This is a genomic window from Methanoregula sp. (assembly GCF_035543475.1).
Lineage (GTDB): Archaea > Halobacteriota > Methanomicrobia > Methanomicrobiales > Methanospirillaceae > Methanoregula.
Genome location: NZ_DATKKA010000011.1, coordinates 54,060 through 164,353, shown reverse-complemented (window position 1 = coordinate 164,353; position 110,294 = coordinate 54,060). Strand labels below are relative to the sequence as shown.

Here is a 110,294-nt window from a genome sequence, read left to right as displayed (position 1 = left end):
TTGGTTCGGCAAAACGGATCCTCTTAAAAACGAGTTTTTCGACTGAGACACAGTTCAGGGAGGATTTTCCTCATCTCGCTCTGGATGCGGCACTCCTGCTGAGGGATCAGGGAGCTCTCTGCGTGGGGATTGATTCCTTTTCCATCGAGACATTTGTCTGCGACGGATCCGTGCATCGCCGGCTTCTAGAAGGGGGCTGTATTATCATCGAACTCCTGAACCTTGCGGCAGTCGAAGAGGGGGACTATGAAATGGCAGCGCTCCCGCTGCGGCTCACCGGTCTTGATGGAGCACCGGCTCGTGTGGTACTTATCTCAAAGGATGAGAAATAATGGACATTATTGCTGATTCGGTAAACCGTCTCGAAGAGATCCTTTCGTGCAGCGGATGTGAAGAGACCGGGGTCCGTCTCGATGTCGACCCTGACGCAAAAATATGCCAGTACGAACGCGGCGCCTGCCTGACCGCATCGTTCGGAGGGAGGACTGCAGAATTTGTCACGGATGACCCGATCCGTGCGATGACCAGGATCTCCTTCATGTTCGGGGCGTCACTCGATACCCCGGCGGTCCGGAGCGCGGCATGTGCTATCATCAATGTAGCTACGGCATTCTTCTGCCTCTCCCGCGTGCGCCGATCCTGCCCTGTGGCTTCACATGCTGCATGCCTGAAGGAACTGACAGGAGAACTTACTGGGCGCCGTGTTTTCTGTGCAGGAGCACTACCTGCCCTGCAACGTTCGCGGAGGATCCAAATTACAGATAACATCCACGAAGCGGATACCATACTTGTCAATAACGAGGGTATAATTGCCCCGGATTTCGGGGACATGTTTGCCGCCTACAGTTCAGGAAAACGGATCATCTGGCTCGGGCCCTCGACATCAGGAGTCTGTAGGCTCCAGCAGGGAGAGCACTGGTGCCCGTACGGTCAGCCTATGCTGGAGGTTGTCCCGGATCCGTCGCGGCAGAACGGCTAAACCCTTTTTTATCCAAAAGGCCCATTTCATGTATGCTTTTCGGATCGTCAGGGATACGCCAGCGGTTTGATCAGCGTCTGATTCAGACCACGCTCGCGATCGGTGCGATCCTTGGGGAAAAATTTCCCGACTGCGTGGTGGGGACCGATACCAGGACCACCAGCCCGCTGCTTGCCTGTGCCCTCATTGCTGGTGTAACCGGTGCCGGGGGATCTGCACGCTCTGCCGGGATCGCCCCCACACCCTCGGTTGCATATTGCGCCAGAAGGGCGAAGGCGGGGTGCATGATCACCGCTTCCCACAACCCTGAGGAATATAATGGGATCAAACTCTTCAATCCTGACGGTTCATCGTTCACTCTGGCGCAGCAGAAGGCTGTAGAAGAATCACTCGGAGATCTACGCTGGACGGGTTGGCAAAACCAGGGTCCAGAGTCTGCTTTCGACGCTCTCAAACCCCATAAAAAGGCAATTCTCGACACGGTGTCCATCAAAGACGGAATCCCGGTTGTTCTGGATTGCGGCAACGGAGCCGGATCCGTACTGACACCTGGCATCCTGGCAGAGGCCGGGGTTCACACAACCTGCCTTAACTGCAATCCTTCCGGACAGTTTGGCCGGCCATCAGAACCTCTGAAGGAGCATTTGGGATACGTGGGGGAAATGGTCAGAAAGACAGGGGCGGCATGTGCGGTTGTCCATGACGGCGATGCCGACCGGATGATGGCATTTGACAACCTCGGAAGATATATCGACGGCGATCGCATGCTTCTGCTGTTAACTGAACATCTCGGCGCAAAAAAGGTAGTCACCACAAGCGATGCGTCCATGATGATTGAAGAGGTGGCAGAGGTGCACCGCACACCCGTAGGGGATGCATTTGTCTCCGAGGAGCTCCTTTCCTGGGGGGATTTTGGCGGCGAGCCAAGCGGCGCCTGGATCTTCCCCAAACATGTGCTCTGCCCGGACGGCCCGTGTGCCGCTGCAGTCTTCTGCGAGATTGCTTCAGACTGCAATATCGCCGAAAGGCTGGATGAACTGCCAATCTATCCGATTCTCAGGGAATCGATCCCCCATGAGCGGGCACGGGAGATCGTCACTTCCCTTGGCGCCACAAATCCAACTGACGGGATCCGGGTAGCGGATGAGGCCGGATGGTATCTTATCCGGGCCAGCGGCACCGAGCCCAAGATCCGGATCACCGCTGAAGGCACAACACCCGCTGCAGCAAAAATTATGCTGGATCGGGCAAAGACTCGCCTCCGGCAGGGGAAAACTGCTTAAATATTGCAGGATGAGCTGTACGTATGGAGTGCATAGTGCTTGCCGCAGGTGAGGGAAAGCGTATGCGCCCCCTCACTGCCCGGCGCCCGAAGGTAATGCTTCCGGTAGCAAACCGCCCGATGATGGAACATCTTGTCCTTGCAGCCCGCGATGCCGGGATTAGAGATTTTGTTTTTGTCGTTGGGTACGGGGAGCGTGAAGTCCGTAGTCACTTTGGCGACGGGAGCCGGTTCGGCATTCACGTGAGATATGCACCGCAGCGGCAGCAGGCAGGAACTGCTGATGCCCTCCGCTCCGCACAGGATCTCGTCAGTTGCCCTTTTCTGGCACTAAATGGTGATATGATCCTCTCTTCCGCCGATATTATCCATATGATGAAGACACCGGCACCCTGCATGGGTACCAGCACGACAGATCATCCGTGGGATTTCGGAGTGGTTCTCGTGGAGAATGACCGGGTTACATCTCTGGAAGAGAAATCAAAACGCCCAAAATCAAATACAATTAACGCTGGTGCCTACCATTTCACCCCGGATATTTTTGATCTGCTCGCAGGTGTCAGCCTCTCGTCGCGGGGTGAACTCGAACTCACCGACGCCCTCGGCATCATAATCGGGAGCAAGAGATTGGGAGCGGTCCCGCTTTCGACGTGGCTGGATATCGGTTATCCCTGGGATCTTCTGGACGCAAATGCAGCCCTGCTCAGCGGGGTTTCTTCAGAAAACAAGGGGACGATCGAAGAGGGGGTCCACGTATCCGGCCCGGTCCTTATCGGACAAGGTACAGTGGTGAAATCGGGCACCTACATTGAAGGGCCATGCATCATCGGAAACAATTGCCGGATCGGGCCCCATGTGTTCATCAGGGGGGCCACAAGCATTGGCGACGAGTGCCATATCGGGCACTGTACAGAGATCAAAAACTCAGTGATCATGGCAAGAACCAAGATCCCCCACTTCAACTATGTCGGGGATTCTGTCATCGGCAGCGGGTGCAATTTCGGCGCGGGTACAAAGATAGCCAACCTGCGCCATGATCATGCACCCGTGAAATCCGGCGGAAAGGATACCCGGCGCACCAAATTTGGTGCTGTTATCGGGGATAATGTGAGCTTTGGGATTAACTGCTCGGTAAATGTCGGTTCGGTAGTCGGCAGCAATGCTCATTTTGCACCGAATTCAGTTATTGAGGGCAGTTTCGGTGAAAACTCAACGATCCGGTAGGTATGGTTATGCAGGCTGTTATTCTTGCGGCTGGTGAAGGCAGGCGGGTTCGTCCGCTGACCTGGAGCCGGCCAAAGGCGATGATCCCGGTGGCAAACCGCCCCATCATCGCGTATACGATCGATGCACTGGTGGCAAACGGTATACGGGATATTATCGTCGTTGTCGGCTATCGCAGGGAGCAGGTGACGAGGTTTCTGAACCAGCTCGATCTGCCCATCGAGGTGGTTGTTCAGGAAAAACAGCTCGGAACCGCCCATGCGCTTCAGCAGGCAGAATCCAGGATTTCGGAAAATTTCCTGCTCCTGCCCGGGGACAACTATATCGACACCCAATCGATTGCCAAAATCAGGGAAAGTACCAATGCAGTCCTCGTAAAAGATCATCCAAGCCCATCAAATTTCGGGGTGATCACGCTCCGCGACGGCTGTCTTGAAAGCATCGTGGAAAAACCTGAGCATGCCCAGAGTTTCCTGGTCAGTACCGGGATTTACTCGCTCCGGAAAGACTTTTTCCGATATATACGGGGTAATGATATCACAGAAGCAATTGCCGGTATGATCGATGAGGGATTACCCATAAATGCCATTACTGCCGATGACTGGCAGGATGCTATATACCCATGGGACCTGCTCCGGCTCAACCAGCGCCTCCTTAAACATATTCCTGCAGCACGGGAAGGTACGGTAAGCCGCCACGCAACAATCCATGGGCCGGTTAAGATTGGCAGTGGTACAATTGTCGGGCCAAATACCGTGATCTCGGGGCCTGTCGTAATTGGAGATAACTGCACGATCGGGCCAAACTGCTGTATCCTCCCCAACACCAGCATTGGATCGCGGGTTATGGTAGAGTCGCTCTCTGTGATCGGGAACGCTATTATCATGGACGATACGATGGTGGGATCCCATTCCCGTATCGTGGATTCGGTCATCAGCGAACGGTGCAGACTTGCCGATCATACTTCCGCGGGTACCGCCAGCGGCATTATTGAGATTGAAGATATCCCGATCCATTCCCAGTTCGGAGCCATTCTTGGAGACAATGTCACCTGCGGTCCGTTCAACCGGCTCGGAAACAGCATCATCGGTAACAATGCCACTCTTGAAGGGAGCCGGGATGTGCGCTCACGGGTTATTCCGGATGGCGCCGTGGTGATATAACGTGTGCGGGATTGTCGGGTATATCGGGAGACGACAGGCTGCTCCCCTGATCCTCGAAGGTTTAAAAAAACTTGAATACCGTGGGTACGACTCTTTCGGGATCGCAACCCTCGGAAACCACATTGAAGTCGAGAAACACAAAGGCCGGATCTCGGAGCATGCCGGCGCGATCCGGCTGCATGGTACGGCTGGTATCGGCCATACCCGCTGGGCGACTCATGGCGTTCCCAATGACATCAACGCGCACCCACACACGGACTGCACCGGACGGATCGCTCTTGTCCACAACGGCATCATCGAAAATTATGCCGAAATAAAAAAAGAACTCGATGCCCTGGGGCATATGTTCCGGTCAGAGACGGACACCGAGGTGATTGCCCATCTCGTTGAGGAGCAGTATGCGAAAAACCCGGATCTCCTTCGGGCAGTAAAGGATGTTCTCCCGCATCTGAAAGGATCATACGCGATCCTGGTCATTGCGGAGGGATATGAGGGAATTGTCGCAGCCCGGAACGGCAGTCCGCTTGTGCTGGGAATTGGCGATAATGAATACTTCGCTGCATCGGACATGACACCAGTCCTGGAGTATACGGAACGTGCCATTTTTCTTGAAGATGGCGATATCGCCCATCTGACCCGGAAAGGCTGTACGGTTTATCATGACGATTGCCCGGTGGATCGCCCGGTGGAACTGATCGACTGGGCCCCCGAAGAGATTCGGAAAGGGGGATTCGATCATTACATGCAAAAGGAGATCTACGAGCAGCCACAGGCCTTCTTTACTACACTGCGGGCAGTTGACAGGTATGCCCTCCCTCCCTTTGTCTGCAACGTCCCCTCCATATCCCTTGTCGCCTGCGGTTCATCGTACCATGCCGGTCTGATCTTCAAATACCTGCTCGAAGCGTCCTGCGGTATCGCCACACGGGTGGACTTCGCCTCAGAGTTCAAGTATTTCTCCCCGCCGATGAATGGTCTGGTGATCGGTATCACCCAGTCCGGCGAGACCGCGGATACGCTCGCCGCCCTCAAACAGGCACGGATCCACAACTGCCGTACCCTTGCTATTACCAATGTCTTAGGCAGCTCCGCATGCCGGGTCGCCGATGCAACGCTCTTCATGCGTGCCGGTCCTGAGATCAGCGTTGCTGCCACCAAATCATTTATCGCCCAGCTCGCGGTCCTGATGCAGATCATTGATGCGCGCTGTGACGGCAGATACGATGATGTGCTCCAGCGTGCACACCAGGCTATTGAGGATGTCCTTCTCATGGATTTCTCATCGGCAGTCGATCTGTGCACGGATGCCTCGAGCATTTTTTATATCGGCCGCGGTCCATTCTACCCGGTTGCGCTGGAAGGCGCCCTCAAGATGAAGGAGATCTCCTATATCCATGCGGAGGGGTATGCCGCCGGTGAGCTCAAGCACGGGCCCTTTGCTCTCCTCTCACCTGAAACTCCGGTCATTGCCATCTGCATGCCGGGAGAGACATACGGAGTCATGGTCTCCAATATCAAAGAGTGCAAGGCCCGGGGAGCGCCGGTCATAGCGCTCGGTAGCGACGGCGATGCGGAACTACCCAGCGTAGTCGATGTTTTTATTCCCCTGCCCAGAACACACCTCTTTGTTGAGGTGCTCACGACTCTGGTGGCACTCCAGATCATCGCATATCGGACTGCCGTGAAACTGGGGAGGGATATCGATAAACCAAGAAACCTTGCAAAGAGCGTGACAGTAGAATGATCGAATACGGGATCAATAAAACCGGTACCGGTCTCCAGGTCTTCGAACCGGTAACACTTGGCTTTCCCTCGCGGGAAAATATCGGGAAGACCGGATTTTCCGGAACTACGATAGGAATGGATGCAGTTCTCAGGTCCGGCACCATCATCTACTGCGATGTAACGATCGGGGATCGGTTCCAGACCGGACACAATGTCATAATCCGCGAAAAAACACGGATCGGAAACCATGTCTCCGTAGGGACCGGAGTTGTTATCGAAGGAAACACACAGATAGGAGACAATGCAAACCTCCAGAGCATGGTGTACATCCCCACCAATACCTCAATCGGGGACCGGGTGTTTATCGGGCCCAATGCGGTGCTGACCAATGACCGGTACCCGCCCTCGGGAACAGGGGGGCTCGTCGGGCCGGTGATAGAGAATGGTGCAGCTATCGGGGCCAATGTAACCATTCTTCCGGGTGTCCGTATCGGGGAGGGGGCGCTCGTAGCCGCGGCCGCGGTGGTGACCCGCGATGTACCGGCGCACATGCTTGCCGTGGGGGCGCCGGCAAAGATACGGGGACTGCCATCAGCGCTTACCCGGAAAACCTAAAAAACAGATCAAAGCCGGTTACCCTGATGTACCCCATAGTAACGAGGTGTCCATGAAGATCCTCCTTGTCTCCAGCCAAGACTACATCCACCATCCCGTCCCTTCGCGGCACCACAACATCTTCGAGGAACTCGCCCGGCGCCATGAGGTCCATGTGGCGCATTTCCATGTCAGCCGCGGGGCTCTCCGGCCTACCCGGCTCATCGTTGAGGAGGCCACGCAATTCCCGGTGAAAAGTCCGCTCCTTCACTATACGATCAACGCGCCCTACCATTACCACATCTTCAACAAAATTATCAGGGAAAACCATATTGAGATCGTGGTTGCGGCCCATGTTCTTGCCGGATCTGCGGTTATCTCCGCGGCGAAGCGGCACCATGTCCCGGTGCTCTTCGATCTCAAGGACTGGTTCCCGGACTCAGCCGCCGCTTATTTCAAAAACCGGTATCTGGCAGAATTAGTCAGGAAAGGGGTCTGGGAGATCACCAGAAGGAATCTTTCCCGAAGCGACCGGATCACCACCGTTTCTCCATCGCTGGTGGACAAACTTAAAGGCTTGGGGTTTTCAGCAGAACTTGTCACGAACGGGGTTGACACAGATCTCTTTGTTCCTCATGACGGGACAGAGATGCGAAGGATGCTGGGGATCGATCCTGATGATTTCATTATCGGTTTTTCCGGGAGCATTGAACGCTGGTATGCGATCGATGAAATGATCCGGGCACTTCCTGAGTTGATCCGGTACCGCAAAAACACCCGGCTCCTTATCATCGGAGGATCCCTCTTTACGGATTATGAGGGGGAGCTCCGGCTGCTTGCTGATTCGCTTGGTGTATCCAAGCATGTGATATTTACCGGAACAAGACCTTATGCTGAACTCCCCCGGTATATTGCCTGTATGGATATCTGCACGATTCCCCTCTCCCCCCCACAGTGGGGGGACATCGCCCTGCCCAATAAGTTCTTTGAGTACTCCGCCTGCGGAAAACCCATTCTTATGCGGCCAATCCCGGATGTTACCCGCATCGGGGGTCAGAACCTCTATGTGTACCGGACTCGGGATGAATACCTTTCTCAGGTTAAAGACCTGATGGATAACCCCGCAGGATTTAAGATCAACATGAAAGACTACAGCTGGAAAGAAAAAGCCAGCCAGTTTGAATCCCTCTTTTCAGATTTGGTTATTTAGAAAAATCCAAATCATTAATGCCCAAAAAAAAGAACTTATACCCTGTAAGGAGATCTAATGCAATATTTCGATTATAAAAACCGCCGGAACTGGATGATCGCCGGACTCGTCGGCATTTTTGTCATCTTTTCCATATGGCTCCGCGTGTTACCCATGCTTTCCATGGGTCATACCGATGTTCTTTCATTGGTGGGGAGTGATGACCCGCTCTATAATCTGCGCCAGGTCGAACAACTGCTCACCAATCATTTTACCTATACCTGGTTTGACCCGATGACCCAGTATCCTGTGGGCAGCAACGTATACTGGGGCCCGTTGTTCATCTACATTTCCGGCTTTGCATGCTGGATTGCGGGCGCTACAACGCGTCCGGAAATTATCAGTGTCTGCCTGCTCGTGCCGGTTGCAATGGCGGCAATAACGGTTGTCCTGATGTATTATGTCGGAAAGATCTGCGGGGACTGGAAGACCGGGCTCCTTGCTTCGGGATTCACCGCAGTCGTTACAGGACAGTTTTTTTACCGGTCCCTATACGGCTACTTTGACCACCATATCGGGGAAGTGCTCTTTTCAACCCTTTTCTGTCTCGTGTACCTGTATATTCTCATTTCAGAAAAGGACGCACCTATCGACCTGAAAAATTTTACAACATGGAAAAAGACAGCGCTGTTATCCGTGCTCGCAGGCATTGCCTACCTTCTTGGCCTGTTCCTGATGCCGACCATGATCGTATTTGCCCTTATGGTGGTCCTCTTTACCGTCATCCAGTTTATAATTGGAGTCTACCGTGAGAAACCGGGGGACTATATTCTTATTACCAATACAGTTATTTTCACAGTTGCTATCATCGGGCTTCTTCTCTTCGGGTTCAAGAGCCCGGGACTGGATCTTTCCAACTATTCTGTTGGCCATGTCTACGCATACCTTGCGATTATCGCGGGAACCGGAGTATTATACCTCCTCGTCCGGTATCTGAAGGGAAAACCAAAATATTATTATCCCGTTTCTCTTGTCGGTCTGGCAGTTATCGGTGCAGTAGTTTTGCATGTAACCGGCCCGCAATTCTTCGACCAGCTTGTTAATGCTGCTGTGCAGTTTTTCGGACAGGCACCGGTAACAAATACGGTCCAGGAGGCCCGCGGCTGGTCTCTTGCGGCTGCATGGACCACGTTCAACTACGGGCTCATCCTCATGGCCGGGGGCATGCTGGTAATCCTGTACAGCATCTGGCGCGAAGACCGCCCCCACGAGGTCTTTACGCTGGTCTGGTCTGCAATCATCTTTTACTCGACCTGCCAGCACATCAGGTACGAGTATTACCTCGCCGTCAATGTCGCATTGCTTTCAGCCATCTGCGTGAGTTTTGTCTACGAGTGGGGCCGGGAAGATCTCAGCCGTCTTCTGGCGGGCTTCACGAAAAGTGCAGGACTGGAAGAGCCATCAGGTAAATCTGATGACTTACAAACCAGAAGGAAAAAACAGAAAAAAGCGCAGAAACAGGATCCGGGATTAACCCCGGCACGATACACCGTGCTCGCCCTCGTAATCATTACTGCAGGACTTGGTATTCTCTTTGCGTATACCTCCGCATCATACAGCTACATTAATGCATCCGGTAATCCGCTTGTCATGAATCAGGACTGGAAGGATTCCCTGATCTGGATGGCGAACAACACTCCGTCAACCGGTGTCGATTATTACACCATCTATGACAAGAGCAGTTTTGTGTACCCCAATACCTCTTACGGTGTAATGTCCTGGTGGGATTACGGCCACATGATCACTTATATTGCACAACGGATCCCCAACGCCAACCCGTTCCAAGCAGGAGTAAGCGGCCCGGATGGATCTGCCGCCTATTTCATGGCAACCAATGAATCAACAGCAAATACCATTCTCGACCATGATGGTACTCGGTACGTGATTACCGATATTGAGATGGACACCGGCAAATTCTGGGCAATGGCAACTTGGTTTAACCCCACCATTGCGGCTGCACCCTACCAGATGACCGTACTAATTCCCGGGCAGACCGAATCGAGCGGATACCAGTCTGCATCCCTGAATGAGGCCCCCTACTACGAAACGATGGTCTCTAAGCTGCATAACTTCGATGGATCTATGGCTTCGGCCACTGCAGCATACTATGTAGAGTATGCAGACTCGAATGTCACGCATATCTCATACCCGGTCCTGACCAATGCCGAAGCGATGGATGTGTCCGCAGCCACAACCCGGGCAGCACAGTACAACCAGAATGCTCCTGCAGGTTACCACGCCACCGTGCTCAGCTCCTCGGTAGTCCTTCCCCTCACCGATATCCCGGCCCTGCAACATTACCGGCTTGTCCATGAGTCTTCCACAAGTGAACTTACAACGAACAAAACCGACGTGAAGTATGTTAAAATCTTCGAATATGTCAAGGGCGCTCACATTAAAGGATCGGGGATTATTGATCTCCCGGTTGTTACTAATACTGGCAGGAACTTCACCTACCGCCAGCAGAGCGTGGATGGCGAATTTATCGTCCCCTATTCCACGACCGGCAATCCCTATGATGTGAAAGCGACCGGCAGTTACCAGATCGAAGGCACCGGCCAAACATTTGATGTGCCTGAGTCTGCAGTCATGCAGGGACTGACCATCAATTAATTTTTCCGAAAACCCATCAATGAAAGAGCGCAAAATTACAATTTCGGCGTTTAGTCCACCATTGGCCATTTTTATCCCCGAAGCCATAATCTTTCTATAGTGTCATGAACTACTCATTCTCTTGTATGCCAGCAGACGAGATCACACTAGGCATGAGAGTGAGGTATCCCCGTACCGGGACTACCGGTGCCGTGGTCAGTATCCAACAGGTGGCGGGAAACCGGTTTGCCGAGCTGGACAGCACGCACCTCCTCTATCGTACTGACCTCCTGATCCCTGCAGAACAGGCCAGACATTCTGCAACCACCGTAAAAGAAGACGCAAAAGAGATTATACGGCGAGAGAGGGAGTTTGCTGCCGGAAGCGAACTTCAGGAAGCCCTGAAAAATATCGATCAGAGCTGTGAAGGCGGGGGATAATTTCCCGGATATTCCATAGTCTCAACGCCGGGCTCTTGGCAAATACTCCTTTTTTCCGGCCGATACAAGGGAACATACCAATTCGGAGAAGCCGTTTTTCGGGTTATGTATAAGTATGCCTATTAGATATAGGATAAGGAGGTTCGATTTCATTTGCATGATGTGACAGTCCCCAGTGTTAATATCGGAGTGGTGGGCCATGTGGACCACGGGAAAACCACGCTCGTGAATGCGCTCACCGGGACATGGACTGACCGGCACAGCGAAGAAGTACGGCGCGGCATTTCCATCCGGCTGGGTTATGCGGATGCAACATTCTATAAATGCGAGCAATGCGAAGGTGCAGATGCATACTCAACCACGCCGGTCTGCCCGGTCTGTGGCGGAGAAGGAAAACCATTCCGGTCCATTTCCTTTGTTGATGCTCCCGGGCACGAAACCCTGATGGCGACAATGTTGTCCGGATCGGCGCTGATGGACGGGGCAATGCTCGTTATCTCAACCACGGAAAAATGCCCGCAGCCCCAGACAAAAGAACATCTCATGGCTCTGGGGCTGGTCGGTATCAAGAAGATTGTAATTGTCCAGAACAAGATCGATGTGGTTTCCCAGAAAGAGGCCCTCGAAAATTACCAGCAGATCAAGGCATTTGTGAAAGGAACAGTTGCCGAGAACGCTCCCATCATTCCGGTCTCTGCCCAGAAAGGGATCAACATGGGTGCACTGGTACAGGCACTGGACCAGACCATTCCCGAACCGGTACGCGACCCTGCTGCAGAACCGGTAATGCTTGTAGCGCGATCCTTCGACATTAACAAACCCGGCTGCAACTGGAAGGAAGTAAAGGGAGGTGTCGTTGGGGGATCTCTTATCCGGGGCATCCTCCACGACGGCGATCCCATAGAGATCCGGCCGGGCCGGCAGACGCAGGTAGAAAACAGGATCAAATGGATCCCGATCATTACTGAGGTAACCTCCATCAACGCCGGTACAAAAAAGGTCGAGGAGGCAACACCGGGAGGTCTGCTGGGCGTCGGGACCAAACTTGACCCCGCACTTACCAAAAGTGACGCCCTTGCCGGGCAGGTGGTCGGGCATGTAGGCAAACTGCCACCGGTATGGGACAAGATCAAGTGTCAGGTGACCCTGATGGAGAGAGTTGTCGGGGCGACGAGTGAACTGGTGATCGAACCCCTGAAATACAACGAACCGCTCATGCTTTCCGTTGGCACTGCGGTCACCGTCGGGGTTGTGACGAGCACCAAGAAAGATGCTGTTGAAGTGCAGCTGAAACGTCCGGTCTGCGCAGAGCAGGGAGCCCGGATCGCTATCAGCCGGCAGGTGGGAGCACGCTGGCGGTTAATCGGGATGGGTGTCCTCAGCGAGTAAAAGTCCTCCTGGACGCCAACGCACTCATGATGCCGGCGCAGTTCAGGATCGATCTCTTCGGTGAGATCCGTGAGCTCCTCGGCAGCTTTGAGCCGGTAGTGTTGCCCGGAGTGCTCCATGAGCTCTCCGGATTGTCCCGGGCAAAGGGCGGCGAAGGAGCCGCTGCACGTCTCGGGCTGGCGCTCGCCGGCCAGTGCACGGTTGCAGAGGGCGACAGCACCACCCTCCCGGTTGACGAACAGGTGATTGCCTGGGCTAAGGTGAACCGTGGCATGGTGGTAACCAACGATCGCAGGGTCAGGGATGCCCTGCTCACAGAGGGTATCGGGGTCATATCTATGAGAAAACAGAAAAAACTCGAAATATTGCGGAAGTAAGAGGCGACATTATGTATTACAGGATGACACTGGAAGACAAAGTCAGGGTACCCCCCAACCGGCTGGGTGAAAAACTGGACAAGGTCATACTCGATGTCCTTCAGGAGCAGCTTGAGGGAAGTATTGACAAGGAGCTGGGCGTTTTCATAGCCGTGACAAAGGTCGATCATGTCGGCGAAGGCGAGATCGTGCCCGGAGACGGCGGCGTCTATTACGACGTAAAATTCGAGGGGCTTGTCCTTCGGCTTGCCCTGCAGGAGGTCATTGAGGGGCTTGTTGTGGAGACCACCAGCTTCGGGGCCTTTATCAGCCTCGGGCCTATCGATGCCATGCTGCACGTGAGCCAGATCTCCGACGAATACATCAATTTCGACGAGAAAAACGGCCGGCTCATCTGTCAGGACTCTAAAAGATATATCGGCGTTGGCGATACGGTCCGGGTCAGGGTTGTGACGCTCTCCTTAAACGAGCGCGAGCCCCGGGACAGCAAGATCGGTCTTACCATGCGACAGGCGGGTCTTGGCACCTCGCTCTGGCTCGAAGAGGAGATCGAGAAAGAGAAGGAGAGAGTCGCAGGTGGAGCGGCGGCCCCCAAGGAGAAGGCCGAGAAGGTCAGGGGTAAGAGGAAAGAACATGCCGCCGATGAATAAGAAGAAACAGGGTAAGGTCTGCCGGGACTGCCACCGCGTGGTTGACGGTGAGAGCTGCGTAATCTGCGGGACGACAAACTTAAGCGATGACTGGTCGGGGTACCTGGTCATCATAGACCCGGAAAATTCTGATGTGGCAAAACGAATGAACATCAAGCTGCCCGGGCGTTATGCGCTGAAGGTCCGCTGAATGTTTGTCCTCCCAGAGGAGTCACGCCAGCTTTTCAAGGATCCCTTCGGGACACTTCACCGGGATATTCAGAGCGTGCTGCCGGCACTTGCCGGCCGTATCGTGTATTCCGTGGGCGATGTGGTGACACACACCCTGCAACAGAAAGGATTTACACCTGCAATTGCCGTGGTGGACGGGCAGACCATGCGTTCGCCTTGTACCAGGATGCCTGAACTTTCCGGATCCTGTATCCGTGTGAAAAATCCACCCGGTACGATCACCGACGAACTTATCGACGCACTCTCGTATGCTGTTGATCATACCCCGGTGACGATCCTCGTGGAAGGAGAGGAGGATCTTGCCGTCATTCCGCTTGTTATCGCAGCCCCGCCAGAATCGGTCGTACTCTATGGCCAGCCGGGAGAGGGGGTTGTGCTTCGCGTGATCGATGAGCAGGCAAAAACCACCGCTCGCAGCCTTCTCGGCCAGTTCACCAGAACGAGCGCCTGATACCCCTAATCCCATCATCTCCGTTTTAATTTAGAGAGATTTTTTTCCTGCCATTGAGGACAGGGTCAGGTTTTAAATAACACGGTTCCCAATAATTACAGGATATCGATGGACTTTAAGATCGAGAGCGATAAAAGGAATGAGCTTTTATCACGAAGAGAGATTCAGTTTACTCTCACTTATGATGGTGCTACGCCCTCCCGCATGCAGATTGTTGGTAAACTGTGCGCCCTGCTCAATGCAAAAGAGCCACAGGTTGTCCTTGACAGCCTCAAGAGCAACTTCGGCAAGACAGTGATCTCCGGTAAAGCGCGCGTATACGATTCTGAAGATGCAAAGAAGAAGACCGAGCACCCGTACCTTTCGGCCCGCGGCCTGCCTAAACCCAAAGAGGAAGGAGCGGCATAACCATGGCTGCTGCAAAGAAGGCTGTGGCAAAGGGAGTCAAGCGCAGCGCATTTTTCAAGGTTGAGGGAGACAAGGTCACCACCACCAAGAAATACTGTCCCCGCTGTGGCCCCGGCGTCATGATGGCCGACCATAAGGACCGGGTCGCCTGCGGGAAGTGCGGATACACCGAATTCAAAAAATAACTACTGATGCCTGCTTTTGGGCAGATACTCGGCATTGAGGGAACAGCATGGAACCTCAGTGCTGCTCTTTTTGATCTTGATCTTCTCGCCCTGAGCTCCCGCCCATATTCTCCGGAACACGGCGGTATCCACCCCCGGGAGGCGGCACAGCACCACGCATCCGCCATGAGGGATGTGATAGGCTCTGTTCTTAAGGAGCCTGAAAAGGTCACGGGGATTGCGTTTTCCCAGGGCCCGGGCCTTGGCCCCTGCCTGAGAACCGTGGCCACCGCAGCCCGTTCACTTGCCCTTGCCCTTGATGTCCCGCTTATCGGGGTCAACCACTGTGTTGCCCATGTCGAGATCGGGAGCTGGGCAACGGGGTGCAGGGACCCGATCGTGCTGTATGCAAGCGGGGCAAATACCCAGGTTATTGGCTATCTTAACGGCCGGTACCGGATCTTCGGCGAAACGCTTGATATTGGCGTCGGGAACGCGCTTGACAAGTTCGCACGGGCAAAAGACCTCCCTCATCCCGGCGGGCCGCTGATCGAAAGGCAGGCCAAGTCCGGGACGTATTTCGAACTCCCCTACACGGTCAAGGGCATGGATCTCGCATTTTCGGGACTGGTCTCAGCCGCAAAGGATTCGGCACGGCCTCTTCCCGACGTTTGTTGCAGCCTGCAGGAGACCGCGTTTGCCATGTGTGTGGAGGTGACTGAACGGGCGCTCTCGTTGACCGGCAAGGAGGAAGTACTGCTTGTCGGCGGTGTCGGTGCCAACGGACGCCTCCAGGAGATGCTTCAGACCATGTGCGAGGAACGGGGAGCACGCTTCTTTGTTCCCGAAAGGAAGTACCTTGGGGATAACGGCGCGATGATCGCGTATACGGGAAAGCTGATGCTCGAGAGCGGCCAGAGGCTTGCTATCGAAGAATCGCAGGTCAACCCATCCTTCCGATCCGATGAGGTTGAGGTGACATGGAAACACGATGTTGTCTGCGCCCCGGATCACGAAACACAGGGAAACACCGGCCAGAAACGCGGGGCAGAAGCGATTGTCAGTTTCAGCAACGGGATCGTCACCAAAAAAAGACTCTCAAAACCCTACCGTGTATCCGCACTGGATCGCAAACTGATTGCCGAGCGGACAAGGGCCGAGGCACGCCTGATAAATATGGCCAGAAAAGGAGGCGTTCCTACGCCCATCATGAGCGATATTACCCATGACTCCATCATTATGGAGGAGATTTGCGGCACACTGCTTACTCATGACCTTTCCGAGGAGCACTGCGAGGAAGCCGGACAGATGGTCGGCCGGCTGCATGCCGCCAGCATCATGCACGGGGACCTGACCACAAGCAATATGATCATTCGCCAACCGGATGCCCGATGCGTGCTCATTGATTTCGGTCTCGCACAGGTGACCTCAGAGATCGAACAGCGGGGAGTCGACATCCACGTGATGTTCCAGACACTCACCAGTACCCACCCAAAAGAAGCCGACCGGTTCCAGGCTGCATTTGCCAAGGGGTACGCTGCAACCTTTGCAGGCGCACAGGATATCCTCGTACGGGAGAAAGAGATCGAACTGCGGGGGAGATACTTATGAGTCGAAACCTGACCATGGTAACAGGTAACGCAAACAAGGCACGGGAAGTTGCAGCATTTTTTGACGGATCTCTTGAGGTTCGCCATGAAGCACTTGATATTCCGGAGCTTCGCTCTGAGGACCTTGGCAAAATTGCACGGGCGAAAGCGCAGTATGCATACGATCATTTCCGCCGGCCGCTCATCGTAGACGACACTGCATTTTCCATCGATTCGCTCAAGGGCTTTCCTGGCCCCTATGCGGCCTATGTCCTTTCAACGATTGGGAACAAGGGAATTTTAAAACTCATGGAAGGTATTCAGGAACGCAATGCCCGGTTCACGACAGCCATTGCATATGCTGACGACACTGGCATTGAAGTGTTTTCCGGAACGATTGAAGGCCGGATCATCCAGGAGGGCCGGGGAAGAGGAGGGTTCGGGTACGACCCGATCTTTGAAGTGGATGGAAAAACGCTTGCCGAGATGCCGCTTGAGGAGAAGAGCCTGATCTCCCACCGGGCACGTGCACTCGCATCCTTCCGGGACTGGTTCATGGACCATAAGCCCTGATAGATACAAACCGTTAAAAGATCAAAGAACATTGTTATAGAGGCAGACAGGTGTGTATATCCATGGCAAAATTCCCTGAAGCCGAAGCCCGGTTACTCAACGTGAAAATTTGTATGCATTGCAATGCACGCAATGCTATTCGTGCCACAACGTGCCGCAAGTGCGGGTACAAGAACCTGCGGCCGAAGAACAAGGAGCGGAAAGCGTAACTCTCATCTTTTTTCTGCAATACCATTGTTCTTTTTTGCACGTTTTCACTCAATGATATAAAAAGTCCTCATGTTATGCTGAGTAATACGTGACGCGTTTGCCTTTCTGGGCATACTCTCCCGCGAACGTCTCAAGATTGCGTTTATACCCGATCCGGTCGGTAAAACCGAGCTTGCGGAGATTCTCGCGCACCCGCATCACATCTGCTTCATCTGCCCAGTCCTTTGTATAGACGTAAATAACCCGGCGGCTGTCCCGGGAATCGGGATTTGGTTTTGCAGTGCTGACCTTGGTCGAGATCCCCAGTTCGTGGGCTACGGTTGCATCCCGGATCTTTTTCCATGCAGCGTCCGCAGCCTCCGGCTCCTGGAAGATCAGCCATTTCCCGGCATGTTCGTCTTCAATTGCCTCAGGTGCACTGCCAGGAGCGTCCTGCACAATCCAGTACATCTGTGTGGTCTTTGAGGGGAGGACACCTTCCCCTTCGCAGAGCATCCGGTACAGTGTCTCTACCGTACCAAACCGCGAAAGAAGTGCCGCGGCGAGCTGGGGATATTCATCGGTAAACTGGGCTACTGTTTCGGTGAGATCTTTTGTGAAGTCAACGCTTCCTTCAACAAGGGCATAGAGATACCGGCCCTGTGTCTGGAGTCTCCGGGTGAGAAGGTGATCGAAGATACCGTACGCAACATCAGCCAGAGCCTCGGAATCGACTTCATCCATGGTGTACCCATCCGGCGTTATGCCGAAAAATAGTTTCTGCTTTGGTGCACGTTTCTTGCACAGCGGGTTGGACCGGCCCTCCCTCATCCCCATCACCCGGAACAGCCCCGGAATAAAAGTAAAAGCAGATACCGGCGGGCACTGTCCTCTTCGAATAGTTTAAGAGCGGATGCAGCAGAGATGTACTAATTATGGAATGGAAAAGAGACTGGGGTCTGACAACCAGAGTGTTGCTGACAGGATTTTTACTGTTTATCCTCTACCTCGTGTTCATGACTGTGCTCGTGGTCTTTTTCCCGGGAGTCAGCATCTGGCTGATTGTCGGTCTTGCAGTGGTAATGGGGTTTATCCAGTACTTCCTGTCGGACAAGCTGGTGCTCTGGAGCACCCATGCGCGCATTGTTTCTGATGACGAATATCCTGAGCTGCACCAGACGGTTGCGAAATTGTGTCATGAGGCTGATCTGCCCATGCCAAAGATCGCCATCATGCAAAGTCCGGTACCGAATGCATTTGCCACGGGAAGGAGCCCAAAGCATGCCGTAGTTGCCTGCACCGATTCAATCCTTCGCCTTCTCTCCAGGGATGAACTCGAAGCCGTGCTCGCCCACGAGCTCTCGCATGTTAAGAACCGGGACATCCTGACCATGACACTCGCGAGCTTCGTTGCCATGATCGCTTCGATGATCATGCAGAGCGTTTTCTTCTCGGCACTGTTTGGCGGCAACAGCCGGGACAACGGCGCCGGTTGGATCATTGTCTGGATTGCCTCGATCATTGTCTATGCGCTCAGTACGCTGCTGATGCTGGCCCTTTCCCGGTACCGCGAATTTGCCGCAGACCGCGGAAGTGCACTCATCACCCGGAACCCGAAGGCCCTGATCTCGGCCCTGAACAAGATCAGCGGCAGGATGGAGGTTGTTCCACCCGATGCAAAGGCCAAGATAGAGGGAGCAAATGCGTTCTTCATCATCCCCGCACTCTCGGGAAATACCCTGATGGAACTTTTCTCAACGCACCCGCCAATCGAGAAACGGATTGCAGCCCTCGAAAAGATCGCTGTCGAGCTTCGCATAAACTAATTATTTTAATAACATCCACCCTTTTTGATCTCTTGGGACTCCCCGATACCGGTTGAGGATGATGGCAGCATCTTTCACAGGAGAGGCAAGCCTTAATACACCCTCCCGCCAAAATTGTAGAGCGCAGGGCATCGATGGTCTAGAGGTATGACTTAGGCCTTCCAAGCCTATAGCCCGGGTTCGATTCCCGGTCGATGCATGCGGGCTCGTGGTCTAGTTGGCTATGACGTCGCCTTCACACGGCGAAGATCTCGTGTTCGAATCACGACGGGCCCATACTGAACGGAAATGTCCTCCGGACTTTTCTCTTCGTCCCATTTTATCCGTTGTCTGAGGTCCTGTGGCTGCACCAGAATTAACTGGGGCTGGTCCTGATCTTCTCTGCAACAGCTCATCATGCAGCGGGAAAGGAAAATGCAGCGGTTCATTTTTTTCCTGATATAATTTTTTTGTCTGGAATCTTCCTGTGAAAACCAGAGGCGCGATATGAACACGTTACAAGGGAGACAGTTGTAGCTGCCCCTAGAAAATATAATAAAATTCGGGGAATTTCTCCAAAATATGCCAAATCCAACCTCTTTCCAGTGGAAACAAAGGGGTATAAATATGGAGTTATGATTTCACAATAGATTGCACAAGCATTGCACACGCTCTTCCTCAAAAAGAAAAGGGCGGACTTCCCATAAAAGAATGACCGCCAGAGTAAAAATCGAAGTCTTCAGGAGTGCACAAAATCAGCTCTTATGAGATGTCTATCCTCAGCTCCGGTGCTATGTTGATCGGGCTGACCGGTGAGAAGGAGACGATTCCGTCTCAGGGAAACTATGGGAGCCTGACAGGACGGCTTTTCCGTCCTGTCAGGCTGCTAACAAACAAAAAGGTGATTGCTTATGCGTTCTTCATCTTGGCTTTTGCGACGAATCCGTCTTTGCCAATGTAATACATGAAGCCCTTTTCCTTGGCAATCTTCTCAGTACCGACTTTCTTCTTCTTGCCGGTCTTGTTGTGCTTCATCGGGGCTGCCCAGACGTACCCGTCCTTACCAATGAAGTACAGGAATCCCTTTTCGCGCTGGATCTTTTCCTTTCCAATTTTCTGTCCCATTTAAACACCTCAAAACCCCATTCGGGTTTTGATAATGAAAGTTGCCGCCTGATAATATAAAAGGTTTCCGTCGAAAGCACGTCGAAACTTCAAATTTGGCCATATTTTCACTGGTATTTTCGGCATTGTGGCGCACAATTAACCCCGATTTTTTCTGCCCATTTATTGTCCCGTTTGCTAAAATAGCCTTGAATTTTAGTCAAATCGGTATTATTCCATCGGAGATTCAGGAACATTAGAAATCTCTCAGCGCATAACCCTGCCGCGACGGAGCACACGGCATACAGACTCCCGGGCCCGGTCACAGCTCCACCCGGTACAGAGATCGTGACACGGGTTTGGTACGTTCCGTTGACCCCGTCCTGACCATGGCTGTAATTTACATAAGGCGGATAACCGGTTGGACCATGGGAGGGGCTGAAGTACTCACAAGCGGCGGGACAATATTACCCTGCGGGGAGATAACCAGCGAGAACTGCTGGTATGCTGCTGTGGTATTTCCCGGACACGCAAAGATCTCGAACTGCTCGTTGGGATCAAGAATGTCATTGCTGTTCGCAGTCTTCAGAGGGATTACATTATATTTGGTGACAATGGTCCAGCCCGGGCAGATAAGGGGGCGGGTGTCAACCCGCGGGATCGTCTCGACAAGACCGTTACTGATCCAGACGACACGAACCTTGTCAAAATCCACACCACCCATGTTCCCGATAAAGAGGGCGACATTCACTTCAACAGATCCCATGCGCCCCGGATCCGGAACAGGGTAACGGGCATCAACGTCCTGAGGTGTGCCGTTTACTGCGGAAAAAACGGTTGCCGGCCCAACACTGCGAAGCATATTTCCGGTATCTCCCATGAAGGAATGCAGAAGCCCTCCGCCGGTCCCGGTCACCGGATTGCGAACAACAAATGCAATGGAAAGTATCACAATAAACACAAGGAGGAGGATAACGATACCAAAGCCGGTCAGTGCCTCTTCCTTTGTATTTGTACAACGTTTCTTCATGGGATCAGGTTGCCGCCGCACGATCGCAAACCCCGGGAGATCTGACAACGCAGTATGGCGGCTTCAAGGCATTATCTTTTATTGCTACCTGATGGTTCGGGCAGTTTTATGATTTCCCGGTTCCCATTACAACAGGATTTTGCCTATGTACTTCCACCTCATCCTCACTGATGACTGCAATCTCTGCTGCAGGTACTGCAGGGCAAAGGCATTTGAGGAGGAGGAAGATCCGGAAAATGGCGGGGTCGAAATCGATGCGGATCTCTCACCGGACCTTGATTTCGATCTCCCCTTGCTCTACCGGTTCCTGGCCCAGGATCCCGCTCCTACACTCACCTTTTATGGGGGCGAACCACTCCTTCGCCATGATCTCGTTGAACAGATTATCCGCGAAGCGCCGGTGCAGCGGTTCATGATCCAGACAAATGGCATCCTGCTCGACCGGCTTTCCCCGGGAACAGTCAACCGGTTCTCTACGATCCTCGTCTCTCTTGATGGCAGGAAAGAACTGACCGATGGTAACCGGGGAGACGGCGTTTTTGAAAAAGTCATGGGAAATGTCAACACGATCCGGGCAAACGGCTACCGGGGCGAACTGATCGCCCGCATGACCGTGACCGAGAGTACGGACATCTTCGACGCGGTCCGCTACCTTGCAGACAACCCGTACCATTCGTTCTCCTCCATCCACTGGCAGATGGATGCAAACTTCACCGGGGATTTCGGCCACCGCACGTTTGCCCGGTGGGCAGAAGAGAGTTACAACCCCGGGATCCAGGCGCTTGTGGCGGCCTGGGTGGGTGAGATGGAGCAGCACGGCCGGGTCATGCGTTGGTATCCCTTTATTGATCCCATGGAAGATCTGCTGTACGGGAGGCAGAGTCTCCTGCGCTGCGGCGCCGGGCATACGAACTATACGATTATGACTGATGGGCACATCGCTCCCTGTCCAATCATGATCGGTATGAAACACTACTATTTAGGCCATATCCGGGACGCCGATCCGCTGCACCTTCAGACCATCCCTGTCGGAGGCGAGTGCCAGACCTGCCCGATCCGGACATTCTGCGGGGGACGATGCCTCTACTCATCCATTGTCCAGCCATGGAATCCGGCCGGCCGGCGATTGGTCTGCAATACAGTGGAGAATCTGTACGAGGCCCTCACGGCTGCACTCCCACGGGTGCAATCCCTGATACGTGCGGGCCGGATCACCCTTCAGGACTTTGCGCATGAGAAGTTCAACGGCTGTGAGATCATTCCCTGAACGCTGCAAATCATGTCAGCCGGCGCGCCTGATCCGATGCAGATGTATTTATACTCGATGGTAAGATGAATATATGCAGATATAAACTGCATGAGTAATACAATGGAAAGAAAAGGATTTGGCGGCCCGAGAAACTTCGGTCCCAGAGAAATGACAAAGACAGTCTGCTCAGACTGTGGAAAAGAGTGCGAAGTCCCCTTCAAGCCCACTGAGGGAAGGCCGGTTTACTGCAGGGACTGCCTGCCCAAGCACCGGAAACCCCGGTTCTAATTACACAAAATCTTATTCTTTTTTTGTTGCCTGTTTGGCATCTGCTTCTGATACGCCGTTATATTAACCCCCCGGTGTAATGTTCATCTATGGCTGCATCGTGGCAGGAAGCACAGGAATCCGCCCGGAAACAGAATCTCCCACAGGTGTACCATGACTGCGATACCGGGATGTATGGCGCCTGCCGCACAGGTGAGCAGCAGGGCAGTTTCAAGAACGGCGTTTTTATCGAACACCGCTGTATCTGTATGCCGGCGCACCTTTCAGCGGAAGAACTCCTCGAGAAAGAGCGAAAATTCCGTGCAGAGAACCCCGACTGGTAAGGCAGAAAGCCAGCGAAAAATTCAAAAGATCTCTGAACTTTTCTTTTCCGCAACAACAATTTATCGTCTTCTGATCTCTTCGCGGAACCGGTGGAGCAGATCATAGAGCATCATCCGCAATTCAGCACCGACATCATCCCAGGACTTTACGCTGGATGAAGAGGGAGGAAGATCGTTAGCCGCTGCATGGACTACGGTATCTGACTCATCGCGGATCTTCGCTTTGGCCCAGAGATCGCAGATGATCTCATAGTACCCGGCCAGAAGTACAACAATGAAGACCACCGGGACGATCACAAAGGAAAGCAGCCAGAAGTAATGATAAATGTTGTTGCCGGTGGCTGTGTCGACCCATTGGAAGACCCGCAGAACGAACGCGATAATAAAAACACTACCGATAGCCTTGATGATGGGGGCGGGCAGGTTCATCGGGAAGGGGAAGGCACCGAAGATATCTCCAATAAAGATGATGATACCAATCAGCATCAGCAGCCAGAAATTAAGGTTCAGGAAATCGACACCCGCGTGATACAGGGGATTAGCCACGTAAAATGTCAGGATATTTGCGAGCACGACCACAATCAGGAAACAGAGTATCCCGATCATCCGGGAGACAAAAATCCACCCAAGCGAATGCTGCTTATTCGGCCACATGGATGCTCACCGTACGCGTAATTCTAAGTATTTGACGGCAGGGTATATAGTCCTCATGTACCGCGTGGGAGGGGCACAATCCCTTTATCGTGCCGGCCCAAAATTTCCGGTATGCGGATTAATTTCAAACGGTACGCGCTCTATCTGCTCCGCTGGCAGGCGAGCACACCGATCCTTGCAGGGGTCGGCATCCTCCTTGCAGGCATGGGGTATATTGTCGCTGCGATCATCGCAAACCTCATCGGCGGCCTGATCTTTTTCTGGGTCGATCAGTTTATCTTTACCTCCCAGTCCCTTGCCACACAGTGGGATGTGAGGGAAAACATCACCTGTGTAGATTGTGGCCGGGTTGCACGGGGTTACCGGCTGGTCAGGTCCGGGGATTATGACAAGAGCAATGATCCTGCTCCCGAGTTCCGGTGTGAAGAGTGCTCGAAGAAGAAAGCGGAAGCACTAAGGAATAAAGGAGTGAAGACCGGGTAACCGGGAGCTTTTTGCACCGGGCCGGTGCTCCCGGAAAGGTGCGTTCCTTTTTTTAGTTTTCAGCAACCGTCCCACAATGTGCGTAAAATAACAATAATGTATAAATATGTACAATAACAATCAAAACTAAGCATTTAAGCCGGTGATTGAACAGGATACCCAATCCCCGGCTGGCGGTGATTACCCCGGGATGGCAATCGATACACACCAGACAGCCCTGACCTTAAACCTTGGACCCGACGAATACCTGACAGCAGTAGCCGACCAGCCAAAGCCGCTGGTGATCCCGCTTTGTACCGAACTTCCGCTGCCGGAGAGCTCACCTCTGGATGTCTTTTTGGAGACCCGTCGGGGGCCGGGATTTCTCCTGGAATCCATGGAGGGAAGCGAGAAGATCGCCCGGTACTCGTATATCGGGATCGATCCCGCATGCGTGATCACTCTGGGCAGGGAGATCTCCGTGACCGGCAGCGACGCTTTCGTTGCCATTGCCCGCGAGCCGGAAGGACAAAATCCGGTTGACCGGATCCGCTCGATTCTCTCGCGGTTCCATTATGTCAACCTCAAAGCCCCACGGTTCTTCGGGGGAATGGTCGGATATTTTTCATATGACATTGTCCATGCACTTTTCACCCATGTACCGGAGCACCGGACCCGTCCGGCACAGGAGTGTCCCGATGCCCGGTTCATGCTCACCAAGGACTGCATGGTCTTCGATCACCGGGACCGCAGGATGTTTGTCTTCTCCAGCCCGTTTTTAACCTACGACACGGACGCCGCGGCGGAATACCGGCGGTGTGCCGCACATATCGCGGATCTTGCCGGCCGGATCGCTTCAATTCCGGCAACCCACAAAAAGCCGGATGTGTCAAAACCGGCCGGAGCGCGGAAACCTGGAAAAAATCCAACGGTCACAGACAATACCGGGCGCAAACTGTTCATGGATTCGGTAGAGGAGATAAAAGAGCACATCGTTGCCGGGGATATCTTCCAGGCCGTGCTCTCGCGGAGGATGGAATGCCCGGTCGCCCCGGATCCCTTTCCCGTCTACGCAGCACTTCGGACCATCAACCCGAGCCCGTACATGTATTATCTTGATTTCGGCGACGAGCAGGTGATTGGCGCAAGCCCCGAGATGCTTGTCAGGGTGGAGAAACGGCGCGTAACCACGGTGCCGATCGCGGGCACCCGCCCCCGGGGGACGGACAAAAGCGAGGACAAGAAGCTCGCGCAGGAAATGCTGCTCGACAAAAAGGAGCGGGCCGAGCACACAATGCTGGTCGATCTTGCAAGAAACGACCTCGGCAGGGTCTGCAAATTTGGTTCGGTTGAGGTCGGCGAGTTCATGGGCATAGAAAAGTTCTCGCATGTCCAGCACATGGTCTCGACCGTCCAGGGCACGCTCATGGACCATCTTGACAGCTGCGATGCACTCAAATCCTGTTTTCCGGCCGGGACCGTCTCAGGTGCCCCGAAGATCCGGGCGATGCAGATCATTGGAGAGACTGAACCGGATGCACGGGGAATCTACGCGGGTGCTGTGGGCTATATCGGATTTGACCGGAACCTCGAATTTGCCATCGCGATCCGGACCGTGAGCGTAAAAAACGGTAAAGCGTTCATCCAGGCCGGTGCAGGGATTGTTGCCGATTCGGTACCGGAGAACGAATGGACAGAAACGGAAAACAAGGCCGCAGCGATGATGAAGGCAATCGAACAGGCTGGGGTTGTACCATGAGCGTTCCGACTGTTCTCATCGTAGACTGTTACGACAGTTTCACGTTCAACCTGTACCAGCAGGTAGGAAAACTCGGGGCAAAGCCCGTGGTCTTTACCTGCGATACGCCGCTTGCACGGCTCGAAAAAACTGCCTGCGACCGGATCCTCCTCTCGCCCGGCCCCGGGACGCCGGAAGAGTCCGGGGTCTGCCTGGAGGTGATCGATACGATGAGCAAATCGATCCCGACTCTCGGCGTCTGCCTCGGGCACCAGGCCATCTGCACCGCTTTTGGCGGGAAAGTGATCCGGTCTGGGCACCTGATGCACGGAAAGACATCGGAGATCAAAAACGATGGCCATGGTGTATATGCCGGCCTTCCGACGCCTTTTACCGCAACGCGGTATCACTCGCTGGTCGCAGCCCGGGAGAACCTTCCCCCGGAACTCATGGTAACGGCAGAAAGCCTCGATGACGGCTTTGTGATGGGTGTAAGGCACACGCAGTACCCGATCGAAGGAGTGCAGTTCCACCCCGAGAGTATTCTTTCGCATGACGGAGACGCACTCATAAGAAATTTCCTGTTCGGACCCCGGGGGAAGGACGCATGACCATGAAAGAGGCAATTGCCACGGTAGTGGAAGGGAGGGACCTCGCGCCCGCCCAGGCCGCGGCAGTCATGAACGTGATGATGGAGGGGCGGGCAACGCCCGCACAGATCGGGGGATTTCTGACCGCACTTCGCGCTAAAGGTGAGACACCGGAAGAGATCGCGGCGTTCGCCCGGGTCATGCGGGACCATGCGGTCCATGTCAAGCCGCATGTTGCCGGGATGCTTGTTGATACCTGCGGTACCGGGGGAGACGGATCGCAGACCTTCAATATCAGCACCACTGCTGCCTTTGTTGCAGCAGGAGCCGGTATTACCGTGGTCAAGCACGGCAACCGCGGCGTAAGCAGCCGGTGTGGATCTGCAGACGTCCTTACGGCCCTTGGAGTGAATATCCGTGTTGACGTCAGCCGACAGGAAGAGATCGTGCAGGAGACCGGTATAATCTTCCTCTTTGCACCCAGCCACCATCCGGCTATGATGCACGTGATGACCACACGGCAGGATCTCGGCTGCAGAACAGTCTTCAACCTGCTCGGGCCGCTGGCAAACCCGGCCGGTGCGGATGCGCAGGTGCTCGGGGTATACAGGAAGGATCTCACCCGGCCCGTGGCAGATGTGCTGCGCCTTCTCGGGGTCTCCCGGGCAATGGTGGTGCATGGCAGCGGCCTCGACGAGATCACGGTCACCGGGAAGACGGATGTCGCTGAGATCAACGAAGGCCGGATCGTGGAGTATACGCTGGATCCCGAAATGTTCGGCCTTGCCCGGACAGCACCGGCTGCTCTTGCCGGGGGGGACCCGGAGGAGAATGCACGCATTATTCATGCCATCCTTGCCGGTACCCCGGGCCCGGCACGCGACATCGTGCTCATGAATGCCGGCGCTGCTATTTACGTGGGAGGCCGGGCTGCAACCCTTGCAGAAGGGATCCGTCTTGCCGCGTTATCCATAGATTCAGGAAAAGCCCGGAAAAAACTGGATGCACTTATCCGTGCAACCCGGGAGGCATCATGATCCTTGACGAGATCGTCGCCCGGACAAAACAGCGGGTGGAGCGGCTGCCGGACTCCTTCCCGGAACCGGAGGGCGTTGGCCACGCCAGCCTCGAAGCCGCCATCCGCTCTGCAGAAAAAAAGAACCCGGTGATCGCCGAAATCAAGTGTGCCTCACCTTCGGGCGGGATCATCCGCAGGAACGTGGATATGGCAATGATGGCAGGTGTACTTTCTGACGGAGGTTGTGTCGGGATCTCGGTCCTCACCGAGCCCTATTTCTTCGGGGGATCGGGTGCCGATATTGCCCGGGTCAGGAAAGCGGTCCGGGTCCCGGTACTTCGCAAGGATTTTGTCATCGACCTGCGTCAGATCCCTGAGACAACAGCGCTCGGGGCAGATGCCGTGCTCCTGATTGCTGCAGTGCTTAAAGACCGGCTCCCGGCGTTTGTCGATGCTGTATACGGGGCCGGTCTTGAGCCCCTCGTGGAGGTTCACAACGCGGACGAGATCGATCTCGCCCTTGCCACCGATGCGCAGCTGATCGGGATCAACAACCGGGATCTTTCTACCATGACCATCGATCGATCAACCACACGGAACCTTTCGGGGAAAGTACGGAAAGCAGGCCGGCTCGTAGTCTCGGAGAGCGGGATGCGCTCCGCGGACGATGTGCGGGAGCTGCGGCCGTACTGCGATGCTTTTTTGATCGGTTCGTCCCTCATGGCCCACCGGGAGCCCGGAAAAAAGCTGGAGGAATTCGTATGCGCATAAAAATCTGCGGGATCACCCGTGTGGAAGATGCCCGGGTTGCAGAAAATGCCGGTGCCAACGCAATTGGTGTTGTGATGTTCTCCCCGACATCGCCCCGCTCTGTACCAGAGGCGCAGGCCCGGGAAATTTTCGGGAAACTCAGGCCGTTCGTGACTCGGGTCATCGTGACGCACACGAGATCAAAAGAGGAACTCGGGCGCATCCTCGCACTCCGGCCGGACGCGATCCAGATTTCGCACCCGTTTGTCTTTGAAAAGGACCCGGGCGTACGGGTACTCCGGGTGATCGGGCGGGGGCATGCCATTCCCGCTGACTGCGACGCAGTGATCGTGGACGAGAGCATGGGGGCAGGGATTGTGTTTGACCGGGAATTTGCAAAGACCGTGGTGAAAACGTCCACGGTACCGGTTATTTTGGCTGGCGGGCTCACCCCGGAAAACGTGGGGGATGCGATCCGGGATTGCCGGCCCTACGCGGTCGATGTCGCAAGCGGTGTCGAAGTCAGGCCGGGAATAAAAGACCATAAAAAGATCGCGGCATTTATTGCAGCCGCACGGGAGGTAGATCATGGGGGATAAAGGAAGGTTCGGGAAGTACGGCGGGCAGTACGTGCCGGAAACCCTGATGAACGCACTCATCGAGCTCGAAGGCGCATACCTGGACGCGGCACACGACCTGACATTCCAGAAAGAACTCGCAGCGTACCAGTCAGAATATGCAGGACGCCCGACGCCGCTCACGTTCTGTGAGAATATGTCCCGGGACCTCGGTTTTAAGGTATACCTGAAGCGCGAGGATCTCGTGCACGGCGGCTCGCACAAGCTCAACAATACGCTGGGACAGGCGCTCCTTGCAAAACGTATGGGCAAGAAGAGGCTGATTGCAGAGACCGGCGCTGGTCAGCACGGTGTTGCGACTGCCATTGCCGGTGCGGCCCTCGGCCTTAAGGTCGAGGTCTTCATGGGAGAAGTGGACACCAGACGCCAGGCCCTCAATGTCTTCCGGATGGAACTGATGGGCGCAACCGTCCACCCGGTAACCTCGGGAACAAAGACACTCAAGGATGCAACCAATGAAGCGCTTCGCAACTGGGTGGCGCACGTGACCGACACGCACTACCTGATCGGATCGGTTGTCGGGCCGCACCCGTTTCCCACGATTGTCCGGGACTTCCAGTCGGTGATCGGTCGGGAGGCCCGTGAACAGGTCATGCGAAAAGAGGGAAAGATGCCGGACGCCATTGTTGCCTGCGTGGGCGGCGGATCAAACGCAATAGGCATCTTCCACCCGTTCCTTGCCGATGACTTGGAGCTGATTGGTATCGAAGCCGCCGGCAAAGGCCTCGATACCCCGGAACACTCTGCAACGCTCTGTGCAGGAGATCCCGGCGTGCTGCACGGGACACTTTCGTACCTGTTGCAGGACAACGACGGCCAGGTACTTCCCACTCACAGTGTGGCAGCCGGCCTCGATTACCCGGGCGTAGGTCCCGAACATGCGATGCTCAAGGATTCCCGCCGTGTTACCTACCACGCGGTAAAAGACCCGGACGTACTCGACGCGTTCCGGTACCTCTCACGGATGGAGGGGATCATCCCGGCGCTCGAATCCTCGCACGCGGTCGCGTATGTTCTCAAAAACGCTGAGCGGTTCGACAAGGGCGATGTTGTTATCATCAATCTTTCAGGAAGGGGCGACAAGGATGTTGCCGGCATCGCACCTGACACGGAGGCGGCATGATGGGGCGCATCGAATCCGTGTTTGCCAAAAACGGAAAGACCGCATTCATCGGGTTTACCGTTGCCGGCGATCCGGACAAAGAGACTTCGGTCCGGATCGCAAAAGCGCTGATCGATGGCGGGACGGATATCCTAGAACTCGGTATACCGTTCTCCGACCCGGTAGCAGACGGCCCCACTATCCAGCGGGCGGACGACCGGGCACTCGCGGCCGGCACCACGCCCGATGTGATCTTTGAACTCGTCCGGGAAGTCAGGAAGGATTCCGAAGTCCCGATCGTCTTTCTCACGTATTACAACACGATCTTCCGAAGAGGAATTGACCGGTTCTACCGCGAAGCACAGGAAGCAGGTGTTGATGGCATTCTTGTGGCCGATATGCCGGTCGAAGAGTCCGAAGAGGTCGTAGCAACCGCGCAGAAGTACGGGATCGTCCCCATATTTCTCCTTACGCAGACCACGTCCTCTGAACGGATGGACACCATCGTTCGCCATGCCCGCGGTTACCTGTATCTTGTCTCGGTCCTCGGGGTCACCGGTGCGCGAACCACGGTATCACCCGAAGCACTCAGCCTCCTCCAACGGGTGCGGGAACACACCGGTCTCCCGCTTGCCCCCGGCTTTGGGATCTCGACACCGGAACAGGTGAGGATCTGGAAACAGGCCGGCGCTGACGGCGTCATTGTCGGAAGTGCAATCGTGGATATTATCGAGCGGCATCTTGGCGATACTCCTGCAATGGAGACTGCCCTCAGGCAGTATGTTGCCAGTATGAAAAAAGCGGTAGAATCTCAGAAGTAACTCACTCCGGATCAAAAGATTGGATGCAGGGCCCGGAGAACAATTCGATCTTTTTTTATTACCCATAAGGAAATACTACTCGATCTGGATTATGAAAACAAGATTTTCAGTTATTCTCATCCTTGGCCTCTGTCTTGCTGCCGGCATCGTTATTGCCGGTTGCACCCAGTCGTCCACCCCTGCACAGGTAACGACCACCACACCCGCGTCCACAACTGCTGCTCAGGCTCCACAGACCGGCACCGCAGGCATGGCAAACCCGGCCTCAGTAAACTGCGTCAATGTGGGCGGGACCCTGCAGATCATGGACAGCCCGGCGGGCCAGTACGGTATGTGTAACTTCCCCAACGGGACCTCCTGTGAGGAATGGGCACTCTTCCGCGGAGAGGGATGCCAGCCCGGTGTTGCAGCAAACCAGACCGTAAACGCTACCGCACCGGCAGGCCAGACAGGCATGGCAAACCCGGCTTCGGTAAACTGCGTCAATGTAGGCGGGACTCTGCAGATCGAAAACAGCCCGGCAGGCCAGTACGGTATGTGCAACTTCCCCAACGGGACCTCCTGCGAGGAGTGGGCACTCTTCCGTGGAGAGGGTTGCAAAGCTGCAAATGTGACGGCATAAAAAATTTAAATCACCTTTTTTTGTTTTTCTGCAATACACCGTGGGATAAATCCCTGCCCGCACAATAAATTATACCCGTCAGGCCGGCAAACACCATCATCATGAAGGCAGACATCCCCCGGATCGTGATCGCCGGCACGCATAGCGGATGTGGTAAGACCACAATCGCCAGCGGCCTGATGGCAGCCCTCGTGGCCCGCGGCCTTGAGGTCCAGCCGTTCAAGACCGGTCCCGACTTCATCGATCCTTCCCACCACACGCTCATCTGTGGCAGGACCTCCCGGAACCTGGACTCCTGCATGATGGGAGAGGCCGGGGTTCTCCGGACATTTGCCGGGGCCACGACCGGTGCCGATATCGCCGTTATCGAAGGGGCGATGGGGATGTTTGACGGGACCGGGGGCACGGATACCGCAAGTGCGGCCCATGTAGCGCGGATCCTCCGTGCACCGGTCGTACTCGTGGTCGATGCCCACGCGGTCTCGCGCAGCATCCATGCCACGATCCGGGGCTTCAGGGACTTCGATCCCCGGGTAACGGTTGCCGGCATCATCTACAACCGGATCGGGAGTGACCGGCACCGGGCGATGATCGCACAGGAGGAGATTGTCCCGGCGCTCGGATGGGTGCTCCGACAGCAGGAGTGCGAGGTGAAAAGCCGGCACCTCGGTCTTGTGATGGCGCATGAGTCCCCGGCAATGAAAGCCTTCGGGCGCGTAATCCGGGAGTCCTGCGATCTCGACCGGATCCTCGCAGTTGCAGGAACAGCCCGGCCGCTTCCGGTTCCCGGGAGTGCAGCTGCAAAACCGCAGCCCTCGCACCGGCGTGCCGTGATCGGGGTTGCCCGTGACGAGGCGTTCTGCTTCTACTACCAGGACAACATCGACCGGCTTGCCCGCGCCGGAGCGGAAATTCTGTATTTTTCCCCTCTTGCCGATGCGGCACCGGAGATGGATGCAGCGTACCTGGGAGGAGGATATCCCGAGCTCCATGCCGCGGCACTGGAACGCTCGCGATGCAGGACCTTCCTTCACGAACGAATTTCCCGGGGCATGCCGGTCTATGCCGAATGCGGCGGCCTGATGTACCTGTGCCGGTCCCTGAAAACGGACAGGAGCTACGCGATGGCAGATGTTCTCCCGGCCCGGGCGGAGATGACGCAGAAACTTCAGGCACTGGGGTATGTTCATGGATCATTTGCCACCGGGTCCGGTCTCTGGGCAGGAAAACTGGCAGTCCATGGCCACGAGTTCCATTATTCCCGGGTAGAATGTGACAACGATGCCCGGTTTGCACTCCGGCTCGGCCAGGGAAAAGGCATCCGGGACGGGCACGATGGTCTGACAGAACATGCGGCCATCGGGGCGTACACCCATGCGTATTTCACTGACGCGTTTGCCCGGCGCTTCGTGGATGCCGCTGCAGCCTCTTTGCGATAGGAATCCGGCATGGACAGGATCACCCGGCGTTCTCCGTGTGCGGCCGGTGCCCTCTCCGGGACCCGGGGGGGAAAAAGAAGTATATGATCGGCAGCGTATTCTCCGTACGGTGTCCTTATGACCGCACGATCCCGCATCCTCTTTATCTGCACCGCGAACGCAGCGCGCTCCCAGATGGCTGAAGGCTACCTCCGGGCAAAATATGGTGATCGTTACGAGGTCTTCTCGGCAGGATTCCGCCCCGCCGGCCGGGTGAGCAGCCGGGCGATCGATGTGATGAGGGAGATCGGGATCGACATCTCGGGCCAGCGGCCAAAACCGCTCGAAACATTTGCCGGTGTACCTCTCGATCTCGCGGTCACACTCTGCGACAACGCCCGTGCCGTCTGCCCGGTGGTTCCTTCGGCAAAAAAGACGATCCACTACAGTGTCCCTGATCCGCACCTGACTCCCGGAACCGATGCAGAGATTCTCGACGGTTATCGCAGGGCACGGGATGCTATCCGCACGTGGATCGATGCACATTTTGCACACGGTCTGCCTGTCTGAAAACCGCAGTGAGATAAAAAAATTCATCATGCCCCACCGCCACCATTGAACTATCGGCGCGTGGTATCCATGACCGGACCGAAAAAGAAGCGGACGAACCTGTATGCGGAGTCGCTCGCACTCCACGAGCAGTATCGTGGCAAGATCGAGGTCCACGCAAAGGTTCGGCTCAAAAACCGGCGCGATCTCTCCCTTGCATATACCCCGGGAGTCGGGGCGGTCTCCCGGGCGATCGCAGAGAACCCAGACCTTGCCTGGAAGTACACCCTCAAGGCCAACACGATCGCGATCGTATCGGACGGCTCCCGCGTGCTCTCGCTCGGGAACATCGGGGGATATGCGGCCATTCCCGTAATGGAAGGAAAGGCCGTCCTTTTTAAGAAACTGGCCGGTATTGATGCGTTTCCAGTCTGCTTCGAGAATTATCACACGGAATTTGCCGACGACATCAAGAACATCGCACCGGTCTTTGGCGGGATCGCGCTCGAAGATATTGCCGCCCCCAAGTGCTTCGAGCTCGAAGAGGCGCTGCAGGGAATCGGTATCCCGGTGATGCATGACGACCAGCATGGCACCGCGGTGGTGGTGCTCGGGGCACTGCTCAATGCCTGTCGCGTGACCGGGAAGGCATTTGAGGATCTTAACGTCGTCATCTGCGGGGCAGGAGCAGCGGGCTTTGCTATCACGCGCATGCTCCGGCATATCGGGTACGATCCCGGGCTCTTCCCCAGCGTGAACGATATTATCGTCTGCGACACGCAGGGGATCATCCACCGCGACCGGGAAGGATTGTACACGAACAAGTACAAGTTCATCATTGCCGAGGAGACCAACCGGCGCAGGCGAACGGGTACACTCGCCGATGCCATGGATGGGGCGGATGCCTGCATCGGCGTCTCGGTGCCCGGGATCGTGACGCCGGCGATGATCCGGACCATGGCGGACGATCCGATCATCTTTGCCATGGCAAACCCCCTGCCCGAGATCCTGCCAAAAGATGCCCTCCTTGCCGGCGCCGGTGTGGTCGGCACAGCCCGGAGTGAGTACCCCAACCAGATCCACTATGCCCTTGCCTTCCCGGGAATCTTCCGGGGTGCCCTTGATGTCTGCGCCACCCGGATCTCTCCCGAGATGAAACTCGCCGCGGCCCACGCACTTGCCGGGTACGTGAAAAGGCCCCGGCGGGAACGCATCCTGCCCCGGGTCCTCAACAGGGGTGTAGTAAAAACCGTAGCCGGCGCCGTACGGGAAGCAGCGATCGCAAGCGGCTGTGCCCGGAAATTAAACGATATACCGGTTGAAGGATACCCGGGCTAGGTGCCATAAATGCAATCTTGAAAAAAAAAAGTTTGGCATCCAGCTCTATTGAATATCTGTCTCTACCATGCAGATTCCCCCTTGCGCCAATGCGTCTCCTGGAGGGAACAGGGTGCAGGGCGCTGCCTCTGTATTACCGGTATTCCTGTATTTTCTGGAGTTTTCCGACACAGGTAATACGGAATCATCGCTAAGCGGGGGATTCCAACGCCGGGGGGGCGGAGGCTTGCCGGAGCCACCAAGAATGTCTGACTAAAAAAAATCCCACTAGAATTTCTCGCCCGGTTCCGGCCTTACCACCCGGCAGACCTGCTCCATAAGCGCATGGTGTCGGAGAAGTTCGGCGCAATAGATAACGCTCCTGTCGGCAGAGGGAATGGGCTCCCATGAAAGCCCGCAGTCCGTGTCCCAGAGAATGAGCCCTTCTGCCGGGGCCGGCGGGACCGGCCGGTTCGCGGCTTCATTGAGCAGCAACCGGATCCCATCCGCATCCTGTTCGCCGTTCCCGACCAGGAGAAGTGCTGATGCCATGCACCGTACCTGGTGCCAGAGGAAACTCTCGGCCTTTACTTCGAGGAACGTGAACCGGTCTTCGGCACCAATCCTGATATCGAGGATCTTCCGATACGGATTCTTCTCGCCCACCCGCGCCAGGTTCGAGAAATTGTGCTCGCCAAGAAAGAGCCGGGCTGCATCCGCCATTGCCGGAAGGTTCCCCGCCGTTTCCGAATAATAATACCGGTATGTGCGCGATCGGGCATCATACCGGGGATGGAATGTATCCGGGACACCAGCGGTGGCCGTGCACCAGATATCCGGAGGGAGCTGGCAGTTGAGAGCCTGTCGCGCACGATCCGGGCTTGGCGTGGAGAAGGCAACGACCTGCCCGCACGCGTGCACTCCGCGATCGGTCCGGCCGGCAGAGGTAAATCCCGCGCTCCGCCAGTCTGAAAAAAGGTCCAGTCGCCGGCATGCCGCGATGAACTCGCCTTCAACCGTACGGCTTGACTCCTGCTGCTGCGAGCCGTAAAACCGGGTGCCCAGGTACGATACCCGGCACGCAAGCCTTACCGGACGCGGAACCGTCGGGTCAGCCTCTTGAGCTTTCTCCATGTATTGTTCAGTGACTGGCGGGTATACGTACGCAGGGGTGTCTTTCTCCCGCCACAGGAGACATGCCCCGCCCGGATAGCGGCAAAGATCGCCTGCATCTCCGGCTCGGCCTCGACAAAGGTTCTGCCAAAGCCAACGAATCGTGCATTGTGGGCATCGCTTCCCCCGACACAGGGCTTGTTCAGTCGTGTCGCGATCCGGCCGGCCTTCCGGTTCGCCGACCCCACGATGTACCGGCTGTTGAAAGCCTCAACGGCGTCAACGATGTTCATCGCGGCCCGGATCCTCCGGGCAACACCGTGCCGCCACATATGGTACGGGTGAGGGAGGATAACGAGCGCTCCCATCCGCCGGGCGATCCCGACAGTCTCGCGGACATCAAGCCCGGAGGGGATGACTTCAGTTACGCCCAGTACCAGCAGGTGCCCCTGCCGGGTTGAGACTTCGATCCCCGGGATAACAAGGACCGTGCTGTTGTATGCGAGGGCCTTTTTGGCCCCATCCACGCAGTCGTGGTCGGTGATGGCGATCGCGTCCAGGCCCACCGCTTCTGCCTGATGAAGGATCTCTTCGACACTGCTCTCGCCGTCCTTGGAAAAATTTGTATGCACGTGCAGGTCGCAGGTCAGCATCTGATCACTAGTGTTTTTATCTCTCTGGTATTAAGAAAACGTATGCGCATCCTTCTTCCCACCGGTGCCGCGACCGCGGATACTGTCCGCCGGGCGGCGGCCGGTTTCAACGCTGATGTCGTGATAACGGGGAAGATTGCGTCGTTTCTTACTCCTCATGCGCTCCGCGCCCTGATCGCGAAAGGGACGTACGACGCCGTGGTTGTTTCGGGGATGTGCACGGTCTCGTTTGAGCACGTGGAGCGCGAGACCGGGGTGCCTGTGTACCGCGGCCCCCGGCACGCGGCTGATCTTGCATGGGTCCTTCCCCTTGTGGGAAAAATCTCCCTATCCGGCGAGGTACCCGCGGACGATTTTCTCGTGGCAAAAAAAGCAGAAGAGGCGATGGGCCGGGTAGCGGAAGCGGAGGACACAGCTGAGCCGGAGTTTGTGATCCGGGGCATGAAGATCGGCGGGGGATCGCGGATGAAGGTACTCGCCGAGGTCATGGACGCTCACCGTGCTGATGATATCCGGGAGATCGTGGAGCGGTACTTTGCGGCAGGGGCGGACATCGTCGACCTTGGCTTTGGATTCGATGCAATGCCCGAAGACGTGACGCGGGTCTTTGGCGAGCTTGCCGGTATTGACCGGCCTCTCGCGGTGGACACGCAGGACCCGGCCCTGATCCGGGCGGCGCTCGTACTGGCCGATCTTGTGCTCTCTCTCCATGAAAAGAATATCCCTCTCGTGGGAAAGGAAATTGCCCGTACCGGGGCTGCAGCGGTTGTGGTGCCAGGCGAGAAGACACTCCGGGCAAATATCGCCCGGGCCCGGCGGGCCGGGATCGCCTGCATCATCGCCGATCCCCTGCTCCAGCCGGCAGGGTCAGGGATTGTAGCCTCGCTCGGGCGGTTCCGGGACTATGGATGCCCGATCTTCTTTGGTGCAGGAAATGTCACGGAGCTTCTCGATGCGGACTCGATCGGGATAAACGCCCTTCTTGCGGCCATGGCACAGGAGGCCGGTGCTTCGATCATCTTTACCAGTGAGCATTCCGACAAGACCCGCGGCTCGATCCGGGAGATGCGGAGGGCAACCGAGATGATGGTGCTCACCCGGGACCGGCCATATGCAAAGGATCTCGGCATCGATCTCCTTGTACTCAAGGAGAAACGGCGGAGGCGCGAACCGCCGCTTGAATATGAGACGGTAGTAACGGCAAAGCGGATGCCGGACGAGATCACGTATGACCCGAAGGGCAATTTCCGTATCGGGATCGAGGGAGACCGGATCGTGGCAGAGATCCATGGGACGGCAGTTACAGGGACACGCTGGCAGGATGTCTTGTATACGCTGATCGAGGGGGGCCAAGTCTCGCTTCTTGACCATGCGGGTTATCTCGGCCGGGAGCTGTACAAGGCGGAGCTCGCGATCCGGTACGGCAGGAGCTTCGAACAGGACGGGGAGTTTTGACCGGAAGGGTGAGATACCTCTCAACCCTTTTATCCCAAAACCTCTCCATCTCTATACATGACTACGCAGGTACGGGCATCCCACATCCTCGTGACAAAGGAAGACGATGCACAGAAGATCCTGAAGCGGATCAAGGACGGCGAGGACTTTGCTGCCGTGGCAAAGCGCTTCTCCTCCTGCCCATCCAGGAAGAGCGGCGGAGATTTGGGCTGGTTCGGCAAGGGTCAGATGGTCCCCGAGTTTGAGGCGGCGGCCTTTGCTGCAGAGCCGGGCTCCGTTATCGGGCCGGTCAAGTCCCAGTTCGGGTACCATGTCATCAAAGTGACCGGGAAGAAGTGATCCTTCGAACCCGGATCTTCCCACTCAAACATTTTTTTTATTGCCAATGTAACCGCATCGGTCCTCACCAGGATAATCTGCTACCTTTCGTGGCTGTCGTTACCGGAAATACGGAACGAATATCCTGGCGCTCATCTCAAACGAACGTTTCCGTATCTGCCGGTTCCTGCGGCGCACTCACACAGAAGATCACGGTTTGGACCGGAATTCCTGCGCGGCCGGAACCGGGAACCTGATGGGCCCTTTTTCCTGTGCACTTCCGGATCCTGACAAGAGCAGCACATAGTTGTGTTTACCCGTAAAGGAAACGTCCGTAATCGTTCGGATCCCCATAAAAAGAAAGTTCCGGGATTGTCCCGGGCTGGAACCGGTCGTTCTTTCAGGTCCCGGGACCCTGCACAGGATCGGGTTTTTTTGGCCGCAGCCATGCAGGAAACCCGGAGAGGGATAGTGTTAACCACCCGGTATCATCCTTGACCGGTACCGGCGAGTATTTGACCGGCCGCGTGCTGCGAATTTATAACAGGCCCAAAAAAAGGCCGCATGCGGACAGCTGCGAACAGCAGGTGCCCCATGGAGAAATGCACCATGAAAATGATACGGAAAATAGGACTGGTGTGCGCGGCACTGATGTGTGCTGCTGTAGTAATGGTACCACTGGTCTCTGCTGCCGGACCCGGCGGTCAGGGATTTTCACCCCAAGGCCAGTCAGATCAGGGACAGGGAAATATGATGATGCCCGGCAATGGCGGCAACGGACAGAACACCGGTTCCGGTAACGGCCAGGGATCCGGTAATGGGGCGGCGCCCGGTGGCGCTCCTGAGAACGGGCAGAATCCGGGCAACGGTCCGGATTCTTTTGCAGGAAATGCTACAGCACATCAGGGTCCGCAGGACCGGAACTTTGGTAACGCGAGCTGGAACGCGACCCCTCCGGGTCCCGGTGGCGATCTCAACCTGACCGCACTGGGAAACACGCTCTTTGGCCAGCTGCCTCCCGACGTCAACACCACCGAGAGCAATAACTGGACAATGCCATTCAACACAACGGGACCCCAGCCCGGCGGGCAGAATGTGCCCCTGCCGGCAGGCAACCAGACCGGACCAAATCCCGCAGGAGGAAACGTAACGCCTCGGTCCCCGCCGGCACTCTCCGGTAATGGAAACGCAAACAGTGGAGGAAACCAGATGGGTACCAATACTGCCCCGGCAGGAGGCCCCCAGACAACACAGCAGGCAGGCAGCGCGAGCCAGGACCAGAAGGACAGCGACCTGATCGCGGCCTTCCTTTCATGGCTCAGGAGCGGGGGCAGCTCCTCATCCTGACCATTTTTTGTTTTCTTTTTCGCAATCGCGAATTCTCCTGTCGTCGCGATCGGACCACCCGGAACCGGGTCACCTGGAGCAGTACGAGCCTTTTTTCTCATACCAGAACGAATGGATCGGTACAAGCGCCAGAAACGCTCTTTTCGTGTGCCATCATGACCATCCGCGGGATCAAGAAGGAACTCCTGATGCTGCTGCTCGAGCTGGGAAAAAACAGCCATCCCAACGAATTTGCCGCGCTCCTCACAGAGGATGACGGGGTGATTGCCGAGCTCAACCTCCTTCCCGGCACAATCACCGGCAGCTCGTCAGCCTCGGTCTTTTTTGACATGATGCCGCTGGGCACCCACCTCGCAGGGAGCGCCCATTCCCATCCCAATGGCGTTCTCCGGCCCTCGGGCGCAGATCTGAATTTCTTTCCCCGGGCAGGGAAGTACAACCTGATCATCGGTGCACCTTACCGCGAGAACGACTGGAAATGTTTTACCGCAAATGGCGAGTCCTGCGAGCTCGCGGTGATCCCATGACTTCCCGGCGCGTGGTTGCCACCGGGACGTTCGACATCCTCCACCCGGGGCATCTCTACTACCTTGCCGAATCAAAAAAGCTGGGCGATGAACTCTGGGTGATCGTTGCGCGGGACGCCAACGTAAAGCACAAGCCACACCCGATCGTGCCGGAAGATCAGCGCCTTGCGATGGTGGCCGCGCTCAGACCCGTCGATCATGCAATCCTCGGGGACCACACCGACATGTTCCGCCCCATCCAGGAGATCCACCCCGATATCATCACGATCGGGTTCAACCAGTATTTCGATGAGGAAAAACTGCGGGGCCAGCTGGCGGAACGGGGGCTTTCTCCACAGGTCGTGCGGATCGGGAAATACGCGGACGGCGACCTGGCAAGCTCGCGCCTGATCGTCCAGCGGATCGTAGAGGCGCGGGGCGACGGGGATCAGCGGACCGGGTAGAAGGGGCAGTCCGCCATCCGGCATTCCTTGTTCATGCCATAAAACCGGCAGGTAACTGCCGGATCAAGGGGGATAGTCATCCCCAGGTGTTCCCGGACAAAGGCTACCGCCCCCTGGATGGCAAGGAACGTGTTGCGCTTGCAGCAGCGGGGCCCGCCATGCAGGGCAATCGTTTCGAGACTCTTTGCCACCACAAGATTTGCCTGCTGCCACTCGCGGTGCGAGAGCGGGGTTGCACCGGTCACAAGCGAGATAAAGATCCCGGTGCCCACCGCGGCCCCGCAGTCCCCCATAAACCCACAGGCACCGCCCCGGATCATCCCGGCGCGATCGCGGGCAGTCGCGATCATCTTTGCCTTCCGGTCCGGCTGGCCTGCCACATTCCAGTATGCCGCAAGGAGAACTGCTGGCACAAGGAAGTGGTGTTCGGGGCCGTGCATGTTCACAACCGGATTTTGCATCAGGGTGATCGCCATCCGTATCGGATCGGTCTCAGCGGTCCGGGCACAGTACTCCTCGATCGCATCGTCCGCGCCCAGGCTGTGGCAGCGGTCGCAGACGAAGTGTCCATCCTCGCAGAGGGCATTGGTTTTCAGGACCCGGTGGCAGTACGCACACTCGTGCTCCTCCGGCGATTCGAGATAGCGGAGCGGTTTTCCGCAGACCATACACCCGGTGCGGTAATCGGCCATGGATCCCCCGTATTGTCAAAAGAGAGGATCTCCTGCAGGAAAAACTTTATCGATTCGGGCGGGCATCCCCTGCCTGAGGTGTCCGGAATGGAGGGAACTGCCCGCGAGGTAGAGAAACTGATCCGGCTCGCACAGGAGCGGGGAGCGCATGCGCAGGAGATCGCACCGGAGGATATCGTGGTGGCGCAGTGGGTGAGGTTCAAGTGCCGCTACGGGTGCAAGGGGTACGGCAAGCATTTCGGCTGCCCCCCGTATGCCCCGTCACCGGAGGAGACCCGGAGAATGACCGGTGAATACACAAGGGCGCTACTGGTCCGTTTTGACGGGGTCCCGGGCCACGGGGCATTCGGGCCTGACGATATCCCTGACGACTTCCACCCGTACTTCCGCGACCTGATCCTCTGGGTAAACGGGACGATCCATTACCTTGAGAAGACCGCATTCTACGACGGGTGGTACAAGGCATTTGGCATGGGCGGGTACCCGTGCATCTGGTGCGAGCACCTCCACTGCGTTGCCGAAGAGGCGGAAGGGATAGTAGACGAGAGCCTGCGCCGGAAGTGCCGGCACCTGGACATGGTCCGGCCCAGCATGGAGGCAGCAGGAATAGATGTCTTTGCAACGGCAAAGAACGCCGGCTGGGACCTCGCCACAATCCCGTGCAAGGACATGGAGTACGGGAAGATTGTCCATTCCGATCTCCACTCGATCGGGCTGGTTCTGATCGAATAACGATCAATGGCCTGCCCGTATCTTATGAGGGGGGCCGCGATGGCGGGATCCGCCCCGGAACCCATGGGTGAAAACGCCGGAGTACTTCGCCGCAAACGACCCGACCAGAGAGGTCACGATCACCATCACGGCAATCGTGGCAGCAACCGGGGGTGACCCATACAGGGCGGCAAGAGCAATGGAGAACTCACCCCGGGCAATGGTGTTGGTCCAGATCTCGAGACCCGACTTGGCAGATCCATAGAGGGCGAGACCTGTCAGCACACCGGAGATCAGCTTGCTGGCAACGGCAAGGATACAGATGATCCCGATCATGTTCAGGTTGATGGTACCGGACAGGTTGATGGTGATCCCGAAAAAGACAAAGAAGATCACCAGGAAGACATCCTTGAACGGGCGGGCATGCTGCTCGAATGCATCCGGATCGGTAGTGGCAAAGGCCGCCCCGAGCGCGATCACCATCAGCGTGTCCGGGATGCCTAGGAACAGGGCAAAGCCTGCCGTTGCCACCACCGCGACGAACGTAAAGAGGACCGGCAGCTCGTCATCACGCTCGAGGATCGAGACCAGGAACTCCTTCCCGTAATGGGCAAGGGCGTACATGATCGCAAGGCCGCCAAGAACCTCCACGGCAAAGAGGAGTAGGTTCTCGTTGCCCGCCGAGAGGAGGGCGAGGATGACGATCAACACGAGATCCTCAAAAACCATCAGCCAGATGATCGTCTCGGACTCCCGCATCATCAGTTTCCGGTTCTCGATAAGGGAGGTGACGGCAAGTGCAGTGCTGGAGCTGTAGAACGCCGCTGCGACGATAAGCGACTCGATAAGCGAGAACCCGAGCAGGTACGCGGCCGCAAAGCCGATCAGCATGTTGACGTTGAGATCGATGATCCCGCTCGTGAGCACTTCCCGCTGGTTCTCGGAGATTTTATCGACCTTGAGGCCGAGGCCCACAAAGAAGAGCAGAAAGATCAGCCCCATATCGGAGAAGAAACTGCTGATCTGGTCGGATGCCACAAGCCCGAGGCCGGCCTTTCCCAGGACTACCCCCGCGATGATGTAGAACGGGATCGCCGGGATCGACAGGTACTTGCTGACCAGCGCGAGCACCAGGCAGACAAAAAGGGCGATGATGATGCCTTCCATCAATCCACCATGATCTCACGTTCAAACAATCTGAGCTGATCTGATTCGCCAATCACCAGGACTGCGTCGCCGGTCTCGAATACGAACGAGGGTGGGGGATTAATGATGTTTCGCTCATTTCTTGAGACCGCAATCACGGTCGTTCCGGTCTTGGCCCGGATCCTGAGGTCTTCGATCGTCTTCCCGGCAATTGCCCTGGGGATGATATAGGAATGGATGGTAACCCGGAGATCGGCAAGCGCCGAGAACGCGATCTCCACGCTTTCCTGGTCGGCCTCGATGATCGCTCCGGTCAGGATGTTACCCAGCCTGCGTGCCTCCACCGGGGTCATCTCAGCGGCACTTGGGGTATGGCAGCCCTTCTGGAGGGTGTACATCTGGATGGTGCCGGTCTTGGTAAAAAAGATCGCAACGGTGTCGCCCTTCTCAGTCTCGAATTCGTATTTTGTTCCAACACCGGGAAGGTTGAGGGATCGAAGAGCCATAGGAGACATTAGAGAAATGTTCCTAAAATATATTGCTTTTTCCAAAGGAAGGGCCGCTGCGGCAAAGGAGAAGGGTGCAGGTGGCAGGGGACATCGTAAGCGAAGACAGGATAACAAAAAGAGCCCGGGGCACAAGCAGGTGAGAGGGTCCCGCTCATGCGTTTTTGGGGTCTCATTCAAGGGTTTTTGTTCTGAGAGGCCGGGAGGATGGCAGTTCACAGACTGTACCGCGTTCCGGTACACATGATGCCCTGAGGTTGTATCCTCCTCATACCTGATGTTGAAAGAGCCGGTGTTTAAACCCCCGACCGGGCAGGGTGAAAGTGATGCCGGGAGTACAGGTAGCAGGGGTTGGGGGCAGAACCAGCACCTTTTTTTGCGTACTGATGACAAATAATGATAAATCGGACGCGTGTTCCCGCGCCCATCTGTTCATCCCGTCTCGAGGAGTTGGTCATCATCGCAGAAATCCCAAAGGAAGAGTACCTGAAAAAGTGCACGTCTGCATGTGCCGGATGTAGTTCGTCCCTGACCCTGCGCTACGTGCTCAAAGCGGCCGGGCCCGACACCGTGCTTGTGGTGCCCGCGTGTTGTACGAGTGTCATCCAGGGGATCTACCCCAACACCGCGATGAACGTGCCGGTCTATAACGTCGCATTCGCCGCGGCGGCGGCATGTGCTTCGGGGATGTCGGAAGCATTCCGGGCAACCGGCAAGAAAACGAACGTGATCGTCTACGCCGGTGACGGTGGGACGCTCGATATCGGCATCCAGTCGATGTCGGGCGCGTTCGAGCGGGGTACCGATTTCCTGTACATCTGCTACGACAACGAGGCCTACGGGAACACCGGCATGCAGCGCTCGGGTGCGACACCACTGGGTGCACGAACCACCACCACCCCTACGGGAAAGACGGTCGAGAAGAAAGATATCGATGCGATTGCGGCCGCTCATCATCTTGAGTATATGGCAACGGCCTGCAGCGCCTACCCGCAGGACATCTATAAGAAGGTGGCAAAGGCGCTCACGTTCCGGGGCCCGACCTTCATTCACATCCTCGCACCCTGCCCGCCCGGCTGGCGGTACCCGACTGAGAAGACCATTGAGATGGGAAAACTCGCGGTAAAGTCCGGCATGTGGGTGCTCTACGAGCGCGAGCACGGGAAACTTTCCATCAGCGCTCCGTCGAAGGCCGCAATGAAGAAACCGCTGCCGCTCGAAGATTACCTTGGCCCGCAGGGCCGGTTCAAGGGCATCGATGCAAAGTCGCTGGAGATCCTCAAGCAGCGCCTGGCAGAGAACCTCAAAAAACTTGCCGCAGAGGAGGTGTCAGCATGAGAGAGATCTCAACAGGTAACAAGGCGGTCGCAAAAGCGGTCAAACAGGCGCTGCCCGAAGTGGTTGCGGCATACCCGATCACCCCCCAGACAGAGATCGTTGAGACGATCGCGGATTACGTCACGAGCGGCCAGATGCAGAGCCGGTACATCCCGGTCGAGAGCGAGCACTCCGCGATGGCAGCCTGCATCGGCGCGAGCATCACGGGCGTGCGGACGTTTACCGCGACAAGCGCCCACGGTCTGCTCTACATGCACGAGATGACAAACTGGGCGGCGGGCGCACGCCTGCCCATCGTGATGGCGAACGTGAACCGGTCGCTTGGGCCCGGCTGGAACATCTGGGCCGAGCACACCGATGCGATGCAGGAGCGTGACACCGGCTGGCTCCAGGTCTATGTCTCGACCGTGCAGGAGGCCTACGACACGACCCTCATGGCGTTCCGGATCGCGGAGCATAACGATGTGCTCCTGCCGGTGATGGTCAATCTCGACGGCTTTGTCCTCTCCCATATCATGCAGCCCCTCGACACCGTAGAGCCCGGGGACTTTATCCCTCCGATTCACCTGCCCCATGCAATTGATGTGAAAAACCCGGCCGGCTATGGTGGGCTGACCGGGCCTGACCAGCATTTCCGGTTCAGGTGGGATATCGAGCGCTCGATCCGCGATTCGGAGAAGGTGATTGCGGAGACCGAGAGGGACTTCGCAAAGCGGTTCGGCCGGAAGTACGGCCCGACCGAGGAGTACCGGTGCGAGGATGCGGACGTGATCCTTATCGCTATGGGCACGCTCGGGAAGGAGGCCGAGGTTGCGATCGATATCCTGCGAAAAGAGGGGATAAAGGCCGGCTCGATGCGCCTGCGCTGGTTCCGCCCCTTCCCGAAGCTTGACCTTAAGGGAAAGGAGGTCGTGGTTATCGACCGCGACTACTCGTTCGGGTACGGCGGGATCGTTGCCCACGAGATCATGGCTAAGTGCCACTGCGATGTTTTCAGTGTGATCGCCGGCCTTGGGGGCCAGGAGGTCACGTACGATGACATCGCTGAGTTTGTCCGGAAACGCCGCACAGGTACGGAGTTCTGGTTCGGGGTGAACACCCATGTTTGAGATCCGGATCCACTCCCGGGGCGGGCAGGGTGGCGTAACCGCAGCCCGGCTCCTTGCCACGGCCGCGCTCCATGACGGGAAGTACGCGACCGCCTGCCCCTTCTACGGCGCCGAGCGCCGCGGGGCGCCGGTTGTCTCGTTTGTCCGGATCGATGACCACCCGATCAAGGTATACAGCCAGATCCGGCAGCCGGACCTTGTCGTGGTGCTCGACGCGAGCGTGATGGAGACGGTCGATGTGCTCCACGGCCTGAAAAAAGGCGGCCGCGTGCTTATCAACAGCGCCCATAAGCCGGAATTTGCCGGATACACGACATACAATGTCGACCTGACCGGCATCGCCCTCAAAGAGAACCTCGTTGTTGCGGGCAGCCCGATCCTCAACACCCCGGTGCTCGGGGCGCTTGCAAAAATGGGAATCATCTCGGCAGGCTCCGCAAAGGATGCAATCCGGGGGATGTTTACTGATGAGCGCAACGTGAAAGCGGCAGAGGCAGCCTATAAGGAGATGAACACATGAGCTCAACCACAAAACGGGAACGGCTTGCCGTGAGCCGGCCAACGGAGGGCGCTGCCGGCCAGACCGGCTCGTGGCGGGTCTTTAAGCCGGTCGTGGATAAGGAGAAGTGCAACGCGTGCGGGCTGTGCTCAATGTACTGCCCGGACGGCGTAATCGACGACGACCTCAACGTTGACCTGGCGTTCTGCAAAGGCTGTGGGATCTGCGCAAACGAGTGTCCGAAAAAAGCGATCGCGATGGTACGGGAAGAGAAGTAGCACCAAAAGAGAGCGTTTCTTTTTTTTCCCGCCATATTCACTTTTTCCGGCACCGGTTGGGGGGATCGTTTACGCAGGAAAGAAATGATCTTCCGACGGTGGTGCAATTCGGAACCTTTTTGATGCTCTGCCTTAATATACCGATTCAGGTGCGGCACTGTGGGCGGCAGGTGTTTTGGAGATACCCGGGATCTCTTCAAATTTGATTTGGTACGGCATATGATGAAATCTCTCCCCGAACTGGAGGGATTCACCTTCGTCCCGATGTTGACAGGAACAGAGTCTGAAGGGTCCCGGAAAAACGGTGCGGGAAAGGACTTAAAAAAAGCGTACCGTTCCGGAAAAGCCGGCAGCCAGAACCAGAGACTCCGGGAGCACATGGAGCGGCTGCAGGAGATCGACACAGACCTTGCCTATATTGAAGGGGTTTGTACGTATTTTGGCAGGGAGCTGATCTTCATCGATATCCCGGGCAGGCAGCAGTTCACGAACGATGCCCGAGGGGCCTATTTCCGGTCTGTCTTCGGGAAGCTCCCCAAAAAATCCCTGATCTTTATTGACCCGGAAACAGGTCTTGCAGAGGAGAATACGGATTGCAGGCATCTCCTCTTCACCGAGATAAAAACCGTGTCTGACCGGATGGACGCCGGCTCGGTCCTGATGCTTTACCAGCACCTGTCCCGCGGAAAACATCGGGAGGCTATCCCGGCAATTGTTGCCCGGCTGGAAGAATGCACCGGTTTAAAACCTGCCGTCATCACTGACAACGAGCTGGTCTTTTTCATCCTCGCAAAAAACCAGAAGCTCGCTGCCCGCTTACAGGACAGCCTTGAATGCTATGCAGACACCTACCCGGCCCTGCAGTGCATGAGCTGTATATAACCACACTTTTTTATTGAGTTCTGTTACGGGCAGAACGCGTGTCCGGAGACCACGCCGGCCGGTTTCTCATCAGAATGCTCTTCTGCCATGTATTCGAGATTGAACCGGTACAGGTGGGTAAAGTGGCAGTTCCGGCACCGCACCGTGATATTGCGACAACCGACCGTAAGATCGTGGAGGCCGTCAACGCCGCAGTTCCGGCACACCGCCTGTTCCGCAAGTGACCAGACCGGCCAGCGGCCGGGTTTTACAAACTGCCCGGCTTCGTCCACATCCTCGATAACGGGAACGAAAACACGAGTGGCGCCGCAATGCCCGCAGGTGACATCGGTGCGGTTGGGCATGACCTGGATGTGCTGGTCTGCCAGCTCCCGGCAGTGGTAACAGTCCGTGCGGTATTTCGTGCTGATAAACCGGTCGCTCATGGAGGAGTGGTGTGCACCCGGGGTATCATTAACCTTACGCCGCTGGAGGAACAAAGATCGCTCCGTTACATGGCGGGTGCACCGTGAACACAACAATTCAGGTTTTTTTTCCCAATCTGCACGGGATTTAGCCGTAAAAAAGGTAAATTTATTTAATTATGGAAAATTCATGTATACCCATATGAAACTGCTCATGGGATTTATTATCCTTCTTGTCGCACTGGTGGCAGTCACCGGGTGTACACAGACCGCATCGCCTTCCGCGCAGACGACCGTTGCAACAACGGTTCCCACAACGGAAGTTACCACGGCAGCAACCCCGGTCGCAACCATGGCGGAGACCACTGCCCCGGCCACCAACGAGACGGTTATGGCAAACGTGACTGCACCAGCAGCAAATATGACCACGGCAGCAGTCACAACAACTGCAGCACCCGTAAATGTTACGGCCACGATGACCCCGGCCACCGGGATCACGACCATCCGCTTCACCAGCGCGGGTTTCGTGCCCCAGTCGGATATCGTCCTCACGGGCACCAGTGTCTCTTTTGTGAACGCTGACAACGTCACCCACTCGATCATGACCATCGGGAACAACACCGGTATGTTCAACTCCGGAGCCCTCATTCCGGGCGGTGCGTTCCCTTACACCTTCAGCCAGAGCTCAGGTTCATTTGTCGTTGCATTGGCAGATAACCAGTCGATAACGGGAACCATTATTGTCCAAGAGCCTTCCGGTGTAACCAGTTACAATCATGCGTAAGGAGAGATCCTTACCTCTTTTTTTTGGTTTTTCCCCGAAGTATCAATCATACTTTCAGTTGGCGTTCGGAAATTCTCGCCAAGGAAGCATTTTTCTGAGAATTCATGAACATCCGGGATAGGATCGCAGAGCCGGCCGCTTTCCGGATTTAAAAATTATTCTGCTTTTAACAGACGGCTGTGTAGACCCGTCAGAGGAGAATACACAGTAGTTCCCACTCCCGGATGAAGGATGATTCAACGGGATGCAAAAATAAAAAAATGGATCTTTCTGGGGGGATTTAGAAATCCATACCGCCCATGCCGGGGGGCATGCCACCCATGCCGCCGGGGCCGCCTGCACCGGGTGCCGGGCCGGGGGACTTGGAGGATGCGATCACATCGTCGATACGGAGGATCATGATCGCGGCTTCTGCGGCCGATGAGATGGCCTGGGTCTTGACACGGAGCGGCTCGACAACGCCGGCTGCCTTCATGTCGGTTGCCTTGCCTTCGTAGACATCAAGGCCGAAGGTCTTCTTGCCCTTCTCGTGGGCTGCACGGATCTCGACAAGCATGTCGATGGGGTCAAGACCTGCGTTCTCTGCAAGGGTGCGCGGGATAATCTCGAGGGCTGCTGCGAACGCTTCGATAGCGAGCTGGGCCCTGCCACCAACGCTGGCTGCGTACTCGCGGAGCCGGAGGGAGAGCTCGGTCTCGGGTGCGCCGCCGCCGGCGACGACCTTCTTGTCCTCAACAACAACACCGACAACGCGGAGGGCGTCGTTGATGGCGCGGTCGAGTTCGTCGACCACGTGCTCAGTGCCACCGCGGACGATGATCGAGACCGCCTTGGGATTCTTGCACTGTTCGACAAACGTCATCTCTTCGCCGGAGACCTTGCGCTCTTCCACAAGGCCGGCCTTGCCGAGCTCTTCCTTGCTGATCGCGTCGATAGAGGAAACGAGGCTGCCACCGGTTGCCCGGGCGAGCTTCTCCATGTCGCTCTTCTTGACACGGCGGACGGCGAAGATGCCGGCCTTTGCCAGGTAGTGCTGGGCGATGTCGTCGATACCTTTCTGGCAGAAGAGGACGTTGGCGCCGCTTGCTGCTACCTTGTCGACGATGTTCCTGACCATGCGCTCCTCTTCGTCGAGGAATGCCTGGAGCTGCTCGGGGTGGGTAATATTGATCTCGGCGTCGACTTCGGTCTTCTTGAACTCGACTGCTGCGTTCAGGAGCAGGATCTTTGCATTGGTAACCTTCTTGGGCATGGCCGGGTGGACACGCTCCTTGTCGACAAGGACGCCCTCGACGATCTCGGAGTCCTCGATGCTGCCACCGGTCTTCTTCTCGACCTTGATATTGTCGGTGTCAACGGTGCCGTCTTCATCGGCGACCATGGTGACTGCCTTGACGACGAGGTCACAGAGCTTGTCCTTGGATGCTTCTGCGCTCTTGCCGGTCATTGCGGTCTCGGCGATCTTCTTGAGCATCGCCTTGTCACTTGCCTTGACATCGATGGCGATGTCTTTTAAGAACTCCTGGGCCTTCTCTGCGGCCTGCCGGTATCCTGCGGCGATAATGGTCGGGTGGACGTCCTGTTCGAGAAGTCCCTCAGCTTTCTTCAGGAGCTCCCCGCCGATGATGACTGCGGTGGTGGTCCCGTCGCCGACTTCGTCGTCCTGGGTCTTTGCAACCTCGACCATCATCTTTGCGGCCGGGTGCTCGATGTCCATTTCCTTTAAGATGGTGACACCATCGTTGGTGATCACGACATCGCCGATGGTATCGACAAGCATCTTGTCCATACCCTTGGGGCCGAGTGTGGTCCTGACTGCGCTGGCAACTGCCATGGCAGCGGTGATGTTCATACCCTGGGCGTCGCGGCCGCGGGTACGGTTGGTACCTTCTTTGAGAATGAGAATGGGTTGTCCTCCAAGTTGCTGTGACATGAAATTATCACCACTTTTAGCTCAGATTTAGCACTAAAATTGGTTTGTGGTTCTATATAAAATTTATTGGAGAGGGTTCTGATAACTTAACGGATGTTCGAGTTTATTTGCGGGTGGCGATAAGTCGCGGGGGATAATAACACGACTTATTTTTTTACAACAACTTTGTAATTTGTCACGATTATCACCAAAAAACCAATTATCATTAATACAACCCCGGGAGCAGCGTTTGATAAAGAACTATTGAAACCACCGATATTAAAATTCCAATTTATTGCCCCGGTTGCCCCACTGACGGTAAGACCAGCCCCCAATAGGATACAAATAAAACCGATTATTAAACCAGATTTGGCCTTCCTTTCTTCTGCTTTGATAATTAGTTCTGCAATTTCATGGGGAGTTTCGGAAAGTATACTGCAATTGTGAATTCTGATATACCGTTTATTGGTATCATCATCACATTTCAACAATTTCTGTTCTTTCTTTAGGCACTCATCCTCGTATTCATCTTCTTCGGTCTCATAATACTCCTCGACTTCCCAATCCTTGTCTTCACTTTCGATATCATTACCTTCACAGTCTTCTGGATAGCAACAGGCATCTTCATATTCTATTGGATCGTCGTATTCGTCCGAAAGCATTAGCAACTTGATTATATATTAACTCTATATAATGACACTGCATTTTTGATTCCAGTTTGAGTTTAATCCACATTCAGTTCCGGTGCATTGTCAGGACGTTCAAAAATATAAAGAGACCAAAAACCATTGAACACATATGAAAGCCATGAAGTCAGCGGGCCTGGGAATCCTCTCCGCTCTTGTCATGGTGCTCTTTGTCACCGGTTGCGTCCAGATTCCCACCGGGAGCACTTCTTCATCTGCATCTCCTGCGGTGGCCCCGGCACAGACCAACTTCGTGCCAGCGGAAGCGACCGTCGGGCAAACCTATATTGTCGCTGCAACCGTGTCACGATCCACCCCGAGAACCCTCGAAATAACGTACCAGGGGGGACAGGATGCAGCGTACCTCCAGTACATTTCCATAACGGTCAATGGAATCAGCGAGGGAAGTATCGGGCCTGTCAGCGGTGCTTTGTCTTTGCCCATGGGGACATCCGAACTTTTCGCAGCCCATGATCCCGGGCAGGATCACGTTGTCGGGACAGGACATTTCACCAATAATGGCGTGGTCACCGATCAGGTCGTTCTCGAAACAACCCTCTAGGGGCCGCGGTTCTGCGTTGTATCACGCTGCCTGATTCGCCCCCATCTCGCAACGGCTAAATACTGACATACGAAAAGGTTTCCTTGACGACACATGACTGCTGCACCACCGGCCATCACAGGTAACGGCCCGGGAAAGAAGAGGCGCTGGATTGCGAACATGTTCACGGTCACCCGGGCCCTGGTGATCCTCGCCATTACCGGCCTGTTTATTGCCGCCGTCATCGTGATCACCTACGGGTTTGCGGAGCTTTACCGGATCGTGATGCACGTGGGGGGATCCGGTCTATTATCCGAAGGGGCGGGAAAGTATCTCGCGGTGAACATGACCGAGATGATCGACCTCAACCTGATTGGCATCGTGCTCGTGATCATCGCCATCGGTCTCTTCCAGCTTTTCATCAAGCCTGACCTCAGCCTCCCGAAGTGGCTGGATACCCCGTCGCTCGATGCGCTCAAGGAGCGTCTCCTTGTGGTGATCGTGGTGCTCCTCCCGGTGATCTTCCTGGGCTTTGCAGCCACCTGGTCAGGAGGCGTTGATATCGCCGCTCTCGGGTTCGGGATTGCGCTGGTGATGATCGCCACCGGCTATATCCTGAGCATCGTGGGCCGGTTCAAGGGCGAAACCAAAGGACAGGACTAACAGGGCCGGGCGGGAGACAGGGACGAGGGTGCACCGGTGTCAGGGGAAAACGATCTCAAGCTGGAAGCCCTCTCGAAGTACATCGTCACAAGCCCGTCGTGGGTAAAATCCGCTGCCCTGATCCTGCTCCTCTGCGGGTGTCTGGAACTGATGGCGATGCTGGGGAGCCACCGTTCCCTTCTGCACCCCAGCCTCTTCCCGGTCTTTGCCTATCTTATCCCGGCGCTCGCTGCTCTCACCCTGACGCCGGGGCTGGCCGGGCTGTTTGGCGGGAAGCTGACCTATGACTGGTCGGGACTCACGGCGGCCATCGGTCTGGTCATCTCGCTTTTTATCTCGCTTTCCCCCGTCCTCTTCTTTGCCTCATCGTTCCCGGTCTTCTTTGCTGCCTCGCTTGCGTTCGTTTTTGCGTTCCGGATGCTCCTTCTGGCCGCTGTAGTTGATTTCCACCTCCGGAAGGTGGTGGTCCCGGCCCTCATCCATTCCGGTATCGCGGTCATCGGGGCAGCCCCGTTCCTTGGCCTCTCGTATCTCCAGCTCTCCATCCTCCTCCACATCAGCTTTGCCGTGGGAGTGCTCGTATTCATCATCGTGATCGAGCGGCCGATGAAGGCCAACTTCAAAGTCGGTCCTCTCGAACTGGCGAATGCCTTCCTCGCCCATCTCTCGGAAGGGAGTCACAAGCTTGACGAATTCTTCCGGAGCATTGGTGAGAGCGTGGTGGTGCCGCAGGTCTCGCTTGTCCTGCAGCGGGAGGGAAAAGAGGAGATCCGGGTCACGATCCCCAATGTCCACCCCGGACCACTCGGGGAGATCGGCGGGAGTAACCTTCCCAAGATCCTTCACGGCATCCTCGGTAACGCTTCGATGGTCTTCCACGGGGCAGCTTCGCACGATTTTAACCCGGTGGACGAGGACGAGGTGAAAAAACTGGGAGCAGGTGTGCTTGCCTCCCTGCCCCGGTCCTGCACCGGGACCGGCTGCACGGTCCCGGCACGGCACCGGTGCGGTTCGGTGGACGTGATCGTGCAGGCATTCGGTGACACCGTGATCGCCGCGGCGACCCGGTCCCCCCAGGTCACCGAGGACCTCGAGTTTGCAGTCGGCTTTGCCATCATAAAATCCGGGGAGAAGTACTTCCGCAATATCGGTTTTGTCGATGCGCACAACTGCATGGACACTCTTTCAGACGGCGTGTACCCGGCAACGGAGCTTGCCATGGAGTACCTCGGTGCTGCGGAAGCCGCATTTGCCGCAGCCGCTCAGGAGCCTCAGGCCGCATTCTCCGCAGGCTACGCAGGCCGCCCCTTCCCGTTCTCCCGGCAGGACGGCTTTGGTGATCTCGGCGTCCAGGTGCTGGTCATCAGCTCGGGTGGCCGTACCACGGCATACGTCCTCGTTGACGGGAACAACATGCAGACCGGGGCACGCGATGAGATCCGGAAACGGCTGCTCTCCCTCGTGGACGAATGCGAGGTGATGACCACCGATACCCACGTGGTCAACACGGTCTCGGGGAGGAACCAGGTCGGGCTCCGGGTGCCGGTCGACTCATTTTACCCGGTCATCGAAGAGGCAGCCCTCGCGGCCCTCACCGATGCGGCGCCGGCCCGATCGGCAGGGGTGACCCACTACTGCCACGGGATCGTGGTCTTCGGGTCCCAGAGAATTTCACAGCTTGCGTCCACGGTGAACGGGATGATGGGCTTCCTGCTCCCGATCGCGATCATTGTCATTCTCGGGGCATTCCTGACCACTGCAATGGCCTATTACCTGCTTGTGTACTGATGCAGGGCGGGCGACAACGGCGGGAAAACGAGATCCCGATATAAGAGAAAGGGCTACTCACCAGTCTGCAGATGAGGGATCGGTACCGCTGTCACCGATCAGGTCGAGCAGCTCCGAGCCGTCGCGGAGATCGTGCAGCCGGTCTTCGCCGATCACGAGCGTCCTCCCGATCTTCTTCTCGTGGTGGTAATCGGTGATAACGCACATCGCGTGTTTCTTTGCAATCTTCGAGAGGTTGCTGATCAGGGCGGCCCTTTTTACCACCTTCTGCGCCGGGCCGTAGCCGGTCAGGATCGTGTGCCGGTCGAACGTGAGAAGAGCCTGGAACGGTGCGCCGCGAAGCGTATGGAGCTGCATCCCGAGCTCCTCGAGAAAACCGATCGGGATGCCCCCCGGTCCGGGCTCACGTTTCGGTTCCTCGTTTGCGGGCCCGGCAGGCTCGCGCTTCACGATATCGATCGATTCGACAACGCCCGTGTTGAAATATTCCTCGATCCGGATCGCCACATCGAGCGTTGTTCCCATCCCGCTCTCGTACTTGCTGATCGTCCGCCGGGAGACACCGAGCACCTGGCCGAGATCGCCCAGCGACATGCTGCGCCGCTCCCGGAGCTCCCGCAGGGCATCGCCGTTGATGTTCACATACAGCCCGCCGGGAGAAGCATACACGAGCGGCGGGATCTTCTCCACGAAATAATCGTACAGCGTGGCAACGCTGATCGCGTAGATGCCGTACCGGACGTACACCGCCCCCCGCTCCAGTTCAGCCTCACGGGCGCGTTCCCCCACGATCAGGGGCACACCGCCCAGGTGCTGTGCAATCACGTCCAGGTCGAACGCCGCTTCCTCGCTCACCGAGTCGATATGCGTAACGACTTTGATGACCAGCAGGGTCCCGTTGTTGCGTGCAATAAGGTCGAAGCTTCGCGGGCGGAGAGTAAACTTCTCCGAGACCTCGAACCCGGCCGATATCATTACGCTCGTGACCAGTTGGAGCTGGCGTTCCTGAGACATGCAGTTACAAATGGATGGAGCGTGCCCATATATTAATATAGACATGCTGATCGGCATTGATGATACAGACTCCCCGGCGGGCATGTGCACCACCTATCTCGGCGCGGTGCTCGCCCGGAGGCTGATCCGGGAGCACATGCGGGTCCGGGAGGCCCGCCTGGTCCGGCTCAACCCGAACGTGACCTTCAAGACCCGGGGAAATGCGGCGGTCGCACTCGATGTGGACGGCGACCCGGAGAAGGGTTTTGCGCTCGCGTGCAGGATCGTAGAGGAACTGGCCGATTTCTCCTGCGAGAAGACTAACCCCGGGGTGGTTGTCGTTGAGAGCCGGCTGGACCCGGCATTTTACCAAAAGGCAGTGACGGACTTCTGCGAGATCGGGGAGGCCACAGAGTTGCTGGAGCGGTCGGGGGCCCGGTACCGGGGCTGGAAGAACCGGCGCGGCCTGGTGGGAGCCACAGCGGCCGTTGCAAGTTTCCTTCCCGATAAGACATTCGAGGTCCTTGCATACCGCGAGCCTGACCGCTGGGGTACTCCGCGTGAGGTGGACAAAGAGAGCCTCTTTGCTGCGGAGGAGGCGACCTTCCCGCACACGTGGGACACAGTAGATCTTGCCAATCAGGTAGTGGTCTGCGTACCCCACACACCCGACCCGGTCCTCTTTGGGATCCGGGGCGAGAGCCCGGCCTGGGTGATGACGGCCCGGGCCTTTATCGAATCCGAGAAGCCGGCGCTCGAGCAGATCTGGGTGACCAACCAGGGGACCGATGCCCACCTTCTTCCCGGGGCATGCGGGCACCTGAGCGAGGGCCTCTCGTACCGGGTGCGGGGCACCGTGACCGGCCGCCCGGCAACCGGGGCCGGCGGCCATGTCTCGTTTACGATCAGTGACAAGGAGCGCGAGGTCCGGTGTATGGCGTACGAACCTACGAAAAATTTCCGGGAAATAATCCGGGCACTCGTGCCGGGCGATGAGATCATCGCTGTCGGGAGTTACAAGAAAGAGAGCATCAACTTAGAGAAGATCTGCCTTGTCGTTCCGGCCCGGGACATCCGGATTCAGGCCCCGTTCTGTACTGCATGCAATAAACGCATGACAAGCGCCGGCAAAGACAAAGGCTACAAGTGCCGTAAATGCGGGGCGCATGAAAAAGATCCGGAAGTCCAGGAGGTCCCCCGAACGCTCAGTGCCGGGTGGTACGAGGTGCCGCCAACTGCCCGGAGGCATCTTGCAAAACCGCTGTGCCGGGGCGTGCCGGACGGCGGATAGGGAGGAGATCCCGGTGGGGAGGGGAGCCCTGATAAGATCGACACTCATAAAAGCCCTATATGGGCTCCGTTTGCCAAACGGACGATCCTCACTTCCGGCTGGAGTGGAAATGATGTCCACGCCTGTGAAAAAGTCCGTGGAAAAGAACGATTTTTAAAAACAAGGGAATATTTGGGGTTTTTGAACCTGCACTACAGAAGCGTTTTGGCGCCCCCGTTTTTTGGGATATGTTTCAGGTCATTTTCCGGGAAAACAGCCGTCCGGAGGGCCATTATGAGCGTTTTTTTTACGACGGTGATTTTATCGTCGTAAGCGTCTCTTCCACGACGGCAATATCATCGACAGAAAGGCCGTAGATCCCGTACACAAGCGACTCGATCTGTTTTCCCGTTGACGCGATCTCCGCACCGATGGCCTGGCGTTCCCGGGCCGACCGGGCCTGTGCAAGATGGCGGGAGAGCGCCAGCTTTTCCGTTACAAGTGCCTCCAGGCGCCCGTGACGGGCCACATCGTTCGGGTTGTCGAAATCCGGGGCCACGACCGGGAAACGGGCAACGACCCCGCCGGGTTCCCCGGTCTCCGCTTCAAGACTGCAGAACAGAAATTGTGCAAGCCGGCTGTTGAGGAGCCCGAGCAGGTACCTGCTCCCTGAAGGGATGATCCCGGTACCCGGGCCGGGGGCGACCCGGTTCCCGGCAATCTCAAAGTGCGGGGGAAATGAGGATGGAGAGAACATAATCCGGTCCCGGCCATTCCCCCGACCTGGCGCCGGTCCGGTCCCGGCACCGTACCGGATCCCCCCGGGGACATACTCTCCGAGCGGTGTTGTATTCCGGGAGATCTTTTCCACAAGCCGTTCCCTGCGGGTATCGCGGAGGGCCCAGCCCCGGGCCGTAAGATCCTGCAGATCAACGGGGAATCCCCGGATCTTTCGGATCGCGTCCGCACCTGCCGCGGCCGGTCCCGCCTTCCGGACAACAAACGGCCGGGAAGCACGGGCATTGGTCACCAGGAGATAACAGGTCCCCCCGCCGGCGGTTACGATCTCTTCCGGCTGCCTACCGAGAAGGAGCGAGCGGAGCGGGGCACCGGACCGGGCGCGAAGCCATCGATCGCTGCAGATAATACCGGCAACACCCCGGGGCTGCAGGACAGCGAGGCTTTTTTCGATCACGTACGCGGAGAGTCCGGCTTCTGGATCGTAAACGGAATAATGGCGCTGGAAGTACTGCCGGAGCCATTCCCGCGCTGGCACCGGGTGATCGGGAGAACAGCAGAGCACCGCATCGAACCCCCCGGGCAGCAGGATCTCCGGGAATTGCTCCTGCCACGCAAAGGGCCGGAGCTCGTGGCGCTCCCGGACCGGGCAGAATGCCCACAGCTCGTCGTTTGCAATCTCCGGGCCGACAAGCGCATTCCCGCACCGGACCGTTGCCGACAGGATGGCAAGGTATTCCCGGAATGTGGCAAAAAAACCTGCAGAGCTTGCGGATCCATCGCTGTCACCGCAGGCCTCAAGGGCGAGCAGCATCCGTGCGGCTGCAACCGCATGAGGATTGGGATCGAGGCCATGGATCGTGTGCCGCAGGAGATCCCCCGGTTCATCCTGACCGGGAAGGGATCGCAGGTAATGAAACGAGTACAGGAGCATCACGCCGGCCCCGCAGGCAGGGTCGATCATCCGGAGCGGGAGGGGATCATCAGGTGACCGGCCCGTACAGGCTGCATCGAGCGTGCGGCCGGCAGCATAGTGGAGGAGTGCCGGCATAATTTCCCCCCTGCCCGCACCGGCATCCGGCCGGTCAACCACAACAGCCTGGTGGGCGGCAGACCGCCGGACCGTCCGGGCGAGGTACCGGTCGAGGACTGCGGCAACGGATTCCAGGGGGACCTGCGAAAGGTTGTAGGGCCGGTCTGCATCCGTGAGCCGGCGGGCGATCTCTTCAACCAGTCCACGGTCGATAACAGGATTCTCCGGGGGGGTCTTTCCGGCCCGGGCATTTACGTCCGTGCCAGCCCAGAAGTCTCCAGGGGCAGAACTGAGCTCCCCCACTCCACCGGCATATGCCCGGAGTGTTCCGGGATCGACAAGGTGCCGGTCCTCCGCGATGGCAAGGGCGAGGAGTGCAAAGATCACCCGGTCCGCTGCCTGACCGATCCTGCTGCTCCGTATCCCGATATTGGCGCGGGCAATGCTCCGGGCGAGCTGCTCCCGCCATGTGCAGAGGTCAGAGTACAGCGCTTCCTCCGGGCCGGCCGGGATTGCTGTCTCGCCATACTCGCCGGTGCCGGGACGTCTCATGATGGTAATATTCGGTGCACCCGGCGCAAGAATGTTTCCGGACGACCGGAAAAAGATCTCTGGTGGCCGGCATACTTTATTCTGACCGTGCGCCAACAGGGAATCCGGAAATAACGGGATCACTCGTATGGCACACGATACCACAACACCCCGGACCGGCACGGCCTCGTTCAAATCCGTTGCCCAGATGTATGACAGCGACGACCCGTCGCCGGAAGCACACCGCGACCTCTCCGAAAATGCCGAAGACCGGATCTTCCATGCCATCCTTTCCGTCCACCGGGGACTGCGGACCGGGATCTGTGACCGGCTTGCCATCCGGGTGCCGGATACCGCGCCGGGACAAGGGGATACGATCGTCTCTGCCGTGAGAGAACATTTCCTGCGCCGGGCCGATGAGAAAAATAGCGCCACGAAGGTCATGGTCCGGGTCGGCCTCCGTGAGTGCTGGCTCACGGCCGCGGTCTGTATCCCGGCCTTTATCGGGATCGGGATCTGCTCGCAGTTCAGGGGCAACCCGTTTGTTGAGGTGGCCGAGAATGTGCTCATCATCATGTGCTGGGTGGTGATCTGGCAACCGTTCCAGTCACTTGTCTTCGACCGCTGGACCCTCAAAGAGACTGCCGCTGTCTACCGGAAGATTGCGCAGATGCCCATCAGCGTCATCACGGCAGAGTGAGGGTCAACCCTCCACCTCTGCACCCTCCGGCCCGCCGTTTTTATAAAACTGGCCCCTATGTTTATAACACCTGAAGAAAACTTCTTTTCATCAAGGAAGTGAACACCGCTTGGCGGCTACCATATCCCTTCTTTACGTCGACGACGACCCCGGCCTGCTGGAGATTGGCAGGATCTTCCTCGAACCCAGCGGACAGTTTACGGTGGAAACGGTTGCTTCTGCCCCGGAAGCACTGGATCTCCTCAGAACCAGGAACTTCGATGCCATCATCTCGGATTACATGATGCCGGAGATGGACGGGATCGAGTTTTTGAAAAAAGTGCGGAAAGCAGGAGATACCATCCCGTTTATCATCCTGACCGGGCGTGGTTGCGAGGAAGTGGTCATCCAGGCCCTGAACGAAGGGGCCACCTATTATCTCCAGAAGGGCGGGAAACTGGTGCCGCAGTTCACCGAGCTCGCCCACCAGATCCGGCACGCGGTCCAGCAGCGGCGGGCTGAAACGGACATCCGGGACCTCGAACGCCGGGAGATCGCCATCCTCGACTTCCTGCCGGATCCTACGTTTGTTATCGACGGCACCGGCCATGTCGCGCTCTGGAACCGGGCCATGGAGGAGATGACGGGGATTGCTGCAGCAGAAATGATCGGGAAGGGAGAGTTTGAGTACGCGGTCCCGTTCTACGGGAGGCGGCAGCCGCTCCTGCTCGACCTGATCGCTGAGCCCGACAAGGCCCTCGCAAAAAAGTATGCCCAGGTCAGCAGGGAAGGAGAGATCCTCGTTGCAAGAACCTCAAAAGCCCGGCTGAAGGGAAAGCCAGTGACGCTCATGGTCAGGGCCGGTCCGCTCTATAACCACCGGGGTGAGATCTGGGGCGCCATCGAATCTGTCTGCGAGATCCCGGAAAAGCCGGTTACTGCCTGAAAAAAGGCCGCCCGGGGTGCACCTTACGCTCCCCCGATTTCTTTTCCGTTCTTCGTCCCGCGGACGATTTTGACAAAGACCGAGACCAGCGCCAGGAGCGAAACCCCGATAATTGCGTACACGATCAGGGTAAAGTGCTGCTGCACGATGGGGAGGTTGCCCACGAAATAGCCGACCAGTAAGAACAGGGTCGCCCAGAGCACGCCGCCCAGGACATTGTACCCGATAAACCACGTGTAGCGCATTTTCCCGACCCCGGCGAGGAACGGGGCAAAGGTCCGGATAAAGGGCATGAACCGTGCGATCACGATGGTGAACCCGCCGTACTTCTCGAAATACTGGTGGGTCTCATCGAGGTGTTCCTTCTTTACCGGGGAGTACTTCCATTCCAGAACCCTCATCTCGAAGGTGTACCCGATCCAGTAGTTGAGGGTGTCGCCGAGCACGCACGCGATGATCAGGGTCCCCAGGAGGATGCGGATATCCAGCATTCCGGCGCCCGCGAGCGTTCCTGCAACAAAGAGCATGGAATCGCCCGGCAGGAAGGCCGCAAGCACAATGCCGCATTCGCAGAAGAGGATCAAAAAAAGGATCGCGTACGTCCACAGCCCGTACTGCTGGAGGATCACCGGGAGGTACTGGTCAAAATGGAGTACCATATCGAGAAGATTGAACGGGAGAAGCATGATACCGGATCAGTTGCACCGGATCCGATAAATGGGTTGGGGCATGCCGGAAGAAAGGGACGTGGGGGCCGTTACTCCCCTTTGAGCTGGTGGATCTTAATGAGCCCGGCGCAGGACCTGCAGGTATAGTACTCGTCCTTCCAGCACGCATCGCAGGCCCAGCGCCCGCAGAGCACGCACTGCCGGAGCTCGGAGACTGGATGTGCGGTGTTGCAGAGATCGCAGGTGAACTGCGCAAAGCTGTGGGGATCTTTTGCCGGCGGCTCCCCCTGCTTACGCATCACCGTGATCTCTTTTTTGAGATCACGGAGCCTTTCCGCTCCACCCTTACTTTTTTGCGTTTCCTTTGCCGGCCAGTTCTTTTTCCAGAGCGTCAAGGCGCGCCTCCAGGGATGTAAGTGTTGACTGCATCCCGGTCTCGTAGTTCTTCAGCTCGGCAACCCGGGCCTCGTTCTGTGCGATCTCCGGCAGGTGCCGGTCCTGGAACTGGGCGAGGCGCGTGCGGGTCACGAGCTGCCATTCCTCCACCATGCTCTGGAACCGGCGGTCGAGGTACTCGTCCACCCTGCTCTCCACCGGGCGGGAGAGCGCAATCTCTCCTTTTGCACCCCGGAAGTAGTAATACACGAGGAAGAGGATGACACAGAGGATAAGGACGAGGAGGATAAACGTGAAGAGATCCATGTTATACCCTCCCTTTCAGCCGGGCAGCCCTGTTTTCGAGTTCGGCGAGCTTCTCCGAGGTGGTCTTTTCAAATGCCTGGATCCGGGGGATCTCCTGCTCCAGCGCCGCGAGCCGGGAGGAAAATGTTCCCAGATCCGCTTGTGTGGAGAGATCCCACTCCTCAACGATATTTTTCATCCTGCGGTCCACGTAGGCGTCGAGGTACGAGTCCATGCCGATCATAGTGACCCCTCCAGGGAGGAGATGATCGCGTCCAGCCGCTGCACCCGGGCCTCGAGGGCCGCCCTTCCCGCGTACAGGCTGCTGATCTCGTCAGTAACGCGGGAGAGCCGGGCTTCCAGCGCCTGGAGATCGCCCTCGGTTACCAGGTCCCATTCCTCGATGATGGCCGCAAAGCGCTGGTCGAAATAGACATCAAGTGACTTGTCGAACGTCGGTACGTGCGATTCAATGGTTGCGGGGAGCTCCGCAACCCGGTCCCAGAACGATTCGTCGGTTGCGTTCCTCTCCGGGTTCTGGCTGATTGCCGGGTACATTGCTTATTTCACCTTCTTCTCCTGTTCGGTCACGTTGGTGAGGAGGACATCAAGTTTCTTTCCTTTCACGATGCTCTCCAGCCGGGTCAGCCGCTTTTCGAGGAGGTTCTCCTTGGCAACATTGTCGGTCGAAAGGGCTGTGTTCTCATCCTCGACCTGTTTTATCGCAGCGGTCTGCTCGGGCGAGAACCGGGTGAACGGGAGCAGCTTTTCCGCTTCGTGCTGCTGGAGGAGTTTCAGCTTCTCCCGCTCAAGATCCAGCTCAATGGTGCGGTTGGTGGTTTTCATGAGCCGGATCTCGCGGATAATAAGGTACAGCACGAAAAGGCCCAGGATGATAAAGATGCCGAGGTAGACCATATCCGGGATCCCGCCTGCGGGGACCACGGTCGTTGCATCTGCCATAGTCTCAGGTCCCCCCGGAAGAATTGCAGGTATTTAGGAGTGGGCACGCGGGGATCATGTCAGAGATCGTCTCCTTTCCCGGTAGCCTTCTTCACCGCTTTTTTAACGTCTTTTGTGGTCTTACCGGCAGCTTTGCCGATGCTCTTTGTGGCTTTTTTCGTCTCCTTTGTTACGGCCTTTGCAGCGGACGACGCTCCTGCCGATACTTCGCCGGCCGTCTTCCTCGCCGCAGCATCGAGTTTTTTTGTGCCCACTGCAAGGGAGACCTGCGCATCCCCGGCCGCCTTCGAGATCTGCTCTTTGAGTGGAATGGTTCTCCGGACCAGGACCTCGCTTCCCTCGGCAAGACCGATCGCCTTAAGGTCCTCCTCGCTCACCCGGATCTGGCCGGGAGAGACCATGGTATCGGCAATGACGGTGACGCTGACCGACTTTTTTGTGATTTCATGGATAAGGTCCACGTGCTCCCCTTCAGAAATACCAAGATCCGGGAGTACCGCCGCATTGAGGCGTACCCGGCCGTGGCTCGGGAATGCACGCTTCTTTACCGTTAACCGCACGTCCTGCATAGACAAAAGACCACCGTCTTTGGGTAAATATCTTCCCCCGGGCCGCATTTTGTCCCGCCACACAGTGTTATGAGCCGGCAGCGCCAATACCAGTGCAGCATTCAAGGCAGGGAAATACAGTCATGAAACACCAGTGCCATGAACCGGTCTCCCAGATGCACATATCCCCGTCCATGACGGTCGGGGAACTGGTCGCAGCCATGGGCAAGGCCGGGGCGTACAACGGCGGCTCGCTCTGTCATGCGGCTGATATCTGCGAGCAGATGCTGCGGGACCGCGATACAACAAAATTCTTCGGGATTGCCGGTGCCATGGTCCCGGCCGGTATGGGAGGAATCGTCGCCGATCTCATCAGGGACGGCCATATCGACATTCTCGTCTCGACCGGTGCAAACCTCACCCACGACATTATCGAGGCGATCGGCTGCCACCACTACCACGGTACCGCGTTCTGCAGCGATGTCGAACTCCGGCACGATGAGATCAACCGGATCTATGATGTCTATCTCCCCAACGAGGCCTTCGAGCATTTCGAAGAGTTCATGCAGGGAGTGTACGGCGAGCTCGAACCCAAGAGCACCATCTCTATCTCAGGCCTCCTGCACCATATCGGCTCGCACCTGAAAACAGGCATTCTCGCAACGGCCGCAAAGAAAGGGATCCCGGTATACTGCCCGGCCGTGCAGGACTCAATGGTCGGTCTCCAGTACTGGCTCTTCTCGCAGACCAACAAGGTGACAGTCGACGCGTTTGCGGATATGCCGGCGCTCCTTGACACCTGCTTTACCGCAAAGAAGGCCGGTGCCCTGCTCGTTGGCGGAGGCGTGCCCAAGAACTTCATCCTCCAGAGCATGCTCATGACCCCCAACGGCTTTTCCTACGCTGTCCAGCTGACCGGCGACCGGCCGGACCTCGGGGGGCTCTCGGGCGCAACGCTTGACGAGGCCAAGTCGTGGGGCAAGATCACCGAGGAGGCGCAGGCAGTAACCGTGTACGGCGATGCCACGATCACCCTGCCGGTCCTTGTGGCGGCAGTCATGGAGCGGATGTCCCGTGCCTGACCTGATCCTTGCGCTGGACGTAACGGAAAGGGAAAAGGCGATCGCGATCGCCCGCGCCTGTGCCCCGCATATCGATGCGATCAAGATCGGGTACCCGCTCGCCCTCTCGGCCGGTCTCGGGATAGCCGGGGAGCTCGGGACAACGGGCCTCCCGCTCATCGCCGATTTCAAGGTCGCGGATATCCCCAACACGAACCAGCTCATCTGCGACCAGGTCTTTAACGCGGGCTTCTCCGGGGTCATTTGCCACGGGTTCTGCGGCATGGACTCGGTGAAGGCCTGCGTTGCCTCCGCCCGGGCACACCATGGGGAGTGCTATGTGGTTGCCGAGATGAGCCATCCCGGGGGAAAGGAGTTCTTTAGCAACGGAACCCCGGAGCAGATCGCGGCGAACGCCGTGATCGCAGGTGCAGACGGGATCATCGCCCCGGCAACCCGGCCGGACCGGGTGGCGGTCCTCCGCGGATTTGTGGGCGACAAGAAGATCCTCTCCCCGGGCATCGGGACACAGGGCGGAGACGCCGATGCGGTCTCCGAGCTGGTAGACGGCATCATCGTGGGCCGGTCCATTTACGAGGCCCGGGACCCGGCCGCGGCAGCACAGTCCTATGCCCCGGCCCGCAGGAGACAAAAACGGTAAACAACTCTTATTTTACGACCCGATCTCTTCCTGCGCGCCAGACTGCTATTTAAATACAATATAACCTTCAGGAAACGGCCTGAAAGTTTATTAAGCCCTTCTGCAATGTAGTAGTATGGATTGGAGCACAGAGCAGAGGAAAATTGCAGAAAAATACCCAAAACTCGAAGATATCCCGGAATCCGAGCGAAAATACAAGTGCCATACCTGCCATCTCGTTGTAGAAGAAAATCCCTGTCCGAACTGCGGGGATACCAAGCTTGAGATCATGTGCCCGCTCGACAACTGCCATTGCGCCCACGAAATGACCTCTGGGGTCGAGTACTGTCCGCTCTGCGGTAAACCCGTCTGCCCCGAATGTGGCTCCCACGATGTTGTCCAGATCAGCCGGGTGACCGGCTACCTGCAGGACGTCTCCGGCTGGAACGCCGGCAAGCAGCAGGAGCTCAAGGACCGGGTCCGCTACTCGGTCGCCTGATCAGGCACCAGCCTTTTTTTCAGACGCGAACCCGTAAACGGAGCTGTACTGTGCCCGAGCTCGCGGACACGGGGTGACCGGTTAACAACCGAGGAACACCGAAGATACCGCTGGGAACGCGGGAATCCTGCCGTCATACTGCATCTTTTTCTGGAGTAACTCCCGCTTGAACCGCGCTTCAGCGTGCCCGGGGTTGAGCTCCAGGACTTTATCGTATTTCTTCATCGCTTCTTCGTACCGGCCCATCTCATCGAGACAGTTCCCCATCACGTTGTACGCCTTGCAGAAGCGGGGGTCAACCGACACCGCCATCTTCAGGTAATTCAGAGCGTCTTCCTTTCTCCCGTTAGTTTTCAGGTCCAGCGCACACCGGTAGAGATACTGCGCTTCGAGCGGGATCCCCGCACTCCTTAACGGTGGTATCATATCCCATCTCCCCTCCCTCTCTCGTCTTATTTCCCCGGGGGTAATCCCCCGTGGCTAACCTCTCCTCACGGTGTGTGACATTAAGCATTTGCACGCCGGTAGTGCCATGCAGAACTGCATGCAACCCTGCAATGCAGGGAAAAAAGGCCACATGGAGAGTGCGTTCTATCACACTACCGGAAACAGATCATTCCGGAGACGATATATTTTACCAATAAATAATTTTAATACCTATCTCATGTCCAACTAACGATGATGACAGTGATCGATCAGGAGAGGGCTCACCGGATTAAACAGGCCCTGAAATGGAACCCGCGGGGTATGACCATCTCAGACCTCACCAAGAAGCTGCAGATGAACCGGAACCTTGTGGCAAAAACCCTGGATATGCTGATCATCGCCGGGCAGGTGGAGATGCAGCCGGTCGGCGCAGCGAAAGTCTATTTCCTTGCACAGAGGGTGCCGGTCTCCTCCATGCTTGAGTTTTCTTCTGATCTTGTGATCATGATCGACCGTAACCGGAAGATCCTCTATGTAAATGAACGGGTACCGATCCTCCTTGAAATCCAGCGTGAGATTCTTGAAGGAAAGCGAATCGACGAGATCGACCACCATTTTTTTAAGGATCTCAATCTGGGCGCACCGGACCCTGCTCCGGCGGACGGGGTGCTCCGGGAACAGGTTGCAGAGAGAAACAGCCATCTTGGAACTACGAACCGGTTTTTCCGTATCAAAAAAATACCTACCGCATTTGAGGACGGGAGCCAGGGATTTACGTTTCTTATCGAAGATATCACCCCCCAGAAGACCTACCAGCAGATGCTGGAGGCAAGCGAGGCACGGTACCGGGGCCTGGTCATGTCATCGGGAGAGGCCATAATTGGCAGTGCTCCTGATGGAGAGATCACGAACTGGAACCCTGCCGCGGAAAGGCTTTTCGGGTATTCCGAGAAGGAGATCCTGCACCAGCCGTTTGGCAGGCTTGCCACTCACGGGGCTTCCCCGGATCTTGAACAACTTCTTGCCGATATCCGCAAAGGGGAATGCATCCAGGGGCACGACCTGCAGATGTTATCGCGAAGCGGCACACTCATTGACGCGCTGATCACGATCTGTCCGGTCAGGGACGGGGATGGGACCATTACCGGTGCATCGTCGATTATCCGCGATATTACTTATGAGAAGCTGGACGAGCACGCCCGGATGTACGAAGACCAGTACCGTACGCTTGTCGACGATGTAAAGGTGGGCGTATACCGGAGTACCGGTGATCCCCGGGGACAGTTTGTCTGGGGAAATACCGCCCTCATCAAAATACTGGGTTTTGACTCGCTGGAAGATCTCCGGGGAATCAAGGTGACCGACGTTTTTTCCAAGCCCGATGGCAGGGCGCAGCTGCTCGATGCCCTGCGCAGGCAGGGATTTGTCAAAAACCGGGTATTGTCCCTGAAACGGGGCGACGGCTCCCCACTCACGGTCAACGTAACGGCACTCGCCGAGTTCGATGCCAACAATGACCTGATCTTTATCAACGGGATCGTGCAGGATATTTCCGGGGCCGGAATCCCTGGTGAAGATTCAGGGGGACAGGCAAAAGAAATGCGGTAGCGATCCGGGATTTTTCCCCATGTACCTGTATCACAATCTTACTATCGGATGCAGGCCAAAACGGTAACAGGAAGGTCGGACGCATCATGCGCTATTACCAGGACTCCCAGACCCTTTTCATCCGCGGGGTGTTCCGCGCAGCAAGTACCGGGATCGCCGGAGGCATCCGGGACATTACCACACTTTTCAACCACACGGTCCTTCCCGGCTGGGACCACGCACATCCGGAAAAAGAGATCGAACTGGTCGCGGCCGCAGCCGGCACGGGTTCCCCGGTGTTCGGCCTTTTGACCGCCGTGCCCATCCGCCACCTCTTCGTCCTCCAGTATGATTTTATCACCGTTTTTATTACGGCAGGTGCCCGGCCTGAGCAGGAGGTAAAAGGGGCCGGGACAATCAACATCATTGCGTACAGCAGCGAGGGAATGGAGGATGCCGCACTCCTCGAAATGATCCTCGTGGCTACCGAGGCCAAAGCCGAGGCCCTGCTTGCCGCCGGCCTTGGTTCCGGTACCTCTACCGATGCCGTCATCGCCGCGTGCGAAGGGGAGACTAAGCACCGGTTCGCCGGCCGGGTCACGGAGCCGGGCCGGCGGGTGCGGGAGGCGGTGCTCCGGGGCGTGCCCGAGGCGCTGCGCCGGTACAGGCGCGGGGCGGTAAAAGAGGGGCCGGCCTTTTTTATCTACAGCAGGTTTGAAGGCGGGCACTGGGTGGAGTGGTCCCCGGTCAACTGCCCTTATTACCCCTGTCACTTTGCCGGGCAGCGTTGTGATTTCTGCTACTGCCCGTTCTACCCATGCAAGGACGAGACGCTGGGCGAATGGTCAAAGAGTGCCTCAAACGGCAGGGTCTGGAACTGCTCGCGCTGCACCCTGCTCCACGAGCCGGCAATCGCAGACTACCTGAAACGCTATCCTGATGCGCCGCGGGAAGAACTGGTACGGTACCGGAAACAGCAAAAAGAGAAGATTATTCCTTGATCCCGAGAGCCTTGAGGAGCTCCGGGAGCGGGATGCCGTGGGCCTCGGCGGCCTCGCGGATGGTCTCGCCGCGGGCAATTGCACAACCCACACAGCCCATACCGAACTTGAAGAGGGCCTCGGTGGATTCCGGTTTTGCCTGGAGAAGATCGTAGATCGTAGAGTCTGCGGTTAATTCAGCCATACAACACTTAGTTCCCGTACGGGGACATAAACCTCACCATCGCGGCGGGCGCTTCGTTTCGGTAAGCCTCTTTACTTTCACAGCGCACGCTACCGGGTATATAGTACCGATAAGTTCCGATCTACCCTTGGAGATGTAAGAAATGGATTATTCCGAAGCTACCGAGAGAATCTCCCGAAAATTCAAAAAAACCGGCAACGAGATCGACCGCGGCAAGGTCGAGGGAAAACTGCGCCGGCTCATCGAGGAGTTCGGCGTCCAGCCGGCCGAGGCTGAGCGCAGCGTCACAAACGAACTGAATAAAGAGTTCAACATCGCACCCGCAGGCCCGCAGGGGATGCCCGGCCCCGGCAGCGGTGCAACCGGCGAGAAGAAGATCGCCGAGGCCCGGCCCGGGGACTGGGTGACGGTCGAGGGTAAAGTGGTATCACTGGCCACACCCGCGTCGCCGGCAATCGCCCAGAGTGGGATCCTTGCCGATGAATCGGGCGCGATCCGGTTCGTGGTCTGGGCCAAGTCCAATGCCCCGAAGATGAATGAGGGCGCCTGGTACCGGATTGAATCGGCCGTCGTAGACGAGTACAAGAACATCCCCAACCTGAAGGTGCACTCGGGGACCACGATCGCAGCGATCGACCGGACCGACGCCCTTATCCCCACACCGTGCGCCATAAAAGAGCTCCGGCCCGGGATCGGGAGCGTCCGCGCAAAGGTGCTCCAGGAGTGGGATGTCACCCACGACCGGATGCTCCAGTCCGGCCTCCTCGGAGATGAGACCGGCACGGTGAAGTTCATCATCTGGAAGGAGCAGGGAAAAGAGAAGCTTGTCCCGGGATCGGTCTACTCGATCTTTTATGCACAGGTAGACGAGTTCAACGAGCGCCTCTCGCTTAACATCACGGGCGCCACGATCATGCAGGAGGAGGGGGATATCGCAATCTCCGGTGGCGGGGATGTGGAGATCCGCGGGTCGCTGGTCCATATCGCTCCCGGCTCAGGGATCATCAAGCGCTGCCCGGTGTCGGGCTGCAACCGGGCCCTCTCCCGGCAGAACTACTGCCCCATCCACGAGATCCAGCCCAGGTTCGAGTACGACCTCCGTATCAAAGGGTGGCTGGACGACGGCGAGAAGACCCACAACCTGCTGATGAAACGCGATGTGGTGGAGGCTTTGACCGGCATGACCCTTGAGCAGGCAAAGGAGATCGCAGAGAACAACCCGCTCGGGATGGACGAGGTCTTTTTGCAGATGCGGGACCGGGTACTGGGCCGGTATGTGGTCTGCCGGGGCCGCGAGTTCGATAACCGGCTGCTCGTCAACACCTGTGAAAAAATGCATTTCGAGAGCGGGGAACATGCAAAGCTCCTCAACCGGGCCGGGGGTGCATCATGAGTTCCACGGCACCGGAAATGGGCGGCCGGCGCGAGGGCGGGTTCGAGCGCGAGCCGGCCCGCCGGGTCTTTGCCAGCGAGCTGCGCGAGTGCCGGTACCAATTCAAGGAGGGTGAGGACGAGAAGAGCCCGACCTTTGTTCTCCTGCCCACGGGCGAGCGCTCCAACCGGATCTTTATCTCGGGCACGCTGACCGAGAAGAGCCGGCAGGGCGAGCAGAATATTTTTTACCGGGGCCGGGTGATCGACCCGACCGGCACATTCTTTGTGATGGCGGGAAGTTACCAGCCCGAGGCGATGCAGCAGCTGGCCAAGATCGAGACCCCCGCCTTTGTCACGGTGACGGGAAAGCCGAACCTGTACCATAAGCCGGACGGATCGTATCTCGTCTCGGTCCGGGTCGAATCGATCACGGTGGTGGACAAGGAGACCCGGGACCTCTGGGTGCTGGACACCGCGGCCCGGACGCTCGACCGGCTCGACGCCCTTGCCACCGGGACAAGCCCGGATATCGCAAAGGCAAAGGAGCAGTACCCCACGCTCGACCCGGCTGTGTACCGGAAGATCGTGTACGATGCGCTGGCGCAAATCAAGATGTGAGATTAAATCTGATTTTTTTTTATTCCGGAAAATATCATCAGATTCCACCCCCCCTTCTGGCATCACCTGGCGCTGCTCCCGAGGGCAGTGGGGTTACTCACAACCCTTTTGGTATCCCGGACCAACAGTTCCCTGACCCGCATTTCATGCAGGGTCGGGACTGTCCTGATTCCATGAGACCCTTATTCCGCCGGTATATTCTCCTCCTGCTCGTTGTTTTCCTCCTTGTTTCTGCAGGCTGCATCACTTCCCGGCCGTCATCACAGAGTACCGCGGCCTCGGGCAACGCCACCCCGGTGGCAACACCCCGGGCCGGCGATGCAACCGCAACCGTCAGCCCGGCCCCGACATTCAGCGACCACGGGAGCCTGAACGTCCTGAGGGGTGAACCGTTCACCCTCACCGGCACTGTGCCCGACCGGACAATGACCGAAGTCCAGGTCTGGCTGCTGAACGGCAGCGTCTCAACCTCCCTCGTACCGGCCCTGCAGGATGGATCATTCAGCGTCACTCTCGATGCCGGCGTGACCTCGGCGCTCTCCCGGAATTTTTCCTCTGCGATCATCGCACAATTCCCATCGCCGCCCAATCATTTTGCAGTAACTCTTGACCCGGCCACCGGGCAGATCACCGGATCATCCGTGATACCGTCCCGGATCCTCACCGAAGTCAACGACAAACAGTACTATCCTACAACACAGGAGGATTTCCTGGCACAAGCCATCGATTCCCCCGGCACGAACAATTCGTGCATTATTACCTTCCTCAACGGGGTTGATGCCACCCTTGATATTGACCCGATATCCCAGGGGCCCCCGGGAATTATGACCGTCTCCGGGAACACCAGCCTGCCGGCCGGGACCTCGCTCTCCATAGATGTCAGTACGGTCAATACACACCCGACACCCAAAAATTACGATTTCTCCCATGAGATCGCCAGCGGATCTGCGGCAGTCACTGCCGGCACGGAGGGGATAAACCGGTACTCCGGTACGGTCAATACGTCCCTGCTTAATTCCGGCAGGTACATGGTCTACATTTCTCCGGAAAACCAGGCTCTTCAGGCAGATGCGATGGGTTACGCTGACGTAATTGCCCCGATCTCCACGCAGGCCGGGCCCGGTAATTACATCAACTGGTCCGCACTTGCCCTGCCCACCCTTGCCACCAACGAGACCATGGCACCGGTCCTCCTCGTCGGGGAATGGACGATCGTGCCTCCCGGTGCCTCTGCACAGAACAATGAGGTCCCTTATGGTTCGATCATCGACTGCGCACCGGACGGGGTCTGCCGGGTGTACGATGAGAACGGTGTCCAGTATCTTGCGGTGTACGACTCGAACGAGGCACACATGATGGGAGTACCCAACGGTGCGATGATCGATTCGGCTGCCGGGGGCAATGTCACGATCATCAGCCTGAACGGAAGCGTGATCCTGACCAAGATCGATGAGTACCCGGCAAGGAGCTGATGATGCCGGCAGGGGGTGGCCCTTCACATCCCTTCGAGCGCCCGCAGGCTCGCGACAGCCCCGTCGAACTGCCGGACCTCGACCACTGCGGTCGCATGTTCCCGGCGCATCGCGGCCATCACCGCAGGAAAATCGATTGTCCCCTCCCCCACGGGACTGTGGGTATCCCGTCTCCCATCGTTATCGTGAAGGTGCAGGTGAGTAAACCGGGTCCCGAGAAATGCCGGCAGGCAGCCATTGAGGTTTGCGTGCCCGACATCGAGGGTAAAGGAGCAGCCGTCGATGAGCGCGAGGTCCGCCGGCGTCCGCAGGTTGAAGAAGTTCATGTCCCCCATATTCTCGAACGAGAAGGAGATCGAGTGTTCGCGTGCGGCTGCTTCCAGCTCCGTAAGGGATTTGGCAAACTGCCGGTTGGCCTGCTCCCGCTCCTGCTCCCAGGCAAAATAGCCGGGGTGGAGGACGACCGGGGCGCCGATCTCTGCGGCCCGTGCAAAACAATCGGTCATCACCTCCACACTCGCTTTGCGGATACTCTCGAAGAGGCAGGCAATGTTCATCCCGTGGTACGGGGCATGGAGAATAAAATCTGCGGTATGGCTCTCGAAGAGCTCCGGGCGTTCCACAAGATGGGGGCCCTCGTCCATCACCTCGACCAACCCGGTCAGGGCAGTCAGCCGGTCCAGCGCCACCAGGAGCGGCTGATCAATGAGGCAATAGGTCGAGATGCCGATCATGAAGAGCGATGGCGCCCGGTCGGATAAATAGGTAAGGATAGGGACGCAGGTCCCGATGATCAGAACCCGACCGGCATCAGCCCGCGGTGGGTGCCCGTCAGGGAGCGCCCACCCTGAGGGGTTACGACAAAGGTGTTCTCGATCCCCACGAGGCCCACACCCGGGATCCCTTTCTTGGGCTCGACTGCAAAGACCATCCCTTCCTCCAGCGGCTCATCGAATCCTTTCGCGATGACCGGGTTCTCATCGACCTGGAGGCCAATGCCGTGGCCGAGGAACTTCACCGTGTTCTCCTTATATCCCATAAAATTCTCCCGGAACGCCGGTTCAAGTCCCCCCATGACTGCGGTATAGATTTCCGACGGGATCGCACCCGGTTTCAGGAGTGTGGATATCTCGTCCTGGATGCTGACGCACCGCTCGTGGGCCCGGATCGCCTCATCGGGGATTGCCTTCCCGTACATGTACGACTGTGTCTTGTCGGTATAGTACCCCTCGACCCCGCAGCCAATATCGATCACGACAAGATCGCCACGGTGTAATTTTCTCTCCCGGCTCCCGGACATCGGCAGCGACGGGTGCAGGCCGGAGACCCCGCCGGGTGTATCGACGCAGATGGGCGAGATCGAACTGGTCCCAAAGCCGATCTGTCCCAGGAGCATCTCGTTGAACATCCCGAACCGCATGTGCCCCTGGTGGCCTTCACGAACCATGACCGAATAGAGGTCTGCCGTCAGCGTCAGTTCATCGATCCCTTCTTTGAGGAGATCCAGTGCGCAGTCCTCCAGGACATGCCGGTGGATCTTTCCTGCCCGTTCCATGCGGGAAAGTTCATACGGGCTTTTTTTCGCCCGGACTGCAAGGACCTGTGCATCGAGGGAGTGTGTGCCGGAAAATGCGAAATGCTTCTGCATCCGGGCGTACTGGGCAAGCGAGATTTCCTCGAGCTCCAGGTACACCCCCGTGTTTCCTTTTCCGGTGACCGCCGCTGCATCCCGGTAACTGGACATCTTCCGGATATCCGGGAATGCCGATTCCGCAGTCGCACGTTCAAAACTTCTCCGGACCCAGAAGACTGCTTCCCCATCCCGCGGGATGAACAGAAGGCCGTCCTGGATCGTGCCGGTGAAATAATAGAGATTGATCTTGCCAGTAATGCCGGCCGATTCCCAGTCCGGGTGATCACGGTCCATCCGGTCTCGGAACCGGGCCATCCGGGTCAGGAGCTCGTGTGCGGGAACCTGCATATGCTGCCGGATCTATTGGCCGGGACGCTATTTAGTGATGCTGAAAAAAAGGGGTCGGGCCGGATTGAAAAAGGGTGAAAGGGTAGAACAGAGGGGATTATTTCTGTTTTTTTTGCTCTTCCCACCGCTCCAGCACCTCGTTTCCTTCGATAAAGACGAGGTTGTGGCGTTTCGCGTACTTTTTTGCATCGGCCTTGGAGAGCGCATAGCCGCTCTCGTCGTCCAGCATCTCGCAGATCGTGACCGAAGGGGTGATGCCCGCCATTTCGGCCATGGCGATCGAGAGCTCGGTCTGGCCGCGCCGGACATCAAGCAGGCCATCGGCCGCTCGCAGGAGTGCCATGTGGCCGGGCGTCCTGAAGGTCTCATGGAAGTTCTCGCCACCGCCATTGAGTGCCCGCTTTACCTGTTCTGCGATCGCGTTCACGGTGAGTGTGCGATCGCGGTCGGTGATGCCGGTGAAGGTGTTCCGGTGGTTCACCCAGAGCGAAAAGGAGGAGTGATTCTTGCGGTCGTAGGGAATGTCTCCCTCGCGCTCGGCCACCGCGGTTGCCCGCAGGGCGTCGCTTGCAAACGGCAGGCCGAGGCGCTGTGCTGCAACGGGATGAACCGCAGTGCAGATCAGGCCGCCACCGTCCTTGCGCATGCGCACGATATCCCGAGGGGTCACTGCATCGGAGCGGATAGCAAAGTCCGTCTCCCCCTCGCGGTCGTCAAAATCGTAGAGCAGGATAAACTTCCCGTCCCGCAGCGCGGCAAGGGCCTCATCGATCACGGACCCACCTCTACGTTGATGCTGTCGTTGTCTTCGACACCAAGCCTGCGGCGGAGGGCGACCGGGGCGATGACTTCGATGAGATCATCGGGATAATGCGTGCGCCCGGGCACCACGATACCGCATTTGATCGTTCCAATCCGGCACGGGATGCAGCGGGCGTCGCCAAAGGTACGGCCGTCCGTGGAGAAGCCCTTGATCCGCGTCCAGTCAAGCGCATCGATCTTCTTCCGGATCGCAAGGCTCGAAGGAACGAGCCGGATGTTCAGTGTGCCGGGGTAGGGTTCGAACCCGAGGGCAGCGGTGAACTGCTCCTTGTACGGCCCTAGGCTCATGTAGTACTTGCCCTCGCCGATGCCGCTGACCACGGCACCGCTGAGGAGGTACTGGTTCTTGCCGCCTTCCGAAAAGATCCTGCAGTACTCCTGGTGCTCCCGTATGAGCACATCTTCGCCGGCCTTTGTCACGGTCACGTGCTGGCCGTCGGCCGCGAGGTTCCGGGTGATTAGCCCGGCGCTCTCGAGGCTTTTGAGCCGGCGCGATGCTGTCTGCTGGCTGATGCCCAGCATCTCACCGATGCTCTGGGTGGAGACAAAGATGGGGCCGCGGCACCCGCCCCGCAATGCAATGCCCTTGAGACACTGGAGATCTTCAGCGGGAATCATAGTTACCAAATTTGAGTTGCTTGCTATTTATGAGTTGCTTTGTGGCGTGGGATCCCCGAGGTTCGTTCGTTGTCGAAGGTACGTTCGTTAATTATTTAACAGGCCGGGTCAACTTAGCTGAGCATGAAATCCGGTCTGCGCAACCAGCTTGCAGAGAAGATGGCAGGCGAGATTACGCTGTCGGACTCACCGGGGCTTGCGCTCAAGAAGTGGCGCCAGAACTTCGAGATACCGCCGGGTGTCCTCTCGGACCGCCTGGGGGTCTCCCCTTCCGTTATCAGCGATTACGAGAGCGGCAGAAGAAAAAGCCCCGGAACCGCCGTGGTCGGCAAGATTGTCGACACCATCCTCTCCATCGATGAGGAAAGCGACGGTAAACACATTTCCAAATTTTCCTCCATGCTCTTTATTGGCGTTGCCGATGATGTGATCCTCGACATCCACGAGAACACGAACCCGATCCCGCTCGGTGAACTCACCGATGCAATCGGGTGCACGCTGCTCTGCGGGTCGATGGAACAGACCATCTTCGGCTATACCGTGGTCAACAGCCTCAATGCAATCCTCCAGCTCTCGGCTGAGGAGTTCAACCGTATCTACGGCTGGAGCACGGAACGGGCACTCATCTTTACGAACGTTTCTACAGGCAAATCGCCCATGGTCGCGATCCGTGTCACGGCATTCAAGCCGCGGTGTGTAATCCTCCAGGGGATTTCTGCCGAGAACGTCCACCCGTTTGTTGCAAAGATGGCAGACCGGGACCACATCACGGTGCTCTGCACAGAGATGGAGATTGACAAAATCGTGAGTATACTGAGGGAGAAAGAATGGTAGGCATCATTACCTACGGTGCATACATACCGAGATACCGTATCAAGGTTGAGGAGATCACCAAAGTCTGGGGCGCCAATGCCGCAGACATCACGGGAGGCCTCGGCGTTTTTGAGAAGTCCGTGCCCGATCTCGACGAGGACGCCGCGACCATTGCGGTCGAGGCGGCAAGAAACGCCCTGAAGCGGCGCAGTGTGGATCCCGAGAAGATCGGCGCCGTGTACGTGGGCAGCGAGTCGCACCCCTACGCGGTCAAGCCCACGGCCTGCACGGTCGGGGAAGCGATCGGCGCCACCCCCCGCATGACCGCAGCAGACTACGAGTTTGCCTGCAAGGCGGGAACGGCCGCGATCCAGACCTGCATGGGTCTCGTGAAAAGCAGGATGATCCCGTACGGGCTTGCCATCGGCTCCGATGTCTCGCAGGGTGCGCCGGGCGATGCTCTCGAGTACACGGCGGCAGCGGGCGGGGCGGCGTACGTGATAGGAAACGATGACCCGATCGCCACGATCCACCACACCTGCTCGTTCACGAGCGACACGCCCGACTTCTGGCGACGCGAGGGGCAGGATTACCCCCGGCACGGCGGCCGGTTTACCGGGGATCCCGGTTACTTCAAGCACGTGAAGGGCGCAAGTATGCTCCTTTTCGAACAGACAAAAAAGACCCCGAAAGACTTCACCTACGCGGTCTTCCACCAGCCCAACGCGAAGTTCCCGCAGAAGGTGGCAAAAGACCTCGGCTTTACCTCCGAGCAGATCAAGCCGGGCCTTGTCGTCCCGAAACTCGGGAACACCTACTCGGGCGCATCGCCTATGGGCCTTGCGGCAACGCTGGACATTGCAAAGCCGGGAGACACGATCTTTGTCTGCTCGTTTGGATCCGGTGCGGGCAGTGATGCATTCGACATCGAAGTGACCGACGCGATCGCCTCCGGGGACTTCCACCGCAACGCGGCGCCCTCGGTGCAGCAGCTGCTGGCCAACCCCATCTACCTGGACTATGCACGGTACGCAAAACACAAGGGAAAGATCGTGATGCAATCATGAGAGACGTAGCAGTTATCGGGATCGGGTGCACGAAGTTTGGCGAGAAGTGGGAGAGCTCGTTCCGTGATATCTTTGTCGAGGCAGGGACACTTGCCCTTGAAGACGCACAGCTCTCGGGCGAGAAGATCGATGCGATGTATGTCGGGAACATGAGCGCGGGCCGGTTCATCGGGCAGGAGCACATCGGGGCGCTCATCGCCGACTACGCGGGTATGGCAACCCGGCACATCCCCGCAACCCGTGTCGAGGCGGCCTGTGCATCGGGCGGCCTTGCCTTCCGGCAGGCCGTGATCGCGGTCGCGAGCGGGATGGAGGATATCGTGGTTGCCGCCGGCGTCGAGAAAATGACCGATGTCGGCTCAGACGAAAGCACCGATACGCTGACCGGCGCGGCCGACCGTGAGTGGGAAGGCTTCATGGGAGCAACATTCCCGGGCCTGTACGCGATGATCGCAAACGACTACATCCACAAGTACGGTATGACCCGCGAGCAGCTGGCGCAGGTGGCGGTGAAGAACCACTACAACGGTGCCAGGAACCCGATCGCGCAGTTCCCGAACGAGATCACGCTCGATACGGTGATCAAGTCCACGATGGTGGCAGAGCCGCTCCGGCTTTTCGATTGCTCGCCGGTGACAGATGGGGCAGCCGCGGTGATCGTGGCACCACTCGAACGGGCCCGCGAGTTCACGGACACACCGATCAAGGTGCTCGCAAGTACGCAGGCAAGTGACACGATCGCGCTGCACGACCGGCGCGACATCTCGACGCTGGACGCAACGGTCGCCGCAGGGCAGCGTGCCTTTAAGATGGCGCACCTTTCGCACAAAGACATCAACATGGTCGAGGTGCACGACTGTTTCTCGATCGCGGAAATTTGCGCTATCGAGGACCTCGGCTTCTGCAAGAAGGGTACGGCCGGCAAGTTCACCGCTGACGGCGAGACGGCCCTTGGCGGGAAGATCCCGGTCAACACGAGCGGCGGCCTCAAGGCCTGCGGTCACCCGGTCGGAGCGACCGGCATCAAGCAGGTCTGCGAGATCGTCCAGCAGCTCCGCGGCACGGCCGGCAAACGCCAGGTCGACGGGGCAAAGATCGGTATGACGCACAACGTGGGCGGGACCGGTGCGACAGTTGCCGTTCACATCCTCGGGAGGGTATAATCATGACGGTTGCACGGTTCTGGCGACACCTGCCCCAGCGGTACAACATGGTGGGGACGAAATGCGAGAAGTGCGGCAGGCACTTCTTCCCGCCCCGGACTTTCTGCCCCGACTGCCGCAGGGCGGGCAAGATTGTCGAGCACAAGTTCAAAGGAGAGGGCACGGTCGTCACGTTCACCGTGATCCACACGGCGGCCGAGCAGTACTCGATGCTCACTCCCTACGTGCTCGCGATTGTCAAGCTTGATGAGGGTCCGCAGATCACCACCCAGATCGTCATGGACCCGGCAAAGGCTAAGATCGGCATGAAGGTCAAAAGCGTCTTCCGGCGGATCGTCACCGATGGCGAGAGCGGCATCATCCACTACGGCACGAAGTTTGTGCCGGTGGAATAAAATCTCTTTTTTTGCGGGAGAACCGGCAATTTTCCTCAGTTAATGGTCAGGCAGGTAATTCAGAGCCATATTTTTAGGTCTCCCGAAGAAAAATGCCCGGAAATAACAGTTATTTCGCCAAAATATGCGAAAATAGGGCCGATCTCATAGGACGGCCATAGAGGCCCTTTCTGCCCCGTTTCTCAGGAAAAACGACCATTGGTATGTCAAAATGAAAACTCCCCCAGATCTTGGGGGTCATTTTTGAGCGATATAATCAGGTATTTTCGCAATCCGGGCCAATATCGCGGGTATTTTCCGGGGACCCAAATCCGGGCGTTTTACGGGCGTTTCCGTCATGGGTTTCCGGGAATCGGAGGCCGTATCAGGCCCGGATTTAGGGTGAGGGAGAGAGGGCATTCCTCACCCCAGCGCCAACTCCCTCCCCCTGTTTCTCACCGTTCCAGGAACCGGATCACTGTCTCGCTGAACCGGTCCGGACATTGGTACATCACCCCATGGCCGGCGCCCGGAAATACAACAAGTTCTGCGCCCGGGATCTTTCCGGCAAGCAACCGCGAATTCTCGTGCGGAACCACCGCATCCGCATCCCCGGTGATCACAAGAGTCTGCGACCGGATATTTTCAAGCCGCGTGAACGTGCCGGGCCAGGACAGGAATGTTGCAAGCTGCCGGGCTGCGTTCTCATCGCTCGTGATCTCCTCCACGGGAGGGCAGTAACGGAACGGGTCATGGGTGGTAAGCCACGCTTGCGGGAAGAGGAGCGGGAACATGCGGTTTACGATCTCTTCAACCGTCCCGCTCTTGTCAATAAGCCGCGAAAAGATTCCCGGGTCGATCCGCACCGCTTCACTGCCCCCGCAGTCTCCGGAAACCAACACGAGCCGTCCGGTCTTCTCCGGGAAAGTCAGCGCCAGCTCCTGCGCAATGCACGTCCCCATGGAAAAACCGAGCACGTGGGCCCGGGCGATCCCCAGGTGCTCCATCAGGCCGGCCGTGTCCTGCATAAAGAGCGGAATCGAGAACGGCACGCCCGACGCGCCCGAATACCCGGTGCCCCGGTTGTCAAATACGATCACCCGGAAGTGCCGGGCCAACGCGTCAATGACCGGCGGGTTCCACGTATCCATCGCGGAGGCAAGGCCGTTGATGAGGACGAGCGGGTACCCGCTCCCGTACGTCCGGTACGCAAGCGTCACATCACCAACGGTGCAATTCTCCGGAGGGGGCAGGGCCATGACACGATCTTGGTCGCAGCAGGTAATAGAGCATTCCTGCACAGGCAGCCGGCCGTGCCGGGCCGGTACTACCCTTAATGGGGATCCAACCCCCACTATCTGAGCTGCAATGCCGTCTGCCGGAATCGCCAAGCGCTGTCTTGTTCTCCTGTGTGGCCTTTTTCTTATGGGTCTTGGGATCAGCCTTGTCACCCGTTCGACACTGGGGACCTCGCCCATCTCGAGCGTCCCCTACGTGCTCAGCCTTGCCTTCCCGGTCACGTTCGGCGAGTTTACCTTTGCCATTACCCTGCTGTTTTTTATCGCCGAGGTCGCCATCATCGGGAAAACGTTTCCCCGGCTCCAGTACTTCCAGATCATCGTTGCCCTGTGTCTGGGCACCTTTGTCGATCTGGGTATGTTCCTCTCTGCCGGTGTTCACCCGGGGGTCTACCCGGAACAGATCGCCGTTGTACTCCTGGGCTCCGCCGTCCTTGCCCTCGGGATCTTTCTGCAGATTTCTGCCAACGTTATCTTAAACCCGGGGGAAGGGCTGGTCCGGGCCATTGCGGAAAAAACGCACCGGCGGTTTGGGATCGTCAAGGTCATGTTCGACACTACACTCGTGACAAGCGCCGCCCTCATCTCGTTTGCCGCGTTCGGGACCGTCGAGGGGCTCCGGGAGGGGACCATTATCTCCGCAATCCTCGTCGGTTACACCATCCTCGGCTTTGCTCTCTGTTACACCCGGTACGATCTCGGGAAATTCCTGGAGGATTAAACCGGCCGGCCCGGGGCCGGCAATGAAAAAAGAGAGAGGCCCCCCGGTGCTTCAGGATTGTGCACCGGCTGCTTTCGCTGCCTGTTGTAATGCAGGGGCGAGTTTTGCAAAGATCGGGCTGTTGGCCGGCGTTGCGTAGATGAGATACTGGCCGACCACGATCAGGCTGCCCACTGCCCTGCCCTTGCCCGGTGCATGGGCATTGTAGAGCCGGACAGCGGCATCACGGGAATCCGCGCTGTCGAACGCCTGCGTTGCGACAGTCGCCGTATCCCCCGCAGGATCGGTGAGGACATAGGTCTTCCCGCCGAGCGCCCCGGTCATGTTCCAGAGGGTCCCCTTGACGCTTGCAATCGAGATACCTGCAGCATCTGCCGCTTCCCTGACCGGTTCTCCGGGCACCATGTGGTAGGGTGCTTCCCCGTAGATCAGGCCCAGCATCAGGGCAGGGAGCACGATCAGCAGAACGAGGAGAACCGCGAGGGCGATTTCGCCGTTTTTACTCAGGGTCATATGCTTCCTCCCACTACATCTGTACCGTTTACCGCACTCGTTCTCATGGATTTGTACCTCCCTGGGGATTTTTCAGCCAGCCCGGATGTTTGAACTTCAAAAAGATCAGCGGGGGCACGGCGAGGATAAATGTACCCAGCAGCACCGATGAGACATACGTGATCCCGCTGGAGAAGTACGACGGGGGCATAAGCCCGACAACAAATGCAAGGATCGTGCCAAAGAGCCCGAGTCCCCCGACAATCCAGACGCCGATCATTCCGCCCGGGATCTTAAACGGCCGGGGCGTGTCCGGCTGGCTGTACCGCAGCTTGATAAGTGCGGCAAAGACGAGGATGTACACGATACAGAGAAGTTCAACCGTCATCGCGGAGAGGATCCAGTACGCCTGGTTGACCGAGGGCAAAAAGACATAGAGGAGCGAGATGATCGAGCCGATCAGCGCCTGGATGACAAGTACCGCAACCGGCGCACCGTACTTGTTTGTACGGTTAAAGAGCGGCGGCATGTTGCCCTCCTCTGCAACGATCCCCAGGCCCTTTGCCGGGCCGATAAGCCACGACGCAAGGTTGACGACACCGCCGAGAGTGATCAACAGCGCCATGGGCCCGACAAGCCATGCGATCCCTGCCGCGTCAAAGAAGTACTGGATGGCCTGCATGACGCCGGAGGCAAGGCTGAGCTGGTCAACGGGGATGACAATCGCGATGGCAACCGTTGCAAGGACCGTGCAGATCACGATGATCACGGCCGAGAGCGCCATCGCACGGGGGAAGTCCTTCTGGGGGTCTCTTGTCTCCAGCGCATGGAACCCGGCCATCTCCATGCCGGCAAAGAGGAGAACGACGGTTGCAAAGAACGGGAGCGTGGAGAGATCGATTGCCGGCACAATCTGGCCGAACGAGAAGGGTGGGAGAACAATGGTCTGCCCGGAGCCCAGCCACCAGAGGCCAAGGAGGATGATGAGACCGGCAGGGATGATGCTCCCGAGAATCACGCCAACATTGGAGAACTTCGCCGAGGCCTCCTCGCCGAAGTACGCGATGGCCGTGGTGCCCCAGAACACGATCATCATGACGGAAAACATGAACCAGGGGTTGCTCGCCAGGTTCGGGGTGAGCGCGAATGCGAGCGTGGATGCGGTGAACGAGAGCACGGTCGGGAACCAGACCAGGTTGTTGGACCACTCGCAGAAGAGGGCGGTAAAGCCCCCTTTCTCGCCGAATGCCCGCTTGACCCACGCGTAGACCCCTCCGCCTTCGGGCCAGCCGGTCGCAAGCTCTGCCCCGGCAAGGGAGATGGGGATCAAAAAGAGGACGGCCCCGATGATGTACCAGCCGATACATGACCACCCGTAGACCGCCATTGACGGGAAATTCCTGATACTGAGTACCGCCGCCACGTTGATCATGGCCAGCGCAAAGAGCCCGAGCACCTTTTTATTGACCGGTGCTTCGCTCATCGTTTCTTCTCCTTACAACAGATCATCATGTACTCACCTTTGACACACTCGATGCCGTGCGTATCATGCTCAAAGCCGGGGAAGCACCGGTCAAAGTCCTGCAGCGAGAGCAGGTACTGGAGGACGGGTCCGGTCTTTGGCCCGGTCTTTTCGCCCGGCGCTAAGAGCGGGATGCCCGGCGGGTAGGGCACGATACCGGTTGCAACAGTACGGTTTGCCGCCTTTGCTACCGGTATCTGCTCTACCTCGTTTCTCACCAGCTTCGAGAAGGTCTCCGCATAGGTAACCTTCGGCTCCGGCAGGATCGAGAAGGCTTTCTGGAGCAGGCCGCACATGTCATGGTCGCGCTTGAACGCATGCATTTCGGCCACAAGGTCCTGCAGCTTCATGCAGCCGTAACGTTCCGGCCACCGCTCCACGAGGTCCGGGAAGATCTCGTCGAGCGGAGCGTTCTCGTCATACCGGCGTTTGAACTCGAAGAGCTCGGTAATGAGCGTGCCCCACTTGCCTTTCGTGATCCCCATTGAGAAGAGGAACAGGATCGAGTAGTCCCCGGACTTTTCGTTGATGATGCCCTTGGTGTCGAGATACTTGACCACTATTGCCGCCGGGATACCCCATGCGGCAAGCGAGCCGTCTTCTTTGACCCCCGGCATGAGCACGGTCACCTTGATGGGATCGAGCATGCAGTAGTTGTCGGGGAGGCCGGAGAAGCCGTGCCAGGATTCCCCGGGGTGGAGAACCCAGCATGAGGAGGTTGCCCGGAGCGTCTCGATGGGTACCTCTACAAACGGAACCTTCTTTCTGGTTTTCGGGTCCGTGACCATGTCCGGCTGCCACATCGGGAACCACCAGTCGGCCTTTGTTTTACCGGTCCCTATCTCTTTTCCGATCCGGGCCATCGTGCGGCGGAACCGGATCGCCTCTTCGATCGACTCGGTCGTAAGCAACCGGCCTGACGCCCCGTCCATCATCTTTGAAGAGACGTCAAGAGACGCGATGATCGTGTAGAGCGGCGAGGTGGAGCTGTGCATCATAAAGCCCTCGTTGAACCGGGCGTGCTCGATGGGCACCCGGCCGTTTCTGACGTGGATCATGGACGCCTGCGAGAGGGCGGCGAGCAGTTTGTGGGTCGACTGCGTTGCAAAGACGGTCGGGCCTTTTTTGTCCTTTGCCCCGTCCCGCATTGCAAACCGGTCCTTGTAGAGCGGGTTGAACCGGGCATAGCCGTACCAGGCCTCGTCGAAGTGGATGCTGTCCACGCTTTTGCCCAGTTCCTTTTCCACTTCGGTCGCGAGATAACAGAGACCATCGTAGGTCGAGTTGGTGATGATCGCATGGACCGGGGTATTGTCCTTAAGATCTTTTGCAAGCGGGCAGGATGAGATCTTTTTCTTGATCGCCGCCGGGGTCATATCGGTCAGCGGGATCGGACCGATGATCCCGTACCTGTTCCGGGTCGGGATCATGTACACGGCGACAGAATGGGTCATGGTGAGCGCGTGCTCTGCAGACTTGTGGCAGTTCCGGTCCACCAGTACCACGTCGTCCTTGGTGACCCGGCCAAAGAACACGATCTTGTTTGCCGTAGAGGTACCGTTGGTCACAAAATAGGACATGTCCGCCCCGAAAACCTTCGCGGCGTACCGTTCTGCCTCGCCGACCGGCCCCGAGTGGTCGAGGAGCGAGCCGAGTTCCCCGACCGAGATCGAGAGATCGGAGCGGAAGAGCTGTTCCCCGAAGAAATTAAAGAACTGCCGGCCTGCAGGGGTCTTCCTGAACGCCGTGCCGCCGGCATGGCCGGGGGTGTGCCAGGAATACTCAAAGTCTTTGGAGAACTTCACGAGTTCGCCAAAGAAGGGAGGCAGCAGCCGGTCCTGGTAGCGTTTTGCCGCGGCGGTGATACGCCCGGCAATGAATTCGGGGGTATCATCCATCACGTAGAGGTACTCATTGACCTCCCTGAGGACGTCCACGGTGAGCCCGATCGGCGGCTCGTTCGTGGGTTCGGCCATCAAAAAGATCGGGAGATCCTCGTTCACGCTCCGGATCTGGTGTATCAGTTTCAGCGTGTCCTGCTGCTGTTCTTTGGACCGGTTCCCAAGGTTCCAGTTAATCATGACGCAGCTGACCGCGGGGAGATTGGAATATGCGGTCCGGGCATCGGCGGGCGAGGCAACGTCGGCAACAAAGATATCGTATGCCTCGAGATCGCGGATGATCCGCTGCAATGCTCTGCCGTGAGGCGTTTCGGTATGGATTACATCATCAACAATACCGACGACAAGGCGTTCCTCGGGTTTCATGTGGCACTCCGGGGCAGCCACAGGAACTGCTGCAGCGTCTTTTGATAGTCCGGTTTCCTGCACATGTGTGCAACCTTTGCCATCCTGCGTTTTAATAATTTGGAATTATCATTGAGAGGCCATAAATATCGCAGCAGTTTTTCATGACGGCGATATCGGGAAAAAGGAGGGAGACCGAGACCTGGCGACCGAGTGCCGGTGAGGCAGATCAGAAGATATCGGTGAGCGAACCGTCCGGGTTCAGGACAAAAGTCGAACCGCAGCCGTCGGGGCCCGCACACATGCAGAAATGGCCGTCCGCACCAAGATCTTCGTGAATAACAACGGTATTCTCCCGCTGGCAGACGGGACATGCGGGAAGGGGATGATGAACCATGCTTCCTGATCTATAGAACGCGGGGCAAAAAAGAGATTGCGGTCGGAGCAGTGCCAGCCCTCCGCCATTCAGGCGTTCTGTACCGGCACAAGACCGCCGGTTGCCTGCACCGCAACGGGACGGGGGAGTTCGATCCCGAGCGCCTCTTTGAGAACCTCTTCCACGGTCCCGACCGGGACAAAGACCAGATCGGCCCGGACATCCTCAGGAACATCCGGAAGATCGCGTTCGTTCTCTTTGGGCAGGAGGATCTTTTTGATCCCTGCCCGGTGCGCCGCGAGCACTTTCTCCTTGATTCCGCCCACCGGCAGTACAGTCCCGGAGAGCGTGATCTCGCCGGTCATTGCAAGGTGGGAATCCACCGTCCTGCCCGAGACCAGCGATGCGAGCGCGGTAAAGATCGTGATACCTGCCGAAGGGCCGTCCTTGGGAGTGGCCCCCGAGGGTACGTGGATATGGATATCGCTTGCGATGAAGCTGAAGGTGTTGCTGCTCCCGGCCAGCCGGGAGCGGATGAGACTGGAGGAGATCGTGGCAGACTCCTTCATCACGTCGCCGAGTTGTCCCGTAAGCGTGAGCTTGCCGGTCCCGGGCATGAATGTCCCCTCGATAAAGAGGATCTCCCCGCCCACCGGCGTCCATGCAAGGCCGGTCACCACGCCGGGCACCGGCTCCTGCCGGGCCACCTCCTGCCGGATCGGCTCCTTTCCCAGGATTGCGGCAAGGTTCTCCGGTGTGATCACGAACGGCAGATCCGGGGTGCCGGAAACGATCTTCTCGGAGACATGCCGGGCGATCTTGGCCAGCTGCTTTTTCAGCCAGCGGACACCTGCCTCGCGGGTGTACTTCCCGATGATCTGCTGCAGGGCCTCGTCCCCGATCTGCAGTTTATCCGCGTCCAGGCCGTGCTCGACAAGGACCGCGGGGATGAGGTGGTCCTTTGCGATGGCAAACTTCTCGTGGGTGGTGTAGCCCGAGATCTCGATCAGTTCCATCCGGTCGAGCAGCGGAGCCGGGATCGTGGCAAGAGAGTTTGCGGTCGCAATAAAGAGCACGTCCGAGAGATCGTAGGGGACCTCGAGGTAGTGATCCGAGAACGTGCTGTTCTGTTCCGGGTCGAGTACTTCAAGAAGGGCGCTCGCCGGGTCACCCGCAAATGAGGTGGAGAGCTTGTCGATCTCATCGAGGATGAAGACCGGGTTCTTTGTGCCGGCTTTCCGGATTCCCTGGATAATCCGCCCGGGCAGGGCACCAACATACGTCCTCCGGTGCCCGCGAATCTCCGCCTCGTCCCGTACACCGCCAAGACTGACCCGGACGTATTTTCGACCCAGCGCCTCTGCGATGCTCTTGCCCAGGCTCGTTTTCCCGGTACCGGGCGGGCCGGCAAAGAGGAGGATCGAGCCCTGCTTCTCCTGCCGGAGTTTCATGACCGCAAGGTGCTGGATGATCCGCTCTTTGACCTTCTCTAGGCCGTTGTGATGGCTCTCGAGCACGCGCCTGGCCGTGGCAATATCGATGCTCTTCTTTTCGCTTGTCTCCCAGGGGAGATCGAGCAGGAGGTCGAGATAGTTCCGGATCACCGTGCTCTCGTGGTTCTGGGGCCCGCCGGCCTCCAGTTTCCGTACTTCCTCAAGCGCTTTTTTCCGGATCTCCTCCGGCATTTTTGACGTTTCGACCCGCTCGCGGTACCCGGCATCACCGCTGCCGCTCCCGCCTTCACCCAGCTCCTCCTGGATCATCTTCAACTGCTCGCGGAGCATGGCCTCGCGGTTCGATTTACTCACTTTCTCGGAGAGCTTCTCGGCCATCTCCATCCGGATCCGGATACTCTCCCGGGTTTTAATGAGGAGATCCAGAAAACCGATGCACCGTTCCTTCACCGATGCGATCTCCAGGAGCGCCTGCTTCTCGGAAATATTGGCCGGCAAAAACGGCATCACAAAGCCCATGATACGGTCCACCGAGTCCATCCGTTCGATGGGGCGGGTAAACTGCTCAGAGCCGGAGAAACGGCTGCTGATCTCGAGGATCGTGCTCTTGACATCGGCAAGGATCCGGTCCTGCAGATCGGCATCGAGGTCCTGAACATCGGGTACTGGTTCGCAGGCAGCAACAAAACGGCCGTCCTTTTCGGTAAGGGATATGGCTTTTACCCGCTGTTCGGACTCCGCGCAGACCAGGTACCCGTGATCCGCGGGCTGGATGTGCGTGATCCGGAAGAGGTTTCCCACCCGGTAGAAGGACCCGGAGGTCACCTCGGAAAGCCGGGTACCGCTTTTGAGCGTCAGGCCGATAGCGTGCACGGTCCCTTTCTCTGCCTGGGCGGCAATCAGGAGTGCGCCGGTCTCCGGGTCCACCGGGAATTTTGTCCGGCTCCCGGGGTAGGCAACGATTTCGTAGAGAGGTATGATCAGGTGTTCGGTCGGTTCTGTCTGTTTTTCACACTGCATGGTTGCTCCGCATATTTAGTTTGAGTTTACCTAACTAATGTCCCGGCGAAAAAAATTACCGGATTTTTCTCAGGATGCCCACAAGGAGATCCAGTTCGTCTTCATCGAGCGTTTCTGCCATCCGTTCGACCAGCCGGCGCAGGGCTGCATGTTCAGCCTGTGCAATCGCTTTCCCTTTCTCGGTCAGGTGGATGTAGGCGATTCTCCTGTCATCGGGGCAGGATTCGCGGTACGCGCAATCCATCCGGACAAACCGGTTGACCATCTCGGTGACCGTAGGCTTGGAGGTGTTGGTAATCTCCGCCAGGCGCGAGAAGGTCATATTCCCCTCCTCATCGATCGTTCTGAGGTAGGCGATCTGCCGGACCGTCATTTCCGAAAGCCCGCAGTCGGAGAAGATCCTGCAGGAACATTCATTCCGGATCCGGAGGAGTTTTTCGAACTCCCCGAAGAGCTGCTCCCGCGGGTCTGCCATGGATCGATCCCGGTTAGTTAGGATTTCCCTAACTATAAAGATGTGTATCGGATCAGCGGCAGGAAGACCCAGCAGGGGGATTTTTTTCGCCGGAGATTATTTATCCATGGATCGGTCACATTCACCCATGGAAGCGAGCATGATCCTGAAAAAATACGAGACTTTCGTGTACTACGTCCTCATCACACTCTTTGCGATCATTGTGACCTGTTCGCTCGGGGAACTGGTCTATATCCTGTACCAGGCGCTCTTTGTCACCACCCCGCTGCTCCTGGAAAACAGCGAGCTCCTGGGCATCTTCGGGTACTTCCTCCTGGTCCTGATCGGTGTCGAGCTGCTGGCGACGGTTGCGGCCTATATCAACGAGAAGGTGATCCATGTCGAGGTGGTGATCATGATCGCGATCATTGCAATAGCGCGGAGTGTCATTCTCCTTGACACCATGAATACGGACCCCATGGACATGTTCGGGATCGCCGCAATCATCATCGCGCTCTGCGCGGGGTTTTATCTCCTGAAAAAAGCCGGGCTCAGCCGCCAAGAATAACCCGCATAGTACAAGCCGGATCTGTGCAGCATCAGGCCGGTCCGGTCACAATATCGTATACCGCATGCCACTGGCCGGGGGAATACGACCGCACCATCCTCTCGGTCACCCCGGTACCGCCCAGCTCCCGGATCCGGTCCTGGTGCTCGCCTTCACATGAAACCAGGGAATAGAAGTGGATTGTGCCCCCGGGCCGGAGAAGCCGGAACGCTTCAGCCAAAAATTCCGTCCCGGCAAGAGGGAGGTTCATCACGATCCGGTCGAACTTCCACGGCACGACCGCACCAAGCCGCCGGGCATCGAAAAGGAGCGGAAGCACGTTTCCGGCCCGGTTCTTCCGGGTGTTTTCCATGAGAAGCGCAACCGCCCGGGGGTTGAGATCCGCTGCTACCACGAGGGCAGCCTTCGGGGCGAGTGTGATCGCAAACGGACCTACCCCGGCAAACATGTCAAGCACCAGCTCGTTCTTCCCCATTTTTTCCGCAATACGCTGGCGTTCGGTCGATAGCCTGGCGGAGAAGTAGGCCCCGGCAAGGTCAACGGAGAACCGGTGCCCGTGCTCCACCACCTCGGTCCGGGTCGTATCTGTCCCGGCAAGGACGGTGAAACTGCGGGTCCGGAATGCACCGGCAACCTCACTTGTCGGGTAGAGGACGGTATGGAGCGATGGCCGGGAGGTAAGGATCCGTGCGGCCCCGGCGGGGTCGTTCTCCTGCATGATCGCAATCCCGCCAATGAGCTCGTGCCGGGGGAGTTCCTCCCGTCCGGGTTGACCCTCGAACAGGTAACGCCCGGCATTTTCCTGCTCTGCAATCACGGGAAAGACCAGGTCATTGCCGTCCCGTGTCACCTTGAGTGAACAGTCGAGCAATCCCTCGCGGAGGAGAGCCTGCCGGGTCTCCTCGCCTTTCCGGACCGGGACCCGTACACCCCAATGCTCAACCGTCATAGCCGACCACTGCACTCATAACAGTATAGATCTAACATATATTCATGGCTGGTGATGAGGGGCACCGCGATACAGCCCGGGCAGGCAGCGGCCCGGATCACGGGAAAGAAGCGGAGATCAAAGCAAAGCTGAGGGACGGGTCGATCCGGGTCTATGAGCTCGAAAAACAGCTCCCCCCGGTCGATGCCGTCCGGGTGCGCCGGGAGTTCATCCAGGAGGAGACCGGCACCACACTGGAGAATATCGGCATCTTCTCAATCGACGTTGACCGGGCAGCGACCCGGAACTGCGAGAACATGATCGGCACCGTGCAGGTCCCGGTCGGGGTGGCCGGCCCTCTGGTTATCAACGGAGAATATGCGAAGGGTTCATTCTGGCTGCCCATTGCGACCACGGAAGGGGCACTTGTCGCCTCAGTGAACCGGGGTGCCGGAGCGATCACAAAAGCCGGCGGGGCTGAAGTGCGCATCCTCCATGATGGCATGACCCGGGCTCCGGTCTTTGCAGCAAAGAGCGTCGGGCACGCAAAGGAGATCGCAGACTGGGCCGGGGCCCACCAGGACGATCTCGCCGCAATCGCCGCGACTACCACCTCGCACGGAAAGATGACCGCCCTTGTCACCTTTGTCGCGGGCACGAGCGTCTTTGTCCGGCTCGAATTCGACACCAAGGACGCGATGGGAATGAACATGGTAACCATCGCAAGCGCGAAGATCGCTGATGAGATCGCTCAGGCCACCGGCGCCCGGCTGATCGCGCTCTCGGGGAACATGTGCTCTGACAAGAAACCGGCCGCGATCAACGGGATCATGGGCCGGGGGCGCAGCGTGGTTGCGGGTGTGGCGCTCTCCCACGAGCTGATCGAAAAGGTCCTCAAGACCGATGCGGCCACGATGGTCGAGGTAAATTACCGTAAAAATCTTGTCGGCTCGGCCCGGGCCGGCGCCATGGGCTTCAACGCCCATGCAGCCAACATTGTTGCCGCGATGTTTATTGCCTGCGGGCAGGACGCAGCCCACGCCATTGACGGCAGCACCTGCATGACCACGATCGATCCCACGGAGTCCGGGGTGTACGTGGCGGTCACACTCCCCTCGCTCCCGGTCGGGACCGTTGGCGGCGGGACCGGCGTGGACACCCAGCAGGAATGCCTGAAGATCCTTGGCGTTGCCGGAGGGGGATCGCCCGCGGGCACCAATGCAAGGAAACTGGCGGAGATTATTGCAGCCGGCGTGCTTGCCGGGGAGCTCTCGCTTATCGGGGCTTTAGCCGCCCAGCATCTTGCCCGTGCCCACCAGGAACTGGGCCGGGGCGCAAAGAGGTAAGGCCGGGCCGGCCAAACCTGTTCTTTTTTTACCTGGACAGAAACTTTTCTTTTTTTATGTGCCCGATCGGGTCTGTATCGGAGCTTGCCAAGAATTGATGCGGGAGTCACATGGGTCCAAAGTGATCCACTGTATCTGGCCATGACCGGGCGAATCACGTCAGAAAAAGGGGATCTTGCGGGCCACTGTCATTAACCATTTACAAAAATGGATCGTGTGACCCCCCATCGGGGTCCCGCTTTTTATCCGGATTTTTATCAGGTCCCGGGCAGGTTTCACGCCAGAAGATCAAGCAGGATAAAAGAACCGGGATGCGGGAAATGAATGCAAGGGGTCACAAAGGTGAAAAGTGCCGGCACGGGGTGCTCGCGGTAGTGGATCAGAACCGGAACCACTTCATCATCACGATAGCGTCCTCGCCGTTCGCGTAATAGCCGCCCACGTAAAAGACGTTCTGGTACCCGAGCCGGCGGTAGAACCGCTGGGCCGGGGCATTGGATTCCCGGACCTCGAGCTGGGAGCCGCTTGCAAGTTCGAGGGCGAACTGGTGCTCGAGCCGGAGCACGAGCTGCCGGCCGATCCCCCGGTTCCGGAAGGGAGCGGTTACGGCAAAATTGCAGATATGGCCGTAGATATTCTCTCCGGTATCTTCGAGCGCCCCTACGATGAACCCGGCAATTTTCCCCTCCACTTCGGCAACAAAATAGGTGGTGGGGTAGTAGGAGATGGCCTCGGTAAAGATCCCGGCATCCCACGGATCGGCAAACGCTTCGTGCTCGATGGCCACAATTGCCGGGACATCGGCAGGAGCGGCCCGCCGGATAAGCGGGGGCTGCGGGGAGATCGCATGGGGGGGTGAACGGATCATGGGCTACAGGTCCTTTTCTGAGATGATATCATCAATTACCCCGCGTCAGATTAAGCATTATGCCCCGGGTAACGGGGCCGGGTCTCCGGTTATATATGTGACCGCACCCAAATGTATGAGAAAGGGCGCCGGAATTTTTCCCGGGCGCCGGTAGGTACCATGGTTAATGTCTATCGTTTTGCCGGGGTGCGGCCCGCGCCAGGCAAGGCCCAGTCCATTGCAGCCGTCCCGTATGATGTCGTGACCGCAGACGAGGCGCGGGCGATCATTGCAGAAAATCCAAAGAGTTTTCTTACGGTCAGCCGGTCCGATGCGGAGCTTCCCGACCTGTCCCCTCACGATGACAGGGTATACGAAAGGGCGCGGGAGAATTTTTTTGCGCTCCTTGCTAACGGCCGGCTGGTAAAGGACAAACTGCCCGGGATGTACGTGTACCGGATCCGGCAGGACAACGATACGTTTCTGGGCCTCTTCTGCTGCCTGGATACGGAGGACTACCGCACCAACCGGATCCGGCGCCACGAGCTTACCCGGTACGATAAGGAGGAGGACCGGACCCGGCACATCGAGGCGGTCCAGGCCCACGACGGCCCGGTCGTGCTGCTGTACCGGGATCCCGGCACGCTCTTTTCGTTTATCGAATCGCTGATCACCGATAAGAAAAACCCCGATGCGGAGGTCATTACCCCGCAGGGTGGCGTCCACCAGATCTTTGCGGTCACGGACCCGGTGGCACTCGATGAGATCGAACGCCGGTTCCGGGACATCCCCTCCCTCTACATTGCCGACGGCCACCACCGGGCCAAGGCCGCAGTTAACCTCGCTGACCGGCTGCGGGATGCGGGAAAGCCGGCAGACTGTGAGGTCAGCTGGTTCATGGGCGTACTCTTCTCTTACGAGAGGGTGAAGATCCATGGGTACAGCCGGCTCCTGACTGACCTCGGCTCTTTTACCCCGGAGACATTCCTCGCCGCTCTCGGGAAGCTGTACGCTGTCGCTCCGTACGGCGAAGTAGACGGGAGTGGGTATAATATCCCGCCGCATATCACCCGGCCGGAGAATTTCCACGTCATGCACCTGTACCTCAAAGGAACATGGTACGAGTGCACCCGGCCGATCGACCCAAAAGCCGGCTCGCTTGATGTGCTCGATGTCGCCGTGCTCCAGAAGCTCGTACTCGAAGGGATGCTCAACATCACCGATCCCCGGGGCGATGCCCGGCTCCAGTACCTCGGCGGGGCCCGGCCGGTTGCCGATCTCGAAAAACTCGTAGACGCCGGCACGTACCAGCTCGCGTTTGCCATGCAGCCGGTCCGGGTGGCAACCGTTCTCTCCATCGCAGATGCCGGTGGTGTCATGCCTCCCAAGTCCACGTGGTTCGAGCCAAAACTCCTCTCGGGGCTGGTCATCCACTCATTTGCGTAAAAAGCCAACATGGACCAGGACAGACCTGAACCTTTATTGTTTTTGCAGACCGAGGGTGTATGCAATGATTACCCTCGCACTTCCCAAGGGCAGCCTTGAAGAGCAGACTCTCCAGCTCTTCAAGGAGGCCGACCTTGAAGTCAGGCGCACCGACCGCGACTACAATCCCGTGATTGCCGACCACCGGATCGGCAAGATAAAGATCCTGCGCCCGCAGGAGATTCCAACCTACGTGGACAAGGGCTATTTTGACCTGGGCATCTCCGGTCTGGACTGGGTACGGGAGACCGGTGCGAATGTCGTAGAAGTCGCCGCCCTCTCCTATAGCAAGACCGGTGAGGGAAACGTGAAGATCGTGATCGCTGTCCACCGCGACGAACCCATCGAAAATACCGCACAGATCCGGCCAGGCAGCCGCGTGACCACCGAGTATCCCGAGCTCACGAAGCAGTACTTTGCGGAAAAGAAGATCCCGGTCCAGCTCTTCCACTCGTACGGTGCATCGGAGGCAAAAGTTCCCGACCTCATGGACGTGGTCGTTGACCTGACAGAAACAGGTACAACCCTCCGGAAAAACGGCCTCAAGATTATCGGGCAGATCATGGAGTCGCATACAGTCATCATCGCAAACAAGACCGCTTGGGCAAACCCGGAAAAGAGGCGCGAGATCGAGGAGATAAAGACCCTGCTCTTCGGGGTGCTCGATGCCCGGCACCGTGTTCTCCTCTCCATGAATGTCCCGACTGCAGCACTTGAAAAGATCGTCTCGGCGCTCCCGGCCATGAAAAAGCCGACCGTGAGCCGGCTCCATGGCATCGACTACTACAGCGTCCAGACGGTCGTGCAGAAGAGTACGGTCAACAGCCTGATCCCCACGCTGAAGGCCTGTGGGGCTGAAGACATTCTCGAGATCCCGATCGCAAAGATCGTACCGTAATATCCCGTCCCCTTTTTTGAGAGGGCAAATTCCTCAATACGAGAAAACTGCCATGGAATAACCCGAATAAAAACAATATTTATATCCCTTCAACCGACTATAGCCATTTAATGAATCTGATGCGTTTTTCCGGGCTGGCCATACTGGCTGCCGGTCTGGTTGTCCTGCTGGTGCTGTGTGCGGCATGTACCTCGGGATCGTCCGGACAGGGCCCGGTGACACCGAACACGACCGGGAACACGGGCAGCTTTGCGGCAGTCGCCACCGCCAGCAGCCAGGTTGAACGATTTACCCTTGAAGATGCAGAGTCCGCAGCGCTTCAGGCAAACCAGTCGTTTTTTTACCTGCGGGGAGAACATGTAGACAGCTCGGGAAAGGCCGAACGCTGGATCTTCGGTATACGTGAGGGAAGTACTCCCTCCATGATCGTCTATGATTCACACGGCGTCTCAACACTTGCCCTGCCGACAAACTTAACTATCCAGGAAGATATTCCTGCAGGCGTCTTATCCCCTGCAGATGCGTTAAGGATTGCATCCAACTCGCCCGGAGCAGGTTCTCTGGACCTGAACGGGGGGATGGCAACGCTGCAGCTGATGAACGAGGAATATACGATCGCCGGTTCAGGATCCTCAAGCGAGGGAGTTACCATCAATGCAACAACAGGAGAGCTGATTGCCACCCATGGTTGATGATGCCGGAAACCTGTCCATCGATTTTTTGGCCGGTTTCACCATCTTCATGATCACGTTCATCTACGTGGCAACCATGATCCCGGGTCTCTTTATCGGTCTCAAGAGCTCCTCCATTGATTACGATGCGGTTGCGTACCGAACCGGGGTCATCCTGGTAGAGGACCCCGGCATGCCATACAATCCTTCGTGGGAAACGCTGCCGAATAGTTCTGACGACCAGATCCTGCGGTTCGGGCTTGCCCTCTCAAAAGATACGCCCAATGTTTTGTCCCATGAAAAAATAAACCGGTTTTTCTGCACAACGGAATTCAGTTACCCGGAAGATTACCAGTCTCGGGCAGTTTTCGGAGATTACCCGTACCATTTCAATATCTCGTTTGCGATGGCGGGATCGAACGTGACCCAGTCTGTAGGGGAAATCCCTCCCGAAGATTACGGCTACAGCCGTAGGGTGGTGAAGGTAAAAGAGCACAGCAATGCCACTCTGGATTTCACCAACTTCAACGGAGCGGGGCCCCTTGCGCAATATACGCAGGACAAGTTCCAGACCCAGAACGCGACCAGTCAGGTCTTCTCGATTTATTTCAACTATACCGATCTGCTCAATAATGGTCCTGCCAATAACAACCCCGCATACCAGATCAACCCCCTCGCCCCCTCAGGTGCCGGGCAGATCATCGGGGGGGAGGGTGCACTTGTCAACCTCACGGGACTGGACAGCCTCCCGGAAAACGGGGCCAACGTGAATCTGTCAAGTATTTCTGTTTACCGATCCGTCTCGTTAGCCCCGCTCGGAACGGGCCAGTCGCCCTTTGTCGGACCGGTCCTGAATGCCTCAAGTCCCACTCAGTTCGAAGTATTTGTTGATGGCAGCAACACCTCCGTTTCAACACTTCCGGTGAACGTAACCAGTAATGTATCTGTCTTCATCCCCCCGGGTCTCCTCAGTTTCGTCGGGCAGGGTGACAGCAGTACCCTGTTGAACATCACCCTGCAGTTCAACCTGGATCAGCCGGATCGCTACCTCAACAGTTCCCAGGTGCCCCCCTACGGGGCATTCCAGTATAACTATACCAATCCGAACATTACCCAGCCCTACCTGCAGGACGGCGTCGTGGAGGTGTCAGTATGGTAAATGATGCCGGTCAGCTCTATACCATCGAAGGGATTGCTGCCGGAGTGATCATGCTCTTTACGGTGTACCTTGTCCTCGGGGCAACTTCAGTGTATACCCCGGGCGACAGTCACATCAGCGACATGCAGCTTGAACAGACAGGAACGGATGCCCTGCGGATGATGAATATCCCGGTCAACGGTACATCGGTAAGCCAGCTCCAGGAGATCGTGGAAAACGGCGATGGCCAGACGTTCAACACGACCTTTCTCGATTACGTCAACAACAAAACCGGATCGTCTCCGGACAACCTGCATTATGAGGCCTTAATCACGTACAGGAACCTCTCTGACACCAACTCGAATGCAACGTGGAGTTATCCTTTGGTCTCCAACCGCAATCTTACCGGTGTCGAGCACCCGGTACGGGTAACGGAGTGGGTGCTGGTCAATAATGGAGTGCCCGGAGGTAGTACCTACCCCCGTGCGGTCCTTGTGGAGGTGCTTTTATGGCGGGATTAAGGGATGATGCACAGTGGATCGTGATGATGGGGTTTGTGGTGAGCTTCAGCCTCTTCTTCCTTGCCATGGTTCTCAACCAGTCCACGCTTGTCGGCCAGACAACCGCAGAAAGCGTGCTCGATTTCCCGAAGAACGATATCCGGGACGTGCGGAGTGTGATCATCCAGTCCTCACTGCTTGAATCATCAGGTAAGATCGATGCAAATCACGCTGCACTTCTTCAGCAGGATATTATAGATATCGCACAGAGCAGGAAGCAGGCCGTAATACAGTTCCAGATCACCAATCCAAACCCTCCAGCGGATATTCATACATATGTGTATATCCATTACAACAACGGGGTGACAGCATACAATGAGACCTGGGTATCATCATAAAAACCATTCCGAGGCCGGGGTAAGCGCCCTTATTGAGTATGTTATGATCACCACGATCGTAATCATCCTCTTTGTAGTGGTGCTCCTCGAGGTAAATGCTAACTTTATGGAGGGGCCCGCTGAAACCCTGCAATACAATGCCTTTACAGACATCGGAAACGGTGTGTCGACACGGATTGTCGATGTGTATTCAATCTCACCCTCTACCGGAAATATCACCACGAACTTTAATATTCCCGGGGATGTGGCGGGTCAGAATTATTTTGTCGAGATCTATACAGGAGAGACTGCTGCAGACCAGGGGGTAATGGTCCATGGCGGGGGATCCATTTTCAGCAATATCAGTATTGCAGGGATCAGCTCGACGCGGAACGTGACCGGAAATACAACAGGAGAAGGATTAAACAAGATAAGTTATGACTCGGAGGGGTTCTGAGACCATGCAGCAAAAGAAAAAAGGTGTGTTCATATCGGATCGTGCAGTATCCGAAGCAATCGGATTTATCATCATTTTCGGGATCATTATCGGGGGTGTCGGGATTGTCACGTTATACGGTTACCCGATGCTCACACAGCGGCAAACCAGTGCCGATGAGCAGATCATGGAGAAGAATATGATCGTCCTGCAGAACGATCTTAAAAGCATTGCTTACAAAACTATTCCCTACACGGAGACGTCCCTGAAAGTAGGCAGTGGATCACTTACCGTCTATAACATGACCTATAACAATGCAACGGAATCGAATTTCTCCGTTTACGACAGTGAAGGGTTAATCGCATCCGCGGCTAATCCCCTGCTTTTCTCTTCCGGGGATCTCCGGTATGAGTCGATAAATGCCGAGACGGGATTGTCCCTGGAGAACGGTGCGGTTGTCAAGAGGATGATTGCAGAGAATGGATCGGCTATGCTCGCTAATCCACGGTGGTATTACGACAGCCAGACCAACACAGCGGTCATATACCTAATAGGCTTCTCTGCGTCGGATATTATGGCACAGACGGGGGTGGGAACGGTAAAGATGAATCTGGGCCAGACCAATTACATGTCCTATGTTCTCCCTGCCGGCGACATGCTTTATGTCAGGTACTTGCCAAATAACAACGCGGATTATTCGGCCGCATGGGGCAATTATTTTGCCGGGATGAACCTGGCAGCAACGGGAGCACCCGGAGAATATTTATGGCCCCTGAATACCACAGAGCCTGCAAATGTAGTAATATATCAATACCAAGTCAATATCGAATCGGTATAGTCGTGCAGAGGCAGATATGGAGAGGCATATTCCCTCTTCTTACCGGAAGTACATATCGAAAATCATTCATATGGTGTGCATGAATTAACAAAAAGAACAATTACTGATTCAACGGTTCCATTTGATAAAAAAAATCCTTTTCTCACAAGACTGATAGAATAACCAATATTTCCATTGATTTTTCTTAATTGACCTCATTTTGAGGATTTCTCCAAATAATAATATTTATATAACGTCCCTGTCAATACCATACATATGTGATGGGGTATGAGAGTTCGCCTTGTTGTGATCCTATTGGCCGGGGTGGTCTTGCTTGCGGGAATAGCATCTGCTGCGATCGTCCCAGATCAAAATTCTGTGATAGCCAGCAGCAATAACTGGGTGGTTGTACATCACCAGTCTACCATAACCGTTTATGCCTACAATTCGAGTAGTCTGATACCGGTTCCCGGTGCTACTGTATCGATGGCGCTGAACACAACGACATTGGGGACGCTTACTATGGTCAGCGGTACGACCGACGCCACCGGACAGGCAAGCGCAACTTTTTCAGCGGGAACCAAACCGGGGTCAGTTAATGTCACCGCAACAATCACCTATAATGACGCTGGAAATACTGTAACGGTTACCAAAGTATATACCCAGAATATCGATCACGATGTAGCCCAAAACGCGGCCTTTGATTTCCAGAACGAAGTAACCGTGGGCACTGAGACCCCATTTAACATCAGTTTTACCGACCAGTACGGTAACCCCATTGACAACCGGAATCCTTACGATCCGCATTATATATCCCTCTGGATATCAGCATCCTCTGATAACATGGCAGCATTCGATATAAGTGGCAGCCATGTACAGTATACCACCCTCCCGCTTGACCCCAACGGGAACATTTCTGTCAACGTCATACCAGATACGGCACCAGGAGAGAATGAGATCCTGCTCTCCCCCTTTGGTAATGTCGGAATCCCGTGGGGATTACCGCAGTTTATTTATGGTATCAATAACGGTATTCCCTATTCTATTGCGGAATCGATCTTGCCGTCGACATTGACACAGCCGGCAGATAACGGAGCGACTCACGTATTTACCATCACGAATACCTTGTACGATAAATACGGAAACCCGACCGAAAACCAGGGAATTCAGGTGCAATCGAACTGGGCGGGAGATCCCTCCGCTAACCTGACAACAAATCCCTTTGGCCAGGTGATCTATACCTATGGCCCCCACAGCGCAGCCGGGTATGTGGTTCTGACCGCAACAGCAATATCGAATTCATCAGTCAGCACGTCCAAGACCGTCCAGTTCTACAGCACGGCACCCGTAAACATGCTCTTCTCGGCAACGCCACAGGTCATGGCAAGTCTCGATGCTACACCGGGTCAGACTTCACAACTCGTGGCAAAGGTAGTAGATATCATGGGTAACCCGGTGTCTAACCAGACAGTAACATTCAGCATGGGCTCTCCCGCATATACATATGCGAATGCCTCTCTTGCCGGACCGCAGCTTCTCAATACTACAGCGATCACCAATGTAAACGGAACTGCTACCGTTATCTTCAAACCGGGAAAATTTGACACGAACAAGGCAAATGTCAGTTATGATCCGACCGATAGCGGCTATGTCACTGTAACAGCGACATGGAACACCATCAGTCAGCCGATCCAGTTGAGCTGGAAGAACTATCCGTATCTGAGCGAGCAGACCACAATCTCCTCACAGAATGTCAACGTAGGCGGAAAATTTTATGTCACGATTAGCCTCACTGCGGATGGGTGGAACCTCACCGGAACCCCGGCAGATGTCGTTATTGTTACTGATCTGGCAGGGGGTATCGGTGGGGCGGGACGACTGGCAAACACCAAAGCCTCGGAGGCCGGATTTATAAAGAATGCAACCGATAATACCTATATCTCTCTCGTGTCCTTCGGAGATAGTCCAACCCCGACCGGTCCCCCCTATGCCTCTGCAGACACCATCAATCTCTGGAACCAGCAGGTAGCTAATGCTTCACATACATTGAAACCATTCAACCCTTACGGGAATGTGTGGGACTTTAACCTTGTCGATCCGGCGCATTGGAACAGCATTGTGAGTTCATCTGCATATTGTTTTAAATATTCGGTGGGGAGCGGGCGAGCCTGTACAAACGCTACCAATCCCATGAGTTACCAGTATCTGAACCCAGGGTCAGATGCGAAGATCGATACCGACCTGATGAACGCAGGACCTACCTATCCTACAAATCAGGGGGCACTTACCGGTATTGTCAATGGATATACAAGTTATACGAACTACGGCGGGACGGATTACGCTGCGGGGATCAATGCCGCACTCAAAGAGCTCAATTCGAAGGGCAACCCAACCCACAATCAGACCGTCATCATCATGGGGGATGGCATCAACATGATGGCACCGATCGCGCCCGGCTCCCTTGAATCTTACTGGCCCTCTGACTGGAATCCCCGTAATGCATCCGGCACCAACGAACCACCCCAGCTCTGGTGGTTCGATGAGAGCGATATTGGGAAAGCGGCCTCTGTGGATGCCGCCAACAGGGCAAAAGGCCAAGGAATAACCATTTATGGGATCGGGTTCCCGGATGCCGATCTCTCCGGCCATAACAACATCTCGGACATGGCATTTTTCGGCAGCATGGTATCCGCTCCGAGTACATTATATTTTGCGCCGGATCCCACTACAATGACCGGCATCTTCCAGACAATCGAGGGGCAGATCCAGAATACCGCAGGGGTCAACACCACAATGGCACTGAACCTGCAGAGTGTTTCTGTGAATTACAATAATGTTACCAACACGTATCCGGGGAACACAGTGTTCGCTTATGTGTACGATCCCAATGGTACGCCATCGTCAACCCAGATTACCGATCAGAATGGGATTACTTCTGTGATCAACCAGACGGACCAATGGAACGCCAACCAAACCCTGATATTCAATATCGGAAAGATGACCGTTGGCCAGACGTGGAGTACCACGTTTGAGCTGGAACTTCTGCAGCCGGGAACCGTAAACATCATCGGCAACCAGTCTACCATCAATTTCAACACCGGAGAGAGCATGGGGCTGAACGGGGCTTCGATCAACGGGGTCTATAACTACTCCAACACCGGCTTCTCAATGCCATCGATCAGTATTACTGACCTCCAGGCATCGACCGATAACCAGGTCACCAATGTCGTACCCCTGCAATGGAACATCACGTACCCGGGCAGCCAGTTTGCTACCGAAACGGTTTACTACAATTCCGAGAGCGATCCCACGTGGAGATTTATGTACCAGCAGCCGATCAGCCCGGGCAATTGGACCCAGACCTATGACTGGAACGTCGGTAGTCTGCCACCTGGAACATACTCTGTCGAAGTCATTGCCTATGCCCACGATGCAAACAGTGGTAAAGAGATCATTCCTGCCGGAATCCAGATCGGACTCTCTCCGAAAGCTTTCATCAGACTTCAATAAAGATAGATACATCGGAATTTACGCAAATCCTCTACCGGACACAATCCCAAAATTTTTTGGCAAACTCTTATGAGAGAGATGGAAAATCGGGTAAAGCCAAGGGAATGGTTTATCAGCGCGGAGCTAACTCTGCCCGAAGATTCGCCGGTTATGATTGTACCGGAGTCACTCGACCCAAAGAGCGGTGGAGAGATCCGCGATATCATACCTGCCAGTTAGGAATCCCAAGGGGCAATGATATCGTTAACCTATTTGCAATAGTTTAATCCAGAGATGCAATGATCAAATCAGAAAATAGAACGCAGATGCGAGAAGCAGGAGTCGAACCTGCGAACGTCTTCACGAATCGATCTTGAGTCGATCCCCGTTGGCCACTTGGGTATTCTCGCTCAGCATATTATTGGATTTCAGGATAGTAAAAGGCTTTGAGGGATAGGCAATCCCCCACAAAATCGGGTGCTCCTCAATGCACACTTTCTGCAGACCGACGTTCACATAAAGTCCGCAAGGCCCAGCTGTTCCTGCTTCTCCTCGCCAAAGGTCGATTCGATGGCAAGGTCGAGCACCTCGACCCGCTGCCGGCAATATTCCGAAACCTTGTACTTTTTCACCATCGCACGGGAAACCTCAAGATATTTCTTGACCGATCCCTCGTGTACAGTCGGGATGATGTTACCGTTGCAGATCCCCTTGCCCTTAAACTTCGTGCACTTGCCGGCAAGTGGCATCCTCCGGTAGCTTGCATTGCACTTGGTGCACCGGAACTTCTGCTTGGAGAACGCGGAGAGGTTCCCCATCAGGTCGCGGATAAAATGCGTGTTAAGCACGCGCTCGGCCACATCATCGGCATCCACCGCCCGGATCTTCTCGGCAAGGTCGAGCTCAGCCTCGAGCTTCTCGGCCATGGTCTTGAGCTGGGTGTAAGTGGATTCCAGCGGGCCTGCCGAAATGTCCGAGGTATCGTGGGTAAAGAAGAACCCCTCCAACTGCTGGGGGGTTCCCAGCCTCCGTTCAACCCGGTCGATAAGCGGCTCCACATCCTTGGCTTTCGCGTATACAAGGCCCGCCTCGTACAGTTCTTTCGGGTATCCCCGGCCAACGTCTACATTCAGGGATTCCTTGTCGATCTCCGCCGGGTCGATCCGGCTCGTGAGCACTAGCGGTGCGTCCATCGTGCCACCCCGGTTCTGAGGCAAAAACGATCGGGAGAAGTTCAAAAGGCCGTCCATGAGGAGCATGATGCAGTCCTCATCGCCATCGCACTGGCCGGTGAAGATACCGTTTGCGACAAGCGTGTGGTCCTCGGCCACGGTCAGGCAGTACACCCGGTCCTCAAGGGAGGCCACTGTCTCGGCCGTGACGATCCGGTCCGCTATTACCACACCGCCTTCAAGAATGGGCACTGCATCGCCGGCCTTGATCTCCAGTGCCTTAATCTTGCGTAAATACCCGGTATCCCAGACCACCATCGCATGGTCCGGGGTGACTGTCAGTTCGCGCTTCCGGGCCGTGACGAAGCGGATCATGCTCGCCGGCGAACGGTGGATGGAGACCGAAGTGATCCGACGCAGGTGCATGCCACCGTTCGTGTCCACTGTCCGCGTATAGTACGGGCGCACCGGGTCGGAATAATAGGTGCCCAGCCGGTCGATGCCGGGCTGGCTGATGTCGAAGTTCTCCATTACGAATTTCCGGATAGGGAGGGATGTCCACGATCTTCCGTCGGAGACTTCGATCGTTGTCTCGCCATAGAAGCAGTTCCGGCGCTTGGCCGCATGGAAGAACGGGTGAGCGTACCCGACGTTTGCCCGGGTAAAGCCAACGATCCGGGCGAGCACCCCGGCGCTCGTATGGGGGGCAAGACCGATCACGAGATGGCCGACCAGGTCGTCCCGGGTATTCACCTTATAAAATGCCGGAAGGCTGTAAAGTCGGGTGAGTTCGTCATCGATAAACTGCGTGACCTTGATCATGTAGTCAGCGCACGAATCGGAGAGGAGGATATCCTGCGCGTGCAGCTCGATAACCTGCTGCCCGTTCTGGAGATCGTAACCGTTGATGTCTTTGACATACCCGAGCTCCCGCATCCGTTCCACCGGCACCCGGACCTCGTCCGGACGTATGTGGGTGAGCGGGAGGTCGATCATATCAAAGCGCGTTGTACCGTCCTTGAAGACATAGATATCCTGCTGGGCGCGGAGGATGCCTTTCTCCATGGCCTCGACTGTCTTCTCCCGGGAGATGACACCCTTGACACCCTTGACAAGTGCGATGCTCTCTTTTTTAATCCCAAGACGCTCCATTGCCTGCGCATACTCTGCTTTCACGTTTAATGCGATCCTCTGGCTGCAGGTGGCCGGGACATCGCAGTTGGGGCAGCGTTCACCCGGGACTTCGTGGCCGCACTTGGGGCAGGTATTGATCGGCGTGGTGTGCGTCCCGCATTTCTGGCACCGGTTCAGGTACGTAATCTCACCGCATCCGGGGCAGCGCCGGCGCCCCACCTCGATCTCGATGATGCCCCCCTCTTTCTGGAAATCGATCTCGGTGGCATGGGCATCCGACTCCTCGGTATGGTTCGATGCCTCCTGGAACGACCGCCGTGACCCCCCGGACTCCCCGAGCGGGAAGAGACCGTGCGGCGGCGGGCTCATCTTGCGCGGCTTGGACTTGCCGGGCCGGCCCATCCTCCCACCGATCCGGAGCCCCGAGCGGGAGCGGAGAAAAAGACCGCTCAGGTGCATGACAAGAGCTAGAGGCTGGGCATCGGCCGGTGCCGTCTTCCACGTATCACGTTTCTTTAATGTCTCGTCAAGGCCTAGGCAGGCGATAAATGCCCGGAATGTTTTGATCCGGATCATCCCGCCATTCACCTTGTGGGGGATGAGCAGGAGCTCAAGTGCCTCCTTTACCTTGGGAGCGAGCGGGAGGATGAGACCCCCTTCTTCGATCGCCCCGGTGCCGGAAACGGCATCGGCAAGGAGCCGGATCTGGTCAACGGAAATGTCGTCCCAGAACCAGGTGTAGGCAGGGTACAGGTATGCCCCACCCTTTGCCTGGATAAGTGCCTCGGCTTCATCCTGTGGCGACTTTGTGCCCGGTAGCTGGTCAAGCTGCCACCACTCCTCGCAGTACCCGGCGGGCACGAGCGGGTGGTTATTCTCCAAGAATTCCCCGTACGCGATCAGGATCTCCCCGACATCAAGGATCCTTTCTACTTTTGAGGCGACAGCAAGGGCGGTCTTCTCGTCATCCACCCGGAGGACCTCGCCCCCGGTAAGGCGCACGGTCGGTCCCTCGATGGTATCGACCGGGACAACCCCGCAGGCCTTGCCCGGCCGTTCGAGCTTCATCTGGGTACCGACCGCCAAAAATCCCCCGAGCAGATGGAGCGTTGCCGGGTTGAACCCGGCTGTGGCAAAACCGGTGTTTCGCGAACGCCCATACCGGAGCCGGAAGCCTCCTTTGCGCATCGGGTAAGAGAATACCGGCCGGCCTCCGATGAGATCCCGGAGGTACTTGTCCAGCGGTTTGACCCCGGGGACATGGCTCTCTGTATCGGCACCCGGTTTTCCCGCGCCGGCGATGAGTTTGTCCAGCCAGTCCCAGCCGGCCATGTTCATCTTCTCAACCTTGCTCTTGAGCTTGCGGGCCTTTCCTGCGATCCCTTCCGCAAGCACGAGCGCCATTCCGCCCCGCACCGCGTTGGTCTCTACGCGTTCGAGGTTCCGGTGCCCCGAGACCTCCTCCTTCTCCGTTGCCTCGCCATCAATGCAGACCGGGCAGTTTTCCACGATCAGCCGGATCTCCGCCTCGCTGGGGAGGTACTGGAGGTTCATGATGGAGTTGTACTGGCGGATCTCCTCGATATACCGCTCGACCTCGACCGGCCGGGGGCGATAGCGCCCGATCCCCAGTTTTCCCCGCACATAGTCCCCCACAAGCACCGAGAGCGCCTGCGCCGTCCCGCCGGCACTCCGGATCGGGCCGGCGTAATAGATCATCAGGTACTGGCTGCCATCGTCATTCTTGCCAAGACCCACTTTTGCGATCCCTTCGGTCGGGGCCGAGACTACACCTTCGGTTAAGAGGGCCATCGCCGTCCGGATGGAGTGGTCAAGGATCTCGTTATTGTTCTTCTCCCCGAACATTTTTGCAACAAAGTCGTCGCCAATCTTGAGTGCCGCCTCTTCACGGGACATCTGCGATTCGAGTTCCCGGATGCGGGCCGCCACTCCTTTGATCCCGACCAGCACTTCGACACGATCTGCGAGATCGCTCGCGATCGGGATCTCGATCTCTGTGCTCGGATCAAGGCCCCGGCTCCGCGCCTCTTTTGCAAGCGCGATGGCGCGGTCCAAGCCTTCCATCAGGCCGTTCCCGTATTGCTCCATCTCGGGGGAGATCTTCAGCATTGTGGAATAATCCGGTGGCGGGGAATTTATAGTGTAGGATCCGGTATCCCGCCGCCGGGAAAAATGGAGAAAACGAGATCAGGCCTGGTTTTCCTTGTGGATCTGATCCACCACGGAGGGGAGACCGGTCTCGCCCATCTGCCAGAGCGTGAGCGTGGCGCAGGAGCGTATGATTTCGTCCGCATCGGAGAGACGCCGGGTGAGCGGGTCAATCGCAGGTTTCCCGATCCGGCAGAGCGCTTTGGAGAGAAAGCCCCGCAGCTCCTTGTCCTCGCTTCCCATGGCAGCAATAAGCGGCTCTACCGCCAGCTCTCCCATCTCGCCAAGCGCTGCAGCCGCATAGCGCCTGAACTCGCGGTCCGATGTGTTCTTCATCGCAGCAATAAGCGGGGCTACCGCAGGCGCGCCGATCCGGGAAAGCGCGATCGCCCGGTACCAGCGGCGGTCATCGCTGTCCACACTGGCAAGGGACCGGATCAGGGGTTCTACCGCGGCATTTCCGGCCTCAGCAAGCACGAGGACCGCGTGGTGGCGGTTGTCTATCGAGGGATCATCGAGCTGGCCGATCTGGAATGCGATTGTATCGCTGCTGTCCGCACTCTGGTCAGGGGTCATGGGAACACCGGTATACACATAGGTACGTGCCCCCGGCACATCTGTGTTGCTGCCGGTAATCTCCTGCCCGTCAAGGTGTGTCCATCATGCAAGACCAAGAAGGGCGGGAACAAAGAGGATGCAGAAGAACACTGCCATCAGCCCGAGACCGAGGGGGATCCCCCGCCGGGCCCATTCCTTGCTGGTGATCCCGGTCTTTCCGGCAGCGATGATATTGGGAATATTCCCCGGGATGAGCATGCCACCCGAGATCAGGAGGGCAAGGAGCGCACTGGTGATCTGGTTTAAGGAGAGCAGCGGGTTGATCTCCGCTGCTGCAAGGGTCGCGTTGTCGAGCACCGCAGAGACCATATTGACCCAGTAGAGGGCTTGCGGAGGAATCAGGACGACGTAGTCTAGAATGAGGGGTTTGAACCCTTCCCCAAGAAAGACAAGCGCCATGATAAAGAGATAGACCTTGCCGGCGCGAAGGATGATTTCGCTTATCTTCTCACGTTCAACCACGCACTTCAGGTTCGTTTCATCGGTCTGACGCTTTTTCAGGGCAACAAGCCCGACAAATCCCAAAAAGACGACCGCAGGAACAATATAGATCCCCAGTTTGTCCACTAAAAAGAAGAAATCTGCATGATAGGGATCACCGGCAAGCTTGGTGATAACAATGGTGGTGAGCGGTTCGCCTAGCGGTGTCAGGCCGGCACCGATCCCGATGGCAAAACAGGCAATGACCGTGATCTCAATCCTGGCTTCTTTTACCAGGGGGAGAGCATTTACGATCTCTACCAGAATGATCGCCGCGAGGATTGCCGAGATAATGCTGGATACAAGACCGAGGGCAATGATCAGCAGGGGTACAATCAGTTTAAGGGAGAACGATTCGACGACACGATTGATCGCACGCTCCATATGGTGGTGGAAGAAGTAGATGAGAAAACCGAATACGAGAACGATCTGTACGATCCCGATCGGTATTCCCCCTACGGAGGCGATGTCGAGAGGACTGGTCAGGGCCTGGGTGACAAGAGCCGCGCTCCAGCCGGTCTGTTCCCCGGCAAGCGTAGTAAACCCGGAGAGCGTGAGGGCGATTATCCCGCAAAGGAAGAGAAAGATCTCGAGGTTCTCCTCAACCCTTTTGAGCACAAACGGGAGGATCAGGACGGCACAGAAGATGACCAAGAGACCGAGAGTTACCATGCCATCCATGTCAGATCACCTGAAAACACATACGCTGCGTCCTGCCACATTTCGCACAATGAGTGTCAGCCCGGCGAAGTATAAGGGCTTCCTTTCCGGGGCGGGAAACGCTGTTCTGAAAAGAAAGTATTTATCCAACGTCCATGGTATAGTGCACATAATCATCTCTACCGGGGGCGGTTCTCGCGATGACACGGGATCTTGAACAAACCGTAAAGGATCTGCAGAATACGGCGATCGGGAACTGCAGGAAGCGCATAGAGGAGGCTGCGCATAAACCGAAGATACCCCCCGATGGCGATCATAACGGGAACGTGCCGTGCTGCGAGCGGAAGACTCCACGCGGGGTGACCTCGCTTCTGAAGGATAAATACGGGTTGTGAAGGTGTGGTATGGATACAGACAAGACCCTGTTACAGCAGATACGGGACAAGGAACAGGAGTTTGCCCACAGGATCGAAGCGGCAAAAAAAGAGGCTGATGTCATGGTAACAGCCGCAAAAAGCGAGGCCGATGAGATGCTCTGCACGGCGGATGCGGAAGGAAAGAAGAGTGCTGAGCAGGTTTACTGGACGGTCCGGGGTAAGACTGCACTTGAGATCGAGGCCCTCACAAAAGCCGCTGACACCGAGCGCGCTGCCGCACGCGAACGGGGGGAGAGAAACATCCCTGAAGCAGCGGACCTGATTGTTCAGTTCGTAACGATGAAATAATCCCGGCCCTGCCCGGCAAGAGGTCGTATGCTCCAGACAATGAAACGTATCCAGGTGATCGGGCCAAAAGCGGAACTGGGCACTGCTGTCGACCTGCTGTACGAGACCGGTACACTCCACATCGAGAACACACCGGAGCGTATAGCAAAAGACGAGATCAGCCTTGCCGGAGTCAGACAGGACGAGATGGAGGAGATCGCCGGGGTGCTGAGCGCAATCACCGCAATCTTTGCCACATTACCGGTCCTCCCGGGAAATCCTGCTGCCCACGCCGTAATCCCTGCTGATCTCGGTAAAATGACTCACACCGAGCTCATCGCAAGGGCACGGGAGATGATAAAAACACTGGAGACCACGACCCGGGAGCTTGCAGCAAAAAAGACCGAGCTTGCGCTCTCCATCACGATGCTGAACCGGTACGAGAAGGTCCTCGATATCATCCAGCCGGTGGAGAAGGAACTGCCGGCCCTCGACGGCTTCGAGGTAACGATCCTCTTGATCCAGGAGGAGCACCGGGACGTCCTCGAACTGATACGAAAGGAGCTTGACACCATCACCGGCAACCGCTTCGAGATGACCGCGACAACGGTTGACTCTGATACGCTTGCCGCCATCATGGTCTTCCCGAAAAAATATTCCCAGGAGATCCACACGTTCATCTACTCGGTGAACGTGAACGAGGTCCGGCTCCCCAGGGAATACACGGGGCGTCCATTCTACGAAATGTATGCCCTGATTGGCGAGAAACGGATCCAGGCACAGGATGAGATCGCCCGCATTGATCAGGAACTCCTCACCCTTTCGAATACCTGGTACCATGAGCTGGCAGTGTTAAAAAACCGGCTCGAGCGGGCTTACACCGAGGTCAGTGTATACAAGAACTTTGGGGTCTCGGAGTACATCTTCGTGATCCAGGGCTGGATCCCGAAAAAGTACCTGGACCGGACCCGGGCGCTGATCC

The 110,294-nt window shown here is 57.1% G+C and carries 119 protein-coding genes and 2 tRNA genes (2 of these 121 cut by a window edge); 82 read left to right on the top strand and 39 right to left on the bottom strand.

Going from position 1 to position 110,294, the window contains the following annotated elements:
* From VMS83_RS05440 to VMS83_RS05345, 20 genes are all read left to right on the top strand, one after another.
* Positions 1–332, top strand: partial view of a cyclase family protein gene (locus VMS83_RS05440; RefSeq protein ID WP_325410626.1) — the 3' portion only. 280 nt of this gene lie to the left of the window's left edge; the window shows 332 of its 612 coding nt (coding positions 281–612); its start codon lies beyond the left edge, outside the window; it ends in the stop codon at positions 330–332.
* Positions 332–979 (top strand): hypothetical protein, encoded by a 648-nt coding sequence (locus VMS83_RS05435; RefSeq protein WP_325410624.1) that lies wholly within the window; start codon positions 332–334, stop codon positions 977–979. The genes VMS83_RS05440 and VMS83_RS05435 overlap by 1 nt, the downstream gene beginning before the upstream one ends.
* A 32-nt stretch (positions 980–1,011) precedes the next feature.
* Positions 1,012–2,262, top strand: a complete 1,251-nt coding sequence (locus tag VMS83_RS05430; RefSeq protein ID WP_325410622.1) for a phosphopentomutase/phosphoglucosamine mutase — start codon at positions 1,012–1,014, stop codon at positions 2,260–2,262.
* Positions 2,263–2,285: 23 nt separating this feature from the next.
* Positions 2,286–3,485: a bifunctional sugar-1-phosphate nucleotidylyltransferase/acetyltransferase gene (gene glmU, locus VMS83_RS05425; protein ID WP_325410620.1), complete on the top strand. Its 1,200-nt coding sequence runs from the start codon at positions 2,286–2,288 to the stop codon at positions 3,483–3,485.
* A gap of 8 nt (positions 3,486–3,493) precedes the next feature.
* Positions 3,494–4,648, top strand: a complete 1,155-nt coding sequence (glmU, locus tag VMS83_RS05420; RefSeq protein ID WP_325410618.1) for a bifunctional sugar-1-phosphate nucleotidylyltransferase/acetyltransferase — start codon at positions 3,494–3,496, stop codon at positions 4,646–4,648.
* A gap of 1 nt (position 4,649) precedes the next feature.
* Complete coding sequence (gene glmS, locus VMS83_RS05415; RefSeq protein ID WP_325410616.1) at positions 4,650–6,392, top strand: glutamine--fructose-6-phosphate transaminase (isomerizing); 1,743 nt, start codon at positions 4,650–4,652, stop codon at positions 6,390–6,392.
* A complete protein-coding gene (locus VMS83_RS05410; protein WP_325410614.1) occupies positions 6,389–6,988 on the top strand; it encodes an acyltransferase in 600 nt (199 codons plus the stop codon). The genes glmS and VMS83_RS05410 overlap by 4 nt, the downstream gene beginning before the upstream one ends.
* A gap of 52 nt (positions 6,989–7,040) precedes the next feature.
* Positions 7,041–8,177, top strand: coding sequence for a glycosyltransferase (locus tag VMS83_RS05405; protein WP_325410613.1), 1,137 nt, complete (start codon positions 7,041–7,043; stop codon positions 8,175–8,177).
* 93 nt (positions 8,178–8,270) lie between these two features.
* Positions 8,271–10,829, top strand: a complete 2,559-nt coding sequence (locus VMS83_RS05400) for an oligosaccharyl transferase, archaeosortase A system-associated (protein ID WP_325410611.1) — start codon at positions 8,271–8,273, stop codon at positions 10,827–10,829.
* A 125-nt stretch (positions 10,830–10,954) separates the two neighbouring features.
* Positions 10,955–11,248: a DUF2098 domain-containing protein gene (locus tag VMS83_RS05395; RefSeq protein ID WP_325410609.1), complete on the top strand. Its 294-nt coding sequence runs from the start codon at positions 10,955–10,957 to the stop codon at positions 11,246–11,248.
* Between the two features lie 153 nt (positions 11,249–11,401).
* Complete coding sequence (locus VMS83_RS05390) at positions 11,402–12,637, top strand: translation initiation factor IF-2 subunit gamma (protein WP_325410607.1); 1,236 nt, start codon at positions 11,402–11,404, stop codon at positions 12,635–12,637.
* Positions 12,550–13,014, top strand: coding sequence for a nucleotide-binding protein (locus VMS83_RS05385; RefSeq protein ID WP_325410678.1), 465 nt, complete (start codon positions 12,550–12,552; stop codon positions 13,012–13,014). Before VMS83_RS05390 ends, VMS83_RS05385 begins: the two co-directional genes overlap by 88 nt.
* A gap of 11 nt (positions 13,015–13,025) precedes the next feature.
* Positions 13,026–13,664, top strand: a complete 639-nt coding sequence (locus VMS83_RS05380) for a DNA-directed RNA polymerase (RefSeq protein WP_325410606.1) — start codon at positions 13,026–13,028, stop codon at positions 13,662–13,664.
* Positions 13,648–13,854 (top strand): transcription elongation factor subunit Spt4, encoded by a 207-nt coding sequence (gene spt4, locus VMS83_RS05375; RefSeq protein WP_325410605.1) that lies wholly within the window; start codon positions 13,648–13,650, stop codon positions 13,852–13,854. Before VMS83_RS05380 ends, spt4 begins: the two co-directional genes overlap by 17 nt.
* Entirely contained in the window at positions 13,855–14,346 is a 492-nt protein-coding gene (locus VMS83_RS05370; protein ID WP_325410604.1) for a GTP-dependent dephospho-CoA kinase family protein, read from the top strand.
* Between the two features lie 108 nt (positions 14,347–14,454).
* Complete coding sequence (locus tag VMS83_RS05365) at positions 14,455–14,754, top strand: 30S ribosomal protein S24e (protein ID WP_325410602.1); 300 nt, start codon at positions 14,455–14,457, stop codon at positions 14,752–14,754.
* 2 nt (positions 14,755–14,756) lie between these two features.
* Positions 14,757–14,939, top strand: coding sequence for a 30S ribosomal protein S27ae (locus VMS83_RS05360; protein WP_325410600.1), 183 nt, complete (start codon positions 14,757–14,759; stop codon positions 14,937–14,939).
* A 6-nt stretch (positions 14,940–14,945) separates the two neighbouring features.
* Positions 14,946–16,529 (top strand): bifunctional N(6)-L-threonylcarbamoyladenine synthase/serine/threonine protein kinase, encoded by a 1,584-nt coding sequence (locus VMS83_RS05355; RefSeq protein ID WP_325410598.1) that lies wholly within the window; start codon positions 14,946–14,948, stop codon positions 16,527–16,529.
* 14 nt (positions 16,530–16,543) lie between these two features.
* A complete protein-coding gene (rdgB, locus tag VMS83_RS05350; RefSeq protein ID WP_414674912.1) occupies positions 16,544–17,080 on the top strand; it encodes an RdgB/HAM1 family non-canonical purine NTP pyrophosphatase in 537 nt (178 codons plus the stop codon).
* Between the two features lie 62 nt (positions 17,081–17,142).
* Positions 17,143–17,289 carry a 50S ribosomal protein L40e gene (locus VMS83_RS05345; protein WP_011991248.1) on the top strand — a complete coding sequence of 49 codons (147 nt, stop codon included), beginning with the start codon at positions 17,143–17,145 and terminating at the stop codon, positions 17,287–17,289.
* Positions 17,290–17,362: 73 nt separating this feature from the next.
* Here the strand turns inward: VMS83_RS05345 and VMS83_RS05340 are convergent, their stop codons facing one another.
* On the bottom strand, positions 17,363–18,013 hold the full coding sequence (locus VMS83_RS05340) for a putative phosphothreonine lyase domain-containg protein (RefSeq protein ID WP_325410593.1): 651 nt from the start codon (positions 18,011–18,013) through the stop codon (positions 17,363–17,365).
* Between the two features lie 191 nt (positions 18,014–18,204).
* On the opposite strand from VMS83_RS05340, the gene htpX reads away from it, so the two are divergent.
* The 3 genes from htpX to VMS83_RS05325 all read left to right on the top strand — a co-directional run bounded on the left by htpX (position 18,205) and on the right by VMS83_RS05325 (position 19,371).
* Entirely contained in the window at positions 18,205–19,095 is an 891-nt protein-coding gene (htpX, locus tag VMS83_RS05335; RefSeq protein ID WP_325410591.1) for a zinc metalloprotease HtpX, read from the top strand.
* Positions 19,096–19,223: 128 nt separating this feature from the next.
* A tRNA-Gly gene (locus VMS83_RS05330) sits at positions 19,224–19,294 on the top strand.
* 3 nt (positions 19,295–19,297) lie between these two features.
* A tRNA-Val gene (locus VMS83_RS05325) sits at positions 19,298–19,371 on the top strand.
* A 612-nt stretch (positions 19,372–19,983) separates the two neighbouring features.
* Here the strand turns inward: VMS83_RS05325 and VMS83_RS05320 are convergent.
* Both VMS83_RS05320 and VMS83_RS05315 read right to left on the bottom strand, forming a co-directional pair.
* Positions 19,984–20,199 carry a hypothetical protein gene (locus tag VMS83_RS05320; protein ID WP_011991245.1) on the bottom strand — a complete coding sequence of 72 codons (216 nt, stop codon included), beginning with the start codon at positions 20,197–20,199 and terminating at the stop codon, positions 19,984–19,986.
* A gap of 379 nt (positions 20,200–20,578) precedes the next feature.
* Positions 20,579–21,208, bottom strand: coding sequence for a hypothetical protein (locus VMS83_RS05315; RefSeq protein ID WP_325410588.1), 630 nt, complete (start codon positions 21,206–21,208; stop codon positions 20,579–20,581).
* 145 nt (positions 21,209–21,353) lie between these two features.
* Here VMS83_RS05315 and VMS83_RS05310 point away from each other — a divergent pair, with 145 nt between their 5' ends.
* The 3 genes from VMS83_RS05310 (at position 21,354) to VMS83_RS05300 (ending at position 23,068) form a co-directional block, all read left to right on the top strand.
* Positions 21,354–22,475, top strand: coding sequence for a TIGR04084 family radical SAM/SPASM domain-containing protein (locus VMS83_RS05310; protein ID WP_325410586.1), 1,122 nt, complete (start codon positions 21,354–21,356; stop codon positions 22,473–22,475).
* A 102-nt stretch (positions 22,476–22,577) separates the two neighbouring features.
* The gene (locus VMS83_RS05305; protein WP_198324438.1) at positions 22,578–22,745 is read left to right on the top strand and encodes a CxxC-x17-CxxC domain-containing protein; all 168 of its coding nucleotides are present in this window, start codon (positions 22,578–22,580) and stop codon (positions 22,743–22,745) included.
* An 89-nt stretch (positions 22,746–22,834) separates the two neighbouring features.
* Positions 22,835–23,068, top strand: a complete 234-nt coding sequence (locus VMS83_RS05300) for a hypothetical protein (RefSeq protein WP_325410582.1) — start codon at positions 22,835–22,837, stop codon at positions 23,066–23,068.
* A 60-nt stretch (positions 23,069–23,128) separates the two neighbouring features.
* Here the strand turns inward: VMS83_RS05300 and VMS83_RS05295 are convergent, their stop codons facing one another.
* Positions 23,129–23,722: a hypothetical protein gene (locus VMS83_RS05295; RefSeq protein WP_325410581.1), complete on the bottom strand. Its 594-nt coding sequence runs from the start codon at positions 23,720–23,722 to the stop codon at positions 23,129–23,131.
* 111 nt (positions 23,723–23,833) lie between these two features.
* Between VMS83_RS05295 and VMS83_RS05290 the strand changes: the two genes are divergently transcribed.
* From VMS83_RS05290 to VMS83_RS05235, 12 genes are all read left to right on the top strand, one after another.
* The gene (locus VMS83_RS05290; protein ID WP_325410579.1) at positions 23,834–24,205 is read left to right on the top strand and encodes a hypothetical protein; all 372 of its coding nucleotides are present in this window, start codon (positions 23,834–23,836) and stop codon (positions 24,203–24,205) included.
* Positions 24,206–24,395: 190 nt separating this feature from the next.
* A complete protein-coding gene (gene trpE, locus VMS83_RS05285) occupies positions 24,396–25,943 on the top strand; it encodes an anthranilate synthase component I (protein ID WP_325410577.1) in 1,548 nt (515 codons plus the stop codon).
* Positions 25,940–26,533 (top strand): aminodeoxychorismate/anthranilate synthase component II, encoded by a 594-nt coding sequence (locus VMS83_RS05280; RefSeq protein ID WP_325410575.1) that lies wholly within the window; start codon positions 25,940–25,942, stop codon positions 26,531–26,533. Before trpE ends, VMS83_RS05280 begins: the two co-directional genes overlap by 4 nt.
* Positions 26,530–27,549 carry an anthranilate phosphoribosyltransferase gene (trpD, locus tag VMS83_RS05275; protein WP_325410573.1) on the top strand — a complete coding sequence of 340 codons (1,020 nt, stop codon included), beginning with the start codon at positions 26,530–26,532 and terminating at the stop codon, positions 27,547–27,549. The genes VMS83_RS05280 and trpD overlap by 4 nt, the downstream gene beginning before the upstream one ends.
* Positions 27,546–28,301, top strand: coding sequence for an indole-3-glycerol phosphate synthase TrpC (locus tag VMS83_RS05270; protein ID WP_325410571.1), 756 nt, complete (start codon positions 27,546–27,548; stop codon positions 28,299–28,301). The genes trpD and VMS83_RS05270 overlap by 4 nt, the downstream gene beginning before the upstream one ends.
* Positions 28,292–28,879 carry a phosphoribosylanthranilate isomerase gene (locus tag VMS83_RS05265; RefSeq protein WP_325410569.1) on the top strand — a complete coding sequence of 196 codons (588 nt, stop codon included), beginning with the start codon at positions 28,292–28,294 and terminating at the stop codon, positions 28,877–28,879. Before VMS83_RS05270 ends, VMS83_RS05265 begins: the two co-directional genes overlap by 10 nt.
* On the top strand, positions 28,869–30,041 hold the full coding sequence (gene trpB, locus VMS83_RS05260) for a tryptophan synthase subunit beta (protein WP_325410567.1): 1,173 nt from the start codon (positions 28,869–28,871) through the stop codon (positions 30,039–30,041). The genes VMS83_RS05265 and trpB overlap by 11 nt, the downstream gene beginning before the upstream one ends.
* On the top strand, positions 30,038–30,841 hold the full coding sequence (trpA, locus tag VMS83_RS05255) for a tryptophan synthase subunit alpha (protein WP_325410566.1): 804 nt from the start codon (positions 30,038–30,040) through the stop codon (positions 30,839–30,841). Before trpB ends, trpA begins: the two co-directional genes overlap by 4 nt.
* Before the next feature lie 91 nt (positions 30,842–30,932).
* Positions 30,933–31,463 carry a DUF333 domain-containing protein gene (locus tag VMS83_RS05250; protein WP_325410565.1) on the top strand — a complete coding sequence of 177 codons (531 nt, stop codon included), beginning with the start codon at positions 30,933–30,935 and terminating at the stop codon, positions 31,461–31,463.
* 101 nt (positions 31,464–31,564) lie between these two features.
* On the top strand, positions 31,565–32,902 hold the full coding sequence (locus tag VMS83_RS05245) for a cobyrinate a,c-diamide synthase (RefSeq protein ID WP_325410564.1): 1,338 nt from the start codon (positions 31,565–31,567) through the stop codon (positions 32,900–32,902).
* Positions 32,903–33,019: 117 nt separating this feature from the next.
* The gene (locus VMS83_RS05240) at positions 33,020–33,451 is read left to right on the top strand and encodes an arsenate reductase ArsC (RefSeq protein ID WP_325410562.1); all 432 of its coding nucleotides are present in this window, start codon (positions 33,020–33,022) and stop codon (positions 33,449–33,451) included.
* A 69-nt stretch (positions 33,452–33,520) separates the two neighbouring features.
* A complete protein-coding gene (locus VMS83_RS05235) occupies positions 33,521–34,768 on the top strand; it encodes an NADP-dependent malic enzyme (RefSeq protein WP_325410560.1) in 1,248 nt (415 codons plus the stop codon).
* Between the two features lie 267 nt (positions 34,769–35,035).
* On the opposite strand, the gene truA is transcribed toward VMS83_RS05235, so the two are convergent.
* Together truA and VMS83_RS05225 are read right to left on the bottom strand one after the other, a co-directional pair.
* On the bottom strand, positions 35,036–35,881 hold the full coding sequence (gene truA / locus VMS83_RS05230; RefSeq protein ID WP_325410558.1) for a tRNA pseudouridine(38-40) synthase TruA: 846 nt from the start codon (positions 35,879–35,881) through the stop codon (positions 35,036–35,038).
* Complete coding sequence (locus VMS83_RS05225; protein WP_325410556.1) at positions 35,836–36,513, bottom strand: PHP domain-containing protein; 678 nt, start codon at positions 36,511–36,513, stop codon at positions 35,836–35,838. Before VMS83_RS05225 ends, truA begins: the two co-directional genes overlap by 46 nt.
* Before the next feature lie 42 nt (positions 36,514–36,555).
* Between VMS83_RS05225 and VMS83_RS05220 the strand changes: the two genes are divergently transcribed.
* The 5 genes from VMS83_RS05220 to VMS83_RS05200 all read left to right on the top strand — a co-directional run bounded on the left by VMS83_RS05220 (position 36,556) and on the right by VMS83_RS05200 (position 40,603).
* Complete coding sequence (locus VMS83_RS05220) at positions 36,556–37,968, top strand: dihydropteroate synthase-like protein (protein WP_325410554.1); 1,413 nt, start codon at positions 36,556–36,558, stop codon at positions 37,966–37,968.
* A 57-nt stretch (positions 37,969–38,025) separates the two neighbouring features.
* A complete protein-coding gene (locus VMS83_RS05215; protein WP_325410552.1) occupies positions 38,026–38,307 on the top strand; it encodes a peptidylprolyl isomerase in 282 nt (93 codons plus the stop codon).
* A 729-nt stretch (positions 38,308–39,036) separates the two neighbouring features.
* Positions 39,037–39,633, top strand: coding sequence for a hypothetical protein (locus VMS83_RS05210; RefSeq protein ID WP_325410550.1), 597 nt, complete (start codon positions 39,037–39,039; stop codon positions 39,631–39,633).
* A gap of 155 nt (positions 39,634–39,788) precedes the next feature.
* Positions 39,789–40,160 carry a Mov34/MPN/PAD-1 family protein gene (locus VMS83_RS05205; protein ID WP_325410548.1) on the top strand — a complete coding sequence of 124 codons (372 nt, stop codon included), beginning with the start codon at positions 39,789–39,791 and terminating at the stop codon, positions 40,158–40,160.
* The gene (locus VMS83_RS05200; RefSeq protein ID WP_325410546.1) at positions 40,157–40,603 is read left to right on the top strand and encodes an adenylyltransferase/cytidyltransferase family protein; all 447 of its coding nucleotides are present in this window, start codon (positions 40,157–40,159) and stop codon (positions 40,601–40,603) included. Before VMS83_RS05205 ends, VMS83_RS05200 begins: the two co-directional genes overlap by 4 nt.
* Here VMS83_RS05200 and VMS83_RS05195 read toward each other — a convergent pair.
* On the bottom strand, positions 40,588–41,295 hold the full coding sequence (locus tag VMS83_RS05195; protein ID WP_325410544.1) for a DUF5714 domain-containing protein: 708 nt from the start codon (positions 41,293–41,295) through the stop codon (positions 40,588–40,590). The two genes, VMS83_RS05200 and VMS83_RS05195, sit on opposite strands and share 16 nt — an antisense overlap.
* 87 nt (positions 41,296–41,382) lie before the next feature.
* On the opposite strand from VMS83_RS05195, the gene VMS83_RS05190 reads away from it, so the two are divergent.
* Positions 41,383–42,027, top strand: a complete 645-nt coding sequence (locus VMS83_RS05190) for a DUF2284 domain-containing protein (protein ID WP_325410542.1) — start codon at positions 41,383–41,385, stop codon at positions 42,025–42,027.
* A 3-nt stretch (positions 42,028–42,030) separates the two neighbouring features.
* Here VMS83_RS05190 and VMS83_RS05185 read toward each other — a convergent pair whose 3' ends face one another.
* Positions 42,031–43,173: a cation:proton antiporter gene (locus VMS83_RS05185; protein WP_325410540.1), complete on the bottom strand. Its 1,143-nt coding sequence runs from the start codon at positions 43,171–43,173 to the stop codon at positions 42,031–42,033.
* Positions 43,173–43,658 carry a cation:proton antiporter regulatory subunit gene (locus tag VMS83_RS05180; RefSeq protein WP_325410538.1) on the bottom strand — a complete coding sequence of 162 codons (486 nt, stop codon included), beginning with the start codon at positions 43,656–43,658 and terminating at the stop codon, positions 43,173–43,175. Before VMS83_RS05180 ends, VMS83_RS05185 begins: the two co-directional genes overlap by 1 nt.
* A 459-nt stretch (positions 43,659–44,117) precedes the next feature.
* Between VMS83_RS05180 and VMS83_RS05175 the strand changes: the two genes are divergently transcribed.
* The 5 genes from VMS83_RS05175 (at position 44,118) to VMS83_RS05155 (ending at position 47,764) form a co-directional block, all read left to right on the top strand.
* Positions 44,118–44,996 (top strand): thiamine pyrophosphate-dependent enzyme, encoded by an 879-nt coding sequence (locus tag VMS83_RS05175; RefSeq protein WP_325410676.1) that lies wholly within the window; start codon positions 44,118–44,120, stop codon positions 44,994–44,996.
* Positions 44,993–46,105 carry a transketolase C-terminal domain-containing protein gene (locus VMS83_RS05170; RefSeq protein WP_325410536.1) on the top strand — a complete coding sequence of 371 codons (1,113 nt, stop codon included), beginning with the start codon at positions 44,993–44,995 and terminating at the stop codon, positions 46,103–46,105. Before VMS83_RS05175 ends, VMS83_RS05170 begins: the two co-directional genes overlap by 4 nt.
* Positions 46,098–46,625 (top strand): 2-oxoacid:acceptor oxidoreductase family protein, encoded by a 528-nt coding sequence (locus tag VMS83_RS05165; RefSeq protein WP_325410534.1) that lies wholly within the window; start codon positions 46,098–46,100, stop codon positions 46,623–46,625. Before VMS83_RS05170 ends, VMS83_RS05165 begins: the two co-directional genes overlap by 8 nt.
* Complete coding sequence (locus VMS83_RS05160) at positions 46,622–46,882, top strand: 4Fe-4S binding protein (protein ID WP_325410532.1); 261 nt, start codon at positions 46,622–46,624, stop codon at positions 46,880–46,882. Before VMS83_RS05165 ends, VMS83_RS05160 begins: the two co-directional genes overlap by 4 nt.
* Before the next feature lie 219 nt (positions 46,883–47,101).
* Entirely contained in the window at positions 47,102–47,764 is a 663-nt protein-coding gene (locus VMS83_RS05155; protein ID WP_325410530.1) for a hypothetical protein, read from the top strand.
* Positions 47,765–47,787: 23 nt separating this feature from the next.
* Here the strand turns inward: VMS83_RS05155 and VMS83_RS05150 are convergent, their stop codons facing one another.
* Positions 47,788–48,189 carry a hypothetical protein gene (locus VMS83_RS05150; RefSeq protein ID WP_325410528.1) on the bottom strand — a complete coding sequence of 134 codons (402 nt, stop codon included), beginning with the start codon at positions 48,187–48,189 and terminating at the stop codon, positions 47,788–47,790.
* Between the two features lie 181 nt (positions 48,190–48,370).
* On the opposite strand from VMS83_RS05150, the gene VMS83_RS05145 reads away from it, so the two are divergent.
* Entirely contained in the window at positions 48,371–48,952 is a 582-nt protein-coding gene (locus VMS83_RS05145) for a hypothetical protein (RefSeq protein ID WP_325410526.1), read from the top strand.
* 280 nt (positions 48,953–49,232) lie between these two features.
* Here VMS83_RS05145 and thsA read toward each other — a convergent pair whose 3' ends face one another.
* Positions 49,233–50,885 carry a thermosome subunit alpha gene (thsA, locus tag VMS83_RS05140; protein ID WP_325410524.1) on the bottom strand — a complete coding sequence of 551 codons (1,653 nt, stop codon included), beginning with the start codon at positions 50,883–50,885 and terminating at the stop codon, positions 49,233–49,235.
* 146 nt (positions 50,886–51,031) lie between these two features.
* A complete protein-coding gene (locus VMS83_RS05135) occupies positions 51,032–51,526 on the bottom strand; it encodes a hypothetical protein (RefSeq protein WP_325410522.1) in 495 nt (164 codons plus the stop codon).
* A gap of 136 nt (positions 51,527–51,662) precedes the next feature.
* Here VMS83_RS05135 and VMS83_RS05130 point away from each other — a divergent pair, with 136 nt between their 5' ends.
* The 3 genes from VMS83_RS05130 to VMS83_RS05120 all read left to right on the top strand — a co-directional run bounded on the left by VMS83_RS05130 (position 51,663) and on the right by VMS83_RS05120 (position 54,542).
* Positions 51,663–52,112 (top strand): hypothetical protein, encoded by a 450-nt coding sequence (locus VMS83_RS05130; protein ID WP_325410521.1) that lies wholly within the window; start codon positions 51,663–51,665, stop codon positions 52,110–52,112.
* A gap of 93 nt (positions 52,113–52,205) precedes the next feature.
* Positions 52,206–52,754: a YqhA family protein gene (locus VMS83_RS05125; RefSeq protein ID WP_325410519.1), complete on the top strand. Its 549-nt coding sequence runs from the start codon at positions 52,206–52,208 to the stop codon at positions 52,752–52,754.
* A gap of 36 nt (positions 52,755–52,790) precedes the next feature.
* The gene (locus VMS83_RS05120; RefSeq protein WP_325410517.1) at positions 52,791–54,542 is read left to right on the top strand and encodes a DUF2070 family protein; all 1,752 of its coding nucleotides are present in this window, start codon (positions 52,791–52,793) and stop codon (positions 54,540–54,542) included.
* A gap of 57 nt (positions 54,543–54,599) precedes the next feature.
* Here VMS83_RS05120 and VMS83_RS05115 read toward each other — a convergent pair whose 3' ends face one another.
* Positions 54,600–55,556: a transcriptional regulator gene (locus VMS83_RS05115; RefSeq protein ID WP_325410515.1), complete on the bottom strand. Its 957-nt coding sequence runs from the start codon at positions 55,554–55,556 to the stop codon at positions 54,600–54,602.
* Positions 55,557–55,599: 43 nt separating this feature from the next.
* Between VMS83_RS05115 and VMS83_RS05110 the strand changes: the two genes are divergently transcribed.
* Positions 55,600–56,826 carry a tRNA(Ile)(2)-agmatinylcytidine synthase gene (locus VMS83_RS05110; protein ID WP_325410513.1) on the top strand — a complete coding sequence of 409 codons (1,227 nt, stop codon included), beginning with the start codon at positions 55,600–55,602 and terminating at the stop codon, positions 56,824–56,826.
* Between the two features lie 286 nt (positions 56,827–57,112).
* On the opposite strand, the gene VMS83_RS05105 is transcribed toward VMS83_RS05110, so the two are convergent.
* Positions 57,113–59,128 carry an Eco57I restriction-modification methylase domain-containing protein gene (locus VMS83_RS05105; RefSeq protein WP_325410511.1) on the bottom strand — a complete coding sequence of 672 codons (2,016 nt, stop codon included), beginning with the start codon at positions 59,126–59,128 and terminating at the stop codon, positions 57,113–57,115.
* Positions 59,129–59,255: 127 nt separating this feature from the next.
* On the opposite strand from VMS83_RS05105, the gene VMS83_RS05100 reads away from it, so the two are divergent.
* Positions 59,256–59,807 carry a hypothetical protein gene (locus VMS83_RS05100; RefSeq protein ID WP_325410509.1) on the top strand — a complete coding sequence of 184 codons (552 nt, stop codon included), beginning with the start codon at positions 59,256–59,258 and terminating at the stop codon, positions 59,805–59,807.
* A gap of 109 nt (positions 59,808–59,916) precedes the next feature.
* Complete coding sequence (locus tag VMS83_RS05095; protein ID WP_325410507.1) at positions 59,917–60,732, top strand: response regulator; 816 nt, start codon at positions 59,917–59,919, stop codon at positions 60,730–60,732.
* A gap of 23 nt (positions 60,733–60,755) precedes the next feature.
* Here the strand turns inward: VMS83_RS05095 and VMS83_RS05090 are convergent, their stop codons facing one another.
* The 7 genes from VMS83_RS05090 to VMS83_RS05060 all read right to left on the bottom strand — a co-directional run bounded on the left by VMS83_RS05090 (position 60,756) and on the right by VMS83_RS05060 (position 63,613).
* Positions 60,756–61,418, bottom strand: coding sequence for a VTT domain-containing protein (locus tag VMS83_RS05090; RefSeq protein ID WP_325410505.1), 663 nt, complete (start codon positions 61,416–61,418; stop codon positions 60,756–60,758).
* Between the two features lie 71 nt (positions 61,419–61,489).
* Entirely contained in the window at positions 61,490–61,699 is a 210-nt protein-coding gene (locus tag VMS83_RS05085; protein WP_325410503.1) for a hypothetical protein, read from the bottom strand.
* 46 nt (positions 61,700–61,745) lie between these two features.
* On the bottom strand, positions 61,746–62,102 hold the full coding sequence (locus tag VMS83_RS05080; protein WP_325410501.1) for a hypothetical protein: 357 nt from the start codon (positions 62,100–62,102) through the stop codon (positions 61,746–61,748).
* 1 nt (position 62,103) lies between these two features.
* Positions 62,104–62,325 carry a hypothetical protein gene (locus VMS83_RS05075; RefSeq protein WP_325410499.1) on the bottom strand — a complete coding sequence of 74 codons (222 nt, stop codon included), beginning with the start codon at positions 62,323–62,325 and terminating at the stop codon, positions 62,104–62,106.
* Positions 62,322–62,639 carry a hypothetical protein gene (locus tag VMS83_RS05070; protein WP_325410497.1) on the bottom strand — a complete coding sequence of 106 codons (318 nt, stop codon included), beginning with the start codon at positions 62,637–62,639 and terminating at the stop codon, positions 62,322–62,324. The genes VMS83_RS05075 and VMS83_RS05070 overlap by 4 nt, the downstream gene beginning before the upstream one ends.
* A 3-nt stretch (positions 62,640–62,642) precedes the next feature.
* Entirely contained in the window at positions 62,643–63,044 is a 402-nt protein-coding gene (locus VMS83_RS05065; RefSeq protein ID WP_325410495.1) for a hypothetical protein, read from the bottom strand.
* Positions 63,045–63,103: 59 nt separating this feature from the next.
* Complete coding sequence (locus VMS83_RS05060; RefSeq protein ID WP_325410493.1) at positions 63,104–63,613, bottom strand: hypothetical protein; 510 nt, start codon at positions 63,611–63,613, stop codon at positions 63,104–63,106.
* Positions 63,614–63,735: 122 nt separating this feature from the next.
* On the opposite strand from VMS83_RS05060, the gene VMS83_RS05055 reads away from it, so the two are divergent.
* The 3 genes from VMS83_RS05055 to nrdD all read left to right on the top strand — a co-directional run bounded on the left by VMS83_RS05055 (position 63,736) and on the right by nrdD (position 65,792).
* Positions 63,736–64,674, top strand: a complete 939-nt coding sequence (locus tag VMS83_RS05055) for a deoxyhypusine synthase (protein WP_325410491.1) — start codon at positions 63,736–63,738, stop codon at positions 64,672–64,674.
* The gene (gene pyrF, locus VMS83_RS05050; protein ID WP_325410489.1) at positions 64,667–65,314 is read left to right on the top strand and encodes an orotidine-5'-phosphate decarboxylase; all 648 of its coding nucleotides are present in this window, start codon (positions 64,667–64,669) and stop codon (positions 65,312–65,314) included. The genes VMS83_RS05055 and pyrF overlap by 8 nt, the downstream gene beginning before the upstream one ends.
* Positions 65,315–65,429: 115 nt before the next feature.
* The gene (gene nrdD / locus VMS83_RS05045) at positions 65,430–65,792 is read left to right on the top strand and encodes an anaerobic ribonucleoside-triphosphate reductase (RefSeq protein WP_325410487.1); all 363 of its coding nucleotides are present in this window, start codon (positions 65,430–65,432) and stop codon (positions 65,790–65,792) included.
* Between the two features lie 81 nt (positions 65,793–65,873).
* Here nrdD and VMS83_RS05040 read toward each other — a convergent pair whose 3' ends face one another.
* Positions 65,874–66,218 (bottom strand): tetratricopeptide repeat protein, encoded by a 345-nt coding sequence (locus VMS83_RS05040; protein WP_325410485.1) that lies wholly within the window; start codon positions 66,216–66,218, stop codon positions 65,874–65,876.
* A 252-nt stretch (positions 66,219–66,470) separates the two neighbouring features.
* Between VMS83_RS05040 and VMS83_RS05035 the strand changes: the two genes are divergently transcribed.
* Both VMS83_RS05035 and VMS83_RS05030 read left to right on the top strand, forming a co-directional pair.
* A complete protein-coding gene (locus VMS83_RS05035; RefSeq protein WP_325410483.1) occupies positions 66,471–67,826 on the top strand; it encodes a PAS domain S-box protein in 1,356 nt (451 codons plus the stop codon).
* An 86-nt stretch (positions 67,827–67,912) separates the two neighbouring features.
* A complete protein-coding gene (locus VMS83_RS05030; protein WP_325410481.1) occupies positions 67,913–68,806 on the top strand; it encodes an adenosylcobinamide amidohydrolase in 894 nt (297 codons plus the stop codon).
* Here VMS83_RS05030 and VMS83_RS05025 read toward each other — a convergent pair.
* Complete coding sequence (locus VMS83_RS05025; protein ID WP_325410479.1) at positions 68,796–68,990, bottom strand: DUF1858 domain-containing protein; 195 nt, start codon at positions 68,988–68,990, stop codon at positions 68,796–68,798. The genes VMS83_RS05030 and VMS83_RS05025 overlap by 11 nt on opposite strands.
* A gap of 142 nt (positions 68,991–69,132) precedes the next feature.
* On the opposite strand from VMS83_RS05025, the gene VMS83_RS05020 reads away from it, so the two are divergent.
* The 3 genes from VMS83_RS05020 to VMS83_RS05010 all read left to right on the top strand — a co-directional run bounded on the left by VMS83_RS05020 (position 69,133) and on the right by VMS83_RS05010 (position 72,454).
* The gene (locus VMS83_RS05020; RefSeq protein WP_325410477.1) at positions 69,133–70,383 is read left to right on the top strand and encodes a nucleotide-binding protein; all 1,251 of its coding nucleotides are present in this window, start codon (positions 69,133–69,135) and stop codon (positions 70,381–70,383) included.
* Positions 70,380–70,982: a nucleic acid-binding protein gene (locus tag VMS83_RS05015; RefSeq protein WP_325410476.1), complete on the top strand. Its 603-nt coding sequence runs from the start codon at positions 70,380–70,382 to the stop codon at positions 70,980–70,982. The genes VMS83_RS05020 and VMS83_RS05015 overlap by 4 nt, the downstream gene beginning before the upstream one ends.
* Positions 70,983–71,155: 173 nt before the next feature.
* Complete coding sequence (locus VMS83_RS05010) at positions 71,156–72,454, top strand: hypothetical protein (RefSeq protein ID WP_325410474.1); 1,299 nt, start codon at positions 71,156–71,158, stop codon at positions 72,452–72,454.
* Between the two features lie 23 nt (positions 72,455–72,477).
* Here the strand turns inward: VMS83_RS05010 and VMS83_RS05005 are convergent, their stop codons facing one another.
* From VMS83_RS05005 to VMS83_RS04990, 4 genes are all read right to left on the bottom strand, one after another.
* Complete coding sequence (locus tag VMS83_RS05005) at positions 72,478–73,188, bottom strand: sugar phosphate isomerase/epimerase family protein (RefSeq protein WP_325410472.1); 711 nt, start codon at positions 73,186–73,188, stop codon at positions 72,478–72,480.
* Positions 73,189–73,247: 59 nt separating this feature from the next.
* Complete coding sequence (locus VMS83_RS05000; protein WP_325410470.1) at positions 73,248–74,435, bottom strand: Xaa-Pro peptidase family protein; 1,188 nt, start codon at positions 74,433–74,435, stop codon at positions 73,248–73,250.
* A gap of 97 nt (positions 74,436–74,532) precedes the next feature.
* The gene (gene ribB / locus VMS83_RS04995) at positions 74,533–75,210 is read right to left on the bottom strand and encodes a 3,4-dihydroxy-2-butanone-4-phosphate synthase (RefSeq protein WP_325410468.1); all 678 of its coding nucleotides are present in this window, start codon (positions 75,208–75,210) and stop codon (positions 74,533–74,535) included.
* Positions 75,207–75,875: a DUF120 domain-containing protein gene (locus VMS83_RS04990; protein WP_325410466.1), complete on the bottom strand. Its 669-nt coding sequence runs from the start codon at positions 75,873–75,875 to the stop codon at positions 75,207–75,209. Before VMS83_RS04990 ends, ribB begins: the two co-directional genes overlap by 4 nt.
* A gap of 123 nt (positions 75,876–75,998) precedes the next feature.
* On the opposite strand from VMS83_RS04990, the gene VMS83_RS04985 reads away from it, so the two are divergent.
* From VMS83_RS04985 to VMS83_RS04970, 4 genes are read left to right on the top strand one after another with little or no spacing between them, the layout of a single operon-like run.
* Entirely contained in the window at positions 75,999–76,709 is a 711-nt protein-coding gene (locus VMS83_RS04985; protein WP_325410464.1) for a helix-turn-helix domain-containing protein, read from the top strand.
* Complete coding sequence (locus VMS83_RS04980) at positions 76,703–77,755, top strand: hydroxymethylglutaryl-CoA synthase (RefSeq protein ID WP_325410463.1); 1,053 nt, start codon at positions 76,703–76,705, stop codon at positions 77,753–77,755. The genes VMS83_RS04985 and VMS83_RS04980 overlap by 7 nt, the downstream gene beginning before the upstream one ends.
* Positions 77,752–78,918 carry a thiolase domain-containing protein gene (locus VMS83_RS04975; protein WP_325410461.1) on the top strand — a complete coding sequence of 389 codons (1,167 nt, stop codon included), beginning with the start codon at positions 77,752–77,754 and terminating at the stop codon, positions 78,916–78,918. The genes VMS83_RS04980 and VMS83_RS04975 overlap by 4 nt, the downstream gene beginning before the upstream one ends.
* Positions 78,919–78,920: 2 nt before the next feature.
* The gene (locus VMS83_RS04970) at positions 78,921–79,313 is read left to right on the top strand and encodes a Zn-ribbon domain-containing OB-fold protein (RefSeq protein WP_325410459.1); all 393 of its coding nucleotides are present in this window, start codon (positions 78,921–78,923) and stop codon (positions 79,311–79,313) included.
* Between the two features lie 434 nt (positions 79,314–79,747).
* On the opposite strand, the gene VMS83_RS04965 is transcribed toward VMS83_RS04970, so the two are convergent.
* Positions 79,748–80,551: an alpha/beta hydrolase gene (locus VMS83_RS04965; RefSeq protein WP_325410457.1), complete on the bottom strand. Its 804-nt coding sequence runs from the start codon at positions 80,549–80,551 to the stop codon at positions 79,748–79,750.
* 109 nt (positions 80,552–80,660) lie between these two features.
* Between VMS83_RS04965 and VMS83_RS04960 the strand changes: the two genes are divergently transcribed.
* Entirely contained in the window at positions 80,661–81,311 is a 651-nt protein-coding gene (locus VMS83_RS04960; RefSeq protein WP_325410455.1) for a YczE/YyaS/YitT family protein, read from the top strand.
* Positions 81,312–81,362: 51 nt separating this feature from the next.
* Here VMS83_RS04960 and VMS83_RS04955 read toward each other — a convergent pair whose 3' ends face one another.
* From VMS83_RS04955 to VMS83_RS04930, 6 genes are all read right to left on the bottom strand, one after another.
* The gene (locus VMS83_RS04955) at positions 81,363–81,824 is read right to left on the bottom strand and encodes a hypothetical protein (RefSeq protein ID WP_325410453.1); all 462 of its coding nucleotides are present in this window, start codon (positions 81,822–81,824) and stop codon (positions 81,363–81,365) included.
* Positions 81,825–81,867: 43 nt separating this feature from the next.
* Positions 81,868–83,286, bottom strand: coding sequence for an amino acid permease (locus VMS83_RS04950; RefSeq protein WP_325410451.1), 1,419 nt, complete (start codon positions 83,284–83,286; stop codon positions 81,868–81,870).
* Entirely contained in the window at positions 83,283–85,592 is a 2,310-nt protein-coding gene (locus VMS83_RS04945; protein WP_325410449.1) for an Orn/Lys/Arg decarboxylase N-terminal domain-containing protein, read from the bottom strand. Before VMS83_RS04945 ends, VMS83_RS04950 begins: the two co-directional genes overlap by 4 nt.
* A gap of 208 nt (positions 85,593–85,800) precedes the next feature.
* Positions 85,801–85,968 (bottom strand): hypothetical protein, encoded by a 168-nt coding sequence (locus tag VMS83_RS04940; protein ID WP_325410447.1) that lies wholly within the window; start codon positions 85,966–85,968, stop codon positions 85,801–85,803.
* A gap of 68 nt (positions 85,969–86,036) precedes the next feature.
* Entirely contained in the window at positions 86,037–88,421 is a 2,385-nt protein-coding gene (lon, locus tag VMS83_RS04935; protein WP_325410445.1) for an endopeptidase La, read from the bottom strand.
* Positions 88,422–88,476: 55 nt separating this feature from the next.
* Positions 88,477–88,896 (bottom strand): MarR family transcriptional regulator, encoded by a 420-nt coding sequence (locus tag VMS83_RS04930; RefSeq protein ID WP_325410443.1) that lies wholly within the window; start codon positions 88,894–88,896, stop codon positions 88,477–88,479.
* A gap of 127 nt (positions 88,897–89,023) precedes the next feature.
* On the opposite strand from VMS83_RS04930, the gene VMS83_RS04925 reads away from it, so the two are divergent.
* The gene (locus VMS83_RS04925; protein ID WP_325410441.1) at positions 89,024–89,443 is read left to right on the top strand and encodes a phosphate-starvation-inducible PsiE family protein; all 420 of its coding nucleotides are present in this window, start codon (positions 89,024–89,026) and stop codon (positions 89,441–89,443) included.
* A gap of 31 nt (positions 89,444–89,474) precedes the next feature.
* Here VMS83_RS04925 and VMS83_RS04920 read toward each other — a convergent pair whose 3' ends face one another.
* The gene (locus VMS83_RS04920; protein WP_325410439.1) at positions 89,475–90,392 is read right to left on the bottom strand and encodes a class I SAM-dependent methyltransferase family protein; all 918 of its coding nucleotides are present in this window, start codon (positions 90,390–90,392) and stop codon (positions 89,475–89,477) included.
* Between the two features lie 44 nt (positions 90,393–90,436).
* On the opposite strand from VMS83_RS04920, the gene hmgA reads away from it, so the two are divergent.
* Entirely contained in the window at positions 90,437–91,717 is a 1,281-nt protein-coding gene (gene hmgA, locus VMS83_RS04915; protein WP_325410437.1) for a hydroxymethylglutaryl-CoA reductase (NADPH), read from the top strand.
* 379 nt (positions 91,718–92,096) lie between these two features.
* Here hmgA and rimI read toward each other — a convergent pair whose 3' ends face one another.
* A complete protein-coding gene (gene rimI / locus VMS83_RS04910) occupies positions 92,097–92,585 on the bottom strand; it encodes a ribosomal protein S18-alanine N-acetyltransferase (RefSeq protein WP_325410435.1) in 489 nt (162 codons plus the stop codon).
* Between the two features lie 159 nt (positions 92,586–92,744).
* Between rimI and VMS83_RS04905 the strand changes: the two genes are divergently transcribed.
* From VMS83_RS04905 to VMS83_RS04865, 9 genes are all read left to right on the top strand, one after another.
* A complete protein-coding gene (locus VMS83_RS04905) occupies positions 92,745–94,010 on the top strand; it encodes a DUF1015 domain-containing protein (protein ID WP_325410432.1) in 1,266 nt (421 codons plus the stop codon).
* A gap of 64 nt (positions 94,011–94,074) precedes the next feature.
* Entirely contained in the window at positions 94,075–94,947 is an 873-nt protein-coding gene (hisG, locus tag VMS83_RS04900) for an ATP phosphoribosyltransferase (protein WP_325410430.1), read from the top strand.
* 110 nt (positions 94,948–95,057) lie between these two features.
* A complete protein-coding gene (locus tag VMS83_RS04895) occupies positions 95,058–95,639 on the top strand; it encodes a hypothetical protein (RefSeq protein ID WP_325410428.1) in 582 nt (193 codons plus the stop codon).
* Positions 95,623–96,777, top strand: a complete 1,155-nt coding sequence (locus VMS83_RS04890) for a hypothetical protein (protein WP_325410427.1) — start codon at positions 95,623–95,625, stop codon at positions 96,775–96,777. Before VMS83_RS04895 ends, VMS83_RS04890 begins: the two co-directional genes overlap by 17 nt.
* Complete coding sequence (locus tag VMS83_RS04885) at positions 96,771–97,277, top strand: DUF7288 family protein (protein WP_325410425.1); 507 nt, start codon at positions 96,771–96,773, stop codon at positions 97,275–97,277. Before VMS83_RS04890 ends, VMS83_RS04885 begins: the two co-directional genes overlap by 7 nt.
* Positions 97,265–97,654: a hypothetical protein gene (locus VMS83_RS04880; protein ID WP_325410424.1), complete on the top strand. Its 390-nt coding sequence runs from the start codon at positions 97,265–97,267 to the stop codon at positions 97,652–97,654. The genes VMS83_RS04885 and VMS83_RS04880 overlap by 13 nt, the downstream gene beginning before the upstream one ends.
* Positions 97,632–98,090, top strand: a complete 459-nt coding sequence (locus tag VMS83_RS04875; RefSeq protein ID WP_325410422.1) for a DUF7266 family protein — start codon at positions 97,632–97,634, stop codon at positions 98,088–98,090. Before VMS83_RS04880 ends, VMS83_RS04875 begins: the two co-directional genes overlap by 23 nt.
* A gap of 4 nt (positions 98,091–98,094) precedes the next feature.
* Positions 98,095–98,907 (top strand): DUF7289 family protein, encoded by an 813-nt coding sequence (locus VMS83_RS04870; RefSeq protein WP_325410421.1) that lies wholly within the window; start codon positions 98,095–98,097, stop codon positions 98,905–98,907.
* Positions 98,908–99,174: 267 nt separating this feature from the next.
* Positions 99,175–102,396 (top strand): hypothetical protein, encoded by a 3,222-nt coding sequence (locus tag VMS83_RS04865; RefSeq protein ID WP_325410419.1) that lies wholly within the window; start codon positions 99,175–99,177, stop codon positions 102,394–102,396.
* 491 nt (positions 102,397–102,887) lie between these two features.
* Here the strand turns inward: VMS83_RS04865 and VMS83_RS04860 are convergent, their stop codons facing one another.
* From VMS83_RS04860 to VMS83_RS04850, 3 genes are all read right to left on the bottom strand, one after another.
* Positions 102,888–106,811, bottom strand: coding sequence for a DNA-directed DNA polymerase II large subunit (locus VMS83_RS04860; RefSeq protein WP_325410417.1), 3,924 nt, complete (start codon positions 106,809–106,811; stop codon positions 102,888–102,890).
* Between the two features lie 78 nt (positions 106,812–106,889).
* Entirely contained in the window at positions 106,890–107,426 is a 537-nt protein-coding gene (locus VMS83_RS04855; RefSeq protein ID WP_325410415.1) for a HEAT repeat domain-containing protein, read from the bottom strand.
* 84 nt (positions 107,427–107,510) lie between these two features.
* Complete coding sequence (locus tag VMS83_RS04850) at positions 107,511–108,629, bottom strand: DUF1646 family protein (RefSeq protein ID WP_325410413.1); 1,119 nt, start codon at positions 108,627–108,629, stop codon at positions 107,511–107,513.
* Positions 108,630–109,012: 383 nt separating this feature from the next.
* On the opposite strand from VMS83_RS04850, the gene VMS83_RS04845 reads away from it, so the two are divergent.
* Both VMS83_RS04845 and VMS83_RS04840 read left to right on the top strand, forming a co-directional pair.
* A complete protein-coding gene (locus tag VMS83_RS04845; RefSeq protein WP_325410411.1) occupies positions 109,013–109,333 on the top strand; it encodes a V-type ATPase subunit subunit G family protein in 321 nt (106 codons plus the stop codon).
* 27 nt (positions 109,334–109,360) lie between these two features.
* Positions 109,361–110,294: the beginning of a V-type ATP synthase subunit I gene (locus VMS83_RS04840; RefSeq protein ID WP_325410409.1), read on the top strand. Its footprint extends 983 nt past the window's final position; only the first 934 of its 1,917 coding nucleotides appear in the window; it begins with the start codon at positions 109,361–109,363; the stop codon falls past the right edge of the window.

What these genes read in the sequence shown, in the direction of transcription:
- VMS83_RS05340 (WP_325410593.1), bottom strand. Translation starts at nt 18,013, where the DNA reads ATGGATGAAGTCGATTCCGAGGCTCTGGCTGATGTTGCGTACGGTATC.
- VMS83_RS05315 (WP_325410588.1), bottom strand. Translation starts at nt 21,208, where the DNA reads ATGAAGAAACGTTGTACAAATACAAAGGAAGAGGCACTGACCGGCTTT.
- VMS83_RS04875 (WP_325410422.1), top strand. Translation starts at nt 97,632, where the DNA reads ATGAGACCTGGGTATCATCATAAAAACCATTCCGAGGCCGGGGTAAGC.
- VMS83_RS04975 (WP_325410461.1), top strand. Translation starts at nt 77,752, where the DNA reads ATGAGAGACGTAGCAGTTATCGGGATCGGGTGCACGAAGTTTGGCGAG.
- VMS83_RS05035 (WP_325410483.1), top strand. Translation starts at nt 66,471, where the DNA reads ATGATGACAGTGATCGATCAGGAGAGGGCTCACCGGATTAAACAGGCC.
- trpE (WP_325410577.1), top strand. Translation starts at nt 24,396, where the DNA reads ATGGCAATCGATACACACCAGACAGCCCTGACCTTAAACCTTGGACCC.
- trpA (WP_325410566.1), top strand. Translation starts at nt 30,038, where the DNA reads ATGATGGGGCGCATCGAATCCGTGTTTGCCAAAAACGGAAAGACCGCA.
- glmU (WP_325410620.1), top strand. Translation starts at nt 2,286, where the DNA reads ATGGAGTGCATAGTGCTTGCCGCAGGTGAGGGAAAGCGTATGCGCCCC.
- VMS83_RS05240 (WP_325410562.1), top strand. Translation starts at nt 33,020, where the DNA reads ATGACCGCACGATCCCGCATCCTCTTTATCTGCACCGCGAACGCAGCG.
- VMS83_RS04930 (WP_325410443.1), bottom strand. Translation starts at nt 88,896, where the DNA reads ATGGCAGACCCGCGGGAGCAGCTCTTCGGGGAGTTCGAAAAACTCCTC.
- VMS83_RS05205 (WP_325410548.1), top strand. Translation starts at nt 39,789, where the DNA reads ATGACCATCCGCGGGATCAAGAAGGAACTCCTGATGCTGCTGCTCGAG.
- VMS83_RS05265 (WP_325410569.1), top strand. Translation starts at nt 28,292, where the DNA reads ATGCGCATAAAAATCTGCGGGATCACCCGTGTGGAAGATGCCCGGGTT.
- VMS83_RS05010 (WP_325410474.1), top strand. Translation starts at nt 71,156, where the DNA reads ATGAGACCCTTATTCCGCCGGTATATTCTCCTCCTGCTCGTTGTTTTC.
- VMS83_RS05165 (WP_325410534.1), top strand. Translation starts at nt 46,098, where the DNA reads ATGTTTGAGATCCGGATCCACTCCCGGGGCGGGCAGGGTGGCGTAACC.
- VMS83_RS04855 (WP_325410415.1), bottom strand. Translation starts at nt 107,426, where the DNA reads ATGACCCCTGACCAGAGTGCGGACAGCAGCGATACAATCGCATTCCAG.
- VMS83_RS05300 (WP_325410582.1), top strand. Translation starts at nt 22,835, where the DNA reads ATGGCTGCATCGTGGCAGGAAGCACAGGAATCCGCCCGGAAACAGAAT.
- VMS83_RS04965 (WP_325410457.1), bottom strand. Translation starts at nt 80,551, where the DNA reads ATGGCCCTGCCCCCTCCGGAGAATTGCACCGTTGGTGATGTGACGCTT.
- trpD (WP_325410573.1), top strand. Translation starts at nt 26,530, where the DNA reads ATGACCATGAAAGAGGCAATTGCCACGGTAGTGGAAGGGAGGGACCTC.
- VMS83_RS05040 (WP_325410485.1), bottom strand. Translation starts at nt 66,218, where the DNA reads ATGATACCACCGTTAAGGAGTGCGGGGATCCCGCTCGAAGCGCAGTAT.
- VMS83_RS04955 (WP_325410453.1), bottom strand. Translation starts at nt 81,824, where the DNA reads ATGACCCTGAGTAAAAACGGCGAAATCGCCCTCGCGGTTCTCCTCGTT.
- VMS83_RS05345 (WP_011991248.1), top strand. Translation starts at nt 17,143, where the DNA reads ATGGCAAAATTCCCTGAAGCCGAAGCCCGGTTACTCAACGTGAAAATT.
- VMS83_RS05160 (WP_325410532.1), top strand. Translation starts at nt 46,622, where the DNA reads ATGAGCTCAACCACAAAACGGGAACGGCTTGCCGTGAGCCGGCCAACG.
- VMS83_RS05320 (WP_011991245.1), bottom strand. Translation starts at nt 20,199, where the DNA reads ATGGGACAGAAAATTGGAAAGGAAAAGATCCAGCGCGAAAAGGGATTC.
- VMS83_RS04940 (WP_325410447.1), bottom strand. Translation starts at nt 85,968, where the DNA reads ATGGTTCATCATCCCCTTCCCGCATGTCCCGTCTGCCAGCGGGAGAAT.
- VMS83_RS05065 (WP_325410495.1), bottom strand. Translation starts at nt 63,044, where the DNA reads ATGGCAGATGCAACGACCGTGGTCCCCGCAGGCGGGATCCCGGATATG.
- hisG (WP_325410430.1), top strand. Translation starts at nt 94,075, where the DNA reads ATGATTACCCTCGCACTTCCCAAGGGCAGCCTTGAAGAGCAGACTCTC.
- VMS83_RS05405 (WP_325410613.1), top strand. Translation starts at nt 7,041, where the DNA reads ATGAAGATCCTCCTTGTCTCCAGCCAAGACTACATCCACCATCCCGTC.
- VMS83_RS04925 (WP_325410441.1), top strand. Translation starts at nt 89,024, where the DNA reads ATGGAAGCGAGCATGATCCTGAAAAAATACGAGACTTTCGTGTACTAC.
- VMS83_RS05170 (WP_325410536.1), top strand. Translation starts at nt 44,993, where the DNA reads ATGAGAGAGATCTCAACAGGTAACAAGGCGGTCGCAAAAGCGGTCAAA.
- VMS83_RS05380 (WP_325410606.1), top strand. Translation starts at nt 13,026, where the DNA reads ATGTATTACAGGATGACACTGGAAGACAAAGTCAGGGTACCCCCCAAC.
- VMS83_RS05370 (WP_325410604.1), top strand. Translation starts at nt 13,855, where the DNA reads ATGTTTGTCCTCCCAGAGGAGTCACGCCAGCTTTTCAAGGATCCCTTC.
- VMS83_RS05090 (WP_325410505.1), bottom strand. Translation starts at nt 61,418, where the DNA reads ATGCTTCTCCCGTTCAATCTTCTCGATATGGTACTCCATTTTGACCAG.
- VMS83_RS05280 (WP_325410575.1), top strand. Translation starts at nt 25,940, where the DNA reads ATGAGCGTTCCGACTGTTCTCATCGTAGACTGTTACGACAGTTTCACG.
- VMS83_RS05135 (WP_325410522.1), bottom strand. Translation starts at nt 51,526, where the DNA reads ATGCTTTCGGACGAATACGACGATCCAATAGAATATGAAGATGCCTGT.
- VMS83_RS04945 (WP_325410449.1), bottom strand. Translation starts at nt 85,592, where the DNA reads ATGAAACCCGAGGAACGCCTTGTCGTCGGTATTGTTGATGATGTAATC.
- VMS83_RS05055 (WP_325410491.1), top strand. Translation starts at nt 63,736, where the DNA reads ATGAAACACCAGTGCCATGAACCGGTCTCCCAGATGCACATATCCCCG.
- VMS83_RS05250 (WP_325410565.1), top strand. Translation starts at nt 30,933, where the DNA reads ATGAAAACAAGATTTTCAGTTATTCTCATCCTTGGCCTCTGTCTTGCT.
- VMS83_RS04970 (WP_325410459.1), top strand. Translation starts at nt 78,921, where the DNA reads ATGACGGTTGCACGGTTCTGGCGACACCTGCCCCAGCGGTACAACATG.
- VMS83_RS05430 (WP_325410622.1), top strand. Translation starts at nt 1,012, where the DNA reads ATGCTTTTCGGATCGTCAGGGATACGCCAGCGGTTTGATCAGCGTCTG.
- VMS83_RS04980 (WP_325410463.1), top strand. Translation starts at nt 76,703, where the DNA reads ATGGTAGGCATCATTACCTACGGTGCATACATACCGAGATACCGTATC.
- VMS83_RS05290 (WP_325410579.1), top strand. Translation starts at nt 23,834, where the DNA reads ATGCGGATTAATTTCAAACGGTACGCGCTCTATCTGCTCCGCTGGCAG.
- VMS83_RS05400 (WP_325410611.1), top strand. Translation starts at nt 8,271, where the DNA reads ATGATCGCCGGACTCGTCGGCATTTTTGTCATCTTTTCCATATGGCTC.
- VMS83_RS05220 (WP_325410554.1), top strand. Translation starts at nt 36,556, where the DNA reads ATGCGCATCCTTCTTCCCACCGGTGCCGCGACCGCGGATACTGTCCGC.
- VMS83_RS05110 (WP_325410513.1), top strand. Translation starts at nt 55,600, where the DNA reads ATGCTGATCGGCATTGATGATACAGACTCCCCGGCGGGCATGTGCACC.
- VMS83_RS05365 (WP_325410602.1), top strand. Translation starts at nt 14,455, where the DNA reads ATGGACTTTAAGATCGAGAGCGATAAAAGGAATGAGCTTTTATCACGA.
- VMS83_RS05145 (WP_325410526.1), top strand. Translation starts at nt 48,371, where the DNA reads ATGAAACTGCTCATGGGATTTATTATCCTTCTTGTCGCACTGGTGGCA.
- VMS83_RS05075 (WP_325410499.1), bottom strand. Translation starts at nt 62,325, where the DNA reads ATGATCGGCATGGACTCGTACCTCGACGCCTACGTGGACCGCAGGATG.
- VMS83_RS05030 (WP_325410481.1), top strand. Translation starts at nt 67,913, where the DNA reads ATGCGCTATTACCAGGACTCCCAGACCCTTTTCATCCGCGGGGTGTTC.
- VMS83_RS04905 (WP_325410432.1), top strand. Translation starts at nt 92,745, where the DNA reads ATGGTTAATGTCTATCGTTTTGCCGGGGTGCGGCCCGCGCCAGGCAAG.
- thsA (WP_325410524.1), bottom strand. Translation starts at nt 50,885, where the DNA reads ATGTCACAGCAACTTGGAGGACAACCCATTCTCATTCTCAAAGAAGGT.
- VMS83_RS05360 (WP_325410600.1), top strand. Translation starts at nt 14,757, where the DNA reads ATGGCTGCTGCAAAGAAGGCTGTGGCAAAGGGAGTCAAGCGCAGCGCA.
- VMS83_RS05155 (WP_325410530.1), top strand. Translation starts at nt 47,102, where the DNA reads ATGATGAAATCTCTCCCCGAACTGGAGGGATTCACCTTCGTCCCGATG.
- VMS83_RS05200 (WP_325410546.1), top strand. Translation starts at nt 40,157, where the DNA reads ATGACTTCCCGGCGCGTGGTTGCCACCGGGACGTTCGACATCCTCCAC.
- htpX (WP_325410591.1), top strand. Translation starts at nt 18,205, where the DNA reads ATGGAATGGAAAAGAGACTGGGGTCTGACAACCAGAGTGTTGCTGACA.
- trpB (WP_325410567.1), top strand. Translation starts at nt 28,869, where the DNA reads ATGGGGGATAAAGGAAGGTTCGGGAAGTACGGCGGGCAGTACGTGCCG.
- VMS83_RS05080 (WP_325410501.1), bottom strand. Translation starts at nt 62,102, where the DNA reads ATGGATCTCTTCACGTTTATCCTCCTCGTCCTTATCCTCTGTGTCATC.
- VMS83_RS05020 (WP_325410477.1), top strand. Translation starts at nt 69,133, where the DNA reads ATGGATTATTCCGAAGCTACCGAGAGAATCTCCCGAAAATTCAAAAAA.
- VMS83_RS05115 (WP_325410515.1), bottom strand. Translation starts at nt 55,556, where the DNA reads ATGTCTCAGGAACGCCAGCTCCAACTGGTCACGAGCGTAATGATATCG.
- VMS83_RS04920 (WP_325410439.1), bottom strand. Translation starts at nt 90,392, where the DNA reads ATGACGGTTGAGCATTGGGGTGTACGGGTCCCGGTCCGGAAAGGCGAG.
- VMS83_RS05125 (WP_325410519.1), top strand. Translation starts at nt 52,206, where the DNA reads ATGACTGCTGCACCACCGGCCATCACAGGTAACGGCCCGGGAAAGAAG.
- VMS83_RS05060 (WP_325410493.1), bottom strand. Translation starts at nt 63,613, where the DNA reads ATGCAGGACGTGCGGTTAACGGTAAAGAAGCGTGCATTCCCGAGCCAC.
- VMS83_RS05085 (WP_325410503.1), bottom strand. Translation starts at nt 61,699, where the DNA reads ATGCGTAAGCAGGGGGAGCCGCCGGCAAAAGATCCCCACAGCTTTGCG.
- glmU (WP_325410618.1), top strand. Translation starts at nt 3,494, where the DNA reads ATGCAGGCTGTTATTCTTGCGGCTGGTGAAGGCAGGCGGGTTCGTCCG.
- hmgA (WP_325410437.1), top strand. Translation starts at nt 90,437, where the DNA reads ATGGCTGGTGATGAGGGGCACCGCGATACAGCCCGGGCAGGCAGCGGC.
- VMS83_RS04865 (WP_325410419.1), top strand. Translation starts at nt 99,175, where the DNA reads ATGAGAGTTCGCCTTGTTGTGATCCTATTGGCCGGGGTGGTCTTGCTT.
- VMS83_RS05150 (WP_325410528.1), bottom strand. Translation starts at nt 48,189, where the DNA reads ATGAGCGACCGGTTTATCAGCACGAAATACCGCACGGACTGTTACCAC.
- VMS83_RS04880 (WP_325410424.1), top strand. Translation starts at nt 97,265, where the DNA reads ATGGCGGGATTAAGGGATGATGCACAGTGGATCGTGATGATGGGGTTT.
- VMS83_RS05100 (WP_325410509.1), top strand. Translation starts at nt 59,256, where the DNA reads ATGGCACACGATACCACAACACCCCGGACCGGCACGGCCTCGTTCAAA.
- VMS83_RS04845 (WP_325410411.1), top strand. Translation starts at nt 109,013, where the DNA reads ATGGATACAGACAAGACCCTGTTACAGCAGATACGGGACAAGGAACAG.
- VMS83_RS05000 (WP_325410470.1), bottom strand. Translation starts at nt 74,435, where the DNA reads ATGCAGGTTCCCGCACACGAGCTCCTGACCCGGATGGCCCGGTTCCGA.
- VMS83_RS05410 (WP_325410614.1), top strand. Translation starts at nt 6,389, where the DNA reads ATGATCGAATACGGGATCAATAAAACCGGTACCGGTCTCCAGGTCTTC.
- VMS83_RS05070 (WP_325410497.1), bottom strand. Translation starts at nt 62,639, where the DNA reads ATGTACCCGGCAATCAGCCAGAACCCGGAGAGGAACGCAACCGACGAA.
- lon (WP_325410445.1), bottom strand. Translation starts at nt 88,421, where the DNA reads ATGCAGTGTGAAAAACAGACAGAACCGACCGAACACCTGATCATACCT.
- VMS83_RS05395 (WP_325410609.1), top strand. Translation starts at nt 10,955, where the DNA reads ATGCCAGCAGACGAGATCACACTAGGCATGAGAGTGAGGTATCCCCGT.
- VMS83_RS05195 (WP_325410544.1), bottom strand. Translation starts at nt 41,295, where the DNA reads ATGGCCGATTACCGCACCGGGTGTATGGTCTGCGGAAAACCGCTCCGC.
- VMS83_RS04990 (WP_325410466.1), bottom strand. Translation starts at nt 75,875, where the DNA reads ATGATTCCCGCTGAAGATCTCCAGTGTCTCAAGGGCATTGCATTGCGG.
- rimI (WP_325410435.1), bottom strand. Translation starts at nt 92,585, where the DNA reads ATGATCCGTTCACCCCCCCATGCGATCTCCCCGCAGCCCCCGCTTATC.
- VMS83_RS04960 (WP_325410455.1), top strand. Translation starts at nt 80,661, where the DNA reads ATGCCGTCTGCCGGAATCGCCAAGCGCTGTCTTGTTCTCCTGTGTGGC.
- spt4 (WP_325410605.1), top strand. Translation starts at nt 13,648, where the DNA reads ATGCCGCCGATGAATAAGAAGAAACAGGGTAAGGTCTGCCGGGACTGC.
- VMS83_RS04860 (WP_325410417.1), bottom strand. Translation starts at nt 106,811, where the DNA reads ATGCTGAAGATCTCCCCCGAGATGGAGCAATACGGGAACGGCCTGATG.
- VMS83_RS05225 (WP_325410556.1), bottom strand. Translation starts at nt 36,513, where the DNA reads ATGCTGACCTGCGACCTGCACGTGCATACAAATTTTTCCAAGGACGGC.
- VMS83_RS05270 (WP_325410571.1), top strand. Translation starts at nt 27,546, where the DNA reads ATGATCCTTGACGAGATCGTCGCCCGGACAAAACAGCGGGTGGAGCGG.
- VMS83_RS05245 (WP_325410564.1), top strand. Translation starts at nt 31,565, where the DNA reads ATGAAGGCAGACATCCCCCGGATCGTGATCGCCGGCACGCATAGCGGA.
- VMS83_RS05210 (WP_325410550.1), top strand. Translation starts at nt 39,037, where the DNA reads ATGATGATGCCCGGCAATGGCGGCAACGGACAGAACACCGGTTCCGGT.
- VMS83_RS04895 (WP_325410428.1), top strand. Translation starts at nt 95,058, where the DNA reads ATGAATCTGATGCGTTTTTCCGGGCTGGCCATACTGGCTGCCGGTCTG.
- VMS83_RS05025 (WP_325410479.1), bottom strand. Translation starts at nt 68,990, where the DNA reads ATGGCTGAATTAACCGCAGACTCTACGATCTACGATCTTCTCCAGGCA.
- VMS83_RS05235 (WP_325410560.1), top strand. Translation starts at nt 33,521, where the DNA reads ATGACCGGACCGAAAAAGAAGCGGACGAACCTGTATGCGGAGTCGCTC.
- VMS83_RS05215 (WP_325410552.1), top strand. Translation starts at nt 38,026, where the DNA reads ATGACTACGCAGGTACGGGCATCCCACATCCTCGTGACAAAGGAAGAC.
- VMS83_RS04985 (WP_325410464.1), top strand. Translation starts at nt 75,999, where the DNA reads ATGAAATCCGGTCTGCGCAACCAGCTTGCAGAGAAGATGGCAGGCGAG.
- VMS83_RS05295 (WP_325410581.1), bottom strand. Translation starts at nt 23,722, where the DNA reads ATGTGGCCGAATAAGCAGCATTCGCTTGGGTGGATTTTTGTCTCCCGG.
- VMS83_RS04950 (WP_325410451.1), bottom strand. Translation starts at nt 83,286, where the DNA reads ATGAGCGAAGCACCGGTCAATAAAAAGGTGCTCGGGCTCTTTGCGCTG.
- VMS83_RS05305 (WP_198324438.1), top strand. Translation starts at nt 22,578, where the DNA reads ATGGAAAGAAAAGGATTTGGCGGCCCGAGAAACTTCGGTCCCAGAGAA.
- VMS83_RS05435 (WP_325410624.1), top strand. Translation starts at nt 332, where the DNA reads ATGGACATTATTGCTGATTCGGTAAACCGTCTCGAAGAGATCCTTTCG.
- VMS83_RS05190 (WP_325410542.1), top strand. Translation starts at nt 41,383, where the DNA reads ATGGAGGGAACTGCCCGCGAGGTAGAGAAACTGATCCGGCTCGCACAG.
- VMS83_RS04885 (WP_325410425.1), top strand. Translation starts at nt 96,771, where the DNA reads ATGGTAAATGATGCCGGTCAGCTCTATACCATCGAAGGGATTGCTGCC.
- rdgB (WP_414674912.1), top strand. Translation starts at nt 16,544, where the DNA reads ATGGTAACAGGTAACGCAAACAAGGCACGGGAAGTTGCAGCATTTTTT.
- VMS83_RS05310 (WP_325410586.1), top strand. Translation starts at nt 21,354, where the DNA reads ATGTACTTCCACCTCATCCTCACTGATGACTGCAATCTCTGCTGCAGG.
- nrdD (WP_325410487.1), top strand. Translation starts at nt 65,430, where the DNA reads ATGGATTGGAGCACAGAGCAGAGGAAAATTGCAGAAAAATACCCAAAA.
- VMS83_RS05005 (WP_325410472.1), bottom strand. Translation starts at nt 73,188, where the DNA reads ATGATCGGCATCTCGACCTATTGCCTCATTGATCAGCCGCTCCTGGTG.
- VMS83_RS05015 (WP_325410476.1), top strand. Translation starts at nt 70,380, where the DNA reads ATGAGTTCCACGGCACCGGAAATGGGCGGCCGGCGCGAGGGCGGGTTC.
- VMS83_RS05355 (WP_325410598.1), top strand. Translation starts at nt 14,946, where the DNA reads ATGCCTGCTTTTGGGCAGATACTCGGCATTGAGGGAACAGCATGGAAC.
- VMS83_RS05185 (WP_325410540.1), bottom strand. Translation starts at nt 43,173, where the DNA reads ATGGAAGGCATCATCATCGCCCTTTTTGTCTGCCTGGTGCTCGCGCTG.
- VMS83_RS05180 (WP_325410538.1), bottom strand. Translation starts at nt 43,658, where the DNA reads ATGGCTCTTCGATCCCTCAACCTTCCCGGTGTTGGAACAAAATACGAA.
- truA (WP_325410558.1), bottom strand. Translation starts at nt 35,881, where the DNA reads ATGGAGAAAGCTCAAGAGGCTGACCCGACGGTTCCGCGTCCGGTAAGG.
- VMS83_RS05105 (WP_325410511.1), bottom strand. Translation starts at nt 59,128, where the DNA reads ATGAGACGTCCCGGCACCGGCGAGTATGGCGAGACAGCAATCCCGGCC.
- VMS83_RS04850 (WP_325410413.1), bottom strand. Translation starts at nt 108,629, where the DNA reads ATGGATGGCATGGTAACTCTCGGTCTCTTGGTCATCTTCTGTGCCGTC.
- VMS83_RS05130 (WP_325410521.1), top strand. Translation starts at nt 51,663, where the DNA reads ATGAAAGCCATGAAGTCAGCGGGCCTGGGAATCCTCTCCGCTCTTGTC.
- VMS83_RS04870 (WP_325410421.1), top strand. Translation starts at nt 98,095, where the DNA reads ATGCAGCAAAAGAAAAAAGGTGTGTTCATATCGGATCGTGCAGTATCC.